The organism is Williamsia sp. Y844 (genome assembly GCF_056786475.1).
In genome coordinates this window covers 745,979-861,321 of sequence record NZ_JBXCJB010000003.1, presented here as the reverse complement: position 1 = coordinate 861,321, position 115,343 = coordinate 745,979, and the positions used below count along the sequence as shown (strand labels likewise).

Here is a 115,343-nt window from a genome sequence, read left to right as displayed (position 1 = left end):
CACCGAGCACCGGGATGATGACGGTGCTGCGATCACGGAGATCGCCGACGGTCACCTCGCGGCTGATCTCCAGACCGACAACCAGGAAGAAGATCGCCATCGCCGCATCGTTGATGATGTGTTGCAGATCCAGCTCTGTGGACCAGCTACCCACTTGCAGCACGACTTCGGTGTGCCAGAACGTGAAGTAGCTTTCGCCGGGCACGTTGGCCCACACCAGTGCGAGGAGGGTGGCGGCGAGCAGAAGCCCCGCGCTACCTGACTCCTTGGACAGAAACTGCAGCGTGCGGGGAGAGATCGGACGCCGCGTCGAGTTCAGCCGTGTGGTCGGACCCGGACCGATCGGCAGTGCCTTGGTCTCGTGGTTGTCGCTGGGCATGGTGGATATTGTGCGCCAGTGGATCGACTTGTACCGGCTACGGCCCCCCGAAACGCTTACTGTGGAACACCTACTGTGACCAGAGCGCGCACCGTGGCGCCGAGCGGAAGACAACCGAGATGACTGATGATCGCACCGTGGTGAAGACCACGAATGGCCCGGTTCGCGGACTCGATGACGGAACCACCACGTCGTGGCGTGGAATCCGTTACGCCGCACCGCCGGTGGGTCATCTACGGTGGCGTGCGCCCGTGCCTCCCCAGCCGTGGACAGATGTTGCCGACGCGACGGTGTTCGGCGCGGTGGCACCACAACCCAGCAACCCCGTGATCAGACTCGGGGAGGACGTCATCCAGGACGAGGATTGTCTGAGTCTCAACGTCTGGTCGGCGTCGACCGTCGGGCATGCAGACCGGCGGCCGGTGATGGTCTGGCTCCACGGCGGCGCGTACATTTTCGGATCGTCAAGCCAGCCGCTCTATGACGGTCGAGCACTGGTGTCCGGCGGTGATGTGGTGCTGGTGACGGTGAACTACCGGCTCGGCGCCCTGGGATTCCTGGACTTGTCGTCGTGCAGTACCGACGATCGGACGTTCGACTCGAATCTGGCTCTGCGCGACATCATCCTGGCGCTGGAGTGGGTCCGCGACAACATCGCGGAGTTCGGCGGCGATCCCGATCGGGTGACGCTGTTCGGCGAATCGGCCGGTGGCTCTTTGGTGACCACCCTGTTGACGGTCCCGGCGGCGCGTGGACTCTTCTCACGGGCGATCGCACAGAGCGCTCCGGCGACGTCGGTCTATGACAGCGCCCGCGCGGCGCGGGTGGCAGGGATGTTTTTGCGGGACGTGGGGGTCGAGGGGGACGACGTCGGGGCGCTGGACGACCTCGAGGTGGGCACAATCGTCGCAGCCGGTCAGGCACTGTTCAGCGACGTACCGGCCAGTACGCCGGGCACGCTGGCGTTTGCGCCGACAGTCGATCGAGACCTCCTGCCGGACTACCCGTTGGCGGCCTACCGCGGGGGAAAGTCCCACCCGGTTCCCCTGATCATCGGCACCAACAAAGATGAAGCATCCCTGTTCAAGTGGATGAAATCGCCGCTGATGCCGATCACACCGGATGCGATCCGGTCGATGTTCGCCGAGATCGCCAGTGAGCAGCCAGGGTTGACCCTGCCGACCGAAGCCGAGATCGGCTCGGCCTACACCGGTATGAAACTCAAGGCCACCGGCCTCGCGGTGGCGCGCGACATCGGGTTTCGGATGCCGACGCTGTGGCTGGCCGACGGGCACAGCGCGGTGGCCCCGGTGTATCTGTACCGATTCGACTGGGCCACACCGATGTTGCGTGCGCTTCGAGTCGGAGCCACACACGCAACCGAGTTGCCGTATACGTGGGGAAATCTGGTGGTCGGCAGTAAAGACATCACTTTCAAACTCGGTGGGATGAAGGTGGGAAAGGCGTTGTCTGCCCGCATGCTGAAGCGATGGGTGTCGTTCGCCGTCGAGGGAGTTCCGAAAGGGCTGCCCGGAGATCCGGATTGGCCGGCGTACGAACCCGAACAGCGAGCGACGCTCGTGATCGATCGAGAGGATTCGATCGTCGACGACCTCGACAAAGACCTGCGCGAAGCCTGGGGCGACGACGTCCTGAACTTCCTGTAACAGCTCACCCTTTCAGATCTGTCGCGATAACCCCGTGATCGCGTGAGCGTCTCCTGAATTTTCCTTGGCGCCAGAACGAATAGGCTGTGCGGCATGGACCGCGCGCCACGAGCACCACGACATCGCATCGATCCGCGGGCCCGGTTGTACTGGCTGATCGAGTGCGCTCTCTGGTTGGTCGTGAGTGCGATCACACTGTTGCTGCCTGCGATCATCTGGACCGCTGTGCGTCCCGGCTTCCTGATCGCCTTCGCTGTCGTCGGGACGGTGCTCCTGTGCTGGTCGGCGACGATGCCGATCTTGCGGTACCGGGTCCACCGGTGGGAGGCGACGAGCACAGCGGTCTACGCAAAGACGGGATGGCTCTCACGGGAGTGGAAGGTCGCACCGCTGTCAAGGGTCCAGTCGGTGGAGGCCAAACGCAACCCGCTGCACCAGCTGCTGGGATTGGCGCAGGTCTCGGTGACAACGGCATCTGCGCACGGCGACATCATCATTCAGGGTCTCGACAAGGACGTTGCCGACGACCTGGTCGCCGAGCTGACCGTGGCAACGGAGGGAACCACCGGAGATGCCACATGAGTGAAGTTCCAGTCCAGGAGATTCCGGCAGAAGGGGACTGGCAGCGCCTCGACAGCGGGATGATCGGCGCGGCGTTGATCCGGATGGTCATCCTCATCGCTCCGGTGGCGTTCGGGTGGGTGTTTCTGGGACAACGTGATCCATCCGTCGCAGGCACGCTTGTCGTATTGACTGTCATGGCGGTGCTGGTGCCGACCTTTTACATCTTGCAGTACCTGCGGTTTCGATATCGGCTGACCGCCACGGAACTGCAGATCACCTCAGGTCTGTTCGTCCGTCGTACACAGCGGATCCCGCTGCACCGGATCCGGACCGTGGACATCATTGCGAAACCCGTTCTGCGGCTGCTGTCGCTGGCGATTGTGACGATCGGAACGGGGGAGCAGGTCACGGCGCGGAACACGGCACTGCGCTTGGATGCGGTGAGTACGACTGTTGCGGCCGCGCTCCGTGCCGATCTGCTGGCTGCAGCCGGAATGCACCGCGCCGGACCACATGGCGCCGGGACGGAGACGGTTGATTCTGTACCGGTGGTCCTGCGGTTGCGGTGGGTGTGGATGGTCTACGCAATAGTCGGGGTGTGGTCGCTGGTCGCTCCGGCCGCCATTTTCGGATTCGCCTACCAGGGCCTGCAGATTCTGGGTCGCAGTCCCGATACCGTTGTGGGCTGGTACTTTTCGGAGTACCTCGAGCAGGTGTCGTTCGCGCAGTGGTTTCTAACCACCGTCGGGCTCTTTGTGCTGATCGGTGTGGTCGGTGCGGCGGCGCTGTTTGTCGAAGCCTGGTGGAACTACACGCTCGTGTATGAACAGCACGGACGGTTCGTGGCCACCCGAGGATTGCTGACCACGCGTTCTTTCACCGTCGATCAGTCAAGGCTGCGCGGCGTGACGGTGTCCGAGGCGCTGACGACCCGACTTCTGGGAGGGGCTCGGCTCGTCCCGATTCTCACCGGTGTCAGCGCGGATCAGCAGAACACCAAATCAGGGGTATTGGTGCCGACCACCACCCGCGACGTGCCGATCGTGTTGGCCAACACCTTGTTGTCGCAGGAGGTGCTCAGTGCCGAGCGACTCGGAAGTCATTGGCTTCACCGGCATCCGCCTGCAGCGCAGCGGCGCATCATGTTCCGCTACCTCGTGCCCGTGGTTGTCACCACGGCGGTGCTGGCCGTGGCCGTCTACCTGTGGTCCTGGCCGCCCGCGCTGTTCGTCCTTCCGGTTGCGGCCGCTGCGGGGCTCTATTCGGCGGCCATCGGAAACTATCGAGGCCTGGGCCATCGGATCGAGGACGGCTACCTGTTCAGCAGGCGGGGATACTTCTTTCGGAGGTTCGACGCTGTGCAATTGCGTGGCGTGAGCGGCGTTGCGGTGTGTCAGACGATCTTTCAACGACGGCTTGGTGTGGCATCGGTCATTGCAACCACCGCCTCGGGTGAGAAGGCCTATCACGTGGTCGATGTCGATCTGGCGACCGCGACGGATCTTGCGGTCAGGCTCGGTGGTCATTCATTTGTGAGCTGAGCGCGACCAGTGACTCGAGGTACGTGGCGACACCGTCGTCGTCGTTGCTCGGCAAGACCGTGTCGGCAACTGCCAGTGTGTCGGGCGCCGCGTTGGCCGGACACAGTGCGACCCCGGCCCACAGCAGCATCGGTAGGTCGTTGATCGCGTCACCACAGGCGGCGACTTCGGACGGATCGATACCCCACTGGGTGCACAGTCGCGACAGCCCGGTGGCCTTGGAGACACCGTCGGCCGCCATCTCGAGATACGGAGCGCCGGAATGGGTGGGCGTCACCTGCGGCATGCCTGCCGCGGCGACCGTGCGGAACAAGTGTTCACTGGTCACCTCGGGATGCCTGGCGACTATTTTCACGATCGGTTCGGTGTCGAGTACGGACGAATCAGACAGCTCCATCGTCGCCGGGTCGCGATGATGATCGGTGAACTCGCACAGCGCCGCATAGTCGGGATCGGCAACAAATCTCGTCGGTCCGACAGAAGCGAAGACCGTTCCGGGGACCAGCGCACGCACCCGTGACATCGTGTCGTGCGCGATGTGTACCGGTAACGGTTGTACGTCAATGACTTTCGGAGTGCCGTCGGCGAGGTCGAGGAGGACAGCACCGTTGGCCGCGACCGCGAATCCGCGGAAGCCGCAGGAGGCCGCCAACGTGTGGACCGAGTGCTGTGCCCGGGCGGTCGCCCACACCACGACGATGCCCGCCTCGGCTGCCGCAGCCATCGCCGCCGCTGTTCTTGCGCTCACCGCTCTGTCGGAGTTGAGAAGTGTTCCATCGAGGTCGGTTGCCACCAGGCGAATGCTCACTCGTACATGATGCCAACACGGCTCAGTGGTCCTGTACGCTCACGTACCAATCAAGGGTTACATCCTGGATCACAGTGTAACGTCGATAGGTGAATCTGGGTCTGACCAGCTGAGAAGGGGACCAGTATGGACACCGCAGTGCCGGTGTTGACGGCATTACCTGAGCCGTTGCGTGATCCGGTGGCCCTGGCGATCCCGTTCTTCATCCTGTTTCTGTTGATCGAGATCGCGGCAGCCCGCGTCCTCGAACATCGGGAGGCCGATGATCTCGAGAAGTCGACTGGTGTGGGGCGACCGGGTCCCGGTGCCTATCTGAGGGCCGATGCGCGAGCCAGTATTTCGATGGGGCTGGTCTCTATCGTCACCACCGCGCTGTGGAAGGCACTTGCACTTCTGGTCTACGCCGCGCTGTTCGCCTATGTGGCGCCATGGCAGTTGTCCGCCGACCAGTGGTACACGTGGGTCATCGCCCTGGTCGGCGTTGATCTGCTCTATTACGCCTATCACCGGTGCGCCCATCGGATTCGCCTGATCTGGGCCACACACCAGGCACACCACTCCAGCGAGTACTACAACCTTTCGACGGCCCTGCGGCAGAAGTGGAACAACAGCGGCGAGATCGTCATGTGGTTGCCGTTGCCGCTCTTGGGTGTGCCGCCGTGGATGGTCTTCTTCGCGTTCTCGGTGAGTCTGGTGTACCAGTTCTGGATTCACACCGAACGCATCGGGCACCTGCCACGTCCGGTTGAATTCGTCTTCAACACCCCGTCACATCATCGCGTGCACCACGGCCGCGATCAGGAGTACCTCGACAAGAATTACGGCGGCATCCTGATCATCTGGGATCGCATATTCGGGACTTTCCAGAAGGAACTGCATCGGCCGCACTACGGGCTCACCAAGCCGGTGGACACCTACAACATCTGGCGACTGGAGACGCGCGAGTATGTCGCGATCGCCGGCGATGTCCGGCGGGCGGCGCGGTGGCGGGACAAACTCGGGTTCATCTTCGGCCCGCCGGGATGGCAGCCGCGACAGTCCGCCGCCACTGAGGTCATGTCGGCGAGCTGAGCAACCGACGTCCCCGGTGTCGGTGCTGATCGCTACCGTGGGTGAGTGTTGCTCGCAGAGGTTGTGTCCACTAGTGCGGTCGTGGCCGGCACCCGGTCGCGGAAAATCAAGTCGGCCGCACTTGCTGCGCTGATCAAGGCGTGTGCGCCCGACGAGGTCGCTGTTGTGGTGTCGTGGCTGTCGGGCGAAGTGCCGCAGGGGCGTCTGGGTATCGGATGGCGGACCCTCGCCGACGCGCGAACCGAGCCTGCGGCGGATGCCACGTGGACCGTCGCCGAGGTGGACCAGCTCTTGACCGAACTGGCCCAGACGTCCGGTGCGGGCTCTGTGGCTCGTCGAAAAGAACTGCTCACGAGGCTGATGTCCACGGCCACGGACGATGAACAGACTTTTCTCATTCGTCTACTCACCGGCGATATGAGGCAGGGCGCGGGCGAAGGGGTGATGACCGACGCAATTGCGGTCGCAGCCGACCTGTCTGTTGACATGGTCCGGCGTGCTTTCATGCTGTCCGGGGATCTGGCGGTGACAGCTGTCGCCGCGATCAGCGGTGGGTCGAAAGCGCTGGGGGAGTTCGCCCTGAGCGTGGGTCGTCCGATACGCCCCATGCTGGCGTCTCCGGCCACGTCACTCGCTGATGCCCACACCGCGCTCGGCGGTGCGGTGAGTGTCGAATACAAGCTCGACGGTGCCCGCATTCAAGTGCATCGCAAGGGTGATGAGGTCGCCATCTACACACGCACACTCAACGACATCACCGACCGAGTACCTGAACTTGTTGATCTGATACGCGAATTACCCTGCGAATCCGTGGTTCTCGACGGTGAGACGCTGGCGTTGAACGACTCCGGCCGCCCACGCCCATTCCAGGAGACGATGAGCCGGTTCGGTGCCACGTCCAAACGTGAACTCCTGCTGCACCCGTACTTCTTCGACTGTCTGCACCTCGACGGCGTCGACCTGCTCGATGAGCCCTTGTCCGATCGGCTGGATGCTCTGGACCGCGTTGCGTCCCGGCATCGCATCCCGTCACTCGTCGCCCCGGACCTCGCGGCGACCGAGATGCACCTCGACGCCGCGCTCGCTGCCGGCCACGAGGGTATCATGATCAAGGCCCTCGACTCGGTGTACGCGGCCGGTCGACGCGGCAAGACCTGGCAGAAGGTCAAGCCTGAGCACACGTTGGACCTGGTGGTGCTCGGTGCGGAATGGGGATATGGCCGTCGCACAGGCTTTCTGTCCAACCTGCATCTGGGTGCGAGGGATCCCGACGGTGGTGACCCGATCATGGTCGGCAAGACGTTCAAGGGTTTGACGGACGAGTTGTTGCGTTGGCAGACAGAAGAATTCCCGAAACATGAACGCGACCGTGACGACCACACGGTGTATCTGACACCGACGCTGGTTGTCGAGATCGAGCTCGATGGTGTGCAGGTCAGTTCGCGCTACCCGGGTGGGGTGGCGCTCAGATTCGCCAGAGTTCTCCGCTATCGACCGGACAAGACTGCGGCGCAGGCCGATTCGATCGATGCGGTCCGTTCTCTGTTGCCCGGCCGGTGACCGGCAGTGTTCTGAGCTGGGGAGCATCTCAGATCGGAAAGGCGACCCCGGTCAACTCCTCCGAGACTGTCCATAGCCGCTGCTGGACGTCCACTTGATGAGACTTCGGGCTGGACGTGACCAGCACAGGATTGCCGCGTTGTTCCATGAAGCCACCGGGTCCGTAGTACTGGGCTCCCAGCACGCCAGGGTCGCTCGAGGCGCGCAGGATCGGTAAGGCCCCCATGTCTGCGGACTGGAAAAGGAATTTCGCGGCTAGGTCCTGAGCCCAGCGGAGCTTCGCGGGAGTATGTCGGGTCAAATTGGTATTCGCGCCGCCAGGGTGGGCCGCGACGGCGATGGTGGTGGTGTCCGCGGCCGCGAGTCGGTTGTCGAGTTCGTAGGTGAACAAGAGGTTGGCCAATTTCGACTGTGCGTAGGCTGCTGCCGGGGAGTAGCTGTGTTCGGAGTGCAGGTCTGCGAAATTGACGCCGGCCCGGACCTTATGGCCCAGGCTGCTGACCGTTATGACTCGTGATCCCTCGACAGGTAGCAGGTGGTCGAGGAGGAGCCCGGTCAGCGCGAAATGTCCGAGATGGTTTGTGGCGAATTGCATCTCGAAGCCATCTTCGGTGACGGTCTTGGGAGTGAACATCACCCCGGCATTGTTGATCAACAGATCGATGCGGGGGTGCATGGATCCGAGCACGGTTGCGGCGTCTCTGACTGATTGCTGTGATGCCAGATCCAGTTCCTGGACAGAGACTTTCGCGTGGGGGTGGGATGTGAGGATCCGTTCGGCGGCTTCCTTGCCCTTGGTCGTATCGCGCACGGCGAGGACCACGTGTGCTCCGCTGCCCGCGAGTACGAGTGCGGTCTGGTATCCGAGACCCCCGCCGCCGCCGGTGATGATCGCGACGCGGCCGCTTTGGTCAGGTACTTCGGTCGCGGTCCATCGACTACTCATTGGATGCTTCTTCTTTCAGATCTGGCGGTAGAGGAGTGCCCAGCTCGACTGAGGGACGAGCTGAGCGCTCTACCCGGGAGGCCCCAGCAACTGCTGATCTTTGCTCAGGCGTCTTCGTCGGACATCCAGTGCACGAAGCGCTGAAGCGAGTACATGGCGTCGTGGGGGCTTCCGAGGACGTGTTTGGCCGCGGACCCCAGACGGACGACGCGTTGCGCGCCGGCGCAGGCGAGTCGATCGCGCAGCGCGGTTTTGCGTTCGTAGGGGTAGATACCGATCGTCTGTGTCGCGACATTGACGAACGGAACTGCAGCATCGAGTGATTCGACGTGGACGACATTAATGGTCTTGCCGCTGGGGTGAAAGGAGACTCGTTCATCGGAGAGCACGACCATGCCGGCTCCGTCGAAGGTGCCCCACACTTTGTATTCGCCGCCCATCATCTGAAGCATTTCGATCTCTTCGCGCATCTCGGAAGGGATTGGTGGTGCTGTGGCGGAGGCGGTCTCGCGATCGACACCCAGGCGTTCAACGAGCTTCGCGCAGTATTCTTCGATGCCTTTGCGGTCGCCTTCGGCATACACGAATCGGCTCGCGAGGCAGGCTTCCTGGTTGAACAGTGTGGCGTCTTCGGCAGTCTGTTCGGCCACCGCTTCGATGGTCGCCTGGTCGGTGAAGGCTTCTTTGCCGAGCATCGAGATCGACGTCTTGGGGTCGAACGACACGAGTTGCAGACCTGGTCCGAGGTAGCGGATGACGTTGTCGATGGCCGGTCCGCCGCCCCAGGCTGCGATCTTGTCGAAGTACTGCGGGCGGTACAGGGTTCGTTCGATAGTTTCGTCGCCACCGCGCCAGTAGATGGCTGACATCGAGCGCACAACCGGGTGGTCGGGATCAATGTCGGCCATGGTGCGCAGTACGGCGACGGTGGTGAACGGGTCGCTCGATGGCATCTTGAAGAGGTTGACCGCCTTGACCAACGCGCCCTGGGCAATCGAGGAGACGCAGCCCGCCGGCGAATTACCTGCCAGCATGTGGACCATGCGTGGTGGGAACGCGCGGATCGCTCCGGAGTTGCCGTGGATGTCGGTCCGTGAAACCCAGCCGTCGAGGGCGGCGGGGTTTGCGAAGTTCGACTCGATCATCGAGGTGAGCATGCCCCGTTCGAGTAGATACGGCGCACCGCGGTACAGGTTTTCGACCACGCGACGTGGTAGTGGATTGGTCTCCACGACGCGTTCGAGTGCTTCCTGCATATACGGGTTACGGTCCAACGCAAGTTGTTCGCCGGTCTCGACCAGGAAATCGATGATGTCGTCGACCTTCACGTCGAGCAGGGGCGGAAGTTCCGAACGCGGTTGGATCAGCTGGTCCAAATCGATTTCGGGCGTGGTGAAGTCGACGCCGAGGTCGCGTGACCGGTGCCGGACCGAGGCTTCGGTGACGAGTTTGCCGCGAATAAAGAAGTGTGCGGCGACAGCAGGTTCTTGATCGGTCGGTTGAGAATTGAGGTCGATACTCATGAAATGCCCCGAACGTAGGCGTCGGTGGTGCCGGAGCAGCTGATCTTGTCGCCGCCGGGCAGATCGGAGTATCGGCTGATGTTGTCGCGGATGGAGGGGCTGCGGTTCCCGCAGGCGCAGGGGTTGTAGTCTGCGACGATCTTGTCGCCTGAGATGACACCGTTCCAACGGCCATCGAGGGACAGGTCGAAAAACGCTGCGCGCCCCTCGATTTCTCCGGTCGACGACGGAAGGAGATTTTCACCCGTCTCGTCAAGGAGTAGCAGCATCAACCATGGCGGGACGTGATAGCGCTTGGCGCTGCATCGTGGCATGGCAGCGTTGATCTCCTGCATGCCGTACATCTGGAACACGCGCTCATCTGCGAGGTTGAAGGTCTCCATGATGTATTCGAAGTAGTCGGGTGGGAGGTCTGCCCCTTTGAGCCCGCCGCCGATGTAGATGGTGTTCTCTGGATGAAAGTCGTTGCCGCCGAATCCCATTTCGCGTACTGCTGCTGCGATCGGATAGAGCGAGGCAAACATTCCTGACAGCAGCATCTTCTCGTTGCGGCCGTTCACAAGGGCTTCGGCGGAGATCGTCAACGCCTGTTCCATGATCTGCTGACGCGCGGCGGAGGTTGCCTCGAACTTGGCCATGTCCGCGGGCCGTGCGGTGCCGTCGGCCATGGCTTTGCGCAAGGTCACCATGCTGGTGATCTGGCCGATCGTGATCGGCGGGACCGGATACAGGAAGGGTTCGGAGTCCGGGGACGTGAAGCCCTCGATGAGGGCATCACGGATCGTGAGATTGCGCGGCGCCGTCGCTGTCGGAGCCAGGCCATACAGCTTGCGGCCGTCGCCCGGCGTTGATCCCGAACCCCAGGCGAACGAGCGAATCAACTCACGCCGATTCCATTCGAGGTCCGCTTGTGAGGAGTTCATCATCGCCGACTTGCCGGTGGTACCACTGGAACAGGACAGAAAATGCCCGGCACGTTCCAACCTGCCGAGCCATTCGTCGATATCGGAAACGTCTTCTAGATCAACATTTTCCACCGGGTTGGTGGATATTGTTTCGAGCCATCTGCCGAGCCTGTCCCACTTCTGTTCGACAAGCCACCCCTCGGGATAGCTCTTGTAAGCGGTGTGTGCGAATAGTAGCGGGACGAGGTCTTCCTGCGTCTTCACCTCAGTGATGCCGGCCTCGTCAGCGCGGTTCTGCAGCAGTCGGATTCGTCCGATCCGATCCTGAAACAACTCGTTCGCCGCCTCCAGCTGAAGAGGTAGCAACTCGGCTGCGGGAACGTCATAACATTCGTTCGCATCCACCATACTGGTCAACCTCGTGAGGGCCGACCCCGTATCGAGCGATGTGGCCATCTGATTTCCCCTTAAGTTATGGACTGTCGGTGGACTGCACTTAACCGTATTGGCACCATCGACGTATACTTATTGAGGAAATCGGGTGTCCGGTCCTGTCAGAGGTAGACGTGTCGATGCACGTCGAAGCCGCAATCCGCGCTATTTTTGGACGGATGACAACACGTCGAGGACGGCCGACCCATGCCGAGGCCAAGGAGTTGGACCAGCAGTTACGCGAAGCTGCGGTTGCGACCTTCCTTCACCACGGCTACGACGGCACCACGATGGAAGCGATCGCGCGCGCTGCGGGGATCACGAAGCGGACGCTCTACGCCCGTTATGCGGACAAGCACGAACTCTTTGTCACGGTTATTCCATGGGCGCTTTCGCGTCTTGATGAGCAAGACGTGGTCCACGAACCCGAGGGTGACGACGTGGCCGCATCGCTCATCGCGATCGGTCGCGCGGCGATTGCCCGCGCCGTGGATCCCCGGACTACGCAACTCATGCGGCTGGCGATGTACGAGACTTCCCGGTTTCCCGAGTTCGATGTCAAACCAGAATCCATGGCGTGGTCAGCCCAACATCGGGCTGTCGCCGACGCTCTGCGCCGTCACCAGAGTCGACAGGGTCTCGTGATCGCCGATGTCGAACTGGCGGCGGAGCAGTTTCTTGCCATCGTCGTCGTCCTGCCCGGTCGGCTGGCCGACTTCGGGGTCTTCCGCTCACCCGAGGAAGAGGAACTGCGCCTTCAGCACGCGGTCACGCTGTTTCTGTATGGCATGCTGCCCCGCTGAGCACTCGCGGGGCTTGGTCACTACGAATGTCGAGCCGGCGGGACCGGCTGATCGATGCTGAAATTTTAATATCCGGTTTCGTGTACATAATCGATTTCGGGGGTTATGCTCGTCACACCTTGCGCCATATGCCCAGGTCAGGCGAGCGGAGTCTTCTTCGCGACGCGATCTGCCGGCGTCGGCAATGCACTCCACCGCAGGGGATAGTGCCATCAGGCGAGCCCAATGATCCCGGGAGATTCCATGTCCGACTTCGATTCGATCGATTACTTCACCAACGCGTCGATTGTCGATGATCCGTACCCCTACTACGACCACTTGCGGTCGAAATGCCCCGTTCAGCGCGAACCGGTTCACGATGTGATCACGGTGACCGGCCTCGAGGAAGTGGTCGAGGTCTACCGGGATACGGAAACCTACTCGGCCTGCAACTCGGTGTCGGGACCCTTTCCTCCACTTCCTTTTGTACCGGAAGGTGATGACATCGGCGCTCAGATCTTGGAGTTCCGTGACCAGATGCCGCTGAGCGAACACATGGTCACGATGGACGCTCCGGAGCACACGCGCGCTCGAGGGCTCCTCAATCGTCTGTTGACTCCCAAGCGACTCAAGGAAAATGAGGAGTTCATGTGGCGCCTTGCGGATAGTCAACTCGACGAGATTGTTGACAAGGGTAAATGCGAGTTGATCGAGGAGTACGCAAAGCCGTTCTCGCTGTTGGTGATCGCCGACCTGCTCGGTGTTCCGTCGGAGGACCATGAGATCTTCCGTGATGTGCTCGGCGCACCCCGAAAAGGTTCGCGCCCAGGCACGTTGGAAAACGAACCATTGATGCACAACCCGCTCGCGTTTCTCGATGACCGGTTCACAACGTACATCGAAGATCGCCGCCGCGAGCCTCGCGATGACGTACTCACCGGCCTCGCCAACGCCAAATATCCAGACGGTTCAACTCCCGATGTCATCGACGTCGTGCGTTCGGCGACCTTTCTGTTCGCCGCCGGTCAGGAAACCACCGTCAAGCTGATCAGCGCCGCGCTCAAATTTGCCGCCGAGCGTCCAGACCTGCAGCAGTTGCTCCGCGAGGACCGGAGCCGCATCACGCTGTTCCTCGAAGAGACCCTCCGGTTGGAAAGCCCGGTCAAGAGTGATTTTCGGCTTGCTCGCACCAGCACGACACTCGGTGACGTCGAGATTGCCGCCGGGACCACGGTGATGTCCGTACTGGGCGCGGCCAACCGCGATCCGCGTCGTTTCGAAGACCCCGATCAGTTCAAGATCGATCGCCCGAATGTTCGCGAGCACGTCGCGTTCGGGCGTGGAGTCCACTCGTGCCCTGGTGGACCGCTCGCTCGCGCCGAGGGCCGAATCAGCCTCGAGCGCATGCTTTCACGGATGGGTGACATCACGATCTCCGAGACCGAGCATGGTCCGGTGGACGACCGCCGCTTTTCCTATGAGCCGACCTACATCCTGCGCGGACTGACCGAGTTGCACCTCGAGTTCACACCTATCTCATGAGCGGGTCACGACGGTAGTCGCCGCAGGTTCCGACTGATCCACTGGCGGCGCGGCGCAGGAACTCCGCGGTCGGTATGCAAGTTCAGTGGCACAGCCTTGCGCATGTGCCCTTTCGAAATAGGAGGAGCAAGTTGAAACCACACCACTCGGTCATCGCTTTGATGGCCGTTACGCTGATCGTCGCCGGCTGTAGTAGCCGTAGCGACGACAGTGGTGACAAGAACGACGGCGGCGGCGGTACGTCCGCGGCTGGAGAGGCCTCAGCAACCGCATTCGGTGACCTGGGTGAGATCTGCGGCACCGGATCGCCGAAAGGTTCTCCCGCACAAGGGGTTACCGGCACCGAGATCCATGTCGGTGTAGCATCGGACATCGGCTTCACCAAGGTTTCCGAATTTCCGGATGCGGCGAAGGTCTTCACGTCGTGGTGCAACGAGCAGGGCGGAATCAACGGTCGCAAGATCGTCGCGACCACCCGCGATTCGAATCTGCTGCAAGTGCGTCAGCAGATGGTGACGGCTTGCCGTGAGGACTTCGCCCTGGTCGGCGGAGGCCATGCGTTCGATGGACTGGGCGTCAAGGAACGTCTTGGGTGCGGGTTGCCGAGCTTCCCGGCTCAGGTGGCTCAACCACAGTCCGTGGGCTCAGACCTGGAGGTCAGCGCATCGCCGAGCCGGGTCGCCGGCTATGACCCGTTCTACGGCATGGGGGAGTGGCTCATCCGAGATGCCTATCCTGAATCTGCTGGTGCGATCGGGATCATCAGCGGCGATTCACCGGTTGTGAAGACCACTGGCGATCAGTCGGAAGAAGCCCTGACGGCGGCGGGGGGCACCGTGATCTATCGCGATTCATATCCCCCGACGGGGATCGCCGACTGGACGCCCTATGCGCAGACCATCAAGAACAAGGGTGTGAAGGGTCTGTTCTTCTACGGGACGCCGGAGCAGTTGGCGAAGCTCGAAAGTGCGCTCACCGACATGGATTACAAGCTCGATTGGATCAATCCGGGAAACAACGCGTACAACGACTCGTTCATCGAGGCATTGGGCACGTCTGCCGGCGAGCAGAACAATGTGGTCGAACTCGGCGGAGTTGCGCCGTTGGAGAGTTCGGATGAGGTGCCGGCGATGCAGCAGCTCCATGACCTCTACAAGCAATATGCGCCGGATGCAGAATTGACGTTGCCGTCGATCCGAGCATTCTCTGCGTGGCTGCTGTTCGCCAAGTCGGCGGCAAGTTGCGGGGATGATCTGACGCGGACGTGCACCTACGACGCCGCTATTCAGGAATCAGCGTGGACAGGTGGTGGCCTCACGGCGCCGGTCGATCTGACACCGGGTGCCGCACCGTCACCCTGCTTCAACGTCGAGCAGGTGACGCCGGACGGCTGGATAGCCGCCGACTTCCAACCTGACAACGGTCCGTATCGCTGCAACATTCCGGCCTACAAGTACCAGAAAGACTATGGCAAGGCGATGACACTCGCTGATGTCGGCAAAACCATGGCCGACATCAACTAGAGGCCGTCACCGGGTAGCGACTCTGCGAGTCGCTACCCGGTGACGAAGATCGCATCAAGACGGCGATGCGCGGGCTCCATGAACGATTCCTGGGTCGCCGCCGCTCAAATCTGTTGTGCGAGTTCGACAACCCTGTCACGCGCGGTCTTCGCGGAATCAGTGGCCTGCTCGGTGAACGGGTCCAGAGCAGGGATCCGTCCGACGAGCGTCAGATCGGACGTCACGACATCGACTTTCATGCCCAGAGCCGTACCCAAGACCTGGACCAGCGGGGGCACGGTGTGGTCGAGTCCTTCGTCTTTGGCGCCGGGACCATATGCCAGGCCACGTGAGGAGATGATGACCACCGGGATTCCGGCGAATGGCTGATCGGGTGTGTCGTACGGGGCGGTGGTTCCCAGGACGTGGATGTGGTCGATCCAGGCTTTGAGCGTCGAGGGAATTGACCAGTTGTACATCGGGGCGCCGATGACGACTGCATCGGCTGCAGATACCTCGGCGATCAGTTCGGCCTGCAGCGCTTCGGCTTCCGGCGCCACATCCTCGGCATCAACCCGGAGCCGCGGCGCGTAATGCAGGCCGGCATCGGAGATATGCGGTACCGGATTGGCGTGCAGATCCCGATACGTCACGGTGCGGCCTTCTCCGCTCCCGAGCCAGGTGGTGGCAAAGAGTTCGGTCAGCTCGCGGGAGGTCGATGTCTTCGGGTTGGCGGATGAATCGATGTGCAGCAGCGTTGGCATCTGTTCATTCTCGTTGTTGCCGGCGACAAAAGCACAAACTGCAGTCATAAGCACACGTTGCAACGTGTGTTTATGACTGCAACGTGTGCTTTTGCGGGGTCAGGGGGTGAGGTTCTCCCGGAAGATGCTCTCGAGGGTGTTGAAGTGGCGTTCGTCCGCGTCGGCGCGGTATGCCGGGATGTCGGACATCGTGAAGCCGTGTGGCGCATCCGGATACCGCTCAGAGGTGTACAGCAGACCTGCTGCGTCGAAAGCCCGTTCCAGGATCTCGATCTTCTCGGCCGGCATCGACCGGTCATTGTCGGCGTGCCCGAGGTACAGGCGCGCCCGCGCGTTCTTGGCGACGATATGGGGGCTGTCGACGGCGTCGGTCACGAGATTGCCTCCGTGGAACCCGGCAGCTGCCTTGACTTGATCCGGTCGGGTACCGGCGGTACGCAACGCCAAGGCCGCACCCATGCAATATCCGGTGACACCTATCCCGTCGCCGCTGACCTCCGGGAGCCCGAGCAGTCGATCAACGTATTCGCCGACGTCCGCGGTGGCCAGGCCCGAGCCCAAGGAACGTACTCGGCCCATCGCGCCGGACATGAACTCATCGCGGTAGGCGGGATCGTTCAGATCCCCCTGCACCGCGAGGTCCTCGATGGTGCCGTGGCGGTAGAAGGCGTTGGGGGCCATGACGACAAAACCCCAGCCGGCAATCCGGTCGGCCATCTCATAGATGCGCGGGCGAAGACCGAAGGCATCCATATACAAGAGGACGCCGGGATGAGAATTCTCATCCGGTCGGGTTACATAGGCTTCCGCAACGCCGTGTCCGGCCTCGATCTCGATGGTGGTGCGCAACATGGACACAACGCTACCGGGGCCTCCCGGGCCGGTTTCGACGGGTCAACCCTGCGCTCTCACGAAGTCGGGCTGACGAACTCGGGTTGGTCGAGCAGTCGCAGCCAGCTTCCGTCGGCTTGTTTACGCGCCACCTGGGCGCGGGCACCGGCGCCGTCTCGCGGCGGGGTCGAAGTCAGTGCGATATTGCCGCTGACCAGCGTCGGCAGTGGTTCTTCGGGTCGGAATTGTGGACGGTGGGACAAGACTTTCGACCACAGTTCTTGGATCGCTGCGCGTCCCACAGTCTGCTCGCCGGGCGGATACGCCATCACCGCATCCTCTTCATAAAGCATGGCAACACCCTCGGCGTCACCGGCATTGGATCGCTCCACGAACAGCCGAGTCAGGTCTTCGGGACGCTGCGCGGTCTCTCGAGGTGACATTGTTCATCCTTTCGTAGGTGTGATTCCAGCCTCGCTCGACAATTGCAAGAAGTCCAATAGATTGTTCTGACACATACTAGAATCTGGAGTTATGGAACTGAGGCAGTTGGAATACTTCATCGCGGTGGCCGAGGAGGCAAACTTCACGCGTGCCGCCGAGCGGGTTCGGATCAGCCAGTCCGGTGTGAGTGCCCAGATCCGGCAACTCGAACGAGAACTCGGCGCACAGTTGTTCGATCGATCGAGCCGGGTCGCCCGGCTAACCCCCGCGGGTGAGGCCGCGCTCGGCCCAGCACGAACGGCACTCGCGGCGGTCGGCACAGTGGGTCAGGCGGTCGATGACGTGAGCGGGCTGTTGCGGGGCCGGTTGTCGATCGGGATGGTTGTCGGCTGCACGATCACACCGCTCTTTGCCGCGATCGAGAAGTTCCGCAGTTCGTACTCGGGCATCGAAATCGCGGTCCAAGAGGCGAATTCGGACCAATTGACCGACGACGTCCGAAGTGGCAGGTTGGACGTCGCGATTGTCGGCACCGCGGGTCCGGTCGGCGATGATTTGCAGGCATCCGTGATCGTCAGTGAGGGACTTGTGGCCCTGGTGCCGCCTGGTCATCACCTGGCAGATCGAAAACGCATCGCGGTGACCGATCTGGCGGGCGAAGCGTTGGTGGCGATGCCGGTGGGGACCGGCCTGCGATCGGTGCTCGACATCGCTTGCACTGCGGCCGCTTTCTCGCCCATGGTGGTGATCGAGGCCAGCGCTGGGGACGCGGTGCTGGAGTGTGCTGCCAGGGGACTGGGGATCGGAATCCTGAGCGAGTCGATGGGCGCGGACCATCGAGGGCGTGTTCACGTGGTCCCGATCGTGGATGTCGGTGTCCCGGCACAATTGTCCGCGGTCTGGTCTACGCCGACGAGCCCTGCGGTGCAGGCATTCATACCGATTCTCCGAGAGGTATTCGACCTGTGATGGAAGATCATTCGTTCACCGAGCCCGAGCGCTCCGCGGTCTATCGCGTCATCGCCGAGCGTCGTGACATGCGCACCTTTGTCCCGGGCGCAACCGTCCCCTCAGATGTCCTCGAGCGGTTGCTTCAGGCTGCGCATGCCGCGCCCAACGTCGGCTTGATGCAGCCCTGGCGATTCATCCGGATCACCGATCCGCTGTTGCGGAAGCAGATTCACAGCCATGTGGATGACGAACGCCGACGCACGGCACACGCCCTCGGCGAGAGGGCTGATGAGTTCATGGCACTCAAAGTCGAAGGCATCCTCGAGTGCGCAGAACTATTTCTTGTTGCGCTGCGTGATGGCCGCGAGCGTCACGTGTTCGGTCGTCGAACCATGCCGCAGATGGATTTGGCCTCGGTGTCTTGCGCAATCCAAAATCTGTGGCTTGCAGCACGTTCCGAAGGACTCGGCATGGGTTGGGTGTCGTTGTTCGAACCGGGAGTGCTTGCCGAGATCGTGTCACTGCCTGCCGGCGCCGAACCGGTTGCGGTGTTGTGTCTCGGGCCCGTTCCCGAGTTCCCGGCGCGCCCGGTGCTCGAGATCGAGGGGTGGGCCACAGGTCGCCCGCTGAGCGAGTTCGTCGGCGAAAACGGATGGTGATCGCCCGTCGGTTCATGAATGCACTTGTTCTAGTCTAACTAGAACTATAGTATTGAGTATGTGCTGATACGTGTGGATCCGACAGCGCCGCAGGCGCTCTATGAGCAACTCGCTGCCGCGATCAGGGGTGCCATCGTCCGCGGCGAAATTACTGCGGGGGAGCGACTTCCAGGAGCGCGCGATCTGGCCGAGTCTCTCGGGGTGAATGTGCACACCGTGCTGCGCGGCTACCAGGAGTTACGCGACCAGGGTTTGGTCGAGCTCCGTCGGGGCAGGGGCGCGGTCGTCACGCACACCGCGGTACCGGACGAAGCCGATCTGAGATCGGCAATCGGAGCCGTACATGCCGCCGCTCGGAAACTGGGACTCGGTGGCGAGGATCTTGCTGCGATGGTTCGGGAAGGATACTGAAATGGGTTCGTCTACAGATGAAACGAAGCGTCCGCTGGCTTGGCTGCTGGGCGTGGCGGTGATGATTCCGATCATCTCAACGCTGGTCTCGGCGATTCTGTTGAACAGCTGGCGAGATGATTTGCCCGAACATGTCGCGACCCACTGGGGTTCCGGCGGCGAGCCGGATGGCTACACCTCTGTGACCGGCCTGATGTGGACGCTGATTTTTGTGGGGATCGCGCTGATGGTGCTCGCAGCGGTGGCGGCCGCGGCTTTTCGGGAATACACATTGTGCGCGCAAGTCGTCAGTGGTGTTGCCGCACTGGCAGCTTTCATCGCAGCGTTGGCGCTGTCCGCCACCGGCGTCCAGCGTGGCAAGGTCGACGTATCGGCGGTCGAACTGCCCTGGTGGTCACTGGTTCTCGCGCTGGCCGTGGGTGCTGCGTGTGCGACTCTGGTGCATAGATTGGTGCCGAGGTGGACCACACCGGTGGACCTGGAGCGCTCCACCGTTCCGATGATGATCGAGCCGACCGAACGGGTGGTCTGGACCAGGACGGTACTCAGTGGCGGAATCCCGCTGGTGCTCATGGTTTCCGGCGTGGTGATGTGCCTGGTGGCCGCGGTGTTGTCCGGGCAGTGGTTGTTTGCCGTCCTGGCGGTGGCCGTGGCAACCGTTGCAGTGTTGATGTATGGGATGCGGGTGACGGTCGACCCGGCGGGCCTGCATGTCAGAAGTGTTGTCGGCTGGCCCAAGATCATCATCCCCGCTTCGGAGGTCGCCGCAGTTCGCGCTGTGAAGGTCAGCGCGATCAAGGACTTCGGCGGATATGGCTATCGATTGGGATTTCGTGGGGAGCTGAAGGGCGCCAAGGGTTTTGTTCTCAAGTCCGGTGATGGAATCCTCGTAGACCGGATTGATGGTGGTCGTCAGATCGTTGTGGTCGACGATGCGGATACCGGAGTCCGTTTGCTCGAGGCGTACCGAATGCGTGCCCGAGATCCGGCTTGAGGGTGCGCCCGATGAACGCAGTGACGCCCGGGTTTCCCGCGCAGGATATGCGCGGGAAACCCGGGCGTTGACCGTTCGCGACCCATTGTGCAGACCGAAACCGGACCTCCGAGAGCTCAGGACCTCGGCGAACCCAGGATCGTGGTCGCTGTGTTCAGATCGATGACGTCGGCGTACTTCGCGCCGACGTCAAAGAGGTTGGAGTCATGGATTTCCTGGCTCCGGTCGCCGCAGGCCTCGTTGACCACCTTGGGGATGAATCCGTGTTGCATGGCGTCGGTGGCGCTTGCGCGTACACAACCGGAGGTCGAGACCCCGGAGAGGAGAACTGTGTCAACACCATTGGCCGTCAGCGTTGACGCCAGCGAGGTGCCGAAAAAGGCCGACGCGTACTGCTTGACAACAACGATCTCGCCCGCGATCGGCATCAGTTGCGGCACAAAGGCGCCCAACCCGTCTGGATGGTCGGCTTCGAGGAACCTCAGGGCCGAGACCTTCTTGGTGAACAGTCCTCCATCCGCGAGCCCGGGGGCATACTCGACCCGGGTGTGGACAACGAGGATGCCGGCAGCTCTGGCGGCTTCCAACAATGTCGATGCCCGCTCGATGACGGTCGGATCAGGCAGGCACAGTGGTGATCCCGGCCGGAAATAGGCTTCCAGCATGTCGATCATCACCAGTGCCGGACGGCGGCCCCAACCGAGTGAGCCGCCGAATCCTGCCTGCTCGTAGTCCTTTTCTTTGTCGACACCCGGCTTGTCGACACCCGGCCTTTCAATAGCACCGGTTCCGGTCACGCCGAAACCTCCACTGCCCGCTCGCATGCTTCGAGTAGGGACTGTTCGCTCAGCTCGGTTTGCGGAAGTTCCGCAACGATCTGTCCGTCGTGGAGGACCAACACGCGGTGACAGATCGCCGCAAGTTGTTCGTGGTCACCGGAGAAGACCACAACCGATGCTCCGTCGGCAGCCAGATCGGCGACCCGATCGAGCAACTGACGGGAGGCTCCGGCGTCCACGCCCTGGGTGGGTTCATCGAGCAGCAGTACCGATGGTGCCATCTGCAGCCACTTCGACAGGACCAGCTTCTGCTGGTTGCCGCCACTGAATTGCCGGATCGGCCAATATGGTTGCGCGGGAACTGCACCCGAGGACTCAACCAGTTCCAGTGCTTTGGCGCGTTCCTTGCGCCAATTGGTGGCGATGCCGAACTTGGTGAACTTGTCCAACGCAGGCAGCGTCACGTTCTCGACGGCGGAGGCGTCAAGCCACACCCCGTCGCGATGACGGTTTCCGGGTACCAATGCCAGACCCGCGGCAATGGCTGCCCGCGGTTTGTTCGCCTCCACCTCGGTCCCGTTGACGGTCACCGTACCCGCAGTGCGCGCCAACTTGCCGGCGAGCAGCAGCGGGAGTTCTTCGTGACCCATTCCCGCCAGGCCGGTGAACCCGACGATCTCACCGGCCTCGATGCTGACCGAAAGATTGCGCACGACACCGCCACTGACGCCATCGAGTACCAACTGGGCCGTGCTGACCGATGCTCGGGCAGGAGGATCCGGATAGTACTCAGTCAGTCGGCGACCGAGAATATCGGCAACCAGATCCGACCGGGTCAGACCTTCGGTCGAGCGGGTGAGCACCCGCTCGCCGTCTCGGAGCACGGTGACGTTGTCGCAGTCGTCGAGAACCTCGCCGAGGCGGTGACTGACGAAGATCACACTTGATCCGAGGTCGGCAACGCTGCGCATCATCGAGGTGACCTGCGCCGCCTCACTGTGTGAGAGCGATGCCGTCGGTTCGTCGAGGATGAACAGGTGACCTTCGTGACCGTCACCGAGCGCGCGGACCGCGCGAACCAACGCGACGAGCGCACGTTGTGCCGGGCTGAGGTCGGAGACCATTGCTCGCAGCGGCAACTCGATGCCGAGTCGATCTGCGATCTCGGTACAGGCCTTGCCTTCTTTGCGGTCTTGCACCCAGCCAAGGCTGCGCGCACCGTAACCGGTTGCAACTCCGATGTTCTCGAGCACTGTCATCTCCGGTGCAAGACCGAGGTCCTGATGGATGACGGCGATGCCGTGGTCGGCGGGGTTGTGGACCGGGAGGTCCAACTCCTTACCGAACAGCTTCACCCGGCCGGTCTCGGGCCGGTAGTAGCCTGCCAGGCACTTGATCAAAGTGGACTTGCCGCTTCCATTTTGACCAACTAGCGCGTGCACCTCGCCACGCTGCACCTGCCAGGTCAGAGGGTGCAACGCGTAGTTTCCGTCGAACTGCTTTGACAGATCCTCGATCTCGAGTGCCGGGCCCGTGCTCATTTCGCTGCGCCCCGCCGCTTGCCGACCAGCTTGGCAAGTGCGACCGCGATCATCAGAGCCAGGCCGTTGAACAGCGGGCTGACCCAGGATGCCGCGCCGGCGAGCTGCAGGCCGGTGATGCCCACGACCAGCAGGTACACCGCCACCATCGTGCCGATCGGGTTGAAACGACCGACCGTGATCGCGGTGGCGCCGAGGAATGTTGCAGCAAATGGCGCCAGCAGATACTGGTTGCCGATGCCCGGATCGATGGCGCCCAAGTTGCCCACCAGGATGATTCCGATGATCGCGCCGACCAGACCCGACACCACATAGGTGACAGTGCGGATGCGGGCGACAGAGATACCGGCAAGCAGTGCGGCGTCCCGGTTGCCTCCGATGAACAGCATGTAGCGGCCGACCGGCGTGCGCTGGTAGACGAACCACAACACCACGACGAAGATCCACGCGTACCAGGTGGTCATCGGCAGGCCCATCAGTTTTGCCCGCGAGAGCTCCACATAGAAGTCCGGGACGCCGGTGACGATCTTGGAATCGGTGATGGCATAGCCGATTCCGGACAGAGCGGTGAACATTCCGAGGGTCGTGATGAACGAGTCGACGCCGATCTTGACGACAAGTAGGGCGTTGATCAAACCCACCACCACGCCGACGGCGAGGGCGACCAGGATGACGACCGCGGGTGAGTATCCGTTGGTCGACATGACCGCGACCACACACGCACTGGTCACCATCACGCCGGGGATCGCGAGGTCGAAGTCCCCGGTCCGTAGTGCGAGGGTGGCGGCCAGTGCCAACAGCAGGATGATGGCCTGCGAGTTGATCATCGCCGAGACGATGCCGGTCGACCTGAACTCGGGCAGGAACAGCGCGCAGATCGCAAACGCCAGCACCAACAGACCGACCAGCGCATAACGCTCGACGATCGACGTACTTTGACGGGCTTTGTGGGTGGTGGCCGGCTTTTCCGGCTTGTTGGGAGTTGCCGCGTTGCCCGTAGACGGGGCGACTACGGCGCCAAGGTCATTACTCATGATTTCTCCGGTGTGTGTGGCCGCGGACATGTCCATGCCCGCAGGGCGACGGTTACTTCGCCCAGGCCTCGGTGAAGGCGGCCTGGAAATCGGTGTAGTTGGGGTTCACTGCATCGTTTGAGTCACCGACGTTGGTGCTGTCGATGAGCCGGGTCGGGATGACAACTCCGGACGGCTGCGCGCCGGTGATCGCCCGAATCGCGTCGTCGAGCATCGTCCAGCCGAGCCATGCCTCCGGCGGTGCGGCCACGGTCACGTCTTGGCCCTTGCCCGAGCGGATGGCGTCGAGGCTCGAGGCGATCCCGTCACGGCCGAGGATCTTTGCATTCGGGTTCTTCATCGCAACGGTCGGCTCGACGAAGGTGACGCCGGAGTCCCATGCGGTGAAGACGTAGTCGGTGTTCGAATCACGGGTCATCTCGGTCTGCACCTTCTGCGGCAGATCGGTTGCAGCGTTTGCCAGGTCGATGTCCAGGGCGGTCAGCTTGCAGTCGTCGGGGCAGTACTCGTCGTAGACGCCCTTCGCTCCATTGGTCATGTTCTCGTAGATCTCGATGGCGGTCGGCTGTGCGAGAACCGTCGTTGCGGTGCAACTCGAGTCGGCCAGCGTCCAGGCGGCAAGCGAGGCGCCATCTGCGGTGTAGTCGGCACTGATGTTGGAGAACACGCCATTTGCGAGCGGTGCACTGGCGTCACCGGAGAGTGCGTTGATCACCGGGATCCCGGCGTTCTTGGCATCGGACAGAGCGCCGGCCAGCAGAGCAGGCTCGACACCGAGCAGAACGATTGCGTCTGCCTTCTGAGCGATTGCCTGCGACACACCCTCGTTGAACTTGTTGGTCTGACCCTGACCGTCGAAGATCGTGGTCTTGACGCCGGCTGCTGCTGCTGCCTCGTTGAAGCCATTGGTGGCGGCGGTGGTGAACTCGTTGGTCACCACGTTGATCATCCAGATGCTCTTACCCTTGGCGGCGGCGAGATCCAGGGGAGCCTGGGGGGCAACCAGCGGCGCGGGCTCTTTGGCGGCCGCAACCAAGTCGGTTGTGGCGGTCGTGCATTCAGCATTGCCGGCTGCCTTGTTCGACGAGCCACTGTTGCTGCTGTCGTCGGTGGCGCTGGAACATCCGGCAAGTAGGGATCCCACAGCGACAGCTGTGATCATCCACGACGCGGTCTTCTTCACGAAGTCCTCCTCATTGGTATTCGGGTTTGGGGGGTTGATGCGTTTTCGGGCTGTGGAACAGGGGTGTGGAATCAGTGCTCGCGGAGCAGGGTGCCGGAGCCGCGGACCTGATCGGTGATCCCATTGGTGCGCAGCGCATGCCACCAGGTGGCGGCGTTGATGGCGATGACCGGTTTGCCCAGCCAACGCTCGGCCTCGTCGGCGAGGCCAACCATCGACAGGTTGGTGCCGACCTGCACGATTGCGTCGATGTCGGGGCCGTCGACTTCAAGGATGCTCTGCCGCAATGTATCTTCGGAGACTCTCGCGATGTCAACCGCGGACGGGCATTTCAGGCCCTTGAGATTGACGACATCGTATCCGGCTTCGGTGAGGAACAGGCGCACCATGTCATCGGCGATCGGCTGGTACGGAGTGATGACACCGAGTCTCCGGGCACCGAAGAGGTCGAGCGCACGGCGAACGGCATCGGCGCCGGTGGCCAGCTTCTTGCCGGAGAAGGTCTCGATCTGTTCGGTGAACAGTCGGTTGCCTTCGATTCCGCCCCAGAAGGTTTCAGCCGACATGCCCATCACCAGGTAGTCGGGATCGCATGTCAGCACACGCTCGCATGCCGCATTGATCTCCTCGCGGATCTGGTCGAGCAGTCCCTCGAAGTCTTCGTTGTTCGTCAAAGTTTGATTCCGGATGTGGATCCGTGCGACATGGGGGGTCACACCGGGCACCGTCATGCGGTAGTAGTCCGGCTCCACGACCGTATTCGTCGAAGGTGCGAGAACGCCGAAGACGTTGCGCCAGCCGAGCACGTCAACCATGGGACTCCTTTGGGGATTGCACACAACCTGTGGTGTGCAAAAACTGATTCTGTGTACATCGTGAGATGCGGTGTTGCCGCACGTTAACGAAAGCTACGGCAGTACCGTCTCGAAACAATAGCGGTAGAGCCGCGTGTTTACAGGGAGTTTACTAGAAGAAACCCAAGAATCCTGCCCTCTGGATGGCCATTTGTACTCCTGAGCTGCGCTAATGATCCAAACGCGGTTGTATACATAATGGTTGACCTTGGACGATCATGCAGTCATAATTGTGTGCAGTTCGATCACATGAAGCAGAGCAAGCGGTGCATGACCACCTCAGGTGGATCGTCGACCCCCCGCGAGGAGAAGGAGCAGCCATGGCCACTCAACGAACGGTCTTGACCTTGGATGATGCGGAGGCCGTCTTGGCGGCAGCTCGTGCCAAGGCCATTGAGATCACTGTCCCGATGGCTGTGACCGTCATCGATCATGCAGGTCAGATGATTGCGTACATCAAGATGGACGGCAGTCCATTGATGGCCGAACCGATGGCAAAAGGCAAGGCTTACACGGCTGTTGGCATGGGACAGCCCACGTCGATGTGGGAAGACGCCGGCGCGGCGAGTCCGTCGTTTGCGGGATCGATCACGGCCATCCCGGGCTTCACGCCTTTCGGTGGCGGACTTCCGCTCCTGGTCGACGGAACGCTCGTCGGGGCCATCGGAGTGAGCGGTGGAACGACCGAAGATGACATCAAGGTGGCGACCGCGGGCGTGGAAGCAATCAAGTAACCAGCACGGCCCCAACGTTTTTGACGGTAACAATCATCAATGAGAACAGGATTGAACATGGGTAAGTTTGACGGACAGGTCGCTTTCATCACCGGTGGCGCACGCGGACAGGGCCGCTCGCATGCGGTTCATCTCGCCGAACAGGGTGCTGACATCGTCATCATCGATTCGCTCAAAGACAACGCAACCACCCCGTACGGAATGGCCACGCAGGCTGATCTGGACGAGACGGTCCGCCTCATCGAAGGACTGGGCCGTAAGGTTCTGGCACGCCAGATCGACGTGCGAGACCTGGACGGGCTCATCGCATTCGCCGACGAGGTCGTCGAAAAGTGGGGCAAGATCGACATCCTGCTCGCCAACGCCGGCATCATGACCGCTGTACCGGTTTCCGAGATGAGCGCCGAGGTCTGGGGCGAGACCGTCGACATCAACCTGACGGGCGTCTTCAACTCCTTCCGCGCTGTATTGCCGCACATGGCGAAGGCCGGCTACGGACGTGTCGTCGCAACCTCCTCGGGTGGCGGACACATCGGATTCAACAACCTCGGCCATTACTGCGCCGCCAAGTGGGGCGTCATCGGCTTGGTCAAGTCTGCCGCAATGGAATTGGCCCAGTCCGGCGTGACGGTCAACGCTGTCACCCCGACCAACGTCAACACGGACATGATCCGCAACGCGTCGTGTGAGGCGCTGTTCCTGCCGGGTATCGAGAACCCGACCATCGAGCAGATCGAATCCGCATACGTCATCAACCCGATGGGTGTGCCGTGGATCGAGCCGATCGACGTCTCGCGCACCATCGCATTCCTCGTCTCGCCGGATTCGAAGTACATCACCGGTGAGACCATCGGCCCCCTGGCCGGTTCGGGTGCCACCAACGGCGCTGCATAACAACAGATAACGCGCACCATCTCGCGCGGCGGGGTCTTTCGAATGTTCACGCATTCGAAAGGCCCCGCTTTTGTGTCGCCTTGTCATCGGCAGCGCCATACGTAGATGCACCTGGCGGGTTGGCGTCAGATGACGCGGGCGAATTGCGGCAGGTCCTGATACACAACAACGCCCCGGCCGAAGCCGGGGCGCTGCTGGTCTGCCGGAATCACCTGGGGGGGAGGCTTTTCCGGCGAGTCGAGATGGTCACCGCTTGGCGCGCTCTTCGAGCTCGGCGTCGGTGTACCAGGTCTTACGGGGCGGGGACTTGATCTCGAGCTGGATTGTGTCCTCGAGAGCTTCGCTCATGTGCGGCACTCCGCGCGGGTGCAGCCAGGTGTCGCCGGCCTCTGCGATGAACTCTTCGCCGCCGATGACAAGCCGAAGCTTGCCGCTCAGGCAGTATCCGATGGACTCGTGATCGTCGTGCTGATGCATCGGGTCGACCATGCCCTTGCCCTTGAAAGCCTCGACGAAGATCATGTCCTGGCCGACCATCAGGGCGCGAACGGTCAGTTCACCGTCTTCGACGGTGTCCTCGATCAAGCTAACCGGATCCGACGGGATGTCCGAGTTCTTGGTGAACAAGCGTCCGCTGGGCTTGATCATCCGATCTTCGATGTCAATCGCCATGGTTTCTCCTTCAATATTGTTGGGCTGTAGAACTTTTGGGCTACAAACTGTGTTGGTGGGGTCAGGACCACATCAGGAGGTCGTTGTCCCTGGTGCCGAGGAACGATCCGATCGACACCCGACCCTCACCGGCGGTTTCGCCTGCAGAGATCTTGTGGGGGTTGCGGGGGTTGAACAGCACAACCTCGCCGACCTTCGGTGCAAAGGTGAAGCTCTCGATCGAACTGTCGGATTCGATGTCGCCACTGGGCAATCCGCGCGCGGGATCTTCACCTTCGGCGGGAATCCACGGGCTGTTGTAGACGGTGGTCTCGCCGCCTGCGGAGGGGCACTGGGTGTAGAGGTTCCAGGTGATCTGGTCCTCGATCTCGCCAATTGCCCAGTCAGGCGAGTTGTACGGGGCATAGTCGGCGTGCAAGTGCACGCCGTTGGAGGCGATGCGCACGACAACAGGGCAGTAGTCGCCAAAACCTGGCTCGCTGGGTACGCGGATCTCGCCGTTCGGGTGGTACTCGCCGAGCATCGCACGGAATCGCTCCGGGACGTCGACCGACTGCGCGTAGAGCTTTTCCTGTGCGGCAACGGCAGCAGGTACGGCGTCGAAGAATTCGGCTTTGCGGCCGCCGTCCTGGCGGTACTCGTACATGACCAATCCGAGGTAGTGGGTCGGTGTGGCAACGCTGTACGACTTGAGGTCAGGGGAGGTGTGTACGGCCTCGGAGAATGCGGCGCATTCGTCGGCGGTGGCGAAGTTTTCGATACGGATCGCGGGGATCTCGTTGCGTATCAGGGCCGCCAGCGATTCGGCACTCAATTCAGCTGCGGTGGTCTGCTTCCATGCAGGCATGTAAATCGGTCCTCTCTACAATCCCGTGTTGCGGACTTCTTGCGGTGAAATGTCGCAGCGGGACTACTTGGTTAGTTAGTCTTGCATACAAAATAGAGACGTGGTTGCGCTTGCGTTACATCTGTACGAAAGGGTTCAGATCGCGCCTGAACTGCGCAGATCCGTGATTTCCTGCGGTGTCCGATCCAGCACGGAGGTCAGGATTTCGGCGGTGTGCTCGCCGAGTTCCGGTCCAAGCCACCTGATCGACCCTGGCGTCGACGAAAGTTTCGGTGCCACGTTCTGCACCGGGAACTCGCCGAACAGCTTGTGCTGCACCTTGACAATCGCCTCGCGGGCGATGAAATGTGGATCGTTCATCATGTCCCGGGCCTGGTAGATCCGTCCGGCGGGCACACCCTTTTCCTCGAGCAGAACCAGCAGTTTCTCGGACGCTTGTGTGCGCGTCCACTCTGCGATCAAGTCGTCGAGTTCGGTCTGCCGGATACCACGTTCGGTGTGGTTGTGGTACCGGGGATCGGATGCCAGTTCGGGACGGCCCATGGCATCAACCAGGCGTCCGAAGACGGTGTCCTGGTTGGCGGCGATCAAGATGCTGCTGTCGTCGGCGGTCGGATAAACGTTGCTTGGCGCGACATTCGGGAGAATCGACCCGGTGCGCTCGCGCTGGTAACCGGTCAATTCGTACTCGGGCACAGTGGATTCCATCATGGCGAGCACGGCTTCGTAGATGGCCGAATCGACCACCTGTCCACGGCCGGTGCGCTGCACGCCGTGCAGGGCAACCAACGCGCCGATCGTGGCGAACACCGCTGCCAGCGAGTCGCCGATCGAGATTCCGGTGCGGCTCGGCAGGCTGTCCGGGTCGCCCGTGATGTGACGCAATCCGCCCATGGCCTCGCCGATCGAGCCGTAGCCCGCACGCGGCGAATATGGGCCGGTCTGGCCGTAGCCGGTGACACGCACCATGATCAGCTTGGGGTTGACGGCACTGAGTTCTTCGTAGCTCAGGCCCCATCGTTCCAGGGTTCCCGGTCGGAAGTTCTCGATCAGGATGTCCGCCGAGGCGATGAGATCGCGGGCGATCTGCTGTCCTTCAGGGGTGCGGAGGTTGCAGGTCACCGACTTCTTGTTGCGTGCGACAACGGGCCACCACAGCGACTGGCCCTGCGAGCTTTCCCGGCCCCACTGCCGCATCGGGTCGCCCTTACCCGGATCTTCGAGTTTGATGACCTCGGCGCCGAAATCGGCGAGCAGCTGGCCGCAGAACGGGCCGGCCAGTAGCTGGCCCATCTCGATGACCCTGAGGTTGGAGAGCGGACCTGCCTGGTCCTGGCTCTCGTTTCCTTTGATGTGTGAGGTGGACATATCAACTTCCTCTGCGGTTGGAGCCCGATCGAGAACGAGCCGTGGTGTGCGTCTATCGGCATTTCAAAATCAACCCCGGTCACATGTCCCGGGATGTGGATTGTGGTGGCGACCTGATGGTCGCCGTCAGACATGACCGGTCAGTCCAAAACGGCGCCAATGCCTTTGAAGATCCCGACCCCCGATGTCTGTCCGGTTTCCGGACGGAGCATTCCGGCGCGAGCATTGTGTATGTGACAGCGCATCACGGACTCTGCCCACTCGTGGTTCACGGCTCGGATCGCGGCAACGATCTCAAAGTGGTGAGACAGGCTGCGGGACAGCGCGTCTTCGTCGAAGTGTTTGTAGTTCACGGTTGCCAGATTGATATGTCTGACGGAGGTGAGTGTCGCTGCGAGTTGGCTGCTTTGTGTCTTTTCGGTCAGGATCGCGTGGAACTCGCGGTTCAGCTGCGCGATTGCCGGAAAGTCCCGGTCGCCGGCAGCCTTGCCGAGGCGCTGCATGCGGCCGGCCAGTTCTTCGAGGTTGTCGATCTCCTTGTCCGACAGCCGCCCGACGGCCATGCCGGTGGCGGCCGGCTCCAAAAGGAGCCGGAGATCGAAGATCTCGGTCAGCCGCTCCGCAGTCCATGTCGCAACTCGGGCGCCCTTGTTGGGCGACATCACGACCAAGCCTTCTGCAGCAAGTCGTGCCAACGCCTCGCGTATCGGAGTGCGGCTGACGTTGAGCAGGGCTGCCAGTTCCACTTCGCCCAGCCGGTCGCCTGCGTTCCACTGACCCTCCACGATTTTGGCGCGTAGAAGATCAGTCACGCTTTGCGATGCTTGAGACACCAAGTACCTCCCTCGATTGCATACATCCTATCTCGGGTGTTGGATCGAGACAACCAAAACGAGGCAGTTTGCGCCGATTTCTGCCGATTTACACACCCGCAACATTCAACTTGCATACATTCGAAGCCTGCGAGAAAATCTGAGAATGGGAACTGAAGTGTCGCGCGAAACGAAAGAGCCCCAGTCGGTGACGATCGTCGAGGTGTCACCTCGTGATGGACTGCAAAACGAGGCAACACTGTTGCCGACGGCGGCCAAGCTCGAACTCATCAACGACCTGGTCGGCGCCGGTCTGCGTCGCATCGAGGCAACCAGCTTTGTACACCCGGGGCGCGTCCCGCAGATGGCGGATGCCGAGGCTGTCGCCGACGCGCTCCCGCGCGGGGAGGTCTCCTGGATCGGATTGGTGTTGAACGAGCGTGGCCTCGATCGGGCCATCGCTGCCGGCCTCGACGAGGCCAATATCGTTGTGGTTGCCTCCGATACGTTCAGTGCTCGCAATCAGGGCACCACCACCGCCGAAGGTGTTGCGCTCTGGTCGCGTCTGGCCAGGCGTGCGCAAGGCGCCGGCCTCAAGACGACGGTGACCATTGCGGCCGCATTCGGCTGTCCGTTCGAGGGTGAGGTCCCGGCGGCCCGGGTCGGTGAACTCATCAAGCAATGCGTGGACGCCCAGCCCGACGAGGTGGCGCTGGCCGATACGATCGGTGTCGGCGTTCCGGCGCAGGTGCTCGAACTCGCGGACCATGCAGCGAAAGAGGCGGCAGGCCTGCCGGTTCGGTGGCACTTCCACAACACCCGAAACACGGGGTATGCCAACGCCCTGGTTGCGTTGCAGTCCGGGGCGTCGGCGCTCGATGCCAGCCTCGGCGGGGTCGGTGGATGTCCCTTCGCGCCCGCAGCGACGGGAAATATTGCCACCGAGGATCTTTGGTATCTCCTAGAACGTAGTGGAGTGCGAACCGGCCTCGCCATCGACTTGCTGATGTCGGGGGCCATACGGCTCGGTGAGATGCTGAACAAGACGGTCCCGGGCCAACTGTCACGTGCAGGCACCTTCCCGGCCTGACACATTCACTTCACCGCAGCACATCGAGATGATATGGGAGACAACATGGCCAAAGGTTTGTACATTGCCTTCACGCACCCACGCGACGACGAGTCGGACGAGGAGATGAATCGCTGGTACAGCGATCATCATCTTCCCGAGATCCTGTCGCTGGACGGGGTTCAGAGCGCAACACGGTACCGCTCGCGGGACGAGGACCCGAAGTACCGATACATGGCGGCCTACACCCTCGAGGGCGACGACCTGGACGAGATCGTGGCGCGCATCCACGCCGATGCCCCGAACCGGACGCCGACCACCGCGACTCGTACCGATCCCGGCTCCGAGTTCCAGCTCTTCGATCTCGTGGAGCATCAGGAGAGCAAGTAACCAACAGCAGTGCATTTAGCCAACGGCAGAGCGACCAGCACCGACAATCGAGCCGCCGTACACGAGGGTGTACGGCGGCTCGATTGTTCTCGGTGGTTGATCAGACCTGTAGATCAGAGGATGTAGAGCATCTCCTGGTAGGTCGGGAGGGGCCAGAGGTCATCGGCGACAACACTTTCGAGGGTGTCTGCCGCGAGTCGGACCGCGGCCATCGCGGGCAGCAAGGTGTCCCGTGCATACTTGGCTTCTTCGAGGCTGCCTTCGACGTGTACACCGAGCGCTGACTTCAGAGCCGCCAAAGCTGCGGTCAGCTCTCTCATCGGCTCGGTGACCATGTTCAGCAATGTGATGTCTGGTTCGATACCGGCGGCCTTGAGAGCGCCCACGTTGGTGGCGATCTCGGTCTGGTACCGGATGGCGGCAGGCATGACCAGCGTCGACCCGATCTCCAGGGTCAGCTTGGCCTCGACAGCGATGGTCAGGATGTACTGTTCCAGACCGATCTCGTAGCGGCTGTACATCTCGCGATCGTTGAAAACGCCGTACTTGGCGAACAATTCGATCGACGACTCCGAGATCAACTCGGGCAGCGCGTCGACTGTTGTCTTCAGGTTCGGGAGACCACGCGAGGCGGCCTCGATCGGCCAGTTGTCGGAGTAACCATCACCGTTGAACACGACCGCGCCGTGCTCGGTGATGATGTCGGTGAGGAGTGTCTGTACGGCGGAGTCGAATTCGACACCTTCGGCGAGGGCTGTCTCGAGCACCGTGGCGCAGTAGTCGAGTGAATCGGCCATGATCGTGTTGAGTACAACCATGGGCTCGCTGACGGTTTGCATCGATCCCGGAGCGCGGAACTCGAATCGGTTGCCGGTGAACGCAAATGAGCTTGTCCGGTTCCGATCGCCGGGGTCGGTGGGCAGTACCGGCAATGTGTCGACACCGATGAGCATGGTGCCCTTGCCCTTTGACGATGTTGCCGCACCCTTGGCGATCTGATCGAAGACGTCGGCCAGTTGCTCGCCGAGGAAGATCGAGACGATTGCCGGTGGTGCCTCATTGGCGCCGAGGCGGTGATCGTTGGTCGCCGATGCGACCGACACCCGAAGCAGCCCGGCATGCAGATGCACCGCCCGGATGACGGCTGCGCAGAACACGAGGAACTGTGCGTTCTCATGCGGGGTGTCGCCGGGTACCAGAAGGCTGCCGAACTTGTCGTTGCCGAACGAGAAGTTGACGTGCTTGCCGGAACCGTTGACACCGTCAAAAGGCTTCTCGTGGAAGAGACATTCCATGCCGTGCTTCTTGGCGACCGTTTTGAACGTCGTCATCAGGAGCTGCTGGTGGTCGGCCGCGATGTTGCCGCGTTCGAACATCGGCGCGATCTCGAACTGACCGGGTGCGACCTCGTTGTGACGGGTCTTGGCGGGGATGCCGAGCTTGAAGAGCTCGCGTTCGGTGTCCATCATGAAGCCGAGTACGCGTTCGGGGATCGCGCCGAAGTAGTGGTCGTCGAACTCCTGCCCCTTGGGGGGTTTCGTGCCGAACAGGGTGCGCCCGGCATTGAGCAGATCGGGACGTGCCAGGAAGAAGTGGCGATCGACCAGGAAGTATTCCTGCTCCGGTCCACAGAAGGCGACGACATTGCCGGGATTGGCGTGCCCGAACAGCTTCAGTACGCGCTCGGCATGTTTACCCATGGCCTGCTGAGAGCGCAGTATCGGGGTTTTGTGGTCAAGTGCTTCACCGGTCATCGACACGAATACGGTTGGGATGCACAGGGTGTTGCCGTTGGGATTCTCGAGCACATACGCCGGACTGGTGACATCCCAGCCGGTGTAGCCGCGGGCCTCGAATGTGTTGCGCAGGCCGCCGTTCGGGAAGCTTGAGGCATCCGGTTCACCCTGGATCAGGGTTTTGCCCTGGAACTCGGCGAGAGTTGATCCGTCGCTCGACGGTTCGAGGAAGCTGTCGTGCTTCTCTGCGGTCAGTCCGGTGAGCGGATAGAAGACGTGGGCGTAGTGGGTGGCGCCCTTCTCGAGCGCCCAGTCCTTCATCGCGGACGCGACGGCGTCGGCGACGGCCGGGTCGAGTTTGCTGCCCTTTTCGATCGTGGAGATCACCGACTTGTAGACGTTCTTCGGCAGCCGCTTCATCATGACCGACTTGTTGAAGACGTTTGCGCCGAAGATGTCTCCCGGCGCCTCGGTGATATCGAAACTGACCGGAGGAGGCTGGTACGCCTCGACTGCAGTGATGGCGGCAAGCCGGATATTGTTTCCGCTCATTCGTTCTTTACCCTTCTCGCGGGTCTCAATGGTGCTGAAAGCCCTGACCTGCGAACTCTACGAACGATCGGTAACGGACTCGTTTCATCGCAGTGACGATGGAAAGCAGAGTTGAACGGGTGTTACGGATTGGTTGCCCTCGGCCGAAACCTGTCCGGTTTTGCGGTCAGCGTCCGGACGGCCGGTCGATACGGAAGGCATGGTGCTGGCCGTCGTCGATCGGATTGTCCGGTTTGAGGTAGCCGGTGGCGACCTGGGTGAAACCCGCCGACAGCAGAGCCCGCCACGACGCGGGATTGGTGACTGCCACCGGGACGATGATTGCTGTGGTCTTCGGCCGATCAACCCAGCAGATCTCTACCATCCGGCGGATCATCAGCGTTCCGTAGCCGCGTCCGGTCATCTCGGCTTCGCCGATGAAGTAGTCGATCGACATGGCGGACTCGGGGACCCTGAGCAGTGTTTCCAGTTCGGCGAGATCATCGGGATAGTCGGCAAAGAAGTACCGCTGGATCAGTCCGATCGGCAGATCGTCGTAGAGAACGATGAAGTCCTCGGTCGGTTCGGTCCCGTCGATGCTTCCACCGAAATCGCGCTCGACCGCTTCATCAGAGGTGTCGTGATTCCAGAAGCGAGCGACATGAGGATTGCCGAGCCACTTTTGGATCAGAACGAGATCGTCGCGCTCGGTATGCCGAAACCGCATCCCTTCACTGTCCGCGCCGAGGTCGCGGAGGTCAATCTTTCTCCACGGATGGTTTGTCGGCGATGAGTGCGGGGAAGATGTGATCGCGCAGCAGGGGCGCGAGCTGCGGCGATGTGTCCGTACGGTCGTACCAGCGCAGTTCCGCGATCTCGCCGGCCGGCTCCGGCTCACCGGTGAGCTCGGCGCAGAAGATGTGGCCGTACACCAGGGTGTCGGCTTCGTTTGCTGCCGCGGCGGTGAAGGTTCCGAGCTCGGTCAGGTCCTGCGGCGCGATCTCGATGCCGATCTCTTCGAGCACTTCGCGTACCGCTGCCTCGACCGGGCTTTCGCCGGCTTCGAGCTTGCCTCCGGGCAGCATGAAAGAGGTGGTACCGGACTTCCTGACGGTCAGCACCTGTGACGCGCTGTTGTGGAAACAGACAGCGGAGACGATCAGGGTGGGTGACGTGCGTTCGGTATCCGTGCTCATGGGACAAATCATGCCGGGTGGACTCGCCGGGCACACCACCGGAATGCTTCCGCAAATCTAGAACACGTTCTAGTGTGTTCGACATGACTGATTCTGCGGACGCGACCATCGAATTCGATCACCTACGCGGCGGCACGCACCTCGGCCACTTGATGGTGGCGGCACTCAAGCGACATCACAACGATCCGGTTCTGTTTCTGGGGGACACCACGCTGACCGGCGGTGAGATGGCTGCGCAGGTCAGTACCTACGCGCAGGCCTTCGAGTCTCTCGGCGCCGGTTCCGGCACCGCGGTCGGACTGCTGGCACTGAACCGGCCGGAGGTGCTGTTCGTCATCGGCGCGGGTCAGACCCAGGGATGGCGCCGGACCGCGCTGCATCCGCTGGGCTCGCTCGATGATCACGCGTACGTTCTCGGCGACGCGCAGATCGCGACGTTGGTCATCGACCCGGTGCCGATGTTCGTCGAACGCGCGGTGGCGTTGCTGCAGCGGGTCGACAGCCTCAAGCAGGTCCTGACACTCGGACCGGTGCCCACCGAGCTCGCCGACGTCGCACGAGACGTGACCGCCGAAGCCCGGCGATTCGAGCCACAGCCGCTGGTTGCCGCGGATCTGGCGCCGGATCACATCGTCTCGATCACCTATACCGGCGGTACCACCGGGAAACCGAAGGGCGTCATCGGGACTGCGTCGGCCATGGCGACGATGACCCAGATCCAGCTGGCCGAATGGGAGTGGCCCGAACATCCTCGCTTTCTCATGTGCACACCGTTGTCGCATGCGGGTGCGGCCTTTTTTGTGCCCACCCTGATGAAGGGTGGCTCGATGGTGGTGCTGGCCAAGTTCGATCCGGCCGAGGTGCTCCGGACGATCGAGGAACAGAAGATCACGGCCACCATGCTGGTCCCGTCGATGTTGTATGCCCTGCTCGACCATCCGGATTCACGCACCCGTGATCTGTCGTCGTTGCAGACCGTGTACTACGGCGCCTCGGCGATCAACCCGGTGCGACTGGCTGAGGCCATCGAGCGGTTCGGACCGATCTTTGCCCAGTACTACGGGCAATCCGAGGCGCCGATGGTGATCAGCTATCTGCCCAAGGACGCCCACGACGAGAAGCGACTGTCGAGTTGTGGTCGACCCTCGGCATTCCTGCGGACCGCTCTACTCGGTGACGACGGCAAACCGGTTCCGGTGGGGGAGCCGGGTGAGATCTGTGTTGCCGGTCCGCTCCTCGCCGGTGGGTACTGGGGACTTCCGGAGGCGACCGCCGAAGCGTTCCGGGATGGCTGGTTGCGAACCGGCGATGTGGCCCGGGAGGACGAGGACGGATTCTGGTTCATCGTCGATCGCACCAAGGACATGATCGTCACCGGCGGTTTCAACGTCTTCCCCCGTGAGGTCGAAGACGTTGTGGCCGAGCACCCTTCGGTTGCGCAGGTCGGTGTCATCGGCGTTCCTGACGAGAAGTGGGGTGAGGCCGTGACTGCGATTGTGGTGCTGCGCAGCGATGCATTGACCGACAATGTCTCGATCGCGACGATGATCGCGGAGATCCAGGACGCGGTGAAGGACCGGAAGGGTGCTGTGCAATCACCGAAACGCGTCATCGTTGCGCAATCACTGCCACTGACTGCATTGGGCAAACCGGACAAAAAGGCGCTGCGCAAGCAGTATTGGAGTGAGAGCGAGCGGGCTGTCGGCTGAGCGTTGTCACTGTTGGGCCGGTAGCGGGCGGTGCGAATCGGACAAAAGAATATTGTCCGATTCGCACTTCTCTTCTCTTCCATAAACACTCTTGCGGACCGTGAACTTTCGTACCATGTTTCCATGGCCCGGTCTTCTGACGTTCAGGGTGCGGCTGCGCAAGCCCTTCTCGACATCGGCAAGTTCTTCACGCGGTGGGACGAGACCGATGATGCGCGTGCGGTTTTTCGTCAGGGTGGACGTGCCGGCGACGTCTTCTATCGCGACCGGTGGAGTCACGACAAGATCGTCCGTTCCACCCACGGTGTCAACTGCACCGGTTCGTGCTCATGGAAGGTCTACGTCAAAGACGGCATCATCAGCTGGGAGACGCAGGAGACCGACTATCCGTCGGTGGGACCTGACAGTCCGGAATATGAGCCACGCGGTTGTCCGCGCGGTGCCGCATTCTCTTGGTACACGTATTCGCCTACGCGAGTTCGTCATCCGTATGCCCGCGGTGTACTCGTCGAGATGTTCCGGGACGCCAAGTCCCGCCTCGGTGACCCCGTGCTCGCCTGGGCCGACGTCGTCGGCGACCCGATCCGCCGCCGGTCCTATCAGCGCGCGCGGGGTAAGGGCGGTCTAGTTCGGGTGTCCTGGGACGAGGCCATCGAGATCGCTGCCGCAGCGCACGTCCACACCATCAAGGCCTACGGGCCGGATCGCTGTGCCGGATTCTCGCCGATTCCGGCGATGTCGATCGTTTCGCACTGCGTGGGGAACCGATTCGTCCAGCTGATCGGCGGTGTGATGACGTCGTTCTACGACTGGTACGCCGACCTTCCGGTGGCCAGTCCGCAGGTCTTCGGGGATCAGACCGACGTCCCGGAGTCGGGCGACTGGTGGGACGCCACATATCTGATGATGTGGGGCTCGAACGTGCCGGTGACCCGCACTCCCGACGCGCACTGGATGGCCGAGGTCCGGTATCGCGGCACCAAGGTGGTCACGGTCAGTCCCGACTACGCCGACAACTCCAAGTTCGCCGACGAATGGCTACCCGCACAGGCCGGGACGGACGGCGCGCTGGCGATGGCGATGGGCCACGTCATCCTCACCGAGTTCTTCGTCCGGCGCTCGGTGCCCTTCTTCATCGACTATGTCCGGACCTACAGCGACCTACCGTTCTTGATCCATATCGACGAACACGACGGTGGGTATGTGCCCGGAAAGTTCCTGACCGCAGACGAATTGGGCGGTCCGCCGGGCGACCCCGCCGACAACGGCGTCTGGAAGACGGTGATCCTGGACGACACCACGGGTGAGCCGGTTGTTCCCAACGGCTCCATCGGATTTCGCCACGGGCAGGCCGGTGAGGGCCGGTGGAACCTCGACCTCGGAACAGTCGATCCGGCGTTGACTTTGCATGGCCGCACCGACAGCGGCAACGTCGAGATCATGATGCCTGCGTTCGACGCCCCCGATGGTTCGGGCTCGGTCCTGCGGCGCGGCGTTCCGGCGATCCGGGTGAACGGACATCTTGTCACCACGGTCTTCGACCTGATGCTCGCGCAATACGGGGTGGGCCGGGGCGGTCTGCCCGGGCAGTGGGCGAGTGGATACGACGATGTCAGCACTCGGTACACGCCCGCGTGGCAGGCCGAGATCACCGGTGTGCCCGCGGAGGCGGCCATCAGGGTGGCCCGTGAGTTCGCCACCAACTCGGTCGAGTCCGGCGGCCGGTCGATGATCATCATGGGAGCAGGTATCTGCCAGTGGTTCCACGGCGACGCCACCTACCGCGCGATCCTGTCGATGTTGATCCTCACCGGCTGTATGGGTCGAAACGGGGGTGGCTGGGCGCATTACGTCGGCCAGGAGAAGTGCCGGCCGCTCACCGGTTGGATCTCGCTGGCCAACGCGCTCGACTGGTCGCGGCCGCCGCGCACGATGGCCGGAACGTCGTACTGGTACATGCATACCGATCAATGGCGCAACGACGGGTATTCCACGACGTCACTGGCGTCACCGTTGTCCCGGGGCACTCTCACCCATGAGCACACCGCCGACGCGATCGCGCAGTCGGCGCGTCTGGGCTGGATGCCGTTCTATCCGCAGTTCGATCGCAGTCCCCTCGACATCGCCGACGAAGCCGACGCCGCGGTCGAGGATGGCGTTGACGAGAGTGTTGCCGATCATGTGGCCCGCCGACTCGCCAACGGCGAACTGACGTCGGCCATCACCGATGTCGATGCCCCGCAGAACTGGCCTCGCACACTCGTGTTGTGGCGGTCGAACCTGATGGGGTCGTCGGCGAAAGGCAACGAGTACTTCCTGCGGCATCTGCTCGGCACCCACCACAACGTGATGGGCAGCGAGGATCCCGCGACACCTCGGCCTCGAGATGTGTTGTGGCGCAGTCAAGCACCCGAAGGCAAGCTAGATCTACTTCTGTCCGCAGACTTTCGGATGACATCGACGACCCTGCTCTCGGACGTGGTGTTGCCCGCCGCCACCTGGTATGAGAAACACGACCTGTCCGCGACCGACATGCACCCGTTTGTGCACGCCTTCTCACCTGCCATCGATCCTCCGTGGGAGGCCAAAACGGACTTCGATCTGTTTCACCTTCTTGCCCAGAGGTTTTCGGAGCTGGCCAAGACCCATCTGGGGGTGCGGCGAGATCTGGTCAGTGTGCCGATGCAGCACGACACACCGGGGGAGACCGCTGCGCCCCACGGACGGGTGGATGACTGGCAGGAGGCGGGCATACGGGGGACACCCGGGCGCAATATGCCCACGTTCACGGTCGTCGAACGCGACTACACCGCAATTGCCGACAAACTGGCCTCCGTGGGCCCCTTGGTCGAGCGCCTGGGATTCACCGTGAAGAACATCACCTACGACCTCGGGGAGCAGAGCAACCGGCTTGCCGTCTCCCACGGCGTCATGGCGGGCGGGGCCGCGGAAGGACGTCCGGCGATCGACACCGACGTCAAACTCGCCGACGCGATCCTGACCTTCTCGGGCACCACGAACGGTTCCGTGGCCGTCGACGGATTCCGGAAGCTGCAACGACGGGTGGGCAGGCGGCTCGACGATCTTGCCATCGGGTCGGAGGAGAGGCGCATCACCTTCGCCGACACCCAGAAAGGGCCGGTCCCGGTACTGACGTCCCCGGAGTGGTCCGGATCGGAGACCGGGGGCAGGCGCTACGCCCCGTTCACGCAGAACATCGAACGGCTCAAGCCATTTCACACACTCACCGGGCGCATGCACTTCTACCTGGACCACGACTGGATGATCGATATCGGTGAGTCGTTGCCGATTTATCGGCCACCGCTGGACATGCACCGGCTGTTCGGCGAACCCCGGCTGGGACCTGACGGGGCCCAGCAGATCACCGTCCGATACCTGACACCCCACTCGAAGTGGTCGATCCATTCCGAGTACCAGGACAACCTCCTCATGCTGTCGCTGTCCCGTGGCGGGCCCACCGCATGGATCAGCCCGCAGGACGCAGCAGCCATCGAAGTGGCCGACAACGACTGGATCGAATGCGTCAACGCCAACGGGGTGATGGTGTGCCGCGCGATCGTCAGCCACCGGATGCCGGTGGGGGTGGCCTTTGTCCACCACGCACAGGACCGCACGATCGACGTGCCGAAATCGGAGGCCACCGGGAGGCGCGGCGGCATGCACAACTCGGCAACCCGGCTGCTGGTCAAACCCACACACCTGATCGGCGGATACGCCCAATTGTCCTACGCCTTCAACTATCTGGGGCCGGCGGGCAACCAACGCGACATGGTGGCAACCATTCGCAAGCGCAGTCAGGAGGTGAAGTACTGATGCGTGTGATGGCCCAGGTGGGCATGGTCATGAATCTCGACAAGTGCATCGGATGCCATACCTGTTCGGTGACGTGCAAGCAGGCCTGGACAAACCGGGCCGGCACCGAATATGTGTGGTTCAACAATGTCGAAACCCGTCCGGGACAAGGGTATCCGCGTCGCTACGAAGACCAGGAGAAATGGCGGGGTGGGTGGCACCTGAACTCCAGGGGCAAACTGCGATTGCGCACCGGCGGTCGACTGCAGAAGCTGTTCACGCTGTTCGCCAGTCCGGTCCAGCCGACCATTGCCGACTACTACGAGCCCTGGACCTACGACTACCAGACCCTGATCGACGCGCCGCTCGGCGACGACTTCCCGGTTGCCCGGCCCAAATCGTTGTTGACCGGTGAGAACACCGAAATCAAGTGGTCGGCCAACTGGGACGACAACCTCGGCGGCGCAACAGAACACGGCGATCAGGACCCGATCGTGGCCAAACTCCGTCGGGACTGTGAGGATGCGGTCAAGTTCAGTTTCGAACAGACCTTCATGTTCTACCTGCCCAGGATCTGCGAGCACTGCCTCAACCCGTCGTGCATGGCGTCGTGTCCGTCCGGTGCCATCTACAAGCGCAGTGAAGACGGGATCGTGCTCGTTGACCAGGACCGATGCCGGGGATGGCGGCAGTGCATCACCGGGTGTCCGTACAAAAAGATCTATTTCAATCACAAGTCGGGCAAAGCCGAGAAGTGCACGCTGTGCTATCCGCGGATCGAGGTCGGTCAGCCGACGGTGTGCTCGGAGACGTGTGTCGGCCGGCTGCGCTACCTCGGGATCTTTCTCTACGACGCCGACGCGGTGACAGACGCCGCGTCCACACCCGACGATCAAGACCTGTACGAGGCACAACTCGATCTGCTCCTCGACCCGAACGATCCCGCTGTCGAGAGGGCCGCGCGCGCCGATGGCATCCCGGATGACTGGCTCGACGCCGCCCGTCGCTCTCCGATCTACGCGCTGGCCAAGAAGTTTCGGGTGGCACTGCCACTGCATCCGGAATACCGCACCATGCCGATGGTCTGGTACGTGCCGCCGCTGTCGCCGATCGTCGACCTGTTGGCGGAACAGGGGCACGACGCCGAGAACCGGGGCACACTGTTCGGTGCCATCGACGCGCTGCGGATTCCGGTGGAGTACCTCGCCGAATTGTTCACCGCCGGTGACTCCGACCTCATCGACTCCGTACTCAAACGCCTCGCCGCGATGCGCGCTTACATGCGGGACATCACCCTCGGACGTGAACCCGATGCCGACATCCCGGCATCGGTGGGAATGTCCGAAGAGGAGGTCTACGAGATGTATCGCCTCATGGCCATCGCCAAATACGAAGACCGCTACGTGATTCCGACGGCGCACCTCGAACAGGCCGAGAAGCTGGAGGAGACGGCATGCTCGCTGGACCACGACGGCGGCCCGGGAATGTTCGAATCGTCCGCGTTCGGTGAGGCCAGTGGTCGCGCGGTGCCTGTGTCGGTGGAGACGTTCCACGCGCTCAAGCAGCGTCAGACCAGCGACACCGCAGCCGGTGCGGGCAGCATGGCGGATCGCGTGAACCTGTTGAACTGGGACGGAAACGGCAGTCCCGCAGGCCTGTTCCCCGATCGGACGAAGGCGCCATGAGGTGGCCGGGGGATCGCCGCGCCGACCATCGGGTGGTTCACCAGATCGCGTCGCTGTGCCTGTCCTATCCCGATGCCGCATTGCTATCGAAGGTCGGGTTGGTCAGGGCGGCACTGAATGAGATCGAGTGCGAGGCCACCACCGGGCCGCTGCGACGCTTCGTCGACCATCTGGCGGCCACGGATCAGGCCGCGCTGGGCCGCGAGTACGCCGAGGTCTTCGACCTGTCGAGCAAACGTACGCTGTACCTCTCGTATTGGACCGACGGCGATACCCGGCGACGTGGCGCGGCGCTCGGCGAGTTCAAACAGCTCTATCGAGACAGCGGTTTTCTCGTGGATCTGGGTGGCGAATTGCCTGACCACTTACCCATCGTGCTCGAGTTCTGTGCGCGCGCCGATCCGGTGGTCGGCGCCGGGGTGCTCACCAGATATCGGGTCGCGATCGAACTGATCCGGTTCGGGTTGCTCGACCGCGGCACGCCGTACGCCGACGTGCTCGAGTCGGTGTGCGCAACCCTGCCAGGTGCGTCACCCGCGGACAGAGCGGCGGCGCTGGCGATGCGTCCTCCGATACCGGTGGAGACTGTCGGCCTCGAGCCGTTCGACCCGAGACTTCTGCCCATCGCCGGGACGAGGTGAGTGCGGTGGACATCGTGCTATGGGGCGCGATCCCGTATCTGGTTCTGCTGCTCCTGATCGGCGGCACCATCTGGCGTTACCGGTACGACAAGTTCGGCTGGACGACGCGATCGTCAGAGCTCTACGAATCGCGGCTGCTGCGAATTGGTTCGCCGCTCTTCCACTTCGGCATCCTGGTGGTGATCATCGGTCATGCGATCGGTCTGGTCATCCCTGAATCCTTCACCGACTCGCTGGGCATCTCCGAAGACCTGTACCACCTGAATTCCGCGTTCTTCGGCTTCATCGCCGGTATCTGCACCTTGGCCGGACTGGTGATCCTCATCTACCGCAGGCGGCACACCGGTCCGGTGTTCATGGCGACCACCCGCAACGACAAGGTCATGTACCTCGTCCTGACGTCGGCGCTGCTGCTCGGTCTGTACTGCACCCTGCTCGGCGTCCTACCAGATCAGAAAGGTGTGAACTACCGGGAGACGGTCTCTCCCTGGTTTCGCTCGATCTTCTTGCTGCAGCCGGACATCGACGCGATGAACAACGCTCCGCTGCGTTTTCACATCCACGTCCTGGTCGGGATGCTGTTGTTCGCGATGGTGCCGTTCACCCGACTGGTACACATGCTGACCGCTCCTGTGCACTATCTGTTCCGGCCCTACATCGTCTATCGCAGCCGTGACAAGGTTTCGGCTTCCGGCGGCCATTCGTACGGGCGGGCCTGGGCTCCGGTGGGGACGAAAGACCGCGACCGATGAGCACGTCGACGGAACCGTCGATCGACCGTGGCGCACAGACCCTCAACCTCGTCCTGGCGACGCTTGCGTTCGGGATCAGCTTCTGGGCGTGGAACCTGATCGGCCCGCTCGGAGTGCGGTACGCCGATGACCTGGATTTGTCGTCGACACAGAAGTCGGTACTGGTCGCGATTCCAATTCTGGTGGGTTCGCTGGGACGCATTCTGACGGGAGCACTCACCGATCGCTTCGGGGGCCGGTCGATGTTCACCGTGCTGCTGCTCTCGTCGGTCCCGTTTGTGGTGTTGCTGGCCATCGGTGGACATTTCGACAGCTACGCGACGTTGATCGTCGCGGGATTCTTCCTCGGTGTCGCCGGAACCACTTTTGCGGTGGGCATCCCGTTCGTCAACGCCTGGTATGACAAGTCCCGCAGAGGTTTTGCCACGGGAATCTTCGGTATGGGGATGGGCGGCACGGCCTTCTCCGCGTTCTTCACACCCCGCTTTGTCGAGTGGTTCGGTTATGTGACAACGCATCTGATCATTGTCGTCTCCCTCGTGGTGATGGCGGCGGTCTGCTGGATGTTCATGCGCGATTCCCCCCTGTGGTCGTCAAACCACGACGCCGTGGTCCCCAAACTCATCGGTGCCGCAAAGCTGCCGATCACCTGGGAGATGAGCTTTCTCTATGCCGCGACGTTCGGTGGCTTCGTTGCGTTCTCGACATACCTGCCCACCTACCTCAATGAGGTCTACGACTTCGACCTGGAAGGCGCCGGTACCAGGACCGCCGGATTCGCGGTCGCGGCAGTGATCGCGCGGCCCGCAGGCGGCATTTTGTCCGACCGTTTCGGTGCGCGTCTGATCACGGTGATCGCCACCATCGGAGCGGCGGGCCTTGCGATCTGGATGATCACCAAGCCGCCGGTCGAGATCCCGGCCGGGATCAACTTCGTTCTGATGGCGGTGTGCATGGGTCTGGGTTCGGGAGCGGTGTTCAGTTGGGTGGCCAAGGAGGCGCCCGCGAAAAGGGTCGGAGCGGTCACCGGCATCGTCGGCGCCGCAGGCGGGCTCGGCGGCTTCTTCCCGCCGCTGGTCATGGGAGCCACATACAGCGAGGCCGATCACAGCTACACCTTCGGCCTCACGTTGCTGGTGATCGTTGCCGCACTCGCCGCAGTGTTCACGGTGTTCGGTATCCGTGGCCGCCGCGCCGAAAATCCGCCATAGTGGTGGCCGTGGCGAGTGTTTCGACAACCCGGCATCTGTTGCGGGCCAGGGATCTGATCGATGCGGAGTATTCGACGGCATTGACCGTCGAGGAGATGGCGGCCGCGGCGCGGTTGTCGCGTGCCCACTTCACCCGGTCATTCGCCAGGACGTTCGGGCAGTCGCCGCACACATATCTGCAGACCCGCCGGCTCGAGCGGGCTGCGGCACTGTTGCGGAACACCGACTATTCGGTGGCCGATGTCTGTGTGGCAGTGGGTCTTCGCAGCGTTGGTTCGTTCACCACGAGTTTCAAGAGGACTTTTGGTGAGACCCCCGCGCAGTATCGCGCGAGTCGCCCGCCCGCAGCGCAACGAATCATGGTTCCGACCTGTGTGGTGCGGACCTTCGGCCGGCCATACCCGGATAGTCGGCTCGGATAGAGCACATGGGGAGAAGACCGGGACGGTTGCGCGGGGTTACGTTCGAATCACCGATTCGAACAACCAACTACGGGAGGTCGCGATGTTGAAAATTGCCAGCGCACAGGTGTGGGTCCATGACCAGGATGAGGCCCTGAAGTTCTACACCGACAAGCTCGGGATGGAGGTCCGGGCGGACGTGTCCTTGCCCGAGATGGACGGATTCCGGTGGCTGACGGTGTCCCCGCCGGGACAGGACGACGTCAGCATCGTGTTGATGGATGTCCCCGGTCCGCCGATGCTCACCGAATCGGCCAGGGGCGAAGTCCTGGAACTGGTCTCCAAGGGCTTGGCCACCGCCGTATTCCTGACGACCGAAGATTGTCAGGCCGAGTACGAGCGGCTGTCCGCGCGCGGTGTCGAGTTCACCGATCTGCCCGAACAGCGCCCGTACGGGATCGACGCCGGCTTCCGCGATCCCTCGGGCAACAGTTTCCGGTTGACCCAGACGATCGATATTGCTGCCGTCTAGCCAGATGATGACGTTGTGGGGCCCTCCATGTGGATTGCCCCACAACGTATCTGCGATGCCGGTCGCCCGCTCAACCCTTGACGCAGACCACCTGCTTGAGGTGTGCAACCACCTCGACAAGGTCTGTCTGCGCGGCGATCACCGAATCGATGTCCTTGTAGGCGGCCGGTATCTCGTCGACAACCCCGGCATCCTTGCGTGACTCGACGCCTTCGGTCTGTGCCACCAGATCTTCTGTAGTGAACATCTTGCGCGCCTTGGACCGGCTCATCTTCCGCCCCGCCCCATGTGAGGCGGAGTAGAAGGATGCCTCCGACCCCAGACCACGCACGACGTAGGAGCCCGTTCCCATCGATCCGGGGATCAAACCCTGCTCGTCCGACCCGGCCCGGATCGCACCCTTCCTGGTCACCAACAGTTCCAGACCGTCGATCACCTCGGTCGTCACGTAGTTGTGGTGACAAGAGATCGGCTGCTCGAACTGTACCGGCCGCGTCGGAAATGACTCCCGCACAGCCGAACACACCAGTTCGAGCATCACCAGGCGATTCCTGGCCGCGTACTCCTGGGCCCAGGTCAGATCGCGACGGTATGCATCCATCTCCGGGGTTCCGGTGAGGAACACCGCAAGATCGCGGTCGGGGAGGTCGGCGTTGTGCGGCAGACCTGCGGCAACCTGAATGTGCTGATCGGCCAGCGACTTCCCGATGTTCCGGGATCCGGAATGGAGCATGACCCAGACCGACGAGTCACCATCGGCAACGCAGACCTCGATGAAATGGCTACCGCCACCGAGCGTCCCGAGCTGCTTGTGGGCGCGGGTGTCCAGGTTCTGTACGCCCCGATCGAGGTCGCCGAACCGGGACCAGAAATCACCCCAGCCGCCCCCGACATCCATCCCTCTCAGGTTCACCGGCCGCGTGTGGGCACGGAATCCCACGGGGACCTTCGCCTCGATGGCCGACCTCATTCCGGAAAGGTCATCGGGAAGATCGGAGGCGACCAGATCTGTTCGCACAGCGGCCATTCCGCATCCGATGTCGACGCCGACCGCGGCCGGGCAGACTGCGTCGCGCATCGCGATGACCGAACCGACCGTCGCGCCCTTGCCGACATGGACATCGGGCATCACCCGAACACCGTGCACCCACGGGAGAGTCGACACCCGGCGTAGCTGCTCGCGGGCCTGCACCTCAACAGACGCTTCGTCGACCCACAGAAGGGTTGGGGCGACTGCGCCGGAAAGCGGAACGGGGTAGCGGGTGTTCATGATGGTTCCTTGATTGCGTTGTCGGCCATCGGTCGACGGCCCGGGCAACCGTAGGCTTCTGTTGTGGGTACCGTCCACCGATTATGTCGACGTCGGTAACCTCATGAGATGACCGGTCGCAGCGTCAGACCGCTGAAGTCTCACATCGCCACCCGGTTGCGCGGCGTGGCGTACAGCTATCCGGAGATCGGTGCGACCCGCGATGAGCTCCCGGACGGCTATCACCACCTGCACCGGGAAGTGGTCATCGGAACCGGGCAGCAGTGTTTCACCGAGATCGCAGAAGCGATCGAAACCTGGCAGGTGCAGCTCGGTGCCGGCCTGCGCGTGTTCGCGTCGGAGGAGACCATCGAGGCAGGTACCGTCGCCCGGGTCGCGGTCGGTGTGGGACCGCTACGACTCAAGGCGCCGGTCAGGGTTGTGTACGTCATCGACGAGCCCGTCCGCCGCGGATTTGCCTACGGCACGCTCGTCGGTCACCCGGAATCAGGGGAAGAGCTCTTCTGTGTTGAATTGCGGGACAACAACTCTGTGGTGTTTGTGGTGACGGCCTTCTCGCGTCCACAGACTCTGTCTGCCCGGATCGCCGGCCCGTTCGGCAGATATGGTCAGAGTTTTATCACCGACAGATACCTCAGGGCGATGCGTGTGTGGGCAGCGCGCAACCGCGGTTGACGACAGAAGCACACGGTTCAGTCAAAAGCACACGTTGCAACGTGTGCTTCTGTGGAGGCCTTCGGAGGCCTATCAGGCCTCTTTGTCACCGATCAGTTCGGCCACATGGTTCGGGACGTATGTGCTGATCTCCCGGGATGGTCGTTGGTAGGTGCCGGTGTCGATGGGATGTTCTGGCAGTTCGACTTTCGGCTTCACGACTTCGTGGTACTCGATCGTTGACAACAGGTGCGACATCATGTTGATCCGGGCGTGCTTCTTGATATCGGATTCGACGATGTACCAGGGGCTGTTGGGGGTATCGGTGTGCACCATCATCTCGTCCTTCGCGCGGGAATAGTCTTCCCAGCGATAGACCGACTCGAGGTCCATTGGACTCAGTTTCCATTGGCGCACCGGATCATCGAGGCGTGACCGGAAGCGCCGTAGTTGTTCGGCGTCAGACACCGAGAACCAGTACTTACGCAAGATGATCCCGTCATCGAGGAGCATCTGCTCGAATATCGGTGTCTGGCGTAGGAACAGCGAATGTTCTTGTGGGGTACAGAATCCCATGACCTTCTCCACACCGGCCCGGTTGTACCAGGAGCGGTCGAAGAGGGTGATCTCACCGGGAGCCGGAAGATGCGCGATATAGCGCTGGTAGTACCACTGGCCTCGTTCCCGATCGGTCGGTGCGGGCAGTGCGGCGACCCGGACGACGCGAGGGGAGAGATATTCGGTGATCCGCTTGATCGTGCCGCCCTTGCCTGCGGCATCGCGACCCTCGAAGACGACAACCACACGGGCCCCGGTCTCCTTGGCCCACTCCTGCAGTTTGACGAACTCCGTTTGCAGACGGAAGAGCTCGGCCTCGTAGATGTCGTTGGGTATCTTCTTCGGCTTGGTGCTCTTCTTCTTGCCGCTGCTCTTGCTCCCGGATCCAGTCTTTCCCATTGATGAAGCCTACTGGCTCACGGAACGAACTTCGGCCCGAAACTCTCGATACGTTGCAGCAGGGTCGTCGATTCCTGATTGCGCGCGAGATGGCGAGCTTTCGCGTATGCGGAGCGCGCGGATTCGAGGTCACCGATCGTCAATCGATACCGAGCGGTGGTGAGGTGCAGATGCGGTTCGGCATACCGCTGGCCGAAAGTCTGCAGGTGCTGCTCTGCGGCCGCGAGCAACTCGGCGACCTCGTCGAGGCGACCCGCGGCCAGCGCGGCCTCGGCATAAAGGCCGTAGTAGGCAGAGCCACCCGTGTTCGGGCCGGCCTCGACGGCGGGGCGCAGATCGCGCAGGCGTTGCAGGCCCTGCTCGCGGTTGCCGAGGATGACTTCGGCCCACCAATACATCGACTCGCTGAACGCACGCAGGAAGTCGAACGGCCCGTCCGCCACCGAGGCCATCCACGCGCGACCGGTATCGGCCGTCCACTGCGGATCGGCGGCCAACGCACCTGCCAGCATCGCGAAACTGCCTGCGGCGTTGCGGCCGTATGCGTCCGGTGTCTGGTGGATCAAACGTCGGAAGTTCTCTCGTCCGGGTTCGACACCGACGTGCATCGTGGTCATCCAGGCGAAGAACGCATAACCGAGCAGATCCCAGTCATGCTGTAGCCCGTGCATCGCGGTCTGGTCCAACCGTTTGCGGATCTCCTGGGCGTGGGCCAGGGATCTGTATGAACTCCCGATTTTGCCCCGGTCCCACTCGTTCACGCCCCACGCCTGGTATCCGATTATCCCGATCGCCGGGTCGTCGGATTCCATTGCCGCGTGGTACATCTCGGTCGCGAGCTCATGCGCGCGATCGAGAGCCAGTGACTGTGAACAGGATGCCCACCGGGAGTATCTGAAGTCGGCCACATTGCGTAGATCCCCGATGGACGCCGCGAGTTCTTCACCACGATCGAGATATTCGGTGGCGGCGGCGAGATAACCGTCCCTGGCACCGATGACCGCGACCAGGAGACCGACTGCTTCGAGCTCGAGGCGCTGATCACCATCGTCGCGAGCAAGTGAACTGCACGCCCCCAACTGCCATTCGGCGGATTCGTACGAGAACCGCATCAACGACTCTTGCGCTGCGGCCAACAGGGCCCGCGCGGTGACCTGACGTTCCGACAGCGGGCCTGCCGACCACAGATGATGGGCAAGTTCTCCGAGTCGGGTGCCTCCGGACTCGGTGAGGTGGCCTGCGATCTTCATGTGCAGACGCCGGGCCCGCAGTGGTGGAATGCTCTCGATGATCGCCTCGCGCACCAGATCGTGGGCGAAGAAGACGGTGTACGGATCGTCGGGGCCGGTTTCGATCACCGAGCGTTCCTCCGCCGGTTCGAGAGTGTCCAGGACGGTTTCGATGGGCATGGACGCCGCACCGGCGAGCAGTTCGAGGTCGACCCGCTTACCGATGAGCGCGGCGACCTCCAGCAGTTCCATCGTTGCAGCGGGCATGTGGTCCAACCGGCCTCGGACAACGTCTCGTACGCCGGCAGGCACACCGCCGGGTACCACGGCGACCGCCGAGAGTTCGCCGCCGTCGGACAGGGTGCGTGCGAGTTCCCGGGCGAAGAAGGCGTTGCCTTTGGTGCGCCGTCTCACCGATTCGACGACCTCGGGGTCCGGACGGCTGCCGGTTTCACGGTGGATCAGCTCGCTGATGGCGTTGCTGTCGAGCGGGCCGACGGAAATACGGAACTGCGACGGCAGACGACTGAGCTCGGCCAGTGTGTTGCGCACGGTTTCGCGACGGACCCCGTCGCCGGTACGGATCGCGCAGATCAGCACCAACTGCGAGAGCTGAGCCTTGGCCACGTGGGTGACGAGTTCGAGTGATGCGCTATCGGCCCATTGGATGTCGTCGAGGACAACGATGAGCGCGGTACGCCCGGACAGTTGCGCGAGCAGAGTCGCCACCTGCGTGTGGAGTCTGAATCTGGCTGCCGCATCGGGTATCTCGAGCTGCGGTGACATCGTGCCCCGGCCATCGATCAATTCGCCGAGTTCGTTGCCGGACACCATGTTCCGTTCGGAGTCTGTCAGGTGCGGCACGAGATCGCTCAGGATCTTGACCCATGGCCACATTGCCGGTGCCGCGCCGCCCTCCAGGCAATGTCCCCACACGGTCAACGGACTGCCGGGATGATGCGTGTGGTGGGCGCATGCGGCGACCAGCGTGGTCTTGCCTGCACCGGCCTCGCCTTCCACGATGATGACCGCGCCGGCACCGCCGGACGCGGCGGTCATCGCGTTGTCGATACGCGTGCGCTCATCAACTCTGCCGATGAGCGGCAGCGCGTTGTCCGGACTCGGCGGGGTGTTCTGGGAGTCCGCTGTCGTCGACTGCTCCCGGGATACCGTGCCTGCCGCTGGGACCCTCGCGAGTCGGATGCGTGGGGTGAGGTGCGGGGCGTGAGCGAGGATGTCTTTTTCGAGTTCGCGCAGCGTGGGCCCCGGGTCGACGCCGATCTGCTCGGACAGGATCCGTCTGGCATCAGCAAGCGCCGCAAGAGCATCGGACTGCCGACCCATCCGGTAGCGGGATATGGCCAGTAGTGCCCAGAGTCCTTCGTTGAGGGGCTGAGCTCCCAGTGCCTGTTCGACGTCGGTTGCCAGGAGCTGGGTCTCGCCGAGTTCGAGGCGGATCTCATAGGACAGTTCGAGTGCGGCACCGTGGAGTCGGGCGACGTGTTCGGCGGCCCCGTCGCGAAACGAGAAGCCTTCGAATTCGGGGAGCAGCGGCGCATACATGTCCAGAGCCGACCACAATGTGGCTGCAGCCGAGTCGGATTCATGGCGAGAGTGCAGATCCCTGGCCAGTGCGACGTCGCGGTTGAAGCGGTGTAGGTCGACATCGTCGGCGTCAGTGATCAAGGCATATCCGGCACCCCTGGTGATCAGTACCCTCGGTTGGGCGCGCGGGGCACGGTCGGGTTCGAGGATCCGGCGCAGGCCTGAGATGTAGGCCTGTAGAGAGGCGTCGGCGCGATCAGGTGCGGCATCGCCCCAAATTCCGTCGATGAGCCGATCGCTTGTGACCGCATGTCCGTCGGCGAGGATCAGCTGTGCCAGAACAGCGCGTTGCTTCCGGGTACCGATGGCCGCGTCGACGCCGTCCATGGTGGCCGACAGGCCTCCGAACAGCGAATACCGGCGCACGCTCACCCGAGTAGTTTAAGCACCAGCAGATGCATTCTCCGAGGTTCGGAGGTTATGACGATGTAAGCATTTGTCAGGAGAAGGGTGAGCGGCGATGAGCAGTTCGGTACAGGGTTTTCCCATCGAGTTGGGACTGGACACGTTCGGTGACCGGACCGCAGGCCCCGACGGTGAACTCGTGCCATACGACCGGGTGATCCGCGAGGTGGTTGCCGAAGGCGTTCTCGCCGATCAGTTGGGTCTCGACTTCTTCGGAGTGGGGGAGCATCATCGCGCGGATTTTGCGGTGTCGGCCCCCGAAGTGGTGCTGTCCGCGATTGCCGCACAAACATCCCGCATCGCGCTGGGAACCGCGGTCACCGTACTCAGTTCAGACGACCCGATCCGGGTCTACCAGCGGTTTGCCACGCTCGACGCGATCTCTGGAGGCCGTGCCGAAGTGATTCTGGGCCGGGGCTCGTTCACCGAATCGTTTCCGCTTTTCGGCCTCGACCTGAGCCAGTACGAAGAACTGTTCTCCGAGAAACTCGACCTCTTTGCGGCCCTCCGCGATGAGGGTCCGATCGTCTGGTCCGGTGAGACGCGCGCGCCGCTGACGGGCCAAGAGGTGTATCCCAAGACCGCAGCAGGCGGCGTCCGGACCTGGATCGGTGTCGGTGGTTCGCCGGAGTCGGTCGTCCGGGCCGCTCGGTACGGTATTCCCTTGGTGCTGGCTATCATTGGTGGCGAACCACTCCGGTTCAAACCTTTTGTCGATCTCTATCACCGCGCATTGAAGGAGTTCGACAAGCCGTTGCTTCCGGTCGCGATGCACTCGCCGGGGCATCTCGCCGACACCGACGAGGCCGCACGAGATGAGCTGTGGCCGCACTATCGCGATCAGATGGCCCGAATCGGCGCCGAACGAGGCTGGCCGCCGCCCACCCGTGACCAGTTCGAGCAGTCGGCCGGGCCGGAAGGTTCGGTATACGTGGGCTCACCCGAGACGGTGGCGGCCAAGATCATTCGAAATGTGAACGCCATGGGCATCACCAGGTTCGACCTCAAATACAGCAACGGGACACTGTCACACGAGGCCAAGATGCGCAGCATCGGACTGTATGGCACCAAGGTCGCCCCGATCGTCCGGAATGCGCTGGCCTGAGAGGGTAAAGTCCGACCAACCGTTGCCCGCCGTGCGCATCGGACCTGGGGGAGGACGCAACGTGGCCAGCAGCTCAGGTCCGGTATCGGTCACGTGTCGGACCGAATACCGGCGATCGGTGCACAACCGGCTCGCGACCATCGCCAGTGCGTTGGCGATAACCGCGATGATCGAACTGGTTGTGCTGAACATCGCCGACGTCGATCCGGCGGTCACCGGTGCCGCGGTCATCGCAACGCTGGGCCTGGGTTTGCTGATAGCCGCGATCGGCAGGGTGATCGACCTACCCGCCGTCAGCGTGACGGTCGACGATGCGATGGTGCACCTCGGCAACGCAGGCGTGGCGATCAACTCGTTTCCGCTGGACGATCTGCTGTCGGTCAAGCAAAGTGCCGAGTTGTCCGCCGACACATCGATGTCGCGGTCGAGTCGCACCGATCAGTTCCGCGTCCAGGGGTGCCGCTATCTGCAGCTCCGGTTCGCGAGCAACCCGGATCAGGAGTGGCAGGTTGCCGTCATCGAATCAGATCCGGCGGCGGCCGAGGTGCTCGCCCGGTTGCGTGCGCACCAGCCTGCCAAACGGAAGGTACTGATCGGGATCGGAGGTGACGGCCGCGTTTCCGGCCGCCTTGTGAAGCCGGCTGCCGCACAGCCCGGCTATCGTCCGGCCGACCCCGAGGCGGGTCGACCGGTTCCCCGGATTGCCAATGCCGGCAGCAAGGAAGCGGCGCAACGACTGTGGCAGGCCGCCTGCCGACAACATGATGCGATTCTGGTCGACTACGCCCAATACGAACTCGAACCCGAACTGGTGCTGCGGTATCCGGCCGTCACCGACGTCTCGGTCGAATCGGTGGCCAATTTCCACACCGCACTGGCCCGGGCGCAAGACCTGCGGAGTGACGAGTTCCCGATGAGTCTGGATCGTGCCGACGAGTACCAGCAAGCGGTGACCGAGGCAGGTAAGACGTGGGCGGAGTGCGAGAGATACGGTCGCGCAATCGGATCCGATCTACTCGATGCGGGTGATCAGCAGGAACTCTCTACCGCGCTGTCGTTGTTGGAGAACGCCCGAGCATCTGAGGGCAGCAAGCAGGCCGACTATCTCGACCGGATCCACCGGATCGTCACCGACCTGGCAGACCGAGGGAGTGTGCATCCGCAGCAGCAGGCGTTCGACGAGATCGAGGCAGGCAGGCGGCGGGCGCTGGAGGCCGAGTAGCGTTCCACCGGTGGGTATCTCAGTCTTCGGGGATGAACTGTCCGTCAAGACTGTAGTAGGCCACCTCGTCGTCCGGTCCGATCTGCACCGAGATGATCGTCCGGTAGTCCTGCAGCACGTACTGATGTGACGTCTGGATGTCGACGGCGGCACGGTCGAAGGCCTCGACCTGGTTGCGGCTCATGTAGTCGTCCCGGACTGCATCGAAGGTGTCGGCCGACAGGCTGTCGAACGTGACGGAACCTTCTCTGAGTTGACCGGAGTTGTTCTCCGACCACCTCATTGCCGCGAAGAACCCCGGGACGATACTCACCGAACCGGTGCGGTCCGGGGCGGTGAAGTCGACCAGCACACCACCCGAGTTCTGGATCGTGCCTGCCCCGATGATGGGTGTGCCGGTCACCGTTCCGCGGATCTCGAACCGGTCGATGATCGGAACGTCGGTCGGCAGAACGGCTTTGGTCATCGCTAGTTGTGCCTGGGTCATCGCGGCCACGAAGTCGGCAGGATCGAACCAGGTTGCGATGTTCCCGTCGGTATCGGCCTGGATCTGGGCCTCGATCCGGAAGTCCTCGCCAAATGTTGCGGTGGCCAGAACCGGGAGATCGTCGCCGGACCGTGCGATCGTCATGGATTGGAAATCGCGGGATCGTTCGGGCAGCGTAGCGGCCATCTGCTCGACGATCGTCGTGAATTGCATCCCGGAGAGATCGGTGGCCCGGAATGTGCGCGGTGATCGCAGCGGTGTGCTCGACCGGTCCGGGCCGTACCACTTGTCGCTGCTCGGCGAGTAACTCATGCCGACGCTCTCGCCTGCGGCCGGGTCGTACACCTGGACCCGGTCGCTGCCGCTGGTGCCCAGATCCAGCGTCAAGATATTGCTCGACGCCGTCGGGCCCAGGGTTTCGACCTCGGCCAGCATCGCATCCATCCGTTCCTGCGGAGCCCCGAGCGACTCGTCGTCGCTCATCGATGAGCTGAATCCGGTGTCGGGCAACGAAACCGAGACATGCCAACCGGTGCCGACCCCGAAGAACAGGGCGGCGGCGACTGCGATGGTGATCACCGGAAGAAACATTGTTCGTTTGGCGGGATGATCGCCGAACTCGATGTCGTCGGCCGGATGTTGGTCACTTTCAGACGGCGGGTCCGTGCTCGGCCGCGGCGGGAGAAAACTCTCCGGCAGACGATTGTCGGCGTTGTGCAACAGATTCGCGGCCATGCCCTTGGGCATCGCCGAAAGCCAGCGCGCTCGGTAGTCGGTGTCGTTGGGAGGCGAGATGGTCGCCGTCACCAGCGTCGGCTGGATGTTCGAGGCGTCCAGGCTCGACCGGGTCAGCGCCTCGACGGAGATCGGGACGCTGAGCGTGGAGTGACCGCCCGCGACCAGACCGTCGATGCGTCGTGGTCGCGGCGCTGCGACGACCGCGGCGATGGCCAGGGGAACACCGACCGCCAGGGCCACCGCCCAGTGGTTGTAGGCGCCGAGGCCGACCCCAGATCCCAGGACAGCACCGGCGACAATCGCCCGACCCGTCTGACGAAATGCCAACGACCCCACTGCACCGCTACGCAGACCTGCGCCCATGGGAGACCCTCCGCCTCGAATTCCGCCAGCGCTCGCATCCTAAGGCCACTGTGACCAGCGGGGAAGTGGAAGAAGCCCGGACCCGCGCCGCAGCCTGCCGCGTACGGTTACTGCGATAGCGCTTCCGCGTACGGTGGAGCACGGCAGTTTTGTCAGATGGACTAAGGAGTACGGCTCGGTGGGAAAGCTCACGAACAACATGTGGCGGCTGCTGGGGGCACAATCCTCGCGCAATCAGTCGAAGTCCCTGACGCTCATCAAGAAGGCAGACTCGTACGACAAATGGGCTGCCGACCTCGATGACAAGGAATTCGCCGCCGCTGCGGAGAAACTCGACATCACCGACCCCGAAGGCGAAGACCGGGCCCGTTTCCTGGCACTGGCTCGTGAGGCAGGCGATCGCACGCTGGACATGCGGCCCTTCGACGTCCAACTCCAGGGCGCGCTGCGTCTACTCGAGGGCGACGTCATCGAAATGGCGACCGGTGAGGGCAAAACCCTGGCCGGCGCCATCGCGGCGATCGGGTTTGTGCTGCAAGGCCATCGGATCCACATCATCTCCGTCAACGACTACCTGGCGACCCGCGACGCCGAGTGGATGAAGCCGCTCTTCGATCTCTTCGACATCGTCTCGGATTCGGTGTCGGAGAACTCCACCCGCGACGAGCGCAAGACCGCCTACGACTCCGACATCGTCTACGGCTCGGTCAACGAGATCGGGTTCGACGTGCTGCGCGACCAACTCGTCACCCGGCCCGACGATCTCGTGTCGCCGAAGCCTGACGTAGCGATCATCGACGAAGCCGACTCGGTGCTCGTCGACGAAGCGCTGGTGCCCCTGATCCTGGCCGGTTCGGCGATCGGCGAAGTGCCGGACAAGCCGATCCACGACGCCGTCACCAAACTCAAGAAGACGCACTACGAGGTCGACGCCGAGGGTCGCAACGTCTACCTGACCGACGAGGGTGCCGCCTTCATCGAAGGTGAGCTCGGCGGTATCAACCTGTACGACGAAGAGCACGTCGGCACCACACTGGTGCACGTCAACGTTGCGATGCACGCCCACATCCTCATCGAGCGCGACGTGCATTACATCGTTCGCGACGGCGGCGTCCACCTGATCAACGCCTCCCGCGGCCGCGTGGCGCAACTCCAGCGCTGGCCGGACGGCCTGCAGGCCGCGGTCGAGCTGAAAGAAGGCCTCGCACAGACAGATTCCGGTGAGGTCATCGACACGATCACGGTGCAGGCATTGATCGGCCGTTATCCGAAGGTCTGCGGAATGACCGGTACCGCGGTTGCCGCCGGCGAGCAGCTGCGGCAGTTCTATCAGCTCGCTGTCTCGCAGATCCCTCCGAACACCAAGAACATCCGCGTCGACGAGGTCGACCGCGTGTACGACAACAAGTCGAACAAGGCCGACGCCGTCGTCGAGTTCGTCAAAGAGATCCACGAGACCGGACAACCGGTTCTCATCGGCACCCACGACGTTGCCGAATCCGAAGAACTTGCCCATCTACTCGGCCGCGCGGGCGTGCAGTCGGTTGTACTCAATGCCAAGAACGACGCACAAGAAGCGAAGATCATCGCCGAGGCGGGTGCCAAAGGTGCTGTCACCGTGTCCACCCAGATGGCCGGACGCGGTACCGACATCAAGCTCGGTGGCTCCGCAGGCCAGAAGGATGTCGGGGAGTCGAGCCCGGAGCGCGACGAGGTCGTCGAACTCGGTGGCCTGTGCGTCGTCGGGACGGGTCGGCACGACACCGAGCGGCTCGACAACCAGCTCCGTGGTCGCGCGGGACGACAGGGCGATCCCGGTCGATCGGTGTTCTTCTCGAGCGTCGAAGATCCGCTTGTCACCCGAAACCTGACCCTCAAGCGCGATCCGGTCAGTTCATCGGAAGACGGATCGCTCGGGTCGAAGGGCGTGGACATCATCGAGCAGGCCCAGCGAATCGCCGAGGGTGTGATGCTCGAACTGCACGCAAACACCTGGCGATACAACCAGTTGGTGAACCAGCAGCGCGAGATCATCGTCAAACGCCGCACGAGCCTGCTGACCACCGATGCCGCGCTGCAAGAGTTCAAGGAAACCGAGCCGGAGCGCTACCGCGAACTGACCGGTGAGGCCGTCAAGGGCGAGAAGGCAGAGAAGGCCGAGAAGGTCGACACTGCCGAGAAAGTTGGCACTGCCGGGGAATCCGATACGGCCGAGGAGGCCAAGACGGATGCTGCTGCCGTGGACTCCGAAGGCGAGTCGGTCGAAGCCACTGCCGACAGCGCCCAGACCCCGGTGCCGGTGACCGAGCCCGTCCCGCGCGACGTTCTCGAGCAGGCGGCGCGCGAGATCATGCTGTTCCACCTGGACCGGGCATGGGCGGATCATCTGGCCTACGTCTCTGATGTGCGCGCCAGCATCCACCTGCGTTCCATCGGTCGCGAATCTCCACTGGATGAGTTCCACAAACTGATCCTCGGCGAGTTCAGCAGGTTGCCGGGCGAAGCCGTCGAAAATGCGCGCAAGACATTCCGGGAGGCCGTCATCACCGCGGACGGGATCGATCTGGATCAGGCCGATTTGCGGCGTTCGACCACCACCTGGACCTACATGGTCCACGACAGTCCGTTCTCGTCCGGCGGTGCCAAGGCGCTGCAGGGCATCGTCGGTATCTTCCGGTAGCGCGGGCGGCAAAGCCCTCGCACCCGGGTATGACAGGCTGTTCGACATGGAAGAGACCGATCCGCATCCGGTCGTAGAGTCGGATCGGGTGTTCACTGTGCCCAATCTGCTCAGTGGACTGCGGCTGATACTCATACCGGTCTTCTTATGGGTATTGCTGGCCGAAGAGGCCGACGGTTGGGCGTTCGCGATCCTGTTCTTCGCGGGTCTGTCGGACTGGGCGGACGGCAAGATCGCGCGGCTGATGAACCAGTCGTCGCGGTTGGGTGCACTGCTCGATCCGGCAGCGGACCGCCTGTACATGATCGCGATACCCATCGGACTCGCGATCCGCGGCATCATTCCGTGGTGGCTGGTCGCGATCTTGTTCGGCCGCGACCTGTTGTTGCTGGCGACGGCGCCATTGCTGCGGAGTCGGGGGATCACCGCGCTCCCGACCATCTACATCGGCAAGGCCGCGACGTTTGCGTTGATGTACGGATTCCCGATGATCATTGCCGGGCAATTGGATTCGATCATCGGCGACATCGTCTACCCCTGCGGTTGGGCTTTCCTGATCTGGGGTACCGGGATGTATGTGTGGTCGTTTGTTCTGTACTGGGTGCAAGCCGTGCTGGTTGTTCGTGCACTGCCCCCGGTGCGCTAGATTCTCACAACAGACGATGTTCGATGTGTAGAGGCGAAAGGCAGCACAGACGTGACCCAGAAGCAGGCTCCTGACGATCTGCACTACACCGCCGAACACGAGTGGGTGCAGAAGGTGTCCGACCGTACGGTTCGGATCGGGATCACCGACTACGCACAAGATCAGTTGGGTGACGTGGTATTCGTCCAGTTGCCGGCGATCGACGACGTCGTCGAGGTCGGAGAATCGTTTGCCGAGGTCGAATCGACCAAAAGCGTGTCCGATATTTTCGGGCCCCTCAATGGCGTGATCTCGGCGATCAACGAAGATCTGGAGGCGAGCCCCGACCTCGTCAATTCCGCGCCCTACGAGCGCGGCTGGTTGGTCGAGATCACCGTCGGTGCCGACGACGACCTGGATGAATTGGTGAGTGAAATGCTCGATGCGGCCGGCTACGCCGCGATCACGTCCGGATAAGCACTCCGGCGAAGCGCAGCGGAGCTCGACAAGATTAGTGTGGAGACGAAGCGCTGTGAAGCTCGATTCACACGCACAGTATGCAGCGGGTTTATGCATGTGTGGCCCGTGGCAGGGTACGGTCTAAGTCACGGGTAATGCCCCAATCCACTCGATGAGACCGGATTCGGCGGGTGACTAGTTGGACCGCCGAACGCCGCCGCAATCACCGTGGAAAAACAAGGCTCGAATCCGGGCCACGGGGACAATTACGAAGAAGGAGAATTGGTGAGCGACAACGAGAAGGACATCGAAGCTCCGGTAGAGACCACATCGGTCTTCCGGGCCGATTTCATCAAAGAGATGGAGTCGACCGGTGGTTCTGCAACCACATCTGCGGACAGCGGTGTGGAACGGCTGTCTGCGGGCACCGCGTTGCTCGTGGTCAAGCGCGGCCCCAACGCCGGCTCTCGTTTTCTGCTCGACCAGGCGACCACTTCGGCCGGTCGGCACCCTGACAGTGACATTTTCCTCGATGACGTCACCGTGAGCCGTCGACATGCTGAGTTCCGCCTGGGCGACAACGAGTTCCAGGTTGTCGACGTCGGCAGCCTGAACGGCACGTACGTCAATCGTGAGCCGGTGGATTCCGCCGTGCTCGCCAACGGCGACGAGGTGCAGATCGGCAAGTTCCGTCTGGTGTTCCTGACCGGTCCCAGTAGTGACGAAGGTTCCGCGGACGCGTGACCTCACCGGCGGCGGGGCAGCATTCTGAAGGATCGATGTCTATCGGCTCGGTCCTCGATCAGCTGCGCGGAGAATTCCCCGACGTGACGATTTCGAAGATCAGATTCCTCGAATCCGAAGGTCTGGTCACCCCGCAGCGGTCACCCTCCGGATACCGCCGGTTCAGTCGAGCCGACTGTGAACGGCTCCGGTTTGTCCTGACCGCGCAGCGTGATCGTTACCTGCCGCTCAAAGTCATCAAAGAACAACTCGACGAGATCGACCGCGGTACCCGTCCGGAATCCCCGGCGGGTACCCGGTTGTTGTCGTCGGCAAAGAACTGGGTGGCTCCGGCCACCGATTTCTCGCAGAATGGTGGCGGCCGTCTAAGCCGCGACTCGCTGCTCGAACGCACCGGCGTCGATTCCGCGTTTGTGACCGAACTCGTCGACAACGGGTTGCTGGTTCCAGGGCCGCGGGGATTCTTCGACGAAGACGCGGTACGTCTGGTGACGGCCGCATCGGCACTCGCAAACTTCGGTGTGGGGGCGCGGCATCTGCGCGCGTTCAAGGTCTCTGCCGATCGCGAGGCAGGCCTCGTCGCGCAGATCGCCAACCCGATCGCGAAGGGCAAAGGGACCGGCGCGCGTGATCGCGCCGAGGAGATGGTGCGCGAAATCGCGGCACTGTCCGTCACCCTCCACACCCAGCTCGTCAAGCAAGCGGTACGCGAAGTTCTCGACTGAAGACCCGATCTTCCGGACCGGTCCGGGGTTTCTCGGTCGTCGCGCGGGCATCCTTGCCATAGGATTAGGGCGGTGAAGCATTCGCCCACACAAGCTTGGGAGGGCCGACCGCATGAGTGAAATGCGCGTAGTAGGTATCCGAGTGGAACCGCCACAAAGTCAACCGGTGCTGCTCCTACAGGAAACCGCCGGAGAACGTTACCTGCCGATCTGGATCGGTCAGAGTGAAGCGGCGTCAATTGCCCTGCGGCAAAAGGGCGTTGAACCTCCCCGTCCCTTGACCCACGACCTGATCGTCAACCTGATCAGTGCTCTGGGCCACGAACTTCTCGAGGTTCGGATCGTGGACATGCAAGAGGGCACGTTCTACGCAGACCTGGTGTTCGCCGGAGACCTGCGGATCTCCGCCCGGCCGTCGGATTCGGTGGCCATCGCCATTCGCGCCGAGGTCCCGATCTTCGCCGAAGAATCGGTGCTTGCCGAAGCCGGTCTGCTGATGCCATCGGACGATCCGGAAGAAGCGGACGACGAAGAGCCCACGGCCGAGGTCAAAGAAGACGAGGTCGAGAAGTTCAAGGAGTTCCTCGACTCGGTGTCGCCGGACGATTTCAAAGCCTCTGGTGGGGCATAGCCAACGTGCTCTGGTTGGCACAACCGGCGGATCGCGGCAAGGCACGGATCCGCTCGAGGTGCCCGCATTTGGGTCTGGCGAGTTTGGTCACGGAACGGAAACTGCGGGGTCACAAAACGCCTAAAGCTCAACTTTAGGTTAAGGGTTACAGCGAGTCGCGTTGATCCGGACCCGCTGCGGCCATACGGTCTTCACATACCCGCGAAAGTTGCGGAGATGTGATTTTGACCAGTCAGTGCGCGTAAACTTGGCCCGTCGGAGCCAGGTAACACACACCGGCGGTCACCGACCAGCACGCGAGGAGAACCCAGTGGGCGATCAGCCACACGACGGTGAGAACGGCGACCGCAGGACGCACGATGCGTCCCCCGAGGCAGACACTGCGATCGGCGGCTCGAACAAGCCAGGTCAGGGCTCTCTGGCAGACATCGCACCGGGGCTGTTCCCGAACGACACCGTTCCCGACGAACTGGTTGGCTACCGGGTTCCCAGTGCCTGCCAGATCGCCGGCATCACGTACCGACAGCTCGATTACTGGGCCCGCACCTCACTGGTTGTACCCTCGATCCGCAGCGCCGCCGGTTCGGGCAGCCAGCGCCTCTATTCGTTCAAAGACATTCTTGTCCTGAAGATCGTCAAGCGTCTCCTCGATACCGGTATCTCGCTCCAGAACATCAGGGTTGCCGTCGACCACCTGCGCAAGCGCGGCGTCGAGGATCTGGCCCGTATCACGCTGTTCTCGGACGGCACCACGGTCTACGAGTGCACCTCGGCCGAAGAAGTTGTCGACCTGCTCCAGGGTGGCCAGGGCGTGTTCGGTATCGCCGTCAGTGGCGCGATGCGCGAGCTCACCGGAACCATCGCCGACTTCCCGGCAGAACGCGCCGATGGCGGCGTGACCGAAACTGCGCCCGAGGACGAATTGGCGTCGCGCCGCAAGAGCCGCGCCCGTCGCACCGGCTAGGACATCTGCCCGTACACTGGGTCTGCGTCGCAGCGACACGGGAGAGAGCCATCTTCGAGATGGCCGCCGAAGGAGCAATACCTCTCCGTCAAACTCTCAGGCATCAAGGACCGTGTCGACGTCGGCGTCTCTGGAGAGTGACGGCAGCATCCGTCCGCCCATGGTGAAAGGCCGCGCCTGCCGCGGCTGAATCTCTCAGGCGTTCTGCGGGCACGGGCCCAGCAGGATAGGACAGAGGGGGAGGACCGGCGTCCGGCTAACAGTCGGCACTACACGTGGTCGGCTCTCGTGGCGGACCACCGCGGAGGTCCTATCCATGACCGGCACACCCTTCACAGACCGCCACATCGGCCCCGACGCAGGCGAACTCGACCGCATTCTCACACTCGTCGGCGCGACCTCACTCGATGACCTCGCTCGCCAGGTGGTGCCATCAGGGATTCTCGACACCCCGGACGACAACGGTCTGGGCATCCTGCCGCCCGCGGTTTCCGAACACGAGGTCCTGGCCGAACTGGCCGGGCTGGCCGGTGAGAACACCGTTGCGACCTCGATGATCGGACTCGGCTATTACGACACGCTGACGCCACCGGTGCTGACCCGCAACATCATCGAGAACCCGGCCTGGTACACCGCGTACACGCCGTATCAGCCCGAGATCAGCCAAGGCCGTCTCGAGGCACTGCTGAACTTCCAGACGATGGTCTCCGACCTGACCGGCATGGAGGTCGCCAACGCTTCGATGCTCGACGAGTCGACGGCAGCCGCCGAGGCCATGACGCTCCTCCGTCGAGCAGGCAAGAGCAAGTCGCCGCGTTTCCTTGTCGACTCCGATCTCTTCCCGCAGACCGCCGCGGTGATCGCCACCCGCGCAGAGCCACTCGGAATCGAGGTCGTGACCGCTGATCTGACCGAGGGACTGCCCGAGGGTGAGTTCTTCGGTGTCCTGGCCCAGACACCCACCGCCTCCGGTCGGGTGATCGACAGTGCGGCGCTCATCGATGCCGGGCATGAACGCGGTGCCCTGGTCGCGGTCGGAGCCGATCTGCTGGCCATGACCCTGATCACCCCGCCCGGTGAGCTCGGTGCCGACGTCTGTTTCGGCACCACGCAGCGCTTCGGGGTGCCGATGGGATTCGGCGGCCCACACGCGGGATACCTTGCGGTGCACTCCAAGCACGCTCGTCAGCTTCCCGGTCGCCTCGTCGGGGTCTCGAAGGATGCCGACGGCAACCTCGCCTACCGGTTGTCGCTGCAGACTCGCGAGCAGCACATCCGCCGGGAGAAGGCGACAAGCAACATCTGTACGGCGCAGGTCCTGTTGGCGATCCTTGCGGCGATGTATGCCAGCTATCACGGCGCCGACGGACTCCGGGCGATCGCCCGGCGGGTCCACGGCCATGCGGAATCAATCGCATCCGCGCTCGGCGACAAAGTGGTCCATGCCAAGTACTTCGACACCGTGCTGGCCCATGTCCCGGGGCAGGCCGAATCAGTTGTTGCCGCCGCCGGTGCACGCGGAATCAATTTACGTCTGGTCGACTCCGATCACGTGTCCGTCTCCTGCGATGAGGCAACCACCGACGCACACGTGGCAACCGTGCTCGATGCTTTCGGGGTGACCGCAACCGAGTCGGTCTGCGCCGGGGTTGTCGATCGGACCTCGGACTTCCTCACGCACCCGGCGTTCAACCGCTACCGCACCGAAACCGCGATGATGCGTTACCTGCGGACCCTCGCCGACAAAGACATCGCACTGGACCGCAGCATGATTCCGCTGGGGTCGTGCACCATGAAACTCAACGCGGCCGCCGAGATGGAGGCCATCACCTGGCCGACCATCGCCAGGCTTCATCCGTTTGCGCCCGCCGATCAGGTGAGCGGGATGCGCAAGATCATTGCATCGCTCGAGGAGTGGCTGGTCGCGATCACCGGCTACGACCGCGTCAGCCTGCAGCCCAATGCCGGCTCGCAGGGTGAATACGCCGGACTGCTCGCGATCCGCGAGTACCACCGCAGTCGTGGCGACGACGCCCGCACGGTGTGCCTGATCCCGTCGAGTGCCCACGGCACCAACGCCGCATCCGCGGTCATGGCCGGGATGCGGGTCGTGGTGGTCGCCTGCCGTGAGAACGGCGACGTCGATGTCGACGATCTGCGCGCCAAGATCGATGCGAACGCCGCGGAATTGTCGGCAATCATGATCACCTACCCGTCCACCCACGGGGTCTTCGAGCACGAGATCGGTGACATCTGCGCCGCGGTCCATGACGCCGGAGGTCAGGTCTACGTCGACGGTGCCAACCTCAATGCTCTTGTCGGAGTGGCGCGGCCGGGCCGGTTCGGCGGTGACGTAAGCCACCTCAACCTGCACAAGACCTTCTGCATCCCGCACGGTGGCGGTGGCCCGGGTGTCGGACCGATCGGTGTGCGCGAGCACCTCGCACCATTCCTGCCCGGACATCCGCTGGACGACGAATTGCCCGGCGAACTGACCATCTCGGCCGCGCCGTACGGGTCCGCGTCGATCCTGCCGATCACCTACGCCTACATCCGGCTGATGGGTGCCGAAGGACTGCGGCAGGCCACCCTCACCGCCATCGCGTCGGCGAACTACATCGCCGCTCGCCTGCGTGATCATTACCCGGTGCTGTACACCGGCGCCGGTGACCGGGTTGCACACGAATGCATCATCGACCTACGTCCCCTGACCAAGAGCAGTGGCGTGACCGTCGACGACGTCGCAAAACGCTTGGCAGACTACGGCTTCCATGCGCCGACCATGAGCTTCCCGGTGGCAGGCACCCTGATGATCGAACCCACCGAAAGCGAGAATCTCGACGAGATCGATGCCTTCTGCGATGCGATGATCTCGATCCGCGGCGAGATCAGCAAAGTCGAAGACGGCCAGTGGTCAGTGGACGACAACCCGCTGCGCGGGGCACCCCACACCGCTGAATGCCTGGTCGGGGAGTGGGAGCACGGTTACGACCGCCTGGTCGCCGTCTATCCGAACGGACTGCCGTCCGCCGGTGGGCGAGCCAAGGTGTGGCCGAGTGTCCGGCGCATCGACGGCGCGTTCGGCGACCGGAACCTGGTGTGCAGCTGCCCGCCGGTGGAGGCTTTCGCCTGACAGAGGTGTCGCCTGGTCGATCAGTTGACTGGTCGACCAGGCGTCAGCTGCGACGCGTGAGCGTGTCGGTGATGGCGTTCTGAGCCTCTGCCGGAGGTGGGGGCATCGGGGACGGTGTCTCCGGGAAGTCCACGGCCGCCGTCGGCGCCGGTAGCGCACCGCCACCACGGAAGCCCGACCGGGTGAGCGCGGTGATGTGTTCCGGTGATTGGACGTAGCTGATGAACGCGTCGACGGCATCACGCTGTGCGACGTCGACCTGTTCGCCGGTCAACTCGATCACCGGGAAGTCGGCCATCGGAGTCGGGCCGGTCGGTAGCAATGACACGACGTCCTTGTTGCTGCCGTCCTTGGTGAGCGCGTAGAGCTGCTGTTCGGTGATCGGCACCGCATGGATCGCTCCGGTTACCGGGTTCGCTTCCTGCGCGATCATCGCCACGCCGCTCTCGGACGAGCCGAGGTCGGTGGGGGGTGCTTCGGATTGCATCGTCTGCAGGGTCGACGTCACCAGCGACGAGGTCGCATCTTCCACGGTCAAGGCCCCCCTCGGGGTCCGGGAGACCTCCATCGCGATGGCCTGGGCAGCGAGCGCGGTGGCATCGGATTGTGGACCTGTCGGCATCGCCATCTTCAAGGTTCCCCAGTCGGACAGCCCCAGCTGTGCCATCGCGGCCCCTGACCGCTGCAAGGTGGGGACTTCGAGCCAGCTAACCTTGCCCTGCATGGCTTCCTTCGCGGCGGAAGGGATGGCCAGCACCACCGGAGATGTCACCAGCGACTCCGGCGTCCCGTCGACGATCTCGGGCTTGGCGACCGACAGCTGTGAACTCCACACCGACGACTGCGGGATCCAGGCCGCCGGATACTGTCCGCGCGATGCCTGATCCCAGGTGCCGGTCAAACCCTCGAGAGTCACTTTTGCATCGGCCGGACGCACATCGATGGTCACGCACCAGTCGCGGTTGATCGGTTTTGTCGCGTTGTACTCGGCGGCGACGGACTTCAGAGGTTCGGTCAGCCCCGGATCGCTGATGATCGCGACCGTGAGATCGCCTTCCACGCAGCGTTTTGCGGCATCTTGGCCCTGCTTGGTGATCCGGTCACCCAACATCGACCAGAGAACGCCGCCGGCCACGAGCACCACAACAAAGGCGACCAGAACCAGAAGACCGCGGCTGACACCTCTGCTGCCGCCGGCTCTGCGATGCTCGCCCACACACACCCCGATCCACGAATGACATGACAACCCGGACACGCGCACTTCCGGACCGGTGATTCGTCACCGGTCCGGAAGGCGGGAGCTGTCGTTGGGGCAGTCTATGCGCTGCGCTGTATTTCGTCCGACAGGTCACACAACTGCACGGGTCTGCAGATGACCTGGTTGGTGATCAGTCGAACCGTCAGGCGCCGGCAGCCTTGAACTCGCGGCGACGGCGATGCAGGATCGGCTCGGTGTAGCCGTTCGGCTGCGAGCCGCCTTCGAGGATGAGCTCTTTGGCGGCACCGAACGCGATGTTCGAGGCGAAATCCGGAGCCATCGGCCGGTACGTCGGATCCCCGGCGTTCTGCTGATCGACCACCGGTGCCATCCGCTCGAGCGCGGCGACAACATCGGACTCGGTGACGATGCCGTGGTGCAGCCAGTTCGCCAGTAGCTGGCTGGAGATCCGCAGTGTCGCGCGGTCTTCCATCAGCGCGATGTCGTGGATGTCCGGGACCTTCGAGCAACCGACACCGGCATCGATCCAGCGGACGACGTAGCCCAGGATCGACTGGCAGTTGTTGTCGAGCTCTTCGAGCTTCTCTTCGTCCGACCAGTTGGTGTTCGGGGCGAGCGGGATCGTCAGGATGTCGTCCACCGACGCCGGATCACGCTTGGCGAGCTCGTTCTGACGCTTGAACACATCGACCTGGTGGTAGTGCAACGCGTGCAGGGTGGCTGCGGTCGGGGACGGCACCCATGCGGTGTTGGCCCCGGCCTTCGGATGACCGATCTTCTGTTCGAGCATGTCGGCCATCAGATCGGGCATGGCCCACATGCCTTTGCCGATCTGCGCCTTGTGTTGCAGACCTGCATGCAGACCGGTGTCGACGTTGAAGTCCTCGTAGGCCTTGATCCACTTCTGCGACTTCATCTCTGCCTTGCGCACCACGGCGCCGGCTTCCATCGAGGTGTGGATCTCGTCGCCGGTGCGGTCGAGGAATCCGGTGTTGATGAAGACCACGCGGTCGGAGGCGGCCTTGATGCAGGCCTTCAGGTTCACGGTGGTGCGACGCTCTTCGTCCATGATGCCGACCTTCAGTGTGCCGGTGGGCAGGCCGAGAACCTCTTCGACGCGGCCGAAGAGTTCGACCGTGAACGCGACCTCATCGGGGCCGTGCATCTTGGGCTTGACGATGTAGATCGACCCGGTCCGCGAGTTCTGCAGTGGGTGGGTCTGCATGCCATGGGTGCCGATGAGTCCGGTGAACAGGGCGTCGAGAATGCCTTCGGGAACCTCGGAACCGTCGGCGGTGATGACGGCATCGTTGGTCATCAGGTGACCGACGTTGCGCACGAACAACAGTGACCGTCCGTGCAGGAGAAGGCCGGAACCGTCGGGCGCGGTGTACGCGCGATCCTGGTTGAGGACGCGGTTGAACGTCTTGCCGCCCTTGGTGACCGCTTCGGACAGGTCGCCCTTGTTGAGGCCGAGCCAGTTGCGGTAGCCGGTCACCTTGTCGTCGGCGTCGACTGCGGCAACCGAATCCTCGAAGTCCATGATGGTGGTGATGGCCGATTCGACCAGCACGTCCTTGACGCCGGCAGCATCGGTCGAGCCGATCGGGGAGTCGGCGTCGATCTGGATCTCCAGGTGTAGGCCGTTGTGGCGCAGCAAGATTCCGGACGGCTTCTCTTTGTCGCCGGTGTAACCGACAAACGCCGACTGGTCGGCGAATCCGGTGGTCGTACCGCCTGCGAGGGTGACCACGACAGTCTCCCCGTCGACGACGTACGAGGTGGCGTCGGCGTGCTTGCCGTTTTCCAGCGGCACGGCCTCGTCGAGGAAGTTCTTGGCAAACGCGATGACCTTGTCGCCACGGACCTTGTTGTACGAGCTGCCCTTCTCCGCGCCATCGGCCTCGGAGATGGCGTCCGTGCCATACAGGGCGTCGTAGAGCGAACCCCAACGTGCGTTGGATGCGTTCAGCGCAAACCGGGCGTTGAGGATCGGGACAACGAGCTGAGGTCCGGCGGTCGAGGTGATCTCGGTGTCGACGCCGGTGGTGGTGATCTGGAAATCGGCGGGAACCGTTGTGAGGTAACCGATGTCGGTCAGGAATGCCTTGTATGCGGCGAAGTCGAAGTCGGCCGGGGTGGCCGCCTTGTTATCGCGGTGCCACTGATCGATCTTGGTCTGGAGGTCGTCGCGGATCGCCAAGAGTTCGGCGTTGCGCGGGCTGAGGTCGTTGATCACTGCCGCTGCGCCCGACCAGAACGCATCCGGATCTACTCCGGTGCCTGGCAGCGCCTCGTTGTTGATGAAGTCGTACAGAACCGATGCAACCTGCAAGCCGCCGTCGACGGTGATGCGCTGAGCCATAACCGGCCTCACTCTCTTTCGATCAAGGGCACTGATGCCGCATATGTTACTCGTTGGTAAGTAGTGGATCGAGGCGGGGAGAATCATCTGCCCCGCAGATCAGTTGTGACTGGGCCGCCCGGTCAGGCTGCGGCACCGCTCGATCAGATCGGCGCGTAGTCCCTGGGCCCGACGCGCGAGCTCAGACTGCACCCGGACGTACTCCGCGCGTCCCGCCGGTTCCTCGATCGGAATCGGCGCCATGCCGAACTCTGAAAGGTCGTACGGGCTTGCCCGCATGTCGATCTCACGATGCTGCAGCGATAAGTCGAATGCGTCGGCGACGATTTCCGACGGGAGCAGAGGTGCCAGTTTGTACGACCACTTGTAGAGGTCCATGCCGGCGTGCAGGCAGCCTGGTTGTTCGAACTCGGGCTGTGTATGACGATTTAACACTGTGAGGTTCAGCGGCCTTGCAGGCGGGGTGAAGAACCGGAAGGCATCGAAGTGGGTGCAGCGAGGCGGCTGCGACCGGACCACGTCATCGGTCTCGGCAGGGCTCAACCGCAGCGGAACCCCGGCATGTCGGATCTGTTCGGGTGACGCCTGATAGACCATCGCCCACTCGTGCATGCCGAAGCAGTTCAGGCGAGGCGTCCGGTCGGCGGTGGCCGAGAGCAGATCGACGATGTACTCGAGCGTCTCGCGACGTTTCTCGAGGAAGTCGCGGCCGACGGTGACGAGGTCTCCACTTCGGCCGTAACCCCGGTAATCGAGGTATCGCCGCGAGGTCCGGCCGTCCAGTCCGATCCCATAACCGGGGTGCCAACGACGTAGCTGCGCAGGCCGGAAGCTGTAGTACGTGAACATGAAACCCCACACCGGATGCACAACATCGCCGGCGTCGGGGTCGGTGTACCGGGGTGGATGGCTCCGCAGGAGATCATCGATCCGGCGGCGGTGCTCGGCGGAGGTGGCTTGCCATTGCGGCTCGAGGAGTCGATCCACGAGCACTCCAGGGGATGTCATACCCGGTGCGTTTCGTCGCGCACCGTTCCGACGAACTCCTCGACGAGGTCTTCGAGCGCAACCACCGCGACCGTGCGGCCGTTGTCGTCGACAACCGCGGCCAGATGCGAGCTCGTGCGGCGCATGGCGTTGGTGGCCTCGTCGAGGGCGGTCTTGTCGGCCAGAACCGGCAACGGATGGATCTTGTCGACACCGATGATGCTGTCGGGGCCGACGGACTCGTCGAGGATCTCGTCGAGCACGTCCTTCAGATGCAGATATCCGGTGTAGGTGCCGTCGGTCCCGCGGACCGGGTACCGGCTGAACCCGGTGTCGATGACGGCCTGCTCGATCGAACCGAGGGTTGGTCCGACGCGACCGGTTTTCGGATCTGCGGTGACCTGCACGCTGCGAAGCTCGGTGAGCGGGATCGCGACCTCCAGTACGGTGCGGCCCGATGTCTGGAGTGCACGGGTGAGCCGGGCGTGTTCCTCTTCGTCGATCAGACCTTCACGGCGGGATTCGCCGAGCATCTGCGCCAGTTCATTCGCCGAGACGGTGGAGTCGAGTTCGTCCTTCGGCTCGACCCGCATCAGGCGCAGCGACAGGTTGGCCAGCCAGTTGTAGAACGCGATCAAGGGCCGGGCGAGCTTGATGAACATGAGATGTGCGGGGACCAGGAGCATTGCCGATCGCTCGGGACCTGCCAGTGCGAGGTTCTTCGGGACCATCTCGCCGAGGAGGATGTGCAGGACAACGACCAGCGCCAGCGCCAGGGTGAACGAGATCGGGTGCAGGAGTTCGTCCGGGACGTGGACGAGCTCCATCGGCTTCTCGATCAGGTGCGCAATCGCGGGCTCGCCGATCCGGCCGAGCAAGATCGAGCAGATGGTGATGCCCAATTGCGCCGCGGCGAGCATCAGCGAAAGGTGCTCGCCGGCTTCGATCACCGTGCGGGCACGACGTTTACCCTGTTCCTCCAGGGCCTCGAGACGGTCACGCCGCGCTGAGATCAACGAGAACTCCGCGCCGACGAAGAAGGCGTTGCCTGCCAGCAACAACACGGTGAGCAGGACGCCCCACAGATCATTCATCGGTCGTCTCCGGTTCATCGGATTCCGGGTGCGGGGTGACGGCCACGGTGTCGATGCGGCGACCGTCCATCCGCACCACGCGGGCACGCCAGCGCTGTTCGGGTTCGTGCTCGGAGGAGTCGTCGTCATCGTCGGTTCCGGTCGAGCGGACCGGGAGGTCGACGATGTCGCCTTCGCGCGCGATCCGGCCGAGCTCGAACATCAACAGGCCGCCGAGGGTGTCGTACTGGCCCTCGGGGGCGCGATAGCCGATCGCGTCGACGAGTTCGTCGATGCGGAGCAAACCGTTGAGGAGATACCCGTCGCCGTGTCGCTGGACGTCGGCCTCTTCGTCGTCGTGTTCGTCGGTGACGTCACCGACGATCTCCTCGATGAGGTCCTCGGTGGTGACGATGCCGGCCGTCCCGCCGTACTCGTCGACGACGACGACGACCTGGAGGCCGTCGGCACGGATCTGATCCATGAGCGAGTCTCCGTCGAGACTCGCCGGGACAACGGAGACCGCGCGGGCCAGCGTGTGCAATTCGGTGGTGCTGCGCTGGGACATCGGCACGGTGAACGCCTGTTTGACGTGGACGACGCCGCTGATGTTGTCGAGGTCGCCGCCGTCGAGAACCGGGAAGCGGGAGTAGCCTGTCCGTGACGACGCAAGGATCAGATCGCGAACGGTGTCGTGGATGTCGAGTGTCTCGACGGTGACACGTGGTGTCATCAGGTCTTCCGCGGTGAGGGTGCCGAACTGCAGCGATCGATCGACCAGGGCTGCGGTACCGGGGTCGAGTGCACCCTGACGAGCCGAATTGCGAACCAGCGATCCGAGCTCCTGCGGTGATCGTGCCGACCGCAATTCCTCCGCGGGCTCGACGCCCAACCGGCGGACCAACGTGTTGGCGGTGCCGTTGAGGGTGTTGATCAACCACCGGAACGTCGACGAGAACAAGCTCATCGGCCCGGCGGTGGCGCGTGCGGTGGGCAGCGGCTTGGAGATCGCCAGGTTTTTGGGGATGAGCTCACCCAGCACCATCGACAGTGACGTCGCGATGAGCAGCGCCAGGATCAGTGAGGTCGCCGCCGCCGCGCTGTCGGGGATTCCGATCAGTTCGAACAGCGGCTCGAAGAGTTGCGCGAGAACCGGTTCGGCGATGTAGCCGGTGATCAGGGTCGTGATGGTGATACCGAGTTGAGCACCCGAGAGTTGGAACGACAGCGTTTTGTGTGCCCGGCTGACCTGCCGGGAACGAAGGTCGCCCCTGGTCCGGACGTCGTTCTCGACCGTGGACCGCTCGAGCGCCGTGAGCGAGAACTCAGCCGCGACGAACAGCGCGGTGCCAAGGGTGAGGGCGATGAAGCCGAGCAGACTGCCTATCAGGATCAGCGCTTGCATCAGCGATCACCGCTGTGGGTGACGCCTCGAGGTGCCATGGGCACCAATCCAGCCTCCAAACTCAGGGGGATCAGGCGAGTAACGATCGCCTGGGATGTCGATTCGATCCTATCGGGTCACCAGCCCGCGGGTAGGGGCCGTCCTTCTGCGAAGCCCGCCGGGGACTGAACACCAAGGATCGCTTTCTCGTGCAGTTCCTCGAGTGAGCGTGCGCCCACATAGGTTGCCGTCGACCGGATGCCTGAGCAGATGTGGTCGATCAGGTCCTCGACGCCAGGCCGTTCGGGGTCCAGCGCGATTCGCGAAGTGGAGATCCCTTCGTCGAACAACGCCTTGCGGGCGCGGTCGAAGGAACTGTTGATCGCGGTGCGCGCGGCGACCGCACGCTTGGACGCCATGCCGAAGCTCTCCTTGTACGGCAGTCCGGTCTGATCCAACTTCAATTCGCCAGGGCTCTCGTGGGTTCCGGCAAACCATGAGCCGACCATCGCATTCGATGCTCCGGCGGCCACCGCCAACGCCACATCCCGCGGATGCCGAACACCACCGTCAGCCCACACGTGGGCACCGGATTCTCTTGCAGCAGCGGCACATTCGGCGACCGCCGAGAACTGCGGTCGGCCGACGCCGGTCATCATGCGGGTGGTGCACATCGCGCCGGGACCGACCCCGACCTTGACGATGTCCGCACCTGCGGAGATCAGGTCGCGGGTGCCTTGCGCCGTCACCACGTTGCCCGCGCAGATGGGTACTCCGAGGTTGGCGTCCGCGATTTGTTCGAGCACGGCGAGCATCTTCTCCTGATGGCCGTGTGCGGTGTCGACGACGATGAGATCGGCGCCGGCCTGCACCAGCGAGATCGCCTTGCCGCGGGCGTCGCCGTTGACGCCGACCGCGGCGGCAACCCGTAGGCGACCGTAAGCGTCTAGGTTCGGCTCGTAGATACCGGCGCGTACGGCTCCGATACGCGTCAGAATGCCCGCCAGCGAACCGTCTGCCTCGGTGAGTACCACCAGGTCGGAATGCGTGCCATCGAGCAGTTCGAACAGTTCACGGGGCGGCGTGCCCACCAGCGCGGACAAGAAGTTGGGGTCGAGGACCTCGGTCAGGCGAGCGAAACGGTCGACGTCGGCACAGGATGCCTCGGTGACCACGCCGATCGGGGTCGCGGCGTCGGCGCCGAGTACCACCACGGCGCCGTGGGCGCGCTTGGGCAGCAGTGCCACCGCATCGGAGATGGCAGCATCGGCGCCCAGAACAACCGGGGTGTCCGCGACGAGGTGGCGCCCTTTGACAAAGGAGATCATGTCGGCGGCCGCGGTGATGGGCAGATCCTGTGGCAGCACCACCAGGCCACCTCGGCGGGCGACGGTCTCGGCCATCCGGCGTCCGGCCACAGCCGTCATATTGGCGACAACCAGCGGGATGGTGGTGCCGGAACCATCGACGGAAGAAAGGTCGACGTCGAAACGCGAGGCGATGTCGGAGCGACCGGGCACCAGGAACACGTCGTCGTACGTCAGGTCGTGGCTCGGGAGATGATCATCGAGGAATCGCACGTATATCGACTTTACGCAAGATCAGGCGCTACCACCGCAAACGAGCCACCTGTACGAAGACGAGCCACATATTTGTGGCTCGTCTTCGTATTTCCGGCTCGTTTGGCTCAGGCCAGGTGAGATCAGGCCTGGATCTCGGTGCGGCCTTCGCTCCAGAGGGTGTGGAATGCGCCCTCTTTGTCGACACGCTGGTAGGTGTGCGCACCGAAGAAGTCACGCAGTCCCTGTGTCAGGGCAGCGGGCAGCCGCTCGGCGCGCAGCGCGTCGTAGTACGACAGCGACGATGAGAAGGCCGGGACCGGGATGCCCATGGTGGTCGCGGTGGCAACCACCTCGCGCCAGCTGTCGACGGCGTTCTCGACCGCTTCGCGGAAGTACGGCGCCAGCAGCAGGCTCGGGAGTTCGGGGTTCTCGGCGTAGGCCTCGCGGATGCGATTGAGGAACTTGGCCCGGATGATGCAGCCGCCCCGCCAGATGGTGGCCAGGTCGCCGGGGTGGACGTTCCAGCCGTATTCGTTGCTGCCTGCTTTGATCTGGTCGAAGCCCTGGGCGTAGGCGACGACCTTGGAGGCGTACAGCGCGCGGTTGATGGCGTCGACGAATGCCTTTTTGTCGGTCGGGGCGGCCGAGAGGGTGCCCGACGCCAGTCCTTGGGCCTGCTTGCGCTGGTCGGTGGCGCTCGACAGCGCGCGGGCGAAGACGGCCTCGGCGATGCCGGTGGTCGGGATACCCAGATCGAGCGCGGATTTCACGGTCCAACGGCCGGTGCCCTTCTGGCCTGCGGCATCGACGATGACATCGACGAGCGGCTTGCCGGTCTCGGCGTCGACCTGGCTGAGTACCTCTGCAGTGATCTCGACGAGGTAGCTGTCGAGGTCGCCCGAGTTCCACTCGCGGAATACGTCGGCGATTTCGCTGACCGGCATGTCGAGTGCTTTGCGCATGAGGTCGTACGCCTCGCCGATGAGCTGCATGTCGGCGTATTCGATGCCGTTGTGGACCATCTTCACGAAGTGGCCGGACCCGTCCGGGCCGATGTGGGTGCAGCAGGGCTCGCCGTCGACGTGCGCGGAGATCGACTCGAGGAGCGGTCCGAGTGACTTGTACGACTCGACGGGGCCGCCGGGCATGATCGAGGGACCGTTGAGTGCGCCTTCTTCACCGCCCGAGATGCCGGCTCCGACGAAGTTCAGGCCACGTGCTGACATGGCGGCTTCGCGGCGAATCGTGTCGGTGTAGAGCGAGTTTCCACCATCGATGATGATGTCGCCCTTTTCCATCAGGCCCGCAAGCTCTTCGATCACAGCATCGGTGGGGTCGCCGGCCTTGACCATGATCAGCACGCGCCGCGGTTTCTGCAGCGCACCGACGAACTCGGCCATCGTCTCGGTGCGAACGAAATCACCCTCGGTGCCGTACTTCTCGACGAGGGCATCGGTTTTCGCGATGCTGCGGTTGTGAAGAGCCACGGTATGACCGTGACGGGCGAAGTTGCGGGCGATGTTGGAACCCATCACCGCAAGGCCTGTGACCCCGATTTGGGCGCGAGCAGCTGAATCAGTCATTGCTACACCATATGACGAAGGAATCGATGGCGAAGGTCGGAGGTCCCGGCAGTGTCCGGATCACCGCATTTCCACCGCATTCGCCCACTTGTGTGGTGTGTCAGCTCTCGATGAGGCGGCGTAGTTCGTTGAGCCAGGGGATCGCGACGGCGAGGGTGGGCAGGACCAGAATCGCAGCCGCCACGACGTACGCAACGACTGAGATCAACATCGTCGGGCGGGTGTCGGAGAGGCGTTTGACCCGTGTGAGTGTGGTCGGACCGCCGATTGCCATGGCGCCGCTGGGCGCGACCGAATCTGCACAGGCCACCAGGGCCCGGCCGAGCTGTTTGCGACCGGTGGTTCGGACGGCGGAGTCGTCCGCGAGCAGTTCGACCAGAAGTTGGACCGCACCGAGGGCCGACCGGCTACGGACAAAACGCGGGAAGGCGTCGTGGACGGCGATGAACGCTTCGAGGATCAGGTCGTGGCGGGCGCGCAGATGTGCACGTTCGTGACTGATCACGGCTTCGAGTTCGTCGCGGGTCAGACGTGCGACCGTGCCCTCGCTGAGGACAACACGCTGTCGGAGGCCGGGCAGGCAATAGGCCATCGGTTGATCGACCTCGAGCATGCGGACGTCGCGAGCGCTCAGCGGACTGTCGGGTGCGGACCGATCCATCCGGTCGAGCAGATCGATCAGCTGGCGATGGGCGGACCGGCGGGCGCGAGTGCGCATCGAAACGCGGATGAGGCTGTAGATCAGGCGTGCGCCGACGAGGAGGGTGAGCAGGAAAACCGTGACATAGATGGTCCAGAGAACGATGCCCAGACTCGCCACTTCTTCGATCGGGTTGGCGATGGGCCGACCCTGTTTATCGAGGGTCAGCATGTTGGAGGCAATGGCCAGACCGCAACTGAACGCGGACAGCACGGCCGCGAGCGCGATCGACTGCCACAAAGCCATGGCAGCGCGCGGTGCACGAAGAGGCCACTGGGCAGCGGCGAGCCAGCTCGGAGCCGGCCACACCAGGATCACAGCGACGATCCCGAACACTAACGCGTTCACAACAAGGCGTTCCTACTGGTCAGTGAGGCTCGCGGTTGGTTCCACGTGCCGATTCCAATTCGTCGAGGGCGCGTCGCAATGCATCTGCCTCGTCTGCGCCGACTCGTCCCACAAAGGATACAAGCGCGGCCTGACGTGAACCTGCTTCGTCGGCTTCACTGAGCGCGTCGACCATCAGGCTGGCCACGAGGTGCTCCCGAGGATGCGTCGCGGAGTAGCGGTGCGCGCGGTCGTCGCGGAGCTGTGTGACCAGATGCTTCTTCGCCAGTCGCTGCAGCACCGTCATCACCGTGGTGTAGGCCAGCTCGCGATCGGCGGAGAGCGCCGCGTGTACCTGTCGCACCGTTTGCGGCTCGTCCGACGACCACAAATTGTCCATGATGACTCGCTCGAGTTCACCCAACCCGTTCATTCTTCTCACTTTACTTTTCTTCTCATCAAACAGCTCAACGCCCATCACCATAATTTTTCTCCCGAGACGCTTGACACATTGGTAAGGCTAGCCTACATTCTTATTTACGAGGACCGCGCGAGTGTCCTGAGGGCTGCAGAGACCCCCGGTCCACGCCACAGCAGGCCCCACCGACAAGGTGGGGCCTGCTGTGTTTTCCGGGACAGCCGTTGAGCATCGGAATCGAGGCGGCGAACCCTCTGGGGCGGTCGCGGCGAAACTTTGACAAACTCGAGGGTGCATCGCTGCGTTCTCGAAGCGCGGCCCGTCGTAGAGGAGATCTGTTCCGTGACAGATACAACCGATCCGAGCTCGTTCGATCCGACCACCTGGACGGCCCGAGGGTTCGACGCCGAACTGGGAGTCCACTACGTCGAGGCGAACGCCGACGGGGTTTCGGCGGAGTTCACGATCACCGACAAGCTCCTGCAGCCGTTCGGCATCGTCCACGGCGGTGTCTATTGCTCGGTGATCGAATCGGTGGCGAGCATGTCTGGCCAGGTGTGGTTGAACGCCAACGTCTCCGCGCAGGGTCATGTGGTGGGCGTCAACAACAGCACGGACTTCTTGCGTGCGGTGACAACCGGGGCGATGACCGCGAAGTCGAAGCCCATCCACCGGGGCCGGCGCCAGCAGTTGTGGGAGGTCGACATCTCCGACGAGAACGGAAAGCTGATCGCTCAGGGACGTGTCCGGCTCCAGAACATCACCGAAGGCTGAGGCAACCCATGACCGAGGGGAGTCGACCGACCCACATCGGTATGTCGCAACCGGCACGGGCACGTATCGATGCGGTGCTCGGCGCCGTCGATGCCGAACTGGATCGGGATTTCGCCGGCGACCGCCTACTGCAGCAGCAGCCGGCCCATACCGTCTACGTCGGTGCCGGGGATGTGGAGGTCGACACCCCGGCGGCCTGGGGCGCCGAAGCGCTTCGGATCGCCGATGGTGCGCAGGAGGTCCTGGCCGATCTGGATGTGCACGCCGTGATGCCCCTTGTCCGGGACCGCCTGGCAACCCGGCCCATCGAGGATCTGCGGATCGACCTCGAGGACGGCTACGGATGGCGACCCGACGAGGTCGAGGACCAACATGCCCGCGCTGCGGGACGAACCCTCGCGCGCTGGGCGGTTGCGGGCGACGCCGCACCTCGCGTTTTCGGTGTTCGATGCAAGGGCCTAGGTGTCGCCGAGCGGCCCCGCGGACTCCGGTCGCTGGAGATGGTGCTGGACGGCGCCGGGGGAGTTCCGGCCGGTTTTGTGTTCACCGTTCCGAAGTTGCGGCACGCGGCGCAGGTCGATGCGGTGCTCATGATCTGTGAGGAACTCGAACGGGCGCACGGGTTGCCGACGGGGGTACTCCGGTTCGAATTGCAGATCGAGAGCCCTCAGGCGGTCCTGGGTGCCGATGGCCGGGCGACCATTGCGGACGCGATCCATCGCGGTGGCGAGCGGTTGACCGGATTGCACTACGGCACCTACGACTACAGCGCGGCGTGCGGCATCGTCTCGGCGCAGCAGTCGCTCGAACATCCTGTTGCCGACCATGCCAAGGCGGTCATGTTGGTGGCGGCGGCGCAGACGGGCGTGTGGGTTTCCGATGGCTCGACCCAGATCGCGCCGGTGGGCGCACCCGAGGTGGTCGACGCGGCGCTACGTCGGCATCACCGGCTTGTGACCCGTGGACTTGAACACGGCATCTATCAGGGCTGGGACATGCACCCCGGTCACCTGGTGACGCGTTGGCTCGCGGTGTTCGCGTTCTTCCGCCAGGCGATGCCGCCCGCGACGACGCGGTTGCAGGCGTATTTCGACCGGCAGAGTTCGGAGTTCATCGACGAGCCGGCAACTGCGCAGTCGCTGGCCCTGGTGATCCTGCGTGGACTCGCGGCCGGTGCTTTCACCGAAGCCGATGTTCTCGCAGTCGGTCCGCGATGTTCGGCCGATGCACTGGCGGCACTGCGCCAAAGTGGTGGCGTGCTGCGCTGATCGGTGGGCCCGGCGGCCTCACCCGCCGAACACGCCTTTGGCAGCGACTTCCGGAATCCGGAAGGGCTGGAACATGAATCATGGCCGGACCCTGCCTGACAGCGGTCGTCAAGAAGGCCACCCCCGAGTTCGCGATGTTGTGGCGAGGACATCCCGGTGCGCGGATAGCCTTCGCGGCCGGCGTCGCCGGTCCCGAAAACCGGTTCGTGAAATGCTCGCCGCGCCGCCCAAAGGTCTGCGTGGCAGTATGTGTCGGACATACTTGTCCGTCGGCTGTGCCATCGAGGAGGAAACCGTGCGTCTGTCGCCGCATGAACAAGAGCGACTGATGATCTCGTACGCAGCCGAACTCGCCCGCAGGCGACAGGGACGCGGCCTGCTCCTCAACCACCCCGAGTCGGTTGCAGTCATCACCGATCACATCCTCGAAGGTGCCCGCGACGGTCGCTCGGTTGCCGAGTTGATGTCATCGGGTCGCGAGGTCCTCTCGCGCGCGCAGGTCATGGACGGTATCCCCGAGATGCTGCATGACGTCCAGGTCGAGGCCACATTCCCGGATGGCACCAAACTCGTCACCGTGCACAATCCGATTTCGTGACAGGACCGATGATGGCTGAGCAAAACCTGATACCAGGTGAAATACTCTGTGCCCCAGGTGAGATCATCCTCAATGAGGGTGCTGACGTTCTCGAGGTCGTGGTGGTCAACAGCGGCGATCGTCCGGTGCAGATCGGCAGTCATGTGCATTTTGTGCAGTCCAATGCCGCACTCGATTTCGATCGTGAACTCGCGTTCGGCCGACGGCTGAACATCCCCGCCGGAACCGCTGTGCGGTTCGAGCCGGGACTGTCGGCAACTGTTGAGCTGGTCCCGATCGCCGGTACGCGCGAAGTACATGGAATCTCGTCGAACCCGCCAGGAAGGCTGGACGCCTGATGGCATCGTTGAGTCGTGAGCGCTACGCCGAGCTGTACGGCCCCACGGTCGGTGACCGGATTCGGCTGGCCGACACCAACCTGCTGATCGAGGTCACCGAGGACCGCTCGGGTGGTCCGGGGCGTGCGGGTGAAGAAGCGGTCTTCGGTGGCGGCAAGGTCATCCGCGAGTCGATGGGGCAAGGCCGCGCGACGCGTGCTGATGGTGCCCCCGACACGGTGATCACCGGAGTGGTCATCCTCGATCACTGGGGAATCATCAAGGCAGACCTGGGAATTCGTGACGGACGGATCGTCGCACTCGGCAAGGCGGGCAACCCCGACACGATGGACGGCGTACACCCCGACCTCGTGATCGGCCCGTCCACCGAGATCATCGCAGGCAACGGCAAGATCATCACCGCAGGCGGTATCGACTGCCACGTGCACTTCATCTGCCCGCAGATCATGGACGAGGCACTCGGCAACGGCATCACCACCCTGATCGGTGGTGGCACCGGGCCGGCAGAGGGCAGCAAGGCGACCACTGTCACGCCGGGTGCCTGGCACCTGGCCTCGATGTTGTCGGCCACCGATCATTGGCCGCTCAACATCGTGCTGCTCGGCAAGGGCAACACCGTCAGCCTTGAGTCGATGCGCGAGCAATTGCGCGCCGGCGCTTCGGGTTTCAAACTCCACGAGGACTGGGGCAGCACCCCGGCGGCCATCGATGCCTGCCTGCGCATCGCCGATGAATCCGGTGTCCAGGTGGCGCTGCACTCCGATACCCTCAACGAGGCCGGGTTCGTCGAGGAGACCCTCGCAGCGATCGCCGGACGCGGGATCCACGCCTACCACACCGAAGGTGCCGGCGGCGGCCATGCGCCGGACATCATCACGGTGGCGTCCTACGCGAACGTCCTGCCCAGTTCCACGAATCCGACGCGGCCGCACACGATCAACACCCTCGATGAACACCTCGACATGCTGATGGTCTGCCACCATCTCAATCCCAGTGTCCCGGAGGATCTTGCGTTCGCGGAGAGTCGGATCCGGCCATCGACCATCGCCGCCGAGGATCTGCTGCACGACATGGGTGCGATCTCGATGATCGGTTCCGATGCGCAGGCGATGGGCCGCATCGGTGAGGTGGTCCTGCGCACCTGGCAGAGCGCGCACGTCATGAAGGCGCGGCGCGGTTCGTTGCCGGGGGACGGGGCCGCGGACAATCAGCGAGCCCAGCGGTACGTGGCCAAATACACGATCTGTCCTGCCATCGCCCATGGTCTGGACGACGAAATCGGTTCTGTCGAGGTAGGTAAGCTCGCCGATCTGGTCCTGTGGGAACCGGCGTTCTTCGGTGTCCGGCCGCATGCGGTGATCAAGGGTGGTGCGATCGCGTGGGCCGCCATGGGTGATGCCAACGCATCGATCCCGACGCCGCAGCCGGTGTTGCCCCGGGCCATGTTCGGTGCCTCCGCGCGTGTTGCGGCTGCCACATCGCTGAGTTTTGTTGCGCCACAGGCGATCGAGGACGGGCTTCCGGATCGACTGGGGCTCGACCGCCGACTTGTGCCGGTGAAGAATGTGCGTCACATCGGTAAGGCCGATATGCCCCGCAACAGTGCGCAACCCGAAATCCGCGTCGACCCCGACACATTCACCGTCACCATCGACGGCGAGGTCTGGGATCAGCAACCCGCGAGCGCTCTGCCGATGGCTCAGCGATATTTCATGTTCTGATGACCTCACCCGAGAGTCTTTCAGCCACCAGGCATCTGGGAATGCTGTTGACCCTGGCCGACTCACGCCTGCCGGTGGGTGGTCACGTTCACTCCGGAGGACTCGAAGAGGCGATCAGTTCCGGTTCGGTTCGCGACCTCGACACCCTCCGTGACTTCCTGGTGCGCCGGGTCGGTACCGCCGGTCTGGTTGCGGCATCGATCACCGCTGCAGTGGTCGCAGGCACCATCGACGTTGCGCAGGCCGAGGTGGAAGCTGATGCGCGCACGCCGTCGGCTGCGGCCAGGCGTGCATCCCGGGCTCAAGGACGCGGCATGCTGCGCTTGGGCAAAAAGATATGGCCCCAGCATGATTGGGGCCTGCACCCGGCGCGACCCCATCTACCGGTGGTGACCGGTCAGGTGGCGCGGGCAGCCGGTTTGAACCCGCATGAGAGTGCGATGGTGCTCATTTACACAACCATGACCGGATCTGCGACGGCTGGTCAGCGGTTGCTGGCGCTCGATCCCGGCGACGTCGCCCTGTTGGGCGTGCAGCTGACGGATTTGTGTGAGCAGACGGCGGCCGAGGCGGCGCAGGGGCTGGCCGACCTGTCCGATCCATTTCTTGATGTACTTGCCCAGCGGCACGAACTCCGGCCGATGCCGCTTTTCGCGTCATGACCGCCACCGATAGACCGAGCCATCACGCAGCAGACAACCATCACGCAGACGAAAAGGGAGACAGCTCTTGCCACCGCATCTGATCGACGGAGCGCCGCATACGCACGACCATGCCCGGCCGAAACGGGATCGGGTGCCGGGCGAGGCGCTGCGCATCGGCATCGGCGGCCCCGTCGGCTCCGGTAAGACCGCACTGGTTGCCGCACTGTGCAGGCAGTTGCGAGACGAGTTGTCGCTGGCCGTGTTGACCAACGACATCTACACCACCGAGGACGCCGATTTCTTGCGTCGCAACGCCGTGCTGCCGGACGAGCGGATCACCGCGGTCCAGACCGGCGGGTGCCCGCACACCGCCATCCGCGACGACATCACCGCAAACCTCGACGCCATCGATGACCTGGTCGAGGCCAACCCGCCGCTCGATCTCATCCTCGTCGAATCCGGCGGCGACAACCTCACCGCGACATTCTCGACCGGTCTGATCGACGCCCAGATCTTTGTGGTGGATGTGGCAGGCGGAGACAAGGTGCCACGCAAAGGTGGTCCCGGCGTGACGTTCTCGGATCTATTGGTCGTCAACAAGACCGACCTCGCACCGATGGTCGGGGCAAACCTCCAGGTGATGCGCGATGACGCCGAGCGGGTGCGGGAAGGTCGGCCGACGGTGCTGATCTCGCTGACCGACGATCCGGCCGCGACCGATGTACTGCGCTGGGTCCGGGAGCAGTTGGCCGCGGCACTCTGACCTGTCGATGCATACCGAGGTATATCTCGAGACGGCGAAGGGGCGATCTCCGCGCATCCGGACCAGGGGCGGCCTGGCCGCGCGTCAGACCGGGGTCGACGTGTTGCACCTGATCTCGACGGCTGCGACCCCGCTAGGCGGGGACACCATCGACATCCATGTGGATGTCGGGTGCGGGTCGCGGTTGACGGTGTTCAGCGTGGCTGCCACGTTGGCACTACCGAGTCGCGGGGAGCCGCGGTCGCAGCTGAACTGGCACATCTGCGTAGCCGATGGCGCCGAGCTGGTGATCGATCCGCTACCGACGATCGTCGCGGCGCATGCCGTCCACCACAGCAACACGACGGTGTCGGTCGCAGGGTCCGGGTCGGTCCGGATCTGTGAGCGTGTGCAGATCGGCCGGTTCGGTGAGGACGACGGTGCCTGGGCGGGGCGATTGAGCGTCGATGTCGACGGCACTACGGCCGTTCGGCACCAGCTTCGACTCGGCAAGGCCACCCACGATCGACTGGGGGCACCGACCGTGCTGATCAGTGAATTCTGTTATCCGGACGATCGCGCAGACGTGGTCCATCCCACCGCGGCGGCCACCCGGTTGCGGCCGGCGGCAGGCGGAAGTCTGACCACGGTGCTCGCCGACACGATGCCCCAGGCGGAGCGTCTTGCCGGCGAGCTGGCGGTCGGCTGAATCAGCTTGCGGCCGGTTTGGCGTCGCCTTCGGGCGTGCCTGAAGCCTTTGTGCCTTCGGGCGTGCCCGATGTTTTTGTATCTGTCAGCTCTTTGTCGGTGGCGGGCACCGGATCGGACAGAACAGGCTTGCTGTTGGGCGGTCCGGCGGCGTCGTCGCTCTTGTTCTGAGCCTTTTCGAGTTGGGCCAGGCGGTCGAGCGCGTTGCGGGCAAGTGTCTGCTGCTCGGTGATGGTGAGTTGCGACCGGCCGCGGGTCATGAAGGCGAACGACCAGTCGACGATGGTGTTCAGGCGACTGCGGAATCCGACGATGTACACCAGGTGCAGCAGCAGCCAGCCGAGCCAGGCGAAGAAACCCTCGGTCTCGATGTTCTTCTTGAATCCTGGTACCGGGACGGATGCGACGGCACTGAACTTCGAGATCGTGGCCATCGATCCCTTGTCCCAGTACTTGAACGGTTCGCGTTCTTCGGGCGTCTTGCCTGCGAGCCCGGCCTTGATGGCGTCGGCGGCGTACTTGCCGCCCTGGATGGCGCCCTGCGCCATGCCCGGAACGTCTTCGACCGACATCATGTCACCGACGACAAAGACGTTCGGGTTGCCCGGAATCGAGAGGTCGGGCAGCACCTTGACGCGGCCCGCGCGGTCGAGTTCGACACCACTCTGCTCGGCGAGCTGCTTGCCGAGCGGGCTGGCCGCGACACCGGCCGACCACACCTTGCACTGCGATTCGATGCGTCGGGTGGTGCCGTCTTTCTCCTTGACCAGCAAACCGTCGTAGTCGAGGTCGACGACCATCGCGTTGAGCTGGATTTCCACACCCATGCTCTCCAGGCGTTTGGCGGCCTTGTTGCCCAGATTGGCGCCCATCGGCGGGAGGACGGCAGGCGCCGCGTCGAGCAGGATCACCCGGGATTCGGTGGGGTCGATGTTGCGGAAGGCGCCCTTGAGTGTCTTGTTGCTCATCTCGGAGATCTGCCCGGCCAATTCGACACCGGTCGGCCCCGCCCCGATGACGACGAACGTCAGCAGCCGGGCACGTTCCTCGTGGTTGTCGGACAGTTCCGCCTGTTCAAAGGCGCCCAGGATGCGACCGCGCAGTTCGAGGGCGTCGTCGATGGTCTTCATGCCCGGTGCGAACTGCGAGAAGTGATCGTTGCCGAAGTACGACTGATCAGCACCGGCCGCGATGATCAGACTGTCGAACGGGGTTTCGGTGATGCGCTCGAGGAGGCGTGAGGTGACCACCTTGTTCTCGAGGTCGATCTTCTCGACGTTGCCCATCAGAACCTTGGCGTTCGCCTGTTTGCGCAGGATGACGCGGGTGGCGGGAGCGATCTCACCTTCGGAGATGATGCCGGTCGCGACCTGATAGAGCATCGGCTGGAAGAGGTGGTGGGTGGTGCGCGCGATCAAGGTGACGTCGACATCGGCCTTCTTCAGGTGCTGAGTCGAGAACAATCCACCGAAGCCGGAGCCGATGACCACCACCTTGTGGCGGGTCGAAACTGCAGTCTCCTTGCTCATGACCATCTCCTGTCAATTGGCGAATTGCGGCCGGGATCTCTGGGGAGTGGTGGGATCCGCACCATGCCTACGGTAGTTGGTGGCCGGTGTTTGGTCGCGCCAAGGTGTACCCGACCGCTTCGTCGGGTGAAGACAGCCGGTCAGGCAATCAGATGCGTGCTGGTGCGCGCTGCCTGCGCCCACGCGAAGTTGTTTGATTCCCAATCGGTGCGGAGGATCTCGTACTCGACCTCGCCGCGTTCGGACCCGGCGATCGAGGTGTCGGCGCAGTCGTGCAGACGGACCAGGCGCAGGCCGCAGTTCTCCATCACCCGCCTGGACGCGATGTTGACCGCCATCGTGCCTGCGAAGAGTCTGCTGACCTTCAAATCGTCGAACGCCAGTCGGACGAGGGCGCGGGCACCTTCGGTTGCCAACCCCTTACCCCACATACTTCGGCGCAGTCGGTAACTGAGCTCGAACTCTGATTCGGGTGAGTGGCGAGGTGCGCGGACGGCGAACCAGCCGACGAAACTGCTGGCGGGCTCGGGGTGGCCCACCGAACGCGCCGCCACCAGGTCGAGCCGGTCGAGGGCGACCCACAGTCCGGCACCGCTGCGATGTGTCGCCTCGGCCACAGCTCGGGGGATCGTCCATTCCTCGATCACCTCGCGAGGGGTCGGCGTACCACCGGTCACGTATCGCATCACCGCTGGATCGCGGTCGAGTTCCACAAGCTGGTCGGTGTCGCGGTGCGACACCGGCCGCAACACCAGGCGGTCGGTCTCGATGATCAACAATTTCCCCGTTTCGAAAGCGCGCTTGCGTGGCACCCTACATTCTCCGAGGCGGTTGGTGGGAGGCATTGGGTGAGAGCGGCGTACCGGTGACCGATTGAAGCCGAGCTGGTGTGATAGGTGGAGCACCTACACTGACGTGGTGCGGCGTTCGAAGAGTCCTCATATGACGACGGTGGCTGTAGTCGGGTCCGGTGTGTCCGGACTCACCGCCGCATATCTGCTCCGCACGGACCATGAAGTGACGCTCTATGAGAGCGATCACCGCCTCGGTGGTCATGCCCACACCCATACGCTGGGCTCCGGGCATGCGGCCGTACGTGTCGATTCGGGATTCATCGTCCACAACCACGACACCTACCCGCTGCTCCGAAAGCTCTTTTCGGAGTTGGGAGTTGATGTGGCGCCGACCGAGATGAGCATGAGCATCAACGACCGGCCCTCTGGTGTCCAGTACGCCGGTGGTCGCGGGTTGCCGGGGATCTTCGCCCAGAAGCGCCGGATCCTCGATCCTCGGTTTGTGGGGATGTTGTTGCAGATCAAGCGTTTTCATCGAGTCGCCGCAACACACCTCGCGGACGCCGATGACGACGACCTCAGTACCTACGGCGAATTCCTGATCCGGCACGGATTCTCTGACCACTTCATCCGGATGTTCGCGATCCCGCTGGTGTCGTGTGTGTGGTCGACCGGTTCGGCGAGGTCCCTCGACTACCCGGCGCGCTATCTGTTCGCCTTCCTCGACAACCACGGGATGCTCACCGTCAAGGGTTCGCCGCAGTGGTACACCGTGCGTGGGGGTTCCGGCACGTATGTCGACCGCATCGCAGCGACCCTCGACGACATCACGACAGGCGCCCCTGTCACGCGTATCGAGCGCGGCGACGACGGTGTGCGAATCAGTGCGACAGGTCGCCCCGACCGGGTTTTCGACCGGGTGGTGATCGCGACGCATGCCGATCAGGCCCTCGACCTGCTGGCAGATGCGTCGGAAGCCGAGAAGCGAGTCCTCGGGGCCTTCGGTTACGCGGCAAACGACACGATCCTGCACACCGATGCTTCCCTGATGCCCACCGTCACAGGGGCCGGCGCCAGCTGGAACTACCTCACACCGGAGGTGGCCGGCGCCGACGCACCGCCGGTGGTGACCTACTGGATGAACCGTCTGCAGGGTCTACCCGGACCCACCCAGTACTACGTGACACTCAACGGCCGGGATCGGATCAAACCGGACTCGATCATCGCGACCATGGCATACACACATCCCGTTTACACGCCGGAAGCTGTTGCCGCACAGAAGCAGTTGCCGGAATTGTCCACCCCGCAAACGGTGTTCGCCGGCGCCTATCACGGCTGGGGCTTCCACGAGGACGGTGTTCGCTCGGGTGTCGCGGCCGCAGCGCATTTCGGGGCTGATTGGGAATGAGGGCCGAGGCGGTGCTGCCACCCACGCCGGCGCTGGTGCCGGGGCGGGTGCGGCACGTGCGGCGAACACCTCTGCGGCACGGTTTCGATCACCGGGTATACCAATGGCTGGTCGACCTGGATGAGCCACCGCTGATTCCCGCTGGGTTGCGCTCCTTTGCCCGCATCTATGCCAAGGACCACCTCGGAGATCCGGGACCGATTGCCGAAATGTCCGATCCGACTGCCCAACTGCTCCGAATCAAACGCAATGTGGCGAACTACCTGGCAGTGCGCGATGTCGACCTCGGTCCGGATGGGCGGGTGCTGATGTTGGCGAACGCTCGGGTGCTCGGGTACGTCTTCGATCCGTTGACCGTGTTCTGGTGCTATTCGGGAGACACTCTGCGAGGTGTCGTCGCCGAGGTGCACAACACCTACGGTGAGCGCACCGCCTACCTGCTCGAACCTCAATCCCCGCCAGAATCGAGAGCCGGCGACCTGCGAACGCAGGTGCCGAAGCATTTCTACGTCTCACCGTTCAATGACGTCTCCGGCGACTACGACATAAATGTCCGGCTCGATTCGGAGTCTGTCGGCGTCTCGATCAGCCTGCTGCGCGCAGGCACGTCGATGTTCACCGCGAGCTTCGACGGTCGCCCGGCCGCGTACACGCCGCGTCTACTGATCCGCACCCTGATCACCAATCCGTTCATGCCGCAGCGTGTTTCTGCGCTCATCGCGATGCATGGCTTGTGGCTGTGGCTTCGCCGCCTCCCGGTCCGCGCCCGGCCCGCGCACACCCCGCCCGAAGGAGTTTGATGTCCGAACTGGCGCAGCCGGCGCAGTTACCCGAACTCGCGGAGCCTTTCTGTTTACGGCGACCGATCCTCGGCGGTGTCTGTTTCCTGGCGAGTTTTGCCCAGCTGTTCGTCAACCAGGCCGTCCGGCGCACGCCGGTGCAGGTCAGCTATCCCGACGGCACCATCCGCGGCGGTGGCGATGCGTCCAGCCCGCGCCTGGAGGTCGTTCGCCCCAAGGCCTTGCACGAACGGATGGGCCACAACCCCAAGATCGGGCTGGGCGAGGCGTATATGGCGGGCGATTGGCGTGTCGCCGACGGCAGCGACCTGGGGGAGGCGCTGACGCCGTTCGCGGCGCGCCTGACGTCGCTGGTCCCGGAACCCTGGTGGAAGCTGCGGATCTTCGTCGATACCAAGATCCCGCACCGTCACAAGAACACCCCCGAGGGTTCGCGCCGCAACATCGGCGCCCACTACGACCTCAGCAACGACCTCTTTGCCACGTTCCTCGATCCGACCATGACCTACAGCTCGGCGATGTTCGACCCGGCAGGTCCACCGGCCTCACAGGACCTCGAGCAGGCCCAGTACCGCAAACTCGACGCGATTCTCGATCAGGCCGGTGTGAAGGCCGGTAGTCGGGTTCTGGAGATCGGGACCGGTTGGGGAGCGCTGGCGATCAGGGCCGCCGGACGTGGCGCGCATGTCACCACGGTGACGTTGTCGAGGGAACAGCTCGAAATGGCCGAGGAGCGGGTCAGCGCCGAAGGTGTGATGGACATGGTCGATATTCGGCTGCAGGACTATCGGGCGGTGACCGGCGAGTTCGACGCCATCGTCTCGGTCGAGATGATCGAGGCGGTGGGCGAGGAGTTCTGGCCGACGTACTTCGGCAAGATCGATTCGCTGTTGGCGCCAGGCGGCACGGTTGCCATCCAGGCAATTCTGATGCCTCATCAACGAATGTTGGCCACCCGCAGGTCGTTTGGATGGATTCAGAAGTACATCTTCCCCGGCGGGCTGATCCCATCGTTCGAGGCGATCGAGAAGACGCTGGCGCAGCACACGACCTTGCGGGTCACGGAGCATCACGATTTCGGTCAGGACTACGCCGAGACACTCCGCCGGTGGCGGTCGTCGTTCACACAGCACCGGCAGGCCGTGATGCAGCTGGGTTTCGACGAAACCTTCATGCGGATGTGGGAGTACTACCTGGCGTACTGCGAGGCCGGATTTGCCTCGAACTACCTCCAGGTCAGCCAGATACGGATGCAGAGGTGATCTGAACATGACAACAGACCTGGCCGAAAAAAGGGTCTGGGTGATCGGTGCGTCGAGCGGTATCGGCGCGGCAACCGCCCGGGCGCTGGTCAAACGAGGTGCCCACGTTGCCATTTCGGCGCGCCGTGACACCGAACTGCGTGAGGTGGCCGGATCGGCGATGACCGTCGCGGTTGCCGACGTCACCAACCGTGACTCGGTCGATTCGGCGGCCGCGCACGTGCGCGAGGCCCTGGGCGATATCGACGTGGTGATCATCAATGCCGGGTTCTGGGAACAGATGGACGCCGCCGAGTGGGACCGCGACCTGTTCGAGCGCCATGTGCAGGTGAATCTGCTCGGCATGAACAACTGCGTCGGGGCGGTACTTCCGCAGATGGTGGAGAAGGGCGCAGGCACGATCGTCGGTGTCGCATCGGTGGCCGGTTATCGCGGACTGGGCGGCGCCGAGGCCTACGGCGCCACCAAGGCCGCGCAGATCAACATGCTCGAAGGCATGCGTGTTGCGCTTCGCCGGAAGGGTGTCCGTGTCGTGACGGTCTGCCCGGGTTTTGTGAAGACGAGTCTGACGGAGTCGAACACATTTCCCATGCCGTTTCTCATCGAAGCGGACGAAGCCGCCGAATCGATCTGCCGGGGTCTGGAGCGTGCTCGGATGGAGATCGTCTTCCCGGTTCCGATGGCCGCGTTGATGAAGGTGGCGCGTCTGCTTCCGGTCCGGTTGTGGGCACGGGTCTTCTCGGTGCGCGGCGCGACCTAGGGCGAGCGGAGTAGACCAACGATTAATTTTCGGTGTGGCCATGGTCGGTATGTCAGAGGGATGTCCGACTGAGGAGACACCATGGGAGCTCACCCGACTGCACGATTCGACGATCGTTTCAGTCGTTCGGGGGCTGTTGCCGCCGACTGGGAACAGATATCGGGGATCCTGGAGCGGGCCGAGTTGTATTGGGTGACAACGGTCCGCCGCGACGGCCGACCGCATGGCACGCCGTTGGTCGGGGTGTGGTCCGGCGACCGTTTCTACTTCTGTAGCGGACCCGATGAGCAGAAGGTTCACAATCTCGCGGTCAACGATCAGGTCAGTGTGACGACCGGGGTGAACACCTGGCAGTGCGGCTGCGATGTGGTGATCGAGGGCACCTCGCAGCAGGTCACCGATCAGGCGGAGCTGATTGCGATTGCCAAGGCCTACTTCGACAAATACGGGGACGCGTGGGCGTTTGAACCCTCTGAGGGTGGTTTCGGAACCGGCGACGATTTTGCTCTGGTGTACCGCGTCACACCACTGAAAGTATTCGCGTTCGAGAAGGATCCACACGGGCAGACCCGCTTCGACTTCTGAGGATTGTCACCACTACTGTGGCACCGGTGAGTGACACGACAGGCGTTACCGAGGTCTCGTTGCAACTGCGGTGGGGCGATATGGACCTCAACCGCCACGTGAACAACGTGCAATACGCCCGGCTCTTCGAAGAGGCCCGCGTGCGCGCGGTGTCGGGCTGGATCCGCGACGGATACGGCGCGGTCGCCATTCACATCGCACGTCAGGAAATCGAGTTCGTGAAGCCGCTGATCTACACCCCCGAGCCGGTTACGGCGCGGGTGTGGGTGAGTCGGCTCGGCGGCTCGTCCTTCGACTTCGGAAGTTCGCTCAGCGATGTAGACGGCAAGGTTGTCGCCCTCTGTGAGACAACCGTGGTGGCAGTGCATTCCGAAACCGGCGACGTTTTGCCGATCTCCGATGAGATGCGGGTGTTCCTGAAATCGAAGTCCGCCGATCCCGTTCCACTGCGCCGCCGATCCTGATCACCGTCTCGTGGTCACCTCGGGTGTCGGGCATCCGTGATACACCGGGGATGACAATCGGAAGGGGCCCTGCGTGCTGAGACTGCACCGCGCCGAGCGCACCAGCACGTTGGTGGCCGCGCTCGCCGACATCTTGACGACCGCGCCGTCGGATCCATTCGCTCGAGAGCTGGTTGCGGTACCTGCGCAAGGTGTCGAACGGTGGCTGACGCAGCAGTTGTCGACCCGGCTGGGTGCAACCGGCCCCGGCGGCGCCGACGGTATCGCGGCAAACATACTCTTTCCGCATCCGGCCTCGCTGGTCGATGACGTCATGGCGCAGGTCAGTGGTGTCGAATCCGGGCAGTTCGACAACGACCCGTGGTCGACGGGGCGGATGCTCTGGACGTTGCTGTCGGTGATCGACGATGCCGTCGATGATCCGGCCTGCGCGATCCTGGCCCGGCACCTGGGTCACAGTGCCGAAGCGGGCACCAGGGCCCCCGGGTTCCGGATCGGGCGCCGATACGGAACGGCCGAGCACCTCACCGCCTTGTTCCGGGGATACGGAACCCACCGACCGCAGATGATCATCGACTGGCACAACGGAAACGACACCGACGGTGCCGGTGCACGACTTGATCCCGATCAACGGTGGCAGGCGCATCTGTGGCGACTTCTTCGCGAGCGCATCGATTCACCGAGTCCGCCCGAACGTCTCGAACAGGTCTGTGCGGTACTTCTCGAACGGTCCGATGCGGTGGATCTGCCGGAGCGGCTGGCGTTGTTCGGTGTCACCCGTCTCAGTACCGAGCAGTTGCAGGTCCTGGCCGCCCTCGGTGCGCATCGCGACATCAATCTCTTTCTGCCACATGCCAGTCCGGTGATGTGGCAGAAACTGCAGTTGAAGTCTGCGCCGATCCGGCGCAGCGAGGTTGTGGTGCGCGACATCCAACATCCATTGCTGGCGTCGTTGTCCCGTGAGGTTCGCGAACTCCAGATCAACCTCTCCGCCGTTGCCGCAGACGATATTCATCACGCCGATGAACACGCCCGTGGTGGTACGCATCTCGAGCGTCTGCAGGATGCGCTTCGCGCAGACCGGATCGCGGAACCCGGCGGGCAGGCAGATGGCAGTGTTCAGGTCCATTCCTGTCACGGTGCCGCGCGCCAGGTCGAGGTGTTGCGCGAACTCGTGCTGCGGTTGTTCCAAGGCGATCCGACACTTGATCCGCGCGACGTGATCGTCATGTGCCCCGACGTCGAAACCCACGCACCGCTGATCCGGGCCGCATTCGGCCAGGTCAGTCATGCGCATCCCGGTCATGAACTGCGCGTTCGCCTGGCCGACCGCGCACTGCGTCAGACCAACCCGCTCCTGGATGTCATGACCGACCTGCTGTTATTGGCCGGTGGCCGGGTCAAGGCAAGTGAAGTACTCGACCTCCTCGACACGCCGCCGGTGCGGACCCGATTCGGGTTCGGCGACGACGACCTCGAACGCCTGCGGCAATGGACCGCCGAATCCGGAGCCCGCTGGGGTATCAACGACAACCAGCGAAAACCGTTCGGGCTGGGAGGGTTTCGGCAAAACACCTTCGACGCCGGACTTGACCGGATCCTGTTGGGTGTGGCCGCCGACGAGACCGAACTGGGCTGGCTCGACACCGCGCTACCGCTTGATGACGTGGACAGTGCCGACGTCGAGTTGGCAGGCAGATTCGCCGAGTTCATCAGCCGGCTCGATACCGCGCTGACCAGTTTGCGTGGTCCACGTCCGGCAACGCAGTGGGCCGAAAATCTGGCCACTGCACTGGATCTGCTCACCGCGGTGCGTCCCGCCGATGCGTGGCAGCGCAGTCAGGCACTTCGCGAACTGTCGTCGGCCACCGAACACGGTGGCGATACGACAGTGCGGCTCGCCGACATCCGGGCCATGCTGTCGCATCGGCTGGCCGGGCGTCCGACTCGGGCCAACTTCCGGACCGGCGAACTGACGGTGTGCACGATGGTCCCGATGCGGGCCGTGCCGCATCGGGTTGTCATCTTGCTCGGGCTCGACGACGAGAGTTATCCCCGTGTCGGCGGTATCAACGGCGACGACATCCTGGCGCGCAATCCGTGTGTCGGAGAACGGGATATCCGTAGCGAGGACCGTCAGCTGCTACTCGATGCGACCATGTCGGCGATCGACAAGCTCATCATCTTGTATACCGGCACCGATCCGGTGACCGGTCTGCGCAGGCCGCCTGCGGTCCCGGTGGGCGAACTGCTCGACACCGCAGACGCGATGCTGGCCGATGGCTCGACAGTGTCGACGTCGCATCCATTGCATGGCTTCGACCCGGCGAACTTCGCTGCCGAGAACCCCCTCAGCTTCGATCGAACGGCGCTTGCCGGGGCCGTGGCCACCCAATCGGTTCAGGTCTGCGAACCCGGATTTTTGCCGAAGCCACTGCCGAAGACCTCCGGTGATGTGGAGTTGTCCGACCTGATCGCCTTTGTCGAGCACCCGATGCGGGCATTCTGCCGCCAACGGCTGGGCATGTACCTGCCAGGCGACGACGAAGAGCTCAACGACGTGCTCAGCGCGGACATCGACGGTCTCGGCAAGTGGGCGATCGGCGATCGGATGCTGCAGGCCCGGCTCGGTGGAGCAGACGCGGATGCGTTGCGCGGTGCCGAACTTCGGCGCGGAACCTTGCCACCGTTTCTCTTGGGCGCGAAGGTGTTCGGAGAGATCTCCGGTCTGGTCGAGTCGCTCGTGACTGTGGCGGCACCCCTCTATGAGGCGCATCCCGACGTGATCGACGTGACCATCGATCTGGGCGACAACCGGAGGCTGACCGGGACCGTCCCGTCGGTCCATCGCGGCACGCTGGTCCGGACCATCTACTCCCGGCTGGCGGCTAAACACCGCCTGGCCGCGTGGGTCGGCTTGTTGGCGCTGGCGGCGTCCGGGTCCGACGTCACCAGCTCCGTTGTCGTCGGCCGCGGATCGTACGGCCGCGTCCGGCGATCGACACTGGCTGCGCCGCCGAATCCGATTGCGGTGCTGCGTCAGATCGTCGACCTGCGCGATCGGGGGCTGCAGTCGCCACTTCCGTTGCCGACGGCCGCTGCTGCCGAATACGCCGACCGTCGCCACCGGGGCGACGACACCGCTCTGGCCATGGACGCAGCCGACAAGAACTTCATGAACAAGTTCGGCGGCGACGCACAGGACGTCTACGTCCGGTACTTGCATGAGGGGGAGTTCTCGGCCGTGATCGCCGAACGGGCGGTCGCAGAGGAAAAGGACTGGGATGAGCAGGGGTCTCGTTTCGCGGCAGGCGCGATGCGCTTGTGGACGCCCTTGCTGGATTCGGAACAGGTGCGCTGAGACATGATCCAAAGCCCTATCGCGCCGGTCACGTTCGACATCACCGGACCGCTGCCATCCGGCACCACCGTCCTCGAAGCCAGTGCCGGTACCGGAAAGACCTATGCCATCGTCGGTTTGGCTGCTCGGTATGTCGCCGACGGTGTTCCGCTGTCCGACCTTCTGCTGGTCACATTCAGCCGCTTCGCGACCGCCGAACTCCGTGAGCGCACACGACTGCGGCTGACCGGACTCGCTGCGGCCCTGACCGATCCCGTGGCCGCGCGGGATTCGGACGACCCGCTGGCCGCGATGCTCTCCGCGGGATCGCCGGGCGAGGTCGAGATTCGCCGTAGGCGCCTGGCAGATGCGGTATCGGACTTCGACGCGGCCACCATCGCCACCACTCACACATTCTGCAGTCGCATGCTCGACGGACTCGGTGTGGCCGGGGATTTCGAGAACGACATCACCCTGGTCGAGGATGTCAGTGACCTGATCACCGAAGTCACCGACGACCTGTACCTGCATCGGTTCAGCGGAAACGGCGTAGCGCCGTTCAGTCTGGTCGAGGCCCACTCCTTCTGTCGGCAGGCGGTCTTCCAGCGGCAGGCGAAGCTGTCTCCGATCACCGACCCCGACACCGACGAGTATCAGCGGATCGACTTCGCGAAGACGGTGATCGTCGAGGTGGAACGCCGTAAGCGGCAGACGAACATTCGCGACTACGACGACCTGCAGATCCTGCTGCGTGATGCGCTCGAAGACCCCGAGCACGGGGAGCAGGCATGTCGTCGGGTGCGGAGCCGATTCCAGGTGGTTCTGGTCGACGAGTTCCAGGACACCGACCCGGTGCAGTGGGCCATCTTCCGGTTGGCCTTTCACGGGCACACCACCCTGGTGCTGGTGGGCGATCCCAAACAGTCGATCTACGCGTTCCGCGGGGCCGAGGTGTTCAGCTACCTCGAAGCCGTTCGGGCCGCCGACAACCATCAGGCACTGCCCACCAACTGGCGCAGTGATGCCGACCTCGTCGAGGCGCTCGACCGCGTCTATGGCGGTGCGGCACTCGGTAGTCCGGAGATCGTGGTCCACGAGGTCGGGGCCACACATACCGAGTCGAGATTGCCCGGTCAGGTCCCACTGCGATTGCGATACCTGAACCGCAGAGGCCACGGACCGCTGGGCAAGAGCGGGTTCCCGGTGCTCGATCGCCTGCGACGTTCGGTGGCCGACGATGTCGCCGCCGACCTGACCCGACTCCTGAATTCCCGGACACCGTTGTGTGGCACCGGAGGCGAACGTGCGGTGGCACCCGGCGACATCGCCGTCCTGGTCCGAAATCACCGGCACCTCAACATGATCCAGGCAGCGCTGGACAGCAGGGGAGTGCCGTCTGTGCTGGCGGGTGGTACCAGTGTCTACAGCACGCAAGGCGCGCTCGACTGGTTGTGGCTGTTGCAGGCGATGGAACAACCGAGCCGAACCGCGCGCATCCGTTTGGCCGCACTCACGCCACTGCTCGGATGGACTGCCGCAGAACTGGATTCCGGTGCCGACGGGCTGACCGCCGACATCAGTGCGCTGATCCGTGAACTGGTTGCGGTGTATCACGAGTCGGGTTTTGCGGCCGTATACGAACATCTCTCGGGAGTCCGCGATGTGCCCGGCCGGGTGCTGTCCGTGGTGGGTGGGGAGCGTCGGCTCACCGATCTGACCCACGTGGCCCAGCTCTGCAACCGCGCTGTGGTGGAAGAGGGTTTGGGTCTGACCGCGCTGGTGCGCAGGCTCGGGCAGTTGATCAACGACCCGACGTCGGGCAATCAGGGTGAACAGAGCCGGCGCCTCGACAGCGACGCCGCGGCCGTACAGCTCCTCACGGTGCACCGGAGCAAAGGGCTCGAGTTCCCGATCGTCTATGTGCCCTATGGCTGGGACGGCGCGCAACATCCTTCACCGGATACGTTCTTGCTCCACGACGAGGCAGGCAAACGACTGCTCGACATCGGTGGCAAGGATGCACCCGGCTACCGCGATCGCCGGGAGGCCTCCGCGACCGAGGACAACGGTGAAGAGCTACGACTGCTGTACGTTGCGTTGACCCGTGCGGCGTCGGCGGTCGTGTTGTGGTGGGCGCCGGGCACATCGGCGCGGTCGTCGCCGCTGCACCGCTTGCTCTTCAGTCGCGATCGGTCGAATCCCGATCCGCGACCGGTGGTGCCGGATGACGCGAAGGTCGGCCAATTCATGACGGCCTGGGGCGAGACCGCGGGTAACCGGGTGCGGGTGGAACCGGCCGACTACGGAACAGAGGGGCAGCTCCCGTGGGTGCCGCAACGGCCCGAAACCGGCGAGCTGGCGGTGGCGAGCTTCACCCGCCATATCGACCACACCTGGCGGCGCACGTCGTATTCGGCGTTGGTCGCCGGTACGCATCATGAACCGGCGGTGGCCAGTGAACCGGAGTCGGAGGTCAAGACAGACGAGCAGGTCGCCGAACCGCTGGACGTCCCGGTTGCCGACGGGTCCGCTGACCTACCGCATGCTTCTTTGATGAACACCCTGCCTTTTGGTGCGGCATTCGGAACCCTGGTCCACGAGGTGCTCGAGGTCATCGACACCGATGCCGACGACCTGGCGACCGAGGTGGCAACGCGCTGCCGAGACGCGGTGGCCATGTGGATGGCCGAGGCTGATCCCGAGGTGTTGGCGACCGCACTGTTGGCAGTCCTGCGGACACCACTCGGGCTGCAGCCGGAGACAACCCTGGGGCAGCTGGCGACCAGGGATCGGTTGGCAGAGCTCGACTTCGAGTTCCCGCTCGGTGGCGACGAATCGACCACGCTGCGCGAGATCAGCGATCTGATGGACACCCATCTTGATGCCGACGACCTGCTCGCCGACTATCCACAGCACCTTCGTGGCGTGCAGGCGCCACCGCTGCGCGGATATCTCGTCGGCAGTATCGACGCTGTCCTGAGACTGCCCGGCAACCGGTTTGTCATCGTCGACTACAAGACCAACCGGACCGCACGCGGAGATCTCAGTGCCCTCGACTACACGCCCGAGCGGATGGCCCGCGAGATGATCAACTCGCACTATCCGTTACAGGCGTTGCTCTATTCGGTTGCCCTGCACCGATATCTGCGGTGGCGGCTGCCCGCGTACGACCCTGAAGTCCACCTCGCCGGCGCCCAGTACCACTTTGTGCGGGGCATGATCGGGCCCGATACCCCGGCCGGATGTGGTGTCTTCCAATGGCATCCACCGGCATCCCTGATCGTCGCGGTCTCAGACCTGATCGCCGGAAGGACAGTGCAGCTGTGACGGTGCAGTACGACGCGCGGATTGCGGTCAATGCCCATCCCACACTGGTGCCGTTCAACACCGCCGGTGTGCTCAGTGCAGCAGATGTGCATGTGGCGCAGCGGTTGGCGGGTCTGAGCAAGGCGGATATCGATCCGAATGTCCTGCTCGCAACAGCACTTGCGGTCCGGGCCGTGCGATTGGGTTCGGTCTGTGTCGAGGTCAACAGGCTGTCCGAGGTCGCCATCGATGAGGACGAGTTCGGTGTCGACCCGGATTCGCTGCCGTGGCCGGATGCGGCAGCGGTCGTCGCTGCACTCGAGGTCAGTCCACTGGTCACCGGTTCGGCGTCCGGGTCGCTGCGTCCACTGCACCTGGCACAGACGCCCGAGGGCCCGTTGTTGTATCTGCGGCGATACTTCCTGCAGGAGCAGCGGATCCGTGAACTCCTCGACGACCGATCACACAGCCATCCGGAGGTGAATGCCGATCGGCTGCTCACCGGTCTGCGGAGGCACTTTCCCGATGAGGGACCCGATCGGCAAAGAATTGCTGCCGCCTTGGCCAGTGCCGGTTGGACCACCGTGATCGCCGGTGGGCCAGGTACGGGCAAAACCCACACGGTTGCACGGGTATTGGCGTTGATGTTCGACGAATACGGCCCCTCGTTGCGGGTGGCGCTGGCAGCGCCGACCGGGCGGGCCGCGGCTCAGCTGGAAGAATCGGTGCGGTCGCAGGCCGATGAACTGGGCTTGCCCACCGACCTCTCCGCGACGACCCTGCATCGTCTACTTGGTTGGAAACCGGGGAGCCGCAGCCGATTTGCGCATGATTCGGGCAATCGGCTGCCACATGAACTGGTGGTTGTCGATGAGACGTCGATGGTCTCACTGACCATGATGGCGAGGCTGCTCGACGCGTTGCGACCTCAGGCCCGGTTGGTCCTGGTCGGTGATCCCGATCAGCTCGCCTCGGTCGATGCCGGTGCCGTGCTGGCCGATCTGGTCTATCGGCCGGTCACCGAACAGATCAACCCGATACTCAAGACACTGATCGAACCGGATCTGGTGGACGACCGCGGCGATCCCGATGCCCTTGACGCCGACGAGAGGTCGCGGTTGGCCGGAGGGGTCATCAGGCTGACCAAGGTGCGCCGGTTCGGCGAGCAGATCAAACGCCTCGCCGCTGCGGTTCGTGACGGCGACGCCGATTCGGTGATCGATCTGCTTGCGGCCGGGCACAGCCAGTTCGAGTTGGTCGATCCCGGTGATCTGGCGTCGGTGCGTGATGACATCGTCACCACGGCCGAACAGATGCGACGTGCGGGTGCCCGCGGTGACGCGCAGACCGCCCTTGCCGGCCTGCATACCCACCGTCTTCTGTGTGCGCACCGGGAGGGCACATCGGGCGTCGAACACTGGTCTCGCCAGGCGATGGAATGGATCGGGACGACTGCGGGTGCGCAGGACTGGTACCCGGGTCAGCCATTGTTGGTCACGGCCAACGACTACGACACCGGCATCTTCAACGGAGATACCGGCGTGGTGGTGAGCAGCGGTGGACGGTTGATGGTCGCGTTCCGGCGTGGATCGGAGGTGAAGATGCTGCATCCTTCGCAACTGGTGGCAGCGGTCCCGGTGTATGCGATGACAATTCACCGAAGCCAGGGATCGCAGTACGAGTCGGTGTCGGTGGTCATACCGCCGGATCGCTCTGCATTGCTGACGCGGGAACTGCTGTACACGGCGATCACCCGGGCCAGCGGCCACGTGCGGCTGATCGGTACGGAAGAGTCCATTCGCGCCGGTGTTGAACGAAAAGTGTTGCGGGCCAGCGGACTACGGACGTCCGTCGACTGAATCGGCCGGCCCGGAGAAATCCAGGGCATCAAGGGGGTCTGCGGCCAACGGCATTCGCAGGAAATGCTCGTTGCGAAGCACCTCGCGCCGGTCCTTTTCGGGCAGGTCCTCCAGCATCGTCAATGCGCCGCCCCGGTCCATCTCGGTGCGATGAGCCTGAAGCGCTTTCCATTTCGTGTCGAGCCAATCCGCGACATCGATGGTGGTGTCCACCGTGTGGTCGGGAACCCCCGGCAATGCCTCCGCCGGACTTGTGCCCTTTCGGATCGCAGGCCACAGCACACTTGCCAGTGAGTGGGGCATCGTGGAGAGATAGAGGAGTCGGGTACGCCAGGGCGGTCCTGCTTCTGGATACAGCTGCCCGAACGCGGCCGCGCCGATCGCGGCGACGGTCACCCGGTGCGCCTGCACGTGGTCGGGATGCCCGTAGACGCCGAATGGGTCATACGTTGCGATGGTGTCCGGCCGGAATCGGCGGATATGTGCGACAACCTCTCCGACCACTTTGTCGAAGGGCACATCGCAGAATGCCGGTTGATCGGGTGCTGATTCGGGAAACGGCCTGTCGGCATAGCCGAGAAACAGGGGAGGGTCGGCTTTCAACAGCTTCATGGAGGCTTCGAGCTCGAGGCCACGAGATGTGCCCTGCGCCCACGTACACGTGATCACCGCGGTGCGTCCGCCCAGCTGCGCGCATCGGGCCAGCACCCCGCCGGTCCACAGCGCCTCGTCGTCGGGGTGCGCATGGACACAGAGCAAACTGGGATGGGGCACTCCGCCACCCTAACCCGGTGCCTGCGCGAAACAACCTCGACAGGACTTGGGCAACGACAAGTCCGGGACTTCTTTGTTCTTAGCAGTACCGAATGGTCGGGTATGGCGACTATTGTCGAAATATGTCCAAAAGTGCAGGCACGTCGTCTTCCAACATCTTCTCCAAGGTCTCGCCAGCGGGCTGGGCTGCCCTGATTCTTGCGATTATCGCGGTTATCTTTGTGCTCCAGAATCGTGATTCGACATCCATCACCCTTTTCTGGATCGATGTCACCTCGCCGCTCTGGTTCACCCTGCTGATGATCTTTGTGGTCGGCTGGGTGGTCGGCATCCTGATGATGCGCGGCCGCAGCAAGAAGAAAGAAGTAGTGACCCAGTAGCCGGTTCTGCTTGAGCGCAGATGTCCCTGCTAACTTCTGAGGATTCACCACTCGGGTGAGTCCAAAACGGAGGCACAGTGACACTGCGCTGGTCGAAAGTTGTGCCACAACGATATGTTTTCGGCGGGCTGGTCGTTGCATTGGTTGCGATCTGGTTCTCGTTGACCCCTTCGCTGCTTCCCCGGAGCGCGCTGTTCCAAGGTGTCATCAGCGGTGCCTCCGGTGCTCTCGGTTATGGACTCGGCGTGCTTGTTTCGATGTTGATCCGCTACCTCGGTGTGCGCGAAGTCCCGGAGAAGTACAAACGAATCGGTTGGTTTGCCCTGGCGGGCATCGCGCCGATCGGCACGATTCTGATGCTCGTCTCATTTGGTCTTTGGCAGCACGACCTTCGGGATCTGATGGACGTCGAGTCGTTTTCGGCGAGTGGCTATCCGCTGCTGGTGGTGCTCGCAGCGGTGGTGTTCGTGCTGTTTGTTGCCATCGGGCGTGCATTTGTGCGGTTGACGCGATGGGTGTCTGCGAAGGTCAGTCGTGTTGTGCCGCCACGGATCGCGGGATTCGTCGCTGCGGCCCTGGTAGTCGTGATCACTGTCGGTGTGCTCAATGGTGTGGTCACACGCGTGGTGATGTCGAGTCTCAACGACAGCTTTGCGGCGATCAACAACGAAACCGACCCCGACACCGAACCTCCCTCGTCGAGGTATCGCTCGGGTGGACCTGACTCGCTGGTGACGTGGGATTCGCTCGGACGCCAGGGCCGGATCTTCGTCTCGAACGGCCCGTCTGTCGAAGATCTGTCGGCGTTCAACAATGCGCAGGCGACGGAACCGATCCGCGCCTACTCCGGACTGGCCTCAGCTGACGGGTATCGGCCCGAAGCCGAACTCGCTGCCGACGAACTCGTGCGTGCCGGTGGTCTGGAGCGTGGCGTGATCGCGGTCGGAACCACCACCGGCACCGGGTGGATCAACGAAAGTACCGTCAGCGCACTGGAATACCTGTACAACGGCAACACCGCGGTGGTGTCGATGCAGTATTCGTACCTGCCGAGTCCGATCTCGTTCCTCGTCGACCAGGAACGGGCTCGCCAGGCCGGACGTGCCTTGTTCGAGGCGGTGTACGCGAAGTGGAATGCGCTTCCCGAGGATTCACGTCCGAAACTGGTGGTCTTCGGCGAGAGCCTCGGTTCGTTCGGTGGTGAAAGTGCATTCAGCGGAGTCGAGGACATCGCCGCTCGCACTGACGGTGCACTGTTCATCGGCCCCACCTACACCAACGAGATCTGGGAGCAGACGACCGACAACCGGGAGCCCGGTTCACCGCAGTGGTTGCCGGTGTACGGCGATGGGGAGACGGCGCGGTTCGTTGCCCGGGCCTCCGATCTCGAGTCTCCGGGGGCGTCGTGGCCGGGGCCGCGGGTCGTGTACCTGCAGCATCCGTCGGACCCGATCACCTGGTGGTCGCCGAGCCTGGCGCTTCGCAAGCCGGACTGGCTCCGCGAGTCGCGTGGGTACGACGTACTCGACAGTGTTCGCTGGATTCCGTTGGTGACCTTTTTGCAGGTGTCGGCCGACATGGCCGACTCCAACAGCGTGCCGGACGGCCATGGACACACTTTCCACGCCGATATCGCGAACTCGTGGGCAGCCATACTCGATCCGGAAGGTTGGACCGCCGACGACACGCAGCGCCTGCGTCAGGTCCTCACCGACCAACGTGAAAACTCGGCCCAGCACGAGGACTGAGTCGACGATGGGCTGCGGCAGGCGGCACCGCAGCGCACACTTGCAGTCATGGCCATCATCAACAAGGGTTTCGGGGCCCGTCGCCGACAAAAGGACGAACGGCTCCCACCGGGGCAGTATCTGACGAGTGACTTCCCGGTTCTGTCGGCCGGTCCGACACCGCTGATCGACCGGATGGAATGGAATTTCGAGGTCAGGCTGCTCGGCGGTCAACGCAAGAGCTGGTCGTGGGACGAGTTCATGTCGCTTCCGCAGCAAGACATCACGGTTGACATCCACTGTGTGACGGCATGGTCGAAGCTGGCGACGATGTGGCGGGGTGTGTCGCTCGACGTCCTCCTCGGCGACGAGGTCGATCCCGACGGCTACCTGATGGCCCACTGCCATGGCGGATACACCACCAACGTCCCGTTGGAGGATGTGCTCGACGGGCAGGCGTGGATTGCGCACACCTTTGAGGGCGAGCCGCTCGAAGCCGAACACGGTGGGCCGGCGCGACTGCTGATCCCGCACCTGTACTTCTGGAAGTCCGCGAAGTGGATCAGTGGGCTCACCGAGATGGCGCAGGACGTTCCGGGTTTCTGGGAGAGCAATGGCTATCACAACCATGGGGACCCGTGGAAAGAGGAACGGTATTGGTGAACGGCTGGCGGCCGGCGATGCTTGTCGCGGCGTCGATGGAGACGCCGACCGCCCGGACCCTCCGACTACAGGTGCCCGGCCGTGGTCGGGTGTTACCGGGCCAGCACATCGACATCCGGTTGACCGCGGAGGATGGTTACCAGGCAGTGCGGTCCTATTCGGTGGCGGGGGTGTTCGGTGATGATTTCCTCGAGACGACGGTGCAAGAACTCATCGACGGCGAGGTGTCGCCCTACCTCATCGGAGATCTCGAAGTCGGTGATCAGGTGGAGATTCGCGGACCAATCGGTCGCTGGTTCGTCTGGCGCTCCGCGGACCCAGCACCGGTGCAATTGATCGCCGGCGGTTCGGGTGTGGTGCCGTTGATGTCGATGATCCGGGAGCGCGAAACGGCCGGCACGACGGTGCCGTTTCGTCTCCTGTACTCGGTGCGCAGCCCGGAAAACGATTACTACCGGGCCGAACTCGACCAGCTGAGCTCGGCCGGACGTCTGCAGGTCGACTATGTGTACACCCGTCATGCGCCGGCGGATGCCCGCCGGCGACCGGGACGACTGACACCGGAAGAACTGGCATCGTTGGTGATCCCGGTGGATCAGCAGCCGGAGTTCCGGGTGTGCGGACCGACAGCGTTTGTCGAACAATGTGCCCGGTGGTTGCTGGACCTGGAATACCCGGCGAACACGATCAGGACGGAAAGGTTTGGTGGATGACATCCATGTCGGAACCGGCGGATCAGCTACACGATCCGCAGTGGCGGGCGTTCGCGTCGGACAACTACGCCGGAATGCTGCCCGAGGTGCTTGCCGCACTCGCGGCGGCCAACGGCGGACATCAGCCCTCATACGGTGACGATGTCTACACCGAGCAGTTGAGGCGTGTGGTCCGCCACGAGTTCGGTGCTCGGGCGGAGGTCTTCCCGGTGTTCAACGGAACCGCCGCCAACGTGGTGAGCCTGACGGCGATGCTGCCCCGATGGGGTGCGGCGATCGTGTCGGAGTCCGCACACGTCCACAACGACGAGGGTGGTGCGCCGGAACGGGTCAGTGGCATCAAACTTCTCACGGTGCCGACGACCGACGGAAAGCTGACACCGGAATCCATTGCGACGCAGGCATATGGGTTCGGTGATGTGCATCGGGCGCAGCCGCTGGCGGTCAGTCTGACCCAATCGACCGAACTCGGTACCTTGTATTCGCGCGATGAGATCGCGGCCATCTGCGACTACGCCCACGGGCAGCGGATGGTGGTCCACATCGACGGGGCCAGACTATGGAATGCTGCTGCGGCGCTGGGGCTTTCGCTCGGCGACTTCACCGCTGCCGCGGGTGTTGATGTGGTGAGCCTCGGCGGGACCAAGGTAGGTGCATTGGGCGCGGAAGCTGTGGTTGTCATCAACCCCGACTCGGTAACCGGCACCGACTACATCCGCAAGCTCAGCATGCAGTTGGCGAGCAAGATGCGTTTTGTCTCGGCGCAGTTGCTGGCGCTGTTCGACGACGGCACGGCGTTGCGGGCCGCCGCACACGCCAATGCCATGGCCGCCCGGCTCCGTGGCCTGCTCGACGGGACACCCGGGCTCACGATCACCCAGCCCACCGAGGCGAACGCGGTATTTGCCGCGCTCGATCCGATGGCTGCAGAGCGCGTGCGTTCGGTGTGGAAGTTCTACACCTGGAACGAGGCCACCGCCGAGGTTCGGTGGATGTGTTCGTTCGACACCACACCCGAGGACGTCGACGGGTTTGCCGAGTTGATCAAGTCTGAACTCGCGGCTCGGTGAGGGGCTGGTCGGGGTCGCCACCGAGTTGGTGACGTAACACCTCGTCGATCTCGGTCATCCGGAACCGGTGGCCCACTGCCATGAGACGTGCGGCGCTCACGCGCTGATTGGCAAACGCCAGTTCCTTGGCGCCCTCTGATCCGAGGATGACCTGTGGGCCCAGGCTCGGGACCGGGATGATCGCAGGCCGGTGTACCGCTCCGGCCAGCGCGGAGGTGTATTCGGAGTTGCGGACCGGATTCGGCGCCACCGCATTGACCGGACCGGACAGTCGTTCGTCGACGATCGCGCGGTAGTAGATGTCGATGAGATCGTCGATGCCGATCCAGGACAGCCACTGGTTTCCATCGCCGAGCCGCCCGCCGAGTCCGAGGGTGAACAGCGGCCGCATCAACTTCAAGGTTCCGCCCGCGGCTGCCTGGACGATCCCGGTCCGGACGTTCACCACCCGCGCTCCGGCGGCGGCCGCCGGTGAGGTGGCATCTTCCCAATCGGATACGACGTCGGCGAGGAAACCGTCTCCGCGCGAGGAGCTCTCATCGAGTACGGAATCTCCGCGGTCGTAGCCGTAGAACCCGATGGCCGACGCGCATACAAAAGTCGGGCTGGGTTCGGTGATGCCGGCTATACGTGCAAGTGCTGCTGTCGGCTCGATCCTGCTGTCCCGGATCGCAGACTTGTGTCCGTCGCCAAACCGCCCTGCTATCGACGCGCCGGCGAGATGCACCACGGCATCGACACCTGCCAAGAGATCCTCGGCGGGATCGCCGGGGTTCCAACGACGTTCGTCGGGACCCTCGGGGATGTGCCGCACCAGGGAGATGACGCGGTGACCTCCGGTGGTCAGCAATGCGCGCAAGGCGGATCCGACAAGTCCCGACGCGCCGGTGATGGCAATGGTCAAGGGTTTACCGGCCAACGGCATCGCCCAGGCGTGGGTGGCCAGATCGTCGGCCAGTTGCCGATGCCGGTAACGAAACATCGGGCGCAGCAGTGCCGTCGGCACGGCGGTTTCCACGGTGTCGGTGACCTTGGTGGTCTGCGGATCGAGCTCCGAGAAACCATGATGGTGCGTCCACGTCATCACCAATCGCAGGGGCCACGAATCGAGTTGGTCGACAAACTGATTCGGTGGATGGAAGCGCGTCGGCTGATGCCGGGCCACCCATTTCAGTCCGCATCCGAACGACAGCACGGCGGTGCCGTCCTCCAGTGAATCGGCTTCCTTTACCAGTGAGGGCGGTGCCCATGGCGGTGACAGGCGGGCGAAAGCTCCTGGCCTGCCGTGCCAGGCGAACACTTCGTCGATGGGTGTGGAGACCGTGCTCGTATGCGTGATACCCATATGGCCCAGGCTACGCAGGGATTCGATCCGGTTACGGTGATTTCCAGTGCGGGTCCCTGCCGAGCAGTCCGAGGAGTCGGTCGTGCAGGGGTGCGGTGTCCGGTACGTCCACGATCGGTCCGAACACGACGATTCCGGGGCCGAAAGCCTCCGGGACCCGCATTATGTCGGGCATCTCTTGGACGCCCGGCCACGCCGCCTCGACCTCGGCAGGATCAATTCGGTGTTCGAGCCCGAGTGCACGTGCCAGATCCCATCCATGGACCACCAGGTCGGCGCTTGCGACTCCATCGACGTGTTCGGCGAACGTGGAAGGACCCATGGGTGTCTGCACCGTGGCCTCGGCGACTGCGGTATCGGCAAGGGCTCGTTCGATGTTTGTGCGGGCGTGGTTGAACGCACCGAGCGGATCGGCGTCCACGGTCGGTGCCGGTGGCCCAGTCTGTTCCGGGGGCACTGTCTGTTCCGGGGCGGAGAACATCGCGGACTGCATGTCCACGATGTGCTGCAACACGTCGGCTGCGGTCCACTCGGCGCACGGGGATGGCGATGACCAGCGATCCGGCGGGGCTGCGGCGATCACCGCGGCAAATGTTGTGGCGCGGCGGGTGTATCTGTCGGCAATGGATTCGGGACTGCTCATCGTTCGACCTCCCTTGGCAGTAGGACGTACCCGGTGTAACCGTAATGGGAGCCGTGGTCCCTTCGGACGTTTATCTCTTGACCGACCAGGTCGAGATCTGCCGACGCATCGGGAAACTCCAGCCTGAGCTCGTCAATCCGAAAGCTCAGGGGGATGTAGTACTCATCCCAGTCGGTCTCGGGCAGCAGGTAGGTGGCCGCGACCGTCCAGCCGAGTTCGATTGCCGCGGAAACATTTTGGCCGGTCGTTCGCATTTCCGGATAAGCGGAGTCCCAGAATTCGGTGGCGCCGGCCGAAGGCTCCCCAGTGAGCCAATCCGCCTCGGTCAGCACCAACGCGCCGCCCGGTGCCAACAGGTGGCGCCATGACGTCAATGCGTTGTCGAAGCCGATGATGTAGGCGGCACCTTCGGCCCACACCAGATCAAAGGAATGGTCGGGGTAGTTCAGGTCTTCCATGGAGACGTTCGAGATCGTCACCTGGTTGCGTACGCCGGCGGCCTTGGTTTTCGAGACCAGTTCGTCCAGAAACGGCTGATGGGTGTCGATGGCGGTGACCTGCGCACCGAGGCCTGCCAGCACCATCGTGGCAGGTCCGGTACCGGCGCCGATGTCCAGGATTCGTAGTGGGCGTTTTCCGCGCGACCCGGTGTGCAGCCCTGCGAGACGAAACAGTAGTTCCGTCGTTGTCTCGGAACCCGGGGCCTCGCGGGGCAAGCCCTCATGTGCGGCGAAGAACAGATCTTCGATCATGAGGCGGATGCTGCCACCTTGCCCGGACAGGGGCAACGCTTTTACGCTCCTGCGCCCTGTTGGGCCGCCCATTCGGACACCCGTGCGGCACTCTCTTCGTCGGAGAGGTCCTCGACCCGTGTCATCACCGACCATCTGATTCCAAATGGGTCACGTAGTGATGCAAAGCGGTCGCCGGAGACGAACGTCTGTGCCGGCTCGCGCACGGTCGCGCCCAGTTCGATGGCCCGAGCCAGCACCGCATCGATATCCGGAACGTAGACCGACAGGGAGTAGCAATCGGAGTCACCTGACTGTCGGGGGATCAGTCCATACTGGGGATCGGGATCGCCCAGCTGTAACTTGCCGTTGTCGAAGTCGAGTACGGCATGGGCGACGATCTGCTCGCCGTCCGGTCCGGGGAACTCGGTGCTCTGGGTGAGCGTGGCAGAGAAGACGTCCTGGTAGAACGCGATGGCGTCTTTGGCAGGAGTGACGACGATGAACGGGGTCAGGGAGGTGAAGCCATGTGGCACACCGTGTTCTGTGTGTTGTCCGTGAGCTGCGGTTGTAATTGTCATGGCTTCCATGCTGACCGTGGGTGCAGGGGGCAGGCTTGAACAAACGCGACAAGATGGGCCAAGTCAGTAAACCGCCGAGGGGCCAGCTGAATCCCGGGCGCGACGGCGTGCGACTACACCGAATACCGTTTCCGCCCGGCGAGCTGTTGCGGCACGTGTGGATAGCGGTCTGGGACCTCGAGATGCCGGTATTGCAGCCGGTGCTCGAACATCCAGGCGGCAATGTGGTGATCGAACCTGATCGGGCCGCATTGTATTGCGTGAGCCAGGGGACCAGCGAACAGAAGTTGCAGGGCCGCGGGTGGGCTGCCGGGGTGTTGCTCCGTCCGGCCGCGATCACGGTGATGACCGGCCGGTCGATGGCGCCGGGATCACGATCGAGCCCGCCGTTGCCGATCGGGATGCCCTTGCCCATCCCCGGCGACGACGACCTCACCGTTTCGGTCCGAGCGGCCATGACCGCAGAAGATCGCAGTCCGGAGGACAGATATCAGCAGGTGGCGCAGTTGTACGAGCGGTGGGCTCAACGATGGTCGATTGATGAGGAAGGCATTCTGATCAATCGGGTGATCGACCTTGTCGAGGACGATGGCGGCCCACGACGGGTGGCCGACCTCGCTGCGGAGGTCGCCATGTCGACCCGCGCGCTGCAACGCCTGACAGTGCATCGCACCGGGCTGAGTCCGAAATGGCTGATCCAACGGCGTCGACTGCAGGATGCGGCGATGGTTTTGCGCAGAGGTGACGCGACGATCGCTGAAGTGGCGGCTGAACTGGGGTACTCCGATCAAGCCCATCTGGCGCGCGAGTTCAAGGCGGTCATCGGGCGCACGCCCAGCGACTACCTCCGCGACGCGATCTCCGAGACGTCCTGATTGTTCGGTCAGGCGCCGCGCCGCAGGCCCAGCAGGCCGCGCACCATGGATTCAGCGGACGACACCGGGGCCATCAGCTTTTCGGCGATGTCGACAATGGACTCGACCCGGCCTGCGATTTTCTCCATCCTTTCGACGACGCCGACCATGTTCGTCACCATCGCATCCACCCGGGACAGCGTCGCCGAGAAGTCGTCGAGGGCACCACTCAAACTATTCAGCGTTGTGTCGAATCCGGTCATCGCCCGGTCGAAGTCGACCAGTGCCGACCCTAGGCCTTCGATGAGCGAATCCATTTGTCCGACAGTTCGATCGGCATTGAGGGCGGCCTGGGCCAGCGTGCGGAATCGTTGTCGGTCGGGGTCGTCCGGGGAGTCCTTGGTTGCCACCGGTCCAGTATCGTATGCGTAGCGGCTCGGCGAGGGCTGGATGGACGCAAAGGGCTCGTGTTCACGACACACTCGAACTCCTTCCCTATGCTCACAGGGGGCGTGGAGGAACTCCGAAGCGCGTTCAGTGCTGAACCATGGCAGGCAGGGGTGTACGGGTGTCCGAGCAATTTGATGTGATCGTTGTCGGTGCGGGTCTGGCGGGTCTGGTCGCGGCTCACGAGTTGGTCAAGGCCGGCAAACGGGTGGCCATCGTCGATCAGGAGAACGAACAAAACCTCGGTGGGCAGGCGTTCTGGTCGCTCGGCGGCCTGTTCATGGTGAACACGCCGGAGCAGCGCCGGCTCGGGATCAAGGACTCGCTGGAACTCGCGCGGGCAGACTGGCTGGGGTCGGCCGGGTTCGATCGAGACCGAGAAGACCATTGGCCACGCCAGTGGGCCGAGGCGTACGTCAATTTTGCTGCCGGTGAGAAGCGTTCATACCTTCACGAACTGGGCCTGAAGGTGATGCCCACCGTCGGATGGGCCGAACGCGGTTCCGGATCGGCGACCGGACACGGGAACTCGGTTCCGCGCTTCCACATCACCTGGGGTACCGGTCCCGAGGTGGTCCGGGTCTTCCGGGAGCCCGTCCTCGCCGGTGCGGCCAAGGGCCTGGTCACTTTCAAATACCGTCATCAGGTCGACGCGATCATTGTCGAGGACGGACGGGCAGTGGGTGTCCGCGGGACGGTGCTGGTCCCGTCTACCGAACCACGCGGGGTGTCGTCGAGTCGGGAACGAGAATCAGACTTCGAGCTTCGAGCGCAGGCGGTTGTCGTCACCTCCGGCGGAATCGGCGGCAACTTCGAACTGGTCAAGAAGAACTGGCCCACAGATCGATTGGGTCCGGCACCCGAGCACATGATCACTGGTGTCCCCGCCCATGTCGATGGCCGGATGCTGCAGATCACCGAAGATGCGGGCGGCAGCGTGGTCAACCGCGACCGGATGTGGCACTACACCGAGGGGATCCAGAACTGGGATCCGATCTGGCCCAATCACGCGATCCGCATCATCCCGGGTCCGTCTTCGCTGTGGCTCGATGCGACCGGAAAACGATTGCCGGTACCGAACTTCCCCGGATTCGACTCATTGGGCACGCTTGGGACGATCACCCGGGGCGGCCACGATTTCACCTGGTTCATCCTTACCCAGGCGATCATCGAGAAGGAGTTTGCGCTCTCGGGTTCGGAGCAGAACCCTGACTTCACCGACAAAGATTTCAAACTCCTTCTGCAGCGGGTCAAAAAGGGAGCCACCGGTCCTGTCGAGGCATTCAAGGAACACGGTGCCGACTTTGTGGTTCGCGACAATCTTCGAGATCTGGTGGCGGGCATGAACGAGATCACCCCCGGACCACAGCTGGACTACGACCAGGTTGCTGCGGAGGTGCGCGCCCGCGACAGCCAGATCGACAACAACTACACCAAAGACATGCAGATCATGGCGATTCGCAATGCGCGTAACTACCTCAGCGACAAGCTGGTTCGAGTGGCCACGCCGCACCGCCTGGAAGACCCCAAATATGGTCCGATGATCGCGGTCCGCCTGCATCTTGTGACACGCAAGACCCTGGGTGGTCTGGAAACAAATCTCGACTCGCAGGTGATCCGCCACGACGGCAGTGCCTTCGAGGGTCTCTATGCCGCAGGCGAGGTCGCCGGATTCGGTGGCGGCGGGGTACATGGCTACAACGCATTGGAGGGCACCTTCCTGGGTGGTTGCATCTTCTCCGGTCGCGCGGCGGGTCGAGCGTTGGCGCGGGATCTCGGCTAGTCGCTAATCGATCTGTTCGGGATTGTCGATGTCGATGTCGGGTTCGTGGTTGCCACGATTTCGGGTGAGTTTCTCTAGGTGTTGCGTCAGCGCTACCTGGCGGTCGGCCAGCGTCTTCTGCCAGGCCGCTGCGACGGTTTCGTTGGCGTGATGGGCGCGGTTGACCCGCGGTTTGCGTTCCGGGTCCACCGATACCGGCGGTATCCACCCCACCCGTCCTTTGTCGGGGCCCTCGGTGATCATGATGGTCTGCCACTGATCAGGACCATCACCGATCATTTTGTGATGCGGCGGGCAGGCCGCGGCCATCGAGTTCACATCGGTCAACCCGCCGTTGATCCACGGTTTGACGTGATGACCTTCCACCTGTGTCGCGGGATTGGTGCAGCCTGGGTGAGAACATCCCCGATCGCGGGCAAACAGCGCCAGGCGTTGACCTTTCTGCGCGGTCCGTTTGGCCCGGCCCAGATACAGGACTTCAACGGAGTGGTCAGCGAACACCGAGAGATATTTGTCGGACCGCGCCGCCAACTCCAGTGCGTCCCCGACCGGAATGTCCACCCCGGAAGCGGTTTTCGCGATCCCGGCACACTCTTCGAGTTGTTGTTTGGTCATCGTGATGATGATCTGCGCCGGCAGCCCCCGATGGGACTTGCCGAGCAGGTTGCATTCCAAAATGGTCTTCAGGATTGCCTTGAGCCCGTCGTGACGCATCTGGCCCCGCGAACGGGTGTCACGTTCGGCGGCTGCCTTCATCAACTCTTGATCTTGCTTCGGATCATCTGACGCGCCGGTGGGCGAGTAGGGGTCGGCCGGATTATTCATCCCCGGTGCGGCCCACACATCCATCACGGTGGTCAGCAACGCCAATGTTTCTGGATCGAGGGTGCCCGAGATTTTGGCCATCAGATCCACACCTTGATCGCCGATACTCACCGAGCGTCTGCGGGCCCGATCACTGTCGTCGGTCAACCGGCCATCGGGATCGACCCGGGCCAACACCTGACTGCCCGCAGCAGCCAGGCGGGTCGGATCGGACTCGACGGCTTCTTCGGTCATCCACTGATCGACCACGTCATACACGGCCGGATCAGCAGCTGAGGGGATCTGTTTGCGCACATCCAGCATCACATCCATATGCGAGGCGCCGATCAACCCTTGGGACCAGGCCTCTTCGGCGGCAGGGCATTTCGGTGCCAGCTCTTCGCCCTGCATCGTGTGGAATCGGCCGACAGCTTCCAGGCCGCGGATCCTGGACATGGTTTGGCCTTTGGTCAGCCGCAACTCGCCACGGGTGAAACCAAACTGCGATGAATACCCGGCCTTCGAAAACGACGACCGATCCGAGACCACCAACAAGTGTCGCAACCCGGCGAGCTCGAGCTTACGAGCGATCCGTTCATGCACCCGCACAAGCTCATTGACTTCCGCATCAGACATATCGGAATCAGTGCAGTCCGCGATATCGGCAACCAGCAACTCCAACTCGAGATATTTGCGCACCAACACCGGAACCGAAGAAGAACCAACCGCAACCTCGTCAGACGGATCGTCAGTCATCATGCCCCCCAGCACATCTGATCGCCAGCTTTCAACCAGGATACCCCGGAGAACGCGATGTGTCGAATGTTTGTTCGAGTCGTGGTTTGGTGTCTCTATGAGACAAAACCTCTGTGGAGTGACGTGTTGCGCGCGTCAGAGTCGCCGACCGAAGCGCTTCAAGGGCACTAGTGCCAAACAAGAAGGGCTCAGGGTCCGGCCTTGACCAAACTTGCGAGTGCAACCACCAAGATCCCGAGGCCGTTGGTTGCAGCCGCACGCAGGGATCAAGGCGCTGTGCCTTTTTCGCTAACTGCTGGAGACATGTTCCGACTTGCCCGCCCGCCAATCCATGACTCCCGCGCCGCCGAACGCGCCGGACTGATCGGCCGGACCTGAATGCCGTAGCTATGACGGTCCGGTGTGGCCATGCTCCTCCCTCGAGCATGTGGCCACCGAGCCTAGCCGACGCGTTCGGACGGTGTTGAGTTCACCTCGGCGGCATCGTCGGCGGGATCGTCGGCCGCGGCGACCGCTTCGGCGTGCGCTCTCGGGTTCGCGGCGCGCGCCCGCAGATCGAGGTGGTAGGAGATGATCGCCAGCGTGAACAGCCCGACCCCCAGGCCCACAAGTGCCCCGAACCCCTCGACGGCAAAGTCGACCAGCGCGTTGAGCAAGGTGGAGATCAGTGCGGCATAACGCAGGAACTGCAGTGGCCAGAGTTTGTCGGTGCGATTGCGGGCGATCATCGCCGGTACCGCAAGTGCCAATGTGGCGGTGGCGCTCACCAGGGAGATGACGCCGGCCGCGTCCCTTCCGTCGAGGTCGAGTACCAGGTTGTCGCTCTCGTAGTAGCCGTCGATGGTCAGCCCGATGACAGTGAAGACCAGGGCGACGAATGCCGAGAAGATCAGTAACC

102 protein-coding genes and 1 riboswitch (2 of these 103 running past the window's edge) are annotated in these 115,343 nt (G+C 63.3%); of the genes, 59 read left to right on the top strand and 43 right to left on the bottom strand.

Going from position 1 to position 115,343, the window contains the following annotated elements:
* Positions 1-379, bottom strand: the 5' portion of a protein-coding gene (nhaA, locus tag AC1TQG_RS20825; RefSeq protein WP_482139748.1) for a Na+/H+ antiporter NhaA. 1,028 nt of this gene lie to the left of the window's left edge; 379 of the gene's 1,407 nt are visible here — the first part of the coding sequence; its start codon is at positions 377-379; its stop codon lies off the left edge, out of view.
* A gap of 119 nt (positions 380-498) precedes the next feature.
* On the opposite strand from nhaA, the gene AC1TQG_RS20820 reads away from it, so the two are divergent.
* The 3 genes from AC1TQG_RS20820 to AC1TQG_RS20810 all read left to right on the top strand — a co-directional run bounded on the left by AC1TQG_RS20820 (position 499) and on the right by AC1TQG_RS20810 (position 4,151).
* The gene (locus AC1TQG_RS20820) at positions 499-2,046 is read left to right on the top strand and encodes a carboxylesterase/lipase family protein (protein ID WP_482139746.1); all 1,548 of its coding nucleotides are present in this window, start codon (positions 499-501) and stop codon (positions 2,044-2,046) included.
* Between the two features lie 93 nt (positions 2,047-2,139).
* Complete coding sequence (locus AC1TQG_RS20815; protein WP_482139745.1) at positions 2,140-2,628, top strand: PH domain-containing protein; 489 nt, start codon at positions 2,140-2,142, stop codon at positions 2,626-2,628.
* Positions 2,625-4,151, top strand: a complete 1,527-nt coding sequence (locus AC1TQG_RS20810; RefSeq protein WP_482139743.1) for a PH domain-containing protein — start codon at positions 2,625-2,627, stop codon at positions 4,149-4,151. The genes AC1TQG_RS20815 and AC1TQG_RS20810 overlap by 4 nt, the downstream gene beginning before the upstream one ends.
* Here the strand turns inward: AC1TQG_RS20810 and AC1TQG_RS20805 are convergent.
* Positions 4,120-4,959: an HAD family hydrolase gene (locus tag AC1TQG_RS20805; protein WP_482139741.1), complete on the bottom strand. Its 840-nt coding sequence runs from the start codon at positions 4,957-4,959 to the stop codon at positions 4,120-4,122. The two genes, AC1TQG_RS20810 and AC1TQG_RS20805, sit on opposite strands and share 32 nt — an antisense overlap.
* Before the next feature lie 126 nt (positions 4,960-5,085).
* On the opposite strand from AC1TQG_RS20805, the gene AC1TQG_RS20800 reads away from it, so the two are divergent.
* A complete protein-coding gene (locus tag AC1TQG_RS20800) occupies positions 5,086-6,030 on the top strand; it encodes a sterol desaturase family protein (RefSeq protein ID WP_482139739.1) in 945 nt (314 codons plus the stop codon).
* A 45-nt stretch (positions 6,031-6,075) separates the two neighbouring features.
* Complete coding sequence (locus AC1TQG_RS20795; protein ID WP_482139737.1) at positions 6,076-7,590, top strand: ATP-dependent DNA ligase; 1,515 nt, start codon at positions 6,076-6,078, stop codon at positions 7,588-7,590.
* Between the two features lie 28 nt (positions 7,591-7,618).
* Here the strand turns inward: AC1TQG_RS20795 and AC1TQG_RS20790 are convergent, their stop codons facing one another.
* The 3 genes from AC1TQG_RS20790 to AC1TQG_RS20780 all read right to left on the bottom strand — a co-directional run bounded on the left by AC1TQG_RS20790 (position 7,619) and on the right by AC1TQG_RS20780 (position 11,420).
* Positions 7,619-8,536, bottom strand: a complete 918-nt coding sequence (locus tag AC1TQG_RS20790; protein WP_482139736.1) for an SDR family NAD(P)-dependent oxidoreductase — start codon at positions 8,534-8,536, stop codon at positions 7,619-7,621.
* Positions 8,537-8,640: 104 nt separating this feature from the next.
* The gene (locus tag AC1TQG_RS20785; RefSeq protein WP_482139735.1) at positions 8,641-10,059 is read right to left on the bottom strand and encodes an acyl-CoA reductase; all 1,419 of its coding nucleotides are present in this window, start codon (positions 10,057-10,059) and stop codon (positions 8,641-8,643) included.
* Positions 10,056-11,420, bottom strand: a complete 1,365-nt coding sequence (locus AC1TQG_RS20780; protein WP_482139733.1) for a hypothetical protein — start codon at positions 11,418-11,420, stop codon at positions 10,056-10,058. The genes AC1TQG_RS20785 and AC1TQG_RS20780 overlap by 4 nt, the downstream gene beginning before the upstream one ends.
* Before the next feature lie 155 nt (positions 11,421-11,575).
* On the opposite strand from AC1TQG_RS20780, the gene AC1TQG_RS20775 reads away from it, so the two are divergent.
* From AC1TQG_RS20775 to AC1TQG_RS20765, 3 genes are all read left to right on the top strand, one after another.
* A complete protein-coding gene (locus AC1TQG_RS20775) occupies positions 11,576-12,199 on the top strand; it encodes a TetR/AcrR family transcriptional regulator (RefSeq protein WP_482139731.1) in 624 nt (207 codons plus the stop codon).
* 243 nt (positions 12,200-12,442) lie between these two features.
* Complete coding sequence (locus tag AC1TQG_RS20770) at positions 12,443-13,720, top strand: cytochrome P450 (RefSeq protein WP_482139729.1); 1,278 nt, start codon at positions 12,443-12,445, stop codon at positions 13,718-13,720.
* A 161-nt stretch (positions 13,721-13,881) separates the two neighbouring features.
* On the top strand, positions 13,882-15,243 hold the full coding sequence (locus AC1TQG_RS20765; protein ID WP_482139728.1) for an ABC transporter substrate-binding protein: 1,362 nt from the start codon (positions 13,882-13,884) through the stop codon (positions 15,241-15,243).
* 104 nt (positions 15,244-15,347) lie between these two features.
* Here the strand turns inward: AC1TQG_RS20765 and AC1TQG_RS20760 are convergent, their stop codons facing one another.
* The 3 genes from AC1TQG_RS20760 to AC1TQG_RS20750 form a co-directional block, all read right to left on the bottom strand.
* Positions 15,348-15,986, bottom strand: a complete 639-nt coding sequence (locus tag AC1TQG_RS20760; protein ID WP_482139955.1) for an FMN-dependent NADH-azoreductase — start codon at positions 15,984-15,986, stop codon at positions 15,348-15,350.
* Positions 15,987-16,085: 99 nt separating this feature from the next.
* A complete protein-coding gene (locus tag AC1TQG_RS20755) occupies positions 16,086-16,838 on the bottom strand; it encodes a dienelactone hydrolase family protein (protein WP_482139727.1) in 753 nt (250 codons plus the stop codon).
* Positions 16,839-16,894: 56 nt separating this feature from the next.
* Positions 16,895-17,260, bottom strand: coding sequence for a YybH family protein (locus tag AC1TQG_RS20750; RefSeq protein WP_482139725.1), 366 nt, complete (start codon positions 17,258-17,260; stop codon positions 16,895-16,897).
* Positions 17,261-17,351: 91 nt separating this feature from the next.
* On the opposite strand from AC1TQG_RS20750, the gene AC1TQG_RS20745 reads away from it, so the two are divergent.
* The 4 genes from AC1TQG_RS20745 to AC1TQG_RS20730 are packed head-to-tail and all read left to right on the top strand — an operon-like array spanning position 17,352 to position 20,276.
* The gene (locus AC1TQG_RS20745; protein ID WP_482139723.1) at positions 17,352-18,230 is read left to right on the top strand and encodes a LysR family transcriptional regulator; all 879 of its coding nucleotides are present in this window, start codon (positions 17,352-17,354) and stop codon (positions 18,228-18,230) included.
* Positions 18,230-18,871: a 5,6-dimethylbenzimidazole synthase gene (bluB, locus tag AC1TQG_RS20740; protein WP_482139722.1), complete on the top strand. Its 642-nt coding sequence runs from the start codon at positions 18,230-18,232 to the stop codon at positions 18,869-18,871. Before AC1TQG_RS20745 ends, bluB begins: the two co-directional genes overlap by 1 nt.
* A 60-nt stretch (positions 18,872-18,931) precedes the next feature.
* Entirely contained in the window at positions 18,932-19,282 is a 351-nt protein-coding gene (locus AC1TQG_RS20735) for a GntR family transcriptional regulator (protein WP_482139720.1), read from the top strand.
* Between the two features lies 1 nt (position 19,283).
* Positions 19,284-20,276 carry a DUF1648 domain-containing protein gene (locus AC1TQG_RS20730; RefSeq protein WP_482139718.1) on the top strand — a complete coding sequence of 331 codons (993 nt, stop codon included), beginning with the start codon at positions 19,284-19,286 and terminating at the stop codon, positions 20,274-20,276.
* A 116-nt stretch (positions 20,277-20,392) separates the two neighbouring features.
* On the opposite strand, the gene AC1TQG_RS20725 is transcribed toward AC1TQG_RS20730, so the two are convergent.
* The 5 genes from AC1TQG_RS20725 to AC1TQG_RS20705 form a co-directional block, all read right to left on the bottom strand.
* The gene (locus AC1TQG_RS20725) at positions 20,393-21,055 is read right to left on the bottom strand and encodes an isochorismatase family protein (RefSeq protein WP_482139953.1); all 663 of its coding nucleotides are present in this window, start codon (positions 21,053-21,055) and stop codon (positions 20,393-20,395) included.
* A 14-nt stretch (positions 21,056-21,069) separates the two neighbouring features.
* The gene (locus tag AC1TQG_RS20720; RefSeq protein ID WP_482139716.1) at positions 21,070-22,596 is read right to left on the bottom strand and encodes a sugar ABC transporter ATP-binding protein; all 1,527 of its coding nucleotides are present in this window, start codon (positions 22,594-22,596) and stop codon (positions 21,070-21,072) included.
* On the bottom strand, positions 22,593-23,630 hold the full coding sequence (locus AC1TQG_RS20715; protein ID WP_482139714.1) for an ABC transporter permease: 1,038 nt from the start codon (positions 23,628-23,630) through the stop codon (positions 22,593-22,595). Before AC1TQG_RS20715 ends, AC1TQG_RS20720 begins: the two co-directional genes overlap by 4 nt.
* A 52-nt stretch (positions 23,631-23,682) precedes the next feature.
* Positions 23,683-24,813, bottom strand: coding sequence for a substrate-binding domain-containing protein (locus tag AC1TQG_RS20710; protein WP_482139712.1), 1,131 nt, complete (start codon positions 24,811-24,813; stop codon positions 23,683-23,685).
* A gap of 71 nt (positions 24,814-24,884) precedes the next feature.
* On the bottom strand, positions 24,885-25,628 hold the full coding sequence (locus AC1TQG_RS20705; protein ID WP_482139710.1) for a maleate cis-trans isomerase family protein: 744 nt from the start codon (positions 25,626-25,628) through the stop codon (positions 24,885-24,887).
* 359 nt (positions 25,629-25,987) lie between these two features.
* On the opposite strand from AC1TQG_RS20705, the gene AC1TQG_RS20700 reads away from it, so the two are divergent.
* Positions 25,988-26,401 (top strand): GlcG/HbpS family heme-binding protein, encoded by a 414-nt coding sequence (locus AC1TQG_RS20700; protein WP_482139708.1) that lies wholly within the window; start codon positions 25,988-25,990, stop codon positions 26,399-26,401.
* Between the two features lie 57 nt (positions 26,402-26,458).
* Positions 26,459-27,295: a mycofactocin-coupled SDR family oxidoreductase gene (locus tag AC1TQG_RS20695; protein ID WP_482139706.1), complete on the top strand. Its 837-nt coding sequence runs from the start codon at positions 26,459-26,461 to the stop codon at positions 27,293-27,295.
* 246 nt (positions 27,296-27,541) lie between these two features.
* Here AC1TQG_RS20695 and AC1TQG_RS20690 read toward each other — a convergent pair whose 3' ends face one another.
* The 4 genes from AC1TQG_RS20690 to AC1TQG_RS20675 all read right to left on the bottom strand — a co-directional run bounded on the left by AC1TQG_RS20690 (position 27,542) and on the right by AC1TQG_RS20675 (position 30,994).
* On the bottom strand, positions 27,542-27,967 hold the full coding sequence (locus tag AC1TQG_RS20690) for a cupin domain-containing protein (protein ID WP_482139704.1): 426 nt from the start codon (positions 27,965-27,967) through the stop codon (positions 27,542-27,544).
* A gap of 61 nt (positions 27,968-28,028) precedes the next feature.
* Positions 28,029-28,814, bottom strand: a complete 786-nt coding sequence (locus tag AC1TQG_RS20685) for a 2OG-Fe(II)-dependent halogenase WelO5 family protein (protein ID WP_482139702.1) — start codon at positions 28,812-28,814, stop codon at positions 28,029-28,031.
* A 135-nt stretch (positions 28,815-28,949) separates the two neighbouring features.
* Positions 28,950-30,182 carry a CaiB/BaiF CoA transferase family protein gene (locus tag AC1TQG_RS20680; RefSeq protein WP_482139701.1) on the bottom strand — a complete coding sequence of 411 codons (1,233 nt, stop codon included), beginning with the start codon at positions 30,180-30,182 and terminating at the stop codon, positions 28,950-28,952.
* 140 nt (positions 30,183-30,322) lie between these two features.
* On the bottom strand, positions 30,323-30,994 hold the full coding sequence (locus tag AC1TQG_RS20675; RefSeq protein WP_482139700.1) for a GntR family transcriptional regulator: 672 nt from the start codon (positions 30,992-30,994) through the stop codon (positions 30,323-30,325).
* A 166-nt stretch (positions 30,995-31,160) separates the two neighbouring features.
* Here AC1TQG_RS20675 and AC1TQG_RS20670 point away from each other — a divergent pair, with 166 nt between their 5' ends.
* Positions 31,161-32,084, top strand: a complete 924-nt coding sequence (locus AC1TQG_RS20670; RefSeq protein WP_482139699.1) for a hydroxymethylglutaryl-CoA lyase — start codon at positions 31,161-31,163, stop codon at positions 32,082-32,084.
* Between the two features lie 45 nt (positions 32,085-32,129).
* On the top strand, positions 32,130-32,453 hold the full coding sequence (locus AC1TQG_RS20665; protein ID WP_482139698.1) for a DUF4286 family protein: 324 nt from the start codon (positions 32,130-32,132) through the stop codon (positions 32,451-32,453).
* 113 nt (positions 32,454-32,566) lie between these two features.
* Here the strand turns inward: AC1TQG_RS20665 and AC1TQG_RS20660 are convergent, their stop codons facing one another.
* From AC1TQG_RS20660 to AC1TQG_RS20650, 3 genes are all read right to left on the bottom strand, one after another.
* Complete coding sequence (locus AC1TQG_RS20660) at positions 32,567-34,741, bottom strand: glutamine synthetase III family protein (RefSeq protein ID WP_482139697.1); 2,175 nt, start codon at positions 34,739-34,741, stop codon at positions 32,567-32,569.
* 166 nt (positions 34,742-34,907) lie between these two features.
* Positions 34,908-35,447 (bottom strand): GNAT family N-acetyltransferase, encoded by a 540-nt coding sequence (locus tag AC1TQG_RS20655; RefSeq protein WP_482139696.1) that lies wholly within the window; start codon positions 35,445-35,447, stop codon positions 34,908-34,910.
* 31 nt (positions 35,448-35,478) lie between these two features.
* On the bottom strand, positions 35,479-35,916 hold the full coding sequence (locus AC1TQG_RS20650) for an NUDIX hydrolase (RefSeq protein WP_482139695.1): 438 nt from the start codon (positions 35,914-35,916) through the stop codon (positions 35,479-35,481).
* Between the two features lie 83 nt (positions 35,917-35,999).
* Between AC1TQG_RS20650 and fadD8 the strand changes: the two genes are divergently transcribed.
* From fadD8 to AC1TQG_RS20610, 8 genes are all read left to right on the top strand, one after another.
* A complete protein-coding gene (fadD8, locus tag AC1TQG_RS20645) occupies positions 36,000-37,625 on the top strand; it encodes a fatty-acid--CoA ligase FadD8 (RefSeq protein WP_482139694.1) in 1,626 nt (541 codons plus the stop codon).
* 123 nt (positions 37,626-37,748) lie between these two features.
* Complete coding sequence (locus AC1TQG_RS20640) at positions 37,749-41,459, top strand: nitrate reductase subunit alpha (protein WP_482139693.1); 3,711 nt, start codon at positions 37,749-37,751, stop codon at positions 41,457-41,459.
* Positions 41,459-43,123: a nitrate reductase subunit beta gene (narH, locus tag AC1TQG_RS20635; RefSeq protein ID WP_482139692.1), complete on the top strand. Its 1,665-nt coding sequence runs from the start codon at positions 41,459-41,461 to the stop codon at positions 43,121-43,123. The genes AC1TQG_RS20640 and narH overlap by 1 nt, the downstream gene beginning before the upstream one ends.
* On the top strand, positions 43,120-43,764 hold the full coding sequence (narJ, locus tag AC1TQG_RS20630; protein ID WP_482139691.1) for a nitrate reductase molybdenum cofactor assembly chaperone: 645 nt from the start codon (positions 43,120-43,122) through the stop codon (positions 43,762-43,764). Before narH ends, narJ begins: the two co-directional genes overlap by 4 nt.
* 5 nt (positions 43,765-43,769) lie before the next feature.
* Positions 43,770-44,516, top strand: a complete 747-nt coding sequence (narI, locus tag AC1TQG_RS20625; RefSeq protein ID WP_482139690.1) for a respiratory nitrate reductase subunit gamma — start codon at positions 43,770-43,772, stop codon at positions 44,514-44,516.
* The gene (locus AC1TQG_RS20620; protein WP_482139689.1) at positions 44,513-45,727 is read left to right on the top strand and encodes a nitrate/nitrite transporter; all 1,215 of its coding nucleotides are present in this window, start codon (positions 44,513-44,515) and stop codon (positions 45,725-45,727) included. Before narI ends, AC1TQG_RS20620 begins: the two co-directional genes overlap by 4 nt.
* An 8-nt stretch (positions 45,728-45,735) precedes the next feature.
* Complete coding sequence (locus AC1TQG_RS20615) at positions 45,736-46,149, top strand: helix-turn-helix transcriptional regulator (RefSeq protein WP_482139688.1); 414 nt, start codon at positions 45,736-45,738, stop codon at positions 46,147-46,149.
* Between the two features lie 82 nt (positions 46,150-46,231).
* On the top strand, positions 46,232-46,660 hold the full coding sequence (locus AC1TQG_RS20610; protein WP_482139687.1) for a VOC family protein: 429 nt from the start codon (positions 46,232-46,234) through the stop codon (positions 46,658-46,660).
* A 70-nt stretch (positions 46,661-46,730) separates the two neighbouring features.
* Here AC1TQG_RS20610 and AC1TQG_RS20605 read toward each other — a convergent pair whose 3' ends face one another.
* On the bottom strand, positions 46,731-47,930 hold the full coding sequence (locus AC1TQG_RS20605; protein WP_482139686.1) for an RtcB family protein: 1,200 nt from the start codon (positions 47,928-47,930) through the stop codon (positions 46,731-46,733).
* A gap of 108 nt (positions 47,931-48,038) precedes the next feature.
* Between AC1TQG_RS20605 and AC1TQG_RS20600 the strand changes: the two genes are divergently transcribed.
* Complete coding sequence (locus tag AC1TQG_RS20600; RefSeq protein WP_482139685.1) at positions 48,039-48,605, top strand: DUF1990 family protein; 567 nt, start codon at positions 48,039-48,041, stop codon at positions 48,603-48,605.
* 72 nt (positions 48,606-48,677) lie between these two features.
* Here the strand turns inward: AC1TQG_RS20600 and ppk2 are convergent, their stop codons facing one another.
* Entirely contained in the window at positions 48,678-49,541 is an 864-nt protein-coding gene (gene ppk2, locus AC1TQG_RS20595; RefSeq protein ID WP_482139684.1) for a polyphosphate kinase 2, read from the bottom strand.
* A 17-nt stretch (positions 49,542-49,558) separates the two neighbouring features.
* A complete protein-coding gene (locus AC1TQG_RS20590; protein WP_482139683.1) occupies positions 49,559-52,747 on the bottom strand; it encodes an ATP-binding protein in 3,189 nt (1,062 codons plus the stop codon).
* Between the two features lie 88 nt (positions 52,748-52,835).
* Between AC1TQG_RS20590 and AC1TQG_RS20585 the strand changes: the two genes are divergently transcribed.
* Positions 52,836-53,885: an LLM class flavin-dependent oxidoreductase gene (locus AC1TQG_RS20585; protein ID WP_482139682.1), complete on the top strand. Its 1,050-nt coding sequence runs from the start codon at positions 52,836-52,838 to the stop codon at positions 53,883-53,885.
* Between the two features lie 61 nt (positions 53,886-53,946).
* A complete protein-coding gene (locus tag AC1TQG_RS20580; protein WP_482139681.1) occupies positions 53,947-55,107 on the top strand; it encodes a hypothetical protein in 1,161 nt (386 codons plus the stop codon).
* Between the two features lie 19 nt (positions 55,108-55,126).
* On the opposite strand, the gene AC1TQG_RS20575 is transcribed toward AC1TQG_RS20580, so the two are convergent.
* Positions 55,127-56,695: a hypothetical protein gene (locus AC1TQG_RS20575; protein WP_482139680.1), complete on the bottom strand. Its 1,569-nt coding sequence runs from the start codon at positions 56,693-56,695 to the stop codon at positions 55,127-55,129.
* A 178-nt stretch (positions 56,696-56,873) separates the two neighbouring features.
* Between AC1TQG_RS20575 and secA2 the strand changes: the two genes are divergently transcribed.
* From secA2 to gcvP, 8 genes are all read left to right on the top strand, one after another.
* Positions 56,874-59,375 carry an accessory Sec system translocase SecA2 gene (secA2, locus tag AC1TQG_RS20570; protein WP_482139679.1) on the top strand — a complete coding sequence of 834 codons (2,502 nt, stop codon included), beginning with the start codon at positions 56,874-56,876 and terminating at the stop codon, positions 59,373-59,375.
* A 46-nt stretch (positions 59,376-59,421) separates the two neighbouring features.
* Positions 59,422-60,021 (top strand): CDP-alcohol phosphatidyltransferase family protein, encoded by a 600-nt coding sequence (locus tag AC1TQG_RS20565; RefSeq protein ID WP_482139678.1) that lies wholly within the window; start codon positions 59,422-59,424, stop codon positions 60,019-60,021.
* Positions 60,022-60,072: 51 nt separating this feature from the next.
* Positions 60,073-60,477 carry a glycine cleavage system protein GcvH gene (gene gcvH, locus AC1TQG_RS20560; protein WP_482139677.1) on the top strand — a complete coding sequence of 135 codons (405 nt, stop codon included), beginning with the start codon at positions 60,073-60,075 and terminating at the stop codon, positions 60,475-60,477.
* A gap of 267 nt (positions 60,478-60,744) precedes the next feature.
* Positions 60,745-61,203, top strand: a complete 459-nt coding sequence (gene garA / locus AC1TQG_RS20555; RefSeq protein ID WP_482139676.1) for a glycogen accumulation regulator GarA — start codon at positions 60,745-60,747, stop codon at positions 61,201-61,203.
* A gap of 35 nt (positions 61,204-61,238) precedes the next feature.
* A complete protein-coding gene (gene ftsR / locus AC1TQG_RS20550) occupies positions 61,239-61,928 on the top strand; it encodes a transcriptional regulator FtsR (protein WP_482139675.1) in 690 nt (229 codons plus the stop codon).
* 112 nt (positions 61,929-62,040) lie between these two features.
* Positions 62,041-62,559: a bifunctional nuclease family protein gene (locus tag AC1TQG_RS20545; RefSeq protein ID WP_482139674.1), complete on the top strand. Its 519-nt coding sequence runs from the start codon at positions 62,041-62,043 to the stop codon at positions 62,557-62,559.
* A 385-nt stretch (positions 62,560-62,944) separates the two neighbouring features.
* A complete protein-coding gene (locus AC1TQG_RS20540; protein ID WP_482139951.1) occupies positions 62,945-63,523 on the top strand; it encodes a MerR family transcriptional regulator in 579 nt (192 codons plus the stop codon).
* A 28-nt stretch (positions 63,524-63,551) separates the two neighbouring features.
* A riboswitch (glycine riboswitch) is annotated at positions 63,552-63,646 on the top strand.
* Between the two features lie 193 nt (positions 63,647-63,839).
* Positions 63,840-66,656: an aminomethyl-transferring glycine dehydrogenase gene (gcvP, locus tag AC1TQG_RS20535; RefSeq protein ID WP_482139673.1), complete on the top strand. Its 2,817-nt coding sequence runs from the start codon at positions 63,840-63,842 to the stop codon at positions 66,654-66,656.
* Positions 66,657-66,699: 43 nt separating this feature from the next.
* Here the strand turns inward: gcvP and AC1TQG_RS20530 are convergent, their stop codons facing one another.
* The 9 genes from AC1TQG_RS20530 to AC1TQG_RS20490 all read right to left on the bottom strand — a co-directional run bounded on the left by AC1TQG_RS20530 (position 66,700) and on the right by AC1TQG_RS20490 (position 78,298).
* Positions 66,700-67,911, bottom strand: coding sequence for a substrate-binding domain-containing protein (locus AC1TQG_RS20530; RefSeq protein WP_482139672.1), 1,212 nt, complete (start codon positions 67,909-67,911; stop codon positions 66,700-66,702).
* 145 nt (positions 67,912-68,056) lie between these two features.
* Complete coding sequence (locus AC1TQG_RS20525; protein ID WP_482139671.1) at positions 68,057-70,240, bottom strand: malate synthase G; 2,184 nt, start codon at positions 70,238-70,240, stop codon at positions 68,057-68,059.
* Positions 70,241-70,339: 99 nt separating this feature from the next.
* Positions 70,340-71,248 carry a 3-methyladenine DNA glycosylase gene (locus tag AC1TQG_RS20520; RefSeq protein WP_482139670.1) on the bottom strand — a complete coding sequence of 303 codons (909 nt, stop codon included), beginning with the start codon at positions 71,246-71,248 and terminating at the stop codon, positions 70,340-70,342.
* On the bottom strand, positions 71,245-72,321 hold the full coding sequence (locus AC1TQG_RS20515) for a hemolysin family protein (RefSeq protein WP_482139669.1): 1,077 nt from the start codon (positions 72,319-72,321) through the stop codon (positions 71,245-71,247). The genes AC1TQG_RS20520 and AC1TQG_RS20515 overlap by 4 nt, the downstream gene beginning before the upstream one ends.
* The gene (locus AC1TQG_RS20510) at positions 72,314-73,705 is read right to left on the bottom strand and encodes a hemolysin family protein (protein ID WP_482139668.1); all 1,392 of its coding nucleotides are present in this window, start codon (positions 73,703-73,705) and stop codon (positions 72,314-72,316) included. Before AC1TQG_RS20510 ends, AC1TQG_RS20515 begins: the two co-directional genes overlap by 8 nt.
* A 116-nt stretch (positions 73,706-73,821) precedes the next feature.
* A complete protein-coding gene (gene guaB1, locus AC1TQG_RS20505; protein ID WP_482139667.1) occupies positions 73,822-75,264 on the bottom strand; it encodes a GMP reductase in 1,443 nt (480 codons plus the stop codon).
* A gap of 122 nt (positions 75,265-75,386) precedes the next feature.
* Positions 75,387-76,829: an NADP-dependent phosphogluconate dehydrogenase gene (gene gndA / locus AC1TQG_RS20500; protein WP_482139666.1), complete on the bottom strand. Its 1,443-nt coding sequence runs from the start codon at positions 76,827-76,829 to the stop codon at positions 75,387-75,389.
* A gap of 100 nt (positions 76,830-76,929) precedes the next feature.
* The gene (locus AC1TQG_RS20495; protein ID WP_482139665.1) at positions 76,930-77,877 is read right to left on the bottom strand and encodes a M56 family metallopeptidase; all 948 of its coding nucleotides are present in this window, start codon (positions 77,875-77,877) and stop codon (positions 76,930-76,932) included.
* Between the two features lie 19 nt (positions 77,878-77,896).
* The gene (locus AC1TQG_RS20490) at positions 77,897-78,298 is read right to left on the bottom strand and encodes a BlaI/MecI/CopY family transcriptional regulator (protein ID WP_482139949.1); all 402 of its coding nucleotides are present in this window, start codon (positions 78,296-78,298) and stop codon (positions 77,897-77,899) included.
* A gap of 318 nt (positions 78,299-78,616) precedes the next feature.
* On the opposite strand from AC1TQG_RS20490, the gene AC1TQG_RS20485 reads away from it, so the two are divergent.
* The 8 genes from AC1TQG_RS20485 to AC1TQG_RS20450 all read left to right on the top strand — a co-directional run bounded on the left by AC1TQG_RS20485 (position 78,617) and on the right by AC1TQG_RS20450 (position 85,068).
* Entirely contained in the window at positions 78,617-79,048 is a 432-nt protein-coding gene (locus tag AC1TQG_RS20485) for a PaaI family thioesterase (RefSeq protein WP_482139664.1), read from the top strand.
* 8 nt (positions 79,049-79,056) lie between these two features.
* The gene (locus tag AC1TQG_RS20480; RefSeq protein ID WP_482139663.1) at positions 79,057-80,316 is read left to right on the top strand and encodes a DUF6986 family protein; all 1,260 of its coding nucleotides are present in this window, start codon (positions 79,057-79,059) and stop codon (positions 80,314-80,316) included.
* A 295-nt stretch (positions 80,317-80,611) separates the two neighbouring features.
* Positions 80,612-80,914 carry an urease subunit gamma gene (locus AC1TQG_RS20475; protein ID WP_482139662.1) on the top strand — a complete coding sequence of 101 codons (303 nt, stop codon included), beginning with the start codon at positions 80,612-80,614 and terminating at the stop codon, positions 80,912-80,914.
* Between the two features lie 8 nt (positions 80,915-80,922).
* On the top strand, positions 80,923-81,252 hold the full coding sequence (locus AC1TQG_RS20470) for an urease subunit beta (RefSeq protein ID WP_482139947.1): 330 nt from the start codon (positions 80,923-80,925) through the stop codon (positions 81,250-81,252).
* A complete protein-coding gene (locus AC1TQG_RS20465) occupies positions 81,252-82,973 on the top strand; it encodes an urease subunit alpha (protein WP_482139661.1) in 1,722 nt (573 codons plus the stop codon). The genes AC1TQG_RS20470 and AC1TQG_RS20465 overlap by 1 nt, the downstream gene beginning before the upstream one ends.
* On the top strand, positions 82,973-83,635 hold the full coding sequence (locus AC1TQG_RS20460; RefSeq protein WP_482139660.1) for an urease accessory protein UreF: 663 nt from the start codon (positions 82,973-82,975) through the stop codon (positions 83,633-83,635). Before AC1TQG_RS20465 ends, AC1TQG_RS20460 begins: the two co-directional genes overlap by 1 nt.
* Positions 83,636-83,702: 67 nt before the next feature.
* Positions 83,703-84,380 (top strand): urease accessory protein UreG, encoded by a 678-nt coding sequence (ureG, locus tag AC1TQG_RS20455; protein WP_482139659.1) that lies wholly within the window; start codon positions 83,703-83,705, stop codon positions 84,378-84,380.
* Between the two features lie 7 nt (positions 84,381-84,387).
* Positions 84,388-85,068 (top strand): urease accessory protein UreD, encoded by a 681-nt coding sequence (locus tag AC1TQG_RS20450; protein WP_482139658.1) that lies wholly within the window; start codon positions 84,388-84,390, stop codon positions 85,066-85,068.
* Between the two features lies 1 nt (position 85,069).
* On the opposite strand, the gene AC1TQG_RS20445 is transcribed toward AC1TQG_RS20450, so the two are convergent.
* Positions 85,070-86,602: an NAD(P)/FAD-dependent oxidoreductase gene (locus tag AC1TQG_RS20445; protein WP_482139657.1), complete on the bottom strand. Its 1,533-nt coding sequence runs from the start codon at positions 86,600-86,602 to the stop codon at positions 85,070-85,072.
* A gap of 134 nt (positions 86,603-86,736) precedes the next feature.
* On the bottom strand, positions 86,737-87,408 hold the full coding sequence (locus AC1TQG_RS20440; protein WP_482139656.1) for a GNAT family N-acetyltransferase: 672 nt from the start codon (positions 87,406-87,408) through the stop codon (positions 86,737-86,739).
* A gap of 130 nt (positions 87,409-87,538) precedes the next feature.
* On the opposite strand from AC1TQG_RS20440, the gene AC1TQG_RS20435 reads away from it, so the two are divergent.
* From AC1TQG_RS20435 to recD, 9 genes are all read left to right on the top strand, one after another.
* On the top strand, positions 87,539-88,798 hold the full coding sequence (locus tag AC1TQG_RS20435; RefSeq protein WP_482139655.1) for an NAD(P)/FAD-dependent oxidoreductase: 1,260 nt from the start codon (positions 87,539-87,541) through the stop codon (positions 88,796-88,798).
* Between the two features lie 11 nt (positions 88,799-88,809).
* Positions 88,810-89,598 carry a DUF1365 domain-containing protein gene (locus tag AC1TQG_RS20430; protein ID WP_482139654.1) on the top strand — a complete coding sequence of 263 codons (789 nt, stop codon included), beginning with the start codon at positions 88,810-88,812 and terminating at the stop codon, positions 89,596-89,598.
* Positions 89,598-90,860: a class I SAM-dependent methyltransferase gene (locus AC1TQG_RS20425; RefSeq protein WP_482139653.1), complete on the top strand. Its 1,263-nt coding sequence runs from the start codon at positions 89,598-89,600 to the stop codon at positions 90,858-90,860. The genes AC1TQG_RS20430 and AC1TQG_RS20425 overlap by 1 nt, the downstream gene beginning before the upstream one ends.
* A 7-nt stretch (positions 90,861-90,867) precedes the next feature.
* Entirely contained in the window at positions 90,868-91,620 is a 753-nt protein-coding gene (locus tag AC1TQG_RS20420; protein WP_482139652.1) for an SDR family NAD(P)-dependent oxidoreductase, read from the top strand.
* An 81-nt stretch (positions 91,621-91,701) separates the two neighbouring features.
* On the top strand, positions 91,702-92,205 hold the full coding sequence (locus tag AC1TQG_RS20415) for a pyridoxamine 5'-phosphate oxidase family protein (protein WP_482139651.1): 504 nt from the start codon (positions 91,702-91,704) through the stop codon (positions 92,203-92,205).
* A gap of 26 nt (positions 92,206-92,231) precedes the next feature.
* Positions 92,232-92,669 carry an acyl-CoA thioesterase gene (locus AC1TQG_RS20410; RefSeq protein WP_482139650.1) on the top strand — a complete coding sequence of 146 codons (438 nt, stop codon included), beginning with the start codon at positions 92,232-92,234 and terminating at the stop codon, positions 92,667-92,669.
* Positions 92,670-92,742: 73 nt separating this feature from the next.
* The gene (gene recC / locus AC1TQG_RS20405) at positions 92,743-96,030 is read left to right on the top strand and encodes an exodeoxyribonuclease V subunit gamma (RefSeq protein ID WP_482139649.1); all 3,288 of its coding nucleotides are present in this window, start codon (positions 92,743-92,745) and stop codon (positions 96,028-96,030) included.
* A 3-nt stretch (positions 96,031-96,033) separates the two neighbouring features.
* Positions 96,034-99,336 carry a UvrD-helicase domain-containing protein gene (locus AC1TQG_RS20400; RefSeq protein WP_482139648.1) on the top strand — a complete coding sequence of 1,101 codons (3,303 nt, stop codon included), beginning with the start codon at positions 96,034-96,036 and terminating at the stop codon, positions 99,334-99,336.
* Entirely contained in the window at positions 99,333-101,174 is a 1,842-nt protein-coding gene (gene recD, locus AC1TQG_RS20395; RefSeq protein WP_482139647.1) for an exodeoxyribonuclease V subunit alpha, read from the top strand. Before AC1TQG_RS20400 ends, recD begins: the two co-directional genes overlap by 4 nt.
* Here the strand turns inward: recD and AC1TQG_RS20390 are convergent.
* Positions 101,154-101,948 (bottom strand): PIG-L family deacetylase, encoded by a 795-nt coding sequence (locus AC1TQG_RS20390; RefSeq protein WP_482139646.1) that lies wholly within the window; start codon positions 101,946-101,948, stop codon positions 101,154-101,156. The genes recD and AC1TQG_RS20390 overlap by 21 nt on opposite strands.
* Before the next feature lie 122 nt (positions 101,949-102,070).
* Here AC1TQG_RS20390 and AC1TQG_RS20385 point away from each other — a divergent pair, with 122 nt between their 5' ends.
* The 5 genes from AC1TQG_RS20385 (at position 102,071) to AC1TQG_RS20365 (ending at position 106,501) form a co-directional block, all read left to right on the top strand.
* Positions 102,071-102,328 carry a LapA family protein gene (locus AC1TQG_RS20385; protein ID WP_482139645.1) on the top strand — a complete coding sequence of 86 codons (258 nt, stop codon included), beginning with the start codon at positions 102,071-102,073 and terminating at the stop codon, positions 102,326-102,328.
* A gap of 77 nt (positions 102,329-102,405) precedes the next feature.
* Complete coding sequence (locus AC1TQG_RS20380) at positions 102,406-104,076, top strand: alpha/beta hydrolase (protein ID WP_482139644.1); 1,671 nt, start codon at positions 102,406-102,408, stop codon at positions 104,074-104,076.
* Between the two features lie 48 nt (positions 104,077-104,124).
* The gene (locus tag AC1TQG_RS20375; protein ID WP_482139643.1) at positions 104,125-104,718 is read left to right on the top strand and encodes a sulfite oxidase-like oxidoreductase; all 594 of its coding nucleotides are present in this window, start codon (positions 104,125-104,127) and stop codon (positions 104,716-104,718) included.
* The gene (locus AC1TQG_RS20370; RefSeq protein WP_482139642.1) at positions 104,715-105,431 is read left to right on the top strand and encodes a ferredoxin reductase; all 717 of its coding nucleotides are present in this window, start codon (positions 104,715-104,717) and stop codon (positions 105,429-105,431) included. The genes AC1TQG_RS20375 and AC1TQG_RS20370 overlap by 4 nt, the downstream gene beginning before the upstream one ends.
* Complete coding sequence (locus AC1TQG_RS20365) at positions 105,428-106,501, top strand: threonine aldolase family protein (RefSeq protein ID WP_482139641.1); 1,074 nt, start codon at positions 105,428-105,430, stop codon at positions 106,499-106,501. The genes AC1TQG_RS20370 and AC1TQG_RS20365 overlap by 4 nt, the downstream gene beginning before the upstream one ends.
* Here AC1TQG_RS20365 and AC1TQG_RS20360 read toward each other — a convergent pair.
* The 4 genes from AC1TQG_RS20360 to AC1TQG_RS20345 are packed head-to-tail and all read right to left on the bottom strand — an operon-like array spanning position 106,476 to position 109,810.
* Positions 106,476-107,846: a TIGR01777 family oxidoreductase gene (locus AC1TQG_RS20360; protein ID WP_482139640.1), complete on the bottom strand. Its 1,371-nt coding sequence runs from the start codon at positions 107,844-107,846 to the stop codon at positions 106,476-106,478. The two genes, AC1TQG_RS20365 and AC1TQG_RS20360, sit on opposite strands and share 26 nt — an antisense overlap.
* A gap of 31 nt (positions 107,847-107,877) precedes the next feature.
* Complete coding sequence (locus tag AC1TQG_RS20355) at positions 107,878-108,489, bottom strand: TIGR03086 family metal-binding protein (RefSeq protein WP_482139639.1); 612 nt, start codon at positions 108,487-108,489, stop codon at positions 107,878-107,880.
* Entirely contained in the window at positions 108,486-109,241 is a 756-nt protein-coding gene (locus AC1TQG_RS20350) for a class I SAM-dependent methyltransferase (protein ID WP_482139638.1), read from the bottom strand. Before AC1TQG_RS20350 ends, AC1TQG_RS20355 begins: the two co-directional genes overlap by 4 nt.
* 41 nt (positions 109,242-109,282) lie before the next feature.
* Positions 109,283-109,810 carry a VOC family protein gene (locus tag AC1TQG_RS20345; protein ID WP_482139637.1) on the bottom strand — a complete coding sequence of 176 codons (528 nt, stop codon included), beginning with the start codon at positions 109,808-109,810 and terminating at the stop codon, positions 109,283-109,285.
* A 26-nt stretch (positions 109,811-109,836) separates the two neighbouring features.
* Here AC1TQG_RS20345 and AC1TQG_RS20340 point away from each other — a divergent pair, with 26 nt between their 5' ends.
* Entirely contained in the window at positions 109,837-110,676 is an 840-nt protein-coding gene (locus tag AC1TQG_RS20340; RefSeq protein WP_482139636.1) for a helix-turn-helix domain-containing protein, read from the top strand.
* Positions 110,677-110,684: 8 nt separating this feature from the next.
* Here the strand turns inward: AC1TQG_RS20340 and AC1TQG_RS20335 are convergent, their stop codons facing one another.
* Positions 110,685-111,065 carry a hypothetical protein gene (locus AC1TQG_RS20335; RefSeq protein WP_482139635.1) on the bottom strand — a complete coding sequence of 127 codons (381 nt, stop codon included), beginning with the start codon at positions 111,063-111,065 and terminating at the stop codon, positions 110,685-110,687.
* Positions 111,066-111,223: 158 nt separating this feature from the next.
* Here AC1TQG_RS20335 and AC1TQG_RS20330 point away from each other — a divergent pair, with 158 nt between their 5' ends.
* Entirely contained in the window at positions 111,224-112,885 is a 1,662-nt protein-coding gene (locus AC1TQG_RS20330) for an FAD-binding dehydrogenase (protein ID WP_482139634.1), read from the top strand.
* A 3-nt stretch (positions 112,886-112,888) separates the two neighbouring features.
* On the opposite strand, the gene AC1TQG_RS20325 is transcribed toward AC1TQG_RS20330, so the two are convergent.
* On the bottom strand, positions 112,889-114,448 hold the full coding sequence (locus AC1TQG_RS20325) for an HNH endonuclease signature motif containing protein (protein WP_482139633.1): 1,560 nt from the start codon (positions 114,446-114,448) through the stop codon (positions 112,889-112,891).
* 437 nt (positions 114,449-114,885) lie between these two features.
* Positions 114,886-115,343, bottom strand: partial view of a hypothetical protein gene (locus AC1TQG_RS20320; RefSeq protein ID WP_482139632.1) — the end only. 685 nt of this gene lie beyond the right edge of the window; 458 of the gene's 1,143 nt are visible here — the last part of the coding sequence; its start codon lies off the right edge, out of view; its stop codon occupies positions 114,886-114,888.

Coding starts and splice junctions, on each gene's coding strand:
- AC1TQG_RS20820 (WP_482139746.1), top strand. CDS start 499: ATGACTGATGATCGCACCGTGGTGAAGACCACGAATGGCCCGGTTCGC.
- AC1TQG_RS20815 (WP_482139745.1), top strand. CDS start 2,140: ATGGACCGCGCGCCACGAGCACCACGACATCGCATCGATCCGCGGGCC.
- AC1TQG_RS20810 (WP_482139743.1), top strand. CDS start 2,625: ATGAGTGAAGTTCCAGTCCAGGAGATTCCGGCAGAAGGGGACTGGCAG.
- AC1TQG_RS20800 (WP_482139739.1), top strand. CDS start 5,086: ATGGACACCGCAGTGCCGGTGTTGACGGCATTACCTGAGCCGTTGCGT.
- AC1TQG_RS20790 (WP_482139736.1), bottom strand. CDS start 8,536: ATGAGTAGTCGATGGACCGCGACCGAAGTACCTGACCAAAGCGGCCGC.
- AC1TQG_RS20785 (WP_482139735.1), bottom strand. CDS start 10,059: ATGAGTATCGACCTCAATTCTCAACCGACCGATCAAGAACCTGCTGTC.
- AC1TQG_RS20780 (WP_482139733.1), bottom strand. CDS start 11,420: ATGGCCACATCGCTCGATACGGGGTCGGCCCTCACGAGGTTGACCAGT.
- AC1TQG_RS20775 (WP_482139731.1), top strand. CDS start 11,576: ATGACAACACGTCGAGGACGGCCGACCCATGCCGAGGCCAAGGAGTTG.
- AC1TQG_RS20770 (WP_482139729.1), top strand. CDS start 12,443: ATGTCCGACTTCGATTCGATCGATTACTTCACCAACGCGTCGATTGTC.
- AC1TQG_RS20765 (WP_482139728.1), top strand. CDS start 13,882: ATGGCCGTTACGCTGATCGTCGCCGGCTGTAGTAGCCGTAGCGACGAC.
- AC1TQG_RS20760 (WP_482139955.1), bottom strand. CDS start 15,986: ATGCCAACGCTGCTGCACATCGATTCATCCGCCAACCCGAAGACATCG.
- AC1TQG_RS20755 (WP_482139727.1), bottom strand. CDS start 16,838: ATGTTGCGCACCACCATCGAGATCGAGGCCGGACACGGCGTTGCGGAA.
- AC1TQG_RS20750 (WP_482139725.1), bottom strand. CDS start 17,260: ATGTCACCTCGAGAGACCGCGCAGCGTCCCGAAGACCTGACTCGGCTG.
- AC1TQG_RS20745 (WP_482139723.1), top strand. CDS start 17,352: ATGGAACTGAGGCAGTTGGAATACTTCATCGCGGTGGCCGAGGAGGCA.
- bluB (WP_482139722.1), top strand. CDS start 18,230: ATGGAAGATCATTCGTTCACCGAGCCCGAGCGCTCCGCGGTCTATCGC.
- AC1TQG_RS20730 (WP_482139718.1), top strand. CDS start 19,284: ATGGGTTCGTCTACAGATGAAACGAAGCGTCCGCTGGCTTGGCTGCTG.
- AC1TQG_RS20720 (WP_482139716.1), bottom strand. CDS start 22,596: ATGAGCACGGGCCCGGCACTCGAGATCGAGGATCTGTCAAAGCAGTTC.
- AC1TQG_RS20715 (WP_482139714.1), bottom strand. CDS start 23,630: ATGAGTAATGACCTTGGCGCCGTAGTCGCCCCGTCTACGGGCAACGCG.
- AC1TQG_RS20705 (WP_482139710.1), bottom strand. CDS start 25,628: ATGGTTGACGTGCTCGGCTGGCGCAACGTCTTCGGCGTTCTCGCACCT.
- AC1TQG_RS20700 (WP_482139708.1), top strand. CDS start 25,988: ATGGCCACTCAACGAACGGTCTTGACCTTGGATGATGCGGAGGCCGTC.
- AC1TQG_RS20695 (WP_482139706.1), top strand. CDS start 26,459: ATGGGTAAGTTTGACGGACAGGTCGCTTTCATCACCGGTGGCGCACGC.
- AC1TQG_RS20690 (WP_482139704.1), bottom strand. CDS start 27,967: ATGGCGATTGACATCGAAGATCGGATGATCAAGCCCAGCGGACGCTTG.
- AC1TQG_RS20685 (WP_482139702.1), bottom strand. CDS start 28,814: ATGCCTGCATGGAAGCAGACCACCGCAGCTGAATTGAGTGCCGAATCG.
- AC1TQG_RS20680 (WP_482139701.1), bottom strand. CDS start 30,182: ATGTCCACCTCACACATCAAAGGAAACGAGAGCCAGGACCAGGCAGGT.
- AC1TQG_RS20670 (WP_482139699.1), top strand. CDS start 31,161: ATGGGAACTGAAGTGTCGCGCGAAACGAAAGAGCCCCAGTCGGTGACG.
- AC1TQG_RS20665 (WP_482139698.1), top strand. CDS start 32,130: ATGGCCAAAGGTTTGTACATTGCCTTCACGCACCCACGCGACGACGAG.
- AC1TQG_RS20660 (WP_482139697.1), bottom strand. CDS start 34,741: ATGAGCGGAAACAATATCCGGCTTGCCGCCATCACTGCAGTCGAGGCG.
- AC1TQG_RS20655 (WP_482139696.1), bottom strand. CDS start 35,447: ATGCGGTTTCGGCATACCGAGCGCGACGATCTCGTTCTGATCCAAAAG.
- AC1TQG_RS20650 (WP_482139695.1), bottom strand. CDS start 35,916: ATGAGCACGGATACCGAACGCACGTCACCCACCCTGATCGTCTCCGCT.
- fadD8 (WP_482139694.1), top strand. CDS start 36,000: ATGACTGATTCTGCGGACGCGACCATCGAATTCGATCACCTACGCGGC.
- AC1TQG_RS20640 (WP_482139693.1), top strand. CDS start 37,749: ATGGCCCGGTCTTCTGACGTTCAGGGTGCGGCTGCGCAAGCCCTTCTC.
- narH (WP_482139692.1), top strand. CDS start 41,459: ATGCGTGTGATGGCCCAGGTGGGCATGGTCATGAATCTCGACAAGTGC.
- narJ (WP_482139691.1), top strand. CDS start 43,120: ATGAGGTGGCCGGGGGATCGCCGCGCCGACCATCGGGTGGTTCACCAG.
- AC1TQG_RS20620 (WP_482139689.1), top strand. CDS start 44,513: ATGAGCACGTCGACGGAACCGTCGATCGACCGTGGCGCACAGACCCTC.
- AC1TQG_RS20610 (WP_482139687.1), top strand. CDS start 46,232: ATGTTGAAAATTGCCAGCGCACAGGTGTGGGTCCATGACCAGGATGAG.
- AC1TQG_RS20605 (WP_482139686.1), bottom strand. CDS start 47,930: ATGAACACCCGCTACCCCGTTCCGCTTTCCGGCGCAGTCGCCCCAACC.
- AC1TQG_RS20600 (WP_482139685.1), top strand. CDS start 48,039: ATGACCGGTCGCAGCGTCAGACCGCTGAAGTCTCACATCGCCACCCGG.
- ppk2 (WP_482139684.1), bottom strand. CDS start 49,541: ATGGGAAAGACTGGATCCGGGAGCAAGAGCAGCGGCAAGAAGAAGAGC.
- AC1TQG_RS20585 (WP_482139682.1), top strand. CDS start 52,836: ATGAGCAGTTCGGTACAGGGTTTTCCCATCGAGTTGGGACTGGACACG.
- AC1TQG_RS20575 (WP_482139680.1), bottom strand. CDS start 56,695: ATGGGCGCAGGTCTGCGTAGCGGTGCAGTGGGGTCGTTGGCATTTCGT.
- AC1TQG_RS20565 (WP_482139678.1), top strand. CDS start 59,422: ATGGAAGAGACCGATCCGCATCCGGTCGTAGAGTCGGATCGGGTGTTC.
- ftsR (WP_482139675.1), top strand. CDS start 61,239: ATGTCTATCGGCTCGGTCCTCGATCAGCTGCGCGGAGAATTCCCCGAC.
- AC1TQG_RS20545 (WP_482139674.1), top strand. CDS start 62,041: ATGAGTGAAATGCGCGTAGTAGGTATCCGAGTGGAACCGCCACAAAGT.
- gcvP (WP_482139673.1), top strand. CDS start 63,840: ATGACCGGCACACCCTTCACAGACCGCCACATCGGCCCCGACGCAGGC.
- AC1TQG_RS20525 (WP_482139671.1), bottom strand. CDS start 70,240: ATGGCTCAGCGCATCACCGTCGACGGCGGCTTGCAGGTTGCATCGGTT.
- AC1TQG_RS20520 (WP_482139670.1), bottom strand. CDS start 71,248: ATGACATCCCCTGGAGTGCTCGTGGATCGACTCCTCGAGCCGCAATGG.
- AC1TQG_RS20515 (WP_482139669.1), bottom strand. CDS start 72,321: ATGAATGATCTGTGGGGCGTCCTGCTCACCGTGTTGTTGCTGGCAGGC.
- AC1TQG_RS20510 (WP_482139668.1), bottom strand. CDS start 73,705: ATGCAAGCGCTGATCCTGATAGGCAGTCTGCTCGGCTTCATCGCCCTC.
- gndA (WP_482139666.1), bottom strand. CDS start 76,829: ATGACTGATTCAGCTGCTCGCGCCCAAATCGGGGTCACAGGCCTTGCG.
- AC1TQG_RS20480 (WP_482139663.1), top strand. CDS start 79,057: ATGACCGAGGGGAGTCGACCGACCCACATCGGTATGTCGCAACCGGCA.
- AC1TQG_RS20470 (WP_482139947.1), top strand. CDS start 80,923: ATGATGGCTGAGCAAAACCTGATACCAGGTGAAATACTCTGTGCCCCA.
- AC1TQG_RS20465 (WP_482139661.1), top strand. CDS start 81,252: ATGGCATCGTTGAGTCGTGAGCGCTACGCCGAGCTGTACGGCCCCACG.
- AC1TQG_RS20460 (WP_482139660.1), top strand. CDS start 82,973: ATGACCTCACCCGAGAGTCTTTCAGCCACCAGGCATCTGGGAATGCTG.
- AC1TQG_RS20450 (WP_482139658.1), top strand. CDS start 84,388: ATGCATACCGAGGTATATCTCGAGACGGCGAAGGGGCGATCTCCGCGC.
- AC1TQG_RS20445 (WP_482139657.1), bottom strand. CDS start 86,602: ATGGTCATGAGCAAGGAGACTGCAGTTTCGACCCGCCACAAGGTGGTG.
- AC1TQG_RS20435 (WP_482139655.1), top strand. CDS start 87,539: ATGACGACGGTGGCTGTAGTCGGGTCCGGTGTGTCCGGACTCACCGCC.
- AC1TQG_RS20425 (WP_482139653.1), top strand. CDS start 89,598: ATGTCCGAACTGGCGCAGCCGGCGCAGTTACCCGAACTCGCGGAGCCT.
- AC1TQG_RS20420 (WP_482139652.1), top strand. CDS start 90,868: ATGACAACAGACCTGGCCGAAAAAAGGGTCTGGGTGATCGGTGCGTCG.
- AC1TQG_RS20415 (WP_482139651.1), top strand. CDS start 91,702: ATGGGAGCTCACCCGACTGCACGATTCGACGATCGTTTCAGTCGTTCG.
- AC1TQG_RS20400 (WP_482139648.1), top strand. CDS start 96,034: ATGATCCAAAGCCCTATCGCGCCGGTCACGTTCGACATCACCGGACCG.
- AC1TQG_RS20385 (WP_482139645.1), top strand. CDS start 102,071: ATGTCCAAAAGTGCAGGCACGTCGTCTTCCAACATCTTCTCCAAGGTC.
- AC1TQG_RS20375 (WP_482139643.1), top strand. CDS start 104,125: ATGGCCATCATCAACAAGGGTTTCGGGGCCCGTCGCCGACAAAAGGAC.
- AC1TQG_RS20365 (WP_482139641.1), top strand. CDS start 105,428: ATGACATCCATGTCGGAACCGGCGGATCAGCTACACGATCCGCAGTGG.
- AC1TQG_RS20360 (WP_482139640.1), bottom strand. CDS start 107,846: ATGGGTATCACGCATACGAGCACGGTCTCCACACCCATCGACGAAGTG.
- AC1TQG_RS20355 (WP_482139639.1), bottom strand. CDS start 108,489: ATGAGCAGTCCCGAATCCATTGCCGACAGATACACCCGCCGCGCCACA.
- AC1TQG_RS20350 (WP_482139638.1), bottom strand. CDS start 109,241: ATGATCGAAGATCTGTTCTTCGCCGCACATGAGGGCTTGCCCCGCGAG.
- AC1TQG_RS20345 (WP_482139637.1), bottom strand. CDS start 109,810: ATGGAAGCCATGACAATTACAACCGCAGCTCACGGACAACACACAGAA.
- AC1TQG_RS20325 (WP_482139633.1), bottom strand. CDS start 114,448: ATGATGACTGACGATCCGTCTGACGAGGTTGCGGTTGGTTCTTCTTCG.